The sequence below is a fragment of the Paraburkholderia sp. J63 genome (genome assembly GCF_905220245.1).
GTDB lineage: Bacteria > Pseudomonadota > Gammaproteobacteria > Burkholderiales > Burkholderiaceae > Paraburkholderia.
Window position 1 is genome coordinate 1 of record NZ_CAJMZF010000024.1, and the last position, 110420, is coordinate 110420.

The 110420-nt window shown below is 64.9% G+C and carries 87 protein-coding genes and 7 pseudogenes; 40 read left to right on the forward strand and 54 right to left on the reverse strand.

Annotated elements, in window-relative coordinates; genetic code table 11:
* From U5775_RS23670 to tssB, 4 genes and pseudogenes are all read right to left on the reverse strand, one after another.
* Nucleotides 1-1207, reverse strand: a pseudogene (locus U5775_RS23670) (chitinase); the annotation flags it as partial.
* Between the two features lie 8 nt (nucleotides 1208-1215).
* On the reverse strand, nucleotides 1216-3552 hold the full coding sequence (locus U5775_RS23675) for a type VI secretion system tip protein VgrG (protein ID WP_322060530.1): 2337 nt from the start codon (nucleotides 3550-3552) through the stop codon (nucleotides 1216-1218).
* A gap of 84 nt (nucleotides 3553-3636) precedes the next feature.
* Nucleotides 3637-5184 carry a type VI secretion system contractile sheath large subunit gene (gene tssC, locus U5775_RS23680; RefSeq protein ID WP_322060531.1) on the reverse strand — a complete coding sequence of 516 codons (1548 nt, stop codon included), beginning with the start codon at nucleotides 5182-5184 and terminating at the stop codon, nucleotides 3637-3639.
* Nucleotides 5185-5257: 73 nt separating this feature from the next.
* Nucleotides 5258-5770: a type VI secretion system contractile sheath small subunit gene (gene tssB / locus U5775_RS23685; RefSeq protein ID WP_322060532.1), complete on the reverse strand. Its 513-nt coding sequence runs from the start codon at nucleotides 5768-5770 to the stop codon at nucleotides 5258-5260.
* Nucleotides 5771-6353: 583 nt separating this feature from the next.
* Between tssB and tssK the strand changes: the two genes are divergently transcribed.
* The 5 genes and pseudogenes from tssK to U5775_RS23710 all read left to right on the forward strand — a co-directional run.
* Entirely contained in the window at nucleotides 6354-7703 is a 1350-nt protein-coding gene (gene tssK, locus U5775_RS23690) for a type VI secretion system baseplate subunit TssK (RefSeq protein ID WP_322060533.1), read from the forward strand.
* Nucleotides 7700-8431 (forward strand): DotU family type IV/VI secretion system protein, encoded by a 732-nt coding sequence (locus U5775_RS23695; RefSeq protein ID WP_322060534.1) that lies wholly within the window; start codon nucleotides 7700-7702, stop codon nucleotides 8429-8431. Before tssK ends, U5775_RS23695 begins: the two co-directional genes overlap by 4 nt.
* Nucleotides 8428-10170, forward strand: a complete 1743-nt coding sequence (locus U5775_RS23700; protein ID WP_322060535.1) for an OmpA family protein — start codon at nucleotides 8428-8430, stop codon at nucleotides 10168-10170. Before U5775_RS23695 ends, U5775_RS23700 begins: the two co-directional genes overlap by 4 nt.
* 98 nt (nucleotides 10171-10268) lie before the next feature.
* Nucleotides 10269-10754: an Hcp family type VI secretion system effector gene (locus U5775_RS23705; RefSeq protein ID WP_322060536.1), complete on the forward strand. Its 486-nt coding sequence runs from the start codon at nucleotides 10269-10271 to the stop codon at nucleotides 10752-10754.
* A 159-nt stretch (nucleotides 10755-10913) separates the two neighbouring features.
* Nucleotides 10914-13204, forward strand: a pseudogene (locus tag U5775_RS23710) (AAA family ATPase); the annotation flags it as partial.
* A gap of 101 nt (nucleotides 13205-13305) precedes the next feature.
* On the opposite strand, the gene U5775_RS23715 reads toward U5775_RS23710, so the two are convergent.
* Nucleotides 13306-13536 carry a Txe/YoeB family addiction module toxin gene (locus tag U5775_RS23715; RefSeq protein ID WP_322060537.1) on the reverse strand — a complete coding sequence of 77 codons (231 nt, stop codon included), beginning with the start codon at nucleotides 13534-13536 and terminating at the stop codon, nucleotides 13306-13308.
* A 383-nt stretch (nucleotides 13537-13919) separates the two neighbouring features.
* Between U5775_RS23715 and U5775_RS23720 the strand changes: the two genes are divergently transcribed.
* The 3 genes from U5775_RS23720 to U5775_RS23730 all read left to right on the forward strand — a co-directional run bounded on the left by U5775_RS23720 (nucleotide 13920) and on the right by U5775_RS23730 (nucleotide 17863).
* Nucleotides 13920-15224 (forward strand): MFS transporter, encoded by a 1305-nt coding sequence (locus tag U5775_RS23720; RefSeq protein ID WP_322060538.1) that lies wholly within the window; start codon nucleotides 13920-13922, stop codon nucleotides 15222-15224.
* Between the two features lie 69 nt (nucleotides 15225-15293).
* On the forward strand, nucleotides 15294-16361 hold the full coding sequence (locus U5775_RS23725; protein ID WP_322060539.1) for a peroxidase-related enzyme: 1068 nt from the start codon (nucleotides 15294-15296) through the stop codon (nucleotides 16359-16361).
* A 17-nt stretch (nucleotides 16362-16378) separates the two neighbouring features.
* Entirely contained in the window at nucleotides 16379-17863 is a 1485-nt protein-coding gene (locus U5775_RS23730) for an NAD(P)/FAD-dependent oxidoreductase (protein ID WP_322060540.1), read from the forward strand.
* A 55-nt stretch (nucleotides 17864-17918) separates the two neighbouring features.
* Here U5775_RS23730 and U5775_RS23735 read toward each other — a convergent pair whose 3' ends face one another.
* The 3 genes from U5775_RS23735 to U5775_RS23745 are packed head-to-tail and all read right to left on the reverse strand — an operon-like array spanning nucleotide 17919 to nucleotide 20986.
* Complete coding sequence (locus U5775_RS23735) at nucleotides 17919-19256, reverse strand: Zn-dependent hydrolase (protein WP_415913638.1); 1338 nt, start codon at nucleotides 19254-19256, stop codon at nucleotides 17919-17921.
* Nucleotides 19225-19785: an L-2-amino-thiazoline-4-carboxylic acid hydrolase gene (locus U5775_RS23740; RefSeq protein WP_322060541.1), complete on the reverse strand. Its 561-nt coding sequence runs from the start codon at nucleotides 19783-19785 to the stop codon at nucleotides 19225-19227. The genes U5775_RS23735 and U5775_RS23740 overlap by 32 nt, the downstream gene beginning before the upstream one ends.
* A 19-nt stretch (nucleotides 19786-19804) precedes the next feature.
* Nucleotides 19805-20986 (reverse strand): branched-chain amino acid ABC transporter substrate-binding protein, encoded by a 1182-nt coding sequence (locus tag U5775_RS23745; protein ID WP_322060542.1) that lies wholly within the window; start codon nucleotides 20984-20986, stop codon nucleotides 19805-19807.
* A gap of 225 nt (nucleotides 20987-21211) precedes the next feature.
* Between U5775_RS23745 and U5775_RS23750 the strand changes: the two genes are divergently transcribed.
* The gene (locus tag U5775_RS23750) at nucleotides 21212-22111 is read left to right on the forward strand and encodes a LysR substrate-binding domain-containing protein (RefSeq protein WP_322060543.1); all 900 of its coding nucleotides are present in this window, start codon (nucleotides 21212-21214) and stop codon (nucleotides 22109-22111) included.
* A gap of 53 nt (nucleotides 22112-22164) precedes the next feature.
* Here U5775_RS23750 and U5775_RS23755 read toward each other — a convergent pair whose 3' ends face one another.
* The 4 genes from U5775_RS23755 to U5775_RS23770 all read right to left on the reverse strand — a co-directional run bounded on the left by U5775_RS23755 (nucleotide 22165) and on the right by U5775_RS23770 (nucleotide 24667).
* Nucleotides 22165-22506, reverse strand: coding sequence for an OmpA family protein (locus U5775_RS23755; RefSeq protein WP_322060544.1), 342 nt, complete (start codon nucleotides 22504-22506; stop codon nucleotides 22165-22167).
* Nucleotides 22507-22585: 79 nt separating this feature from the next.
* Entirely contained in the window at nucleotides 22586-23290 is a 705-nt protein-coding gene (locus U5775_RS23760; RefSeq protein ID WP_322060545.1) for a M35 family metallo-endopeptidase, read from the reverse strand.
* Nucleotides 23291-23321: 31 nt separating this feature from the next.
* Nucleotides 23322-23822: a PAAR domain-containing protein gene (locus U5775_RS23765; RefSeq protein ID WP_322060546.1), complete on the reverse strand. Its 501-nt coding sequence runs from the start codon at nucleotides 23820-23822 to the stop codon at nucleotides 23322-23324.
* 407 nt (nucleotides 23823-24229) lie between these two features.
* Nucleotides 24230-24667, reverse strand: coding sequence for a hypothetical protein (locus U5775_RS23770; RefSeq protein WP_322060547.1), 438 nt, complete (start codon nucleotides 24665-24667; stop codon nucleotides 24230-24232).
* A gap of 208 nt (nucleotides 24668-24875) precedes the next feature.
* Here U5775_RS23770 and U5775_RS23775 point away from each other — a divergent pair, with 208 nt between their 5' ends.
* From U5775_RS23775 to U5775_RS23795, 5 genes are all read left to right on the forward strand, one after another.
* Nucleotides 24876-26564 carry a 5-guanidino-2-oxopentanoate decarboxylase gene (locus U5775_RS23775; RefSeq protein WP_322060548.1) on the forward strand — a complete coding sequence of 563 codons (1689 nt, stop codon included), beginning with the start codon at nucleotides 24876-24878 and terminating at the stop codon, nucleotides 26562-26564.
* 215 nt (nucleotides 26565-26779) lie between these two features.
* Nucleotides 26780-27616 carry a transporter substrate-binding domain-containing protein gene (locus U5775_RS23780; protein WP_322060549.1) on the forward strand — a complete coding sequence of 279 codons (837 nt, stop codon included), beginning with the start codon at nucleotides 26780-26782 and terminating at the stop codon, nucleotides 27614-27616.
* A 43-nt stretch (nucleotides 27617-27659) separates the two neighbouring features.
* Nucleotides 27660-28430, forward strand: coding sequence for an amino acid ABC transporter permease (locus tag U5775_RS23785; protein ID WP_322060550.1), 771 nt, complete (start codon nucleotides 27660-27662; stop codon nucleotides 28428-28430).
* Complete coding sequence (locus tag U5775_RS23790) at nucleotides 28427-29083, forward strand: amino acid ABC transporter permease (RefSeq protein ID WP_322060551.1); 657 nt, start codon at nucleotides 28427-28429, stop codon at nucleotides 29081-29083. Before U5775_RS23785 ends, U5775_RS23790 begins: the two co-directional genes overlap by 4 nt.
* Nucleotides 29084-29118: 35 nt before the next feature.
* On the forward strand, nucleotides 29119-29844 hold the full coding sequence (locus U5775_RS23795) for an amino acid ABC transporter ATP-binding protein (protein WP_322060552.1): 726 nt from the start codon (nucleotides 29119-29121) through the stop codon (nucleotides 29842-29844).
* Nucleotides 29845-29898: 54 nt separating this feature from the next.
* Here U5775_RS23795 and U5775_RS39515 read toward each other — a convergent pair.
* Nucleotides 29899-33236 (reverse strand): annotated as a pseudogene (locus tag U5775_RS39515) (autotransporter outer membrane beta-barrel domain-containing protein).
* 567 nt (nucleotides 33237-33803) lie between these two features.
* Between U5775_RS39515 and U5775_RS23810 the strand changes: the two are divergent.
* On the forward strand, nucleotides 33804-34091 hold the full coding sequence (locus U5775_RS23810) for an H-NS histone family protein (protein ID WP_322060555.1): 288 nt from the start codon (nucleotides 33804-33806) through the stop codon (nucleotides 34089-34091).
* 72 nt (nucleotides 34092-34163) lie between these two features.
* On the opposite strand, the gene U5775_RS23815 is transcribed toward U5775_RS23810, so the two are convergent.
* Both U5775_RS23815 and U5775_RS23820 read right to left on the reverse strand, forming a co-directional pair.
* Nucleotides 34164-34766 carry a phosphatase PAP2 family protein gene (locus tag U5775_RS23815; protein ID WP_322060556.1) on the reverse strand — a complete coding sequence of 201 codons (603 nt, stop codon included), beginning with the start codon at nucleotides 34764-34766 and terminating at the stop codon, nucleotides 34164-34166.
* Between the two features lie 221 nt (nucleotides 34767-34987).
* Complete coding sequence (locus U5775_RS23820) at nucleotides 34988-35686, reverse strand: TetR/AcrR family transcriptional regulator (RefSeq protein ID WP_322060557.1); 699 nt, start codon at nucleotides 35684-35686, stop codon at nucleotides 34988-34990.
* 270 nt (nucleotides 35687-35956) lie between these two features.
* Between U5775_RS23820 and U5775_RS23825 the strand changes: the two genes are divergently transcribed.
* Together U5775_RS23825 and U5775_RS23830 are read left to right on the forward strand one after the other, a co-directional pair.
* Nucleotides 35957-36712 carry an SDR family oxidoreductase gene (locus U5775_RS23825; RefSeq protein WP_322060558.1) on the forward strand — a complete coding sequence of 252 codons (756 nt, stop codon included), beginning with the start codon at nucleotides 35957-35959 and terminating at the stop codon, nucleotides 36710-36712.
* 216 nt (nucleotides 36713-36928) lie between these two features.
* Nucleotides 36929-39220: a patatin-like phospholipase family protein gene (locus tag U5775_RS23830; protein ID WP_322060559.1), complete on the forward strand. Its 2292-nt coding sequence runs from the start codon at nucleotides 36929-36931 to the stop codon at nucleotides 39218-39220.
* A 43-nt stretch (nucleotides 39221-39263) separates the two neighbouring features.
* Here the strand turns inward: U5775_RS23830 and U5775_RS23835 are convergent.
* The 4 genes and pseudogenes from U5775_RS23835 to U5775_RS23850 all read right to left on the reverse strand — a co-directional run.
* Nucleotides 39264-39608: pseudogene (locus U5775_RS23835) on the reverse strand (YbiU family protein); the annotation flags it as partial.
* 156 nt (nucleotides 39609-39764) lie between these two features.
* A complete protein-coding gene (locus tag U5775_RS23840) occupies nucleotides 39765-40379 on the reverse strand; it encodes a hypothetical protein (RefSeq protein ID WP_322060560.1) in 615 nt (204 codons plus the stop codon).
* Between the two features lie 56 nt (nucleotides 40380-40435).
* Nucleotides 40436-41485 carry a patatin-like phospholipase family protein gene (locus tag U5775_RS23845; RefSeq protein ID WP_322060561.1) on the reverse strand — a complete coding sequence of 350 codons (1050 nt, stop codon included), beginning with the start codon at nucleotides 41483-41485 and terminating at the stop codon, nucleotides 40436-40438.
* A gap of 251 nt (nucleotides 41486-41736) precedes the next feature.
* Nucleotides 41737-42681: pseudogene (locus U5775_RS23850) on the reverse strand (fatty acid desaturase); the annotation flags it as partial.
* A 68-nt stretch (nucleotides 42682-42749) separates the two neighbouring features.
* On the opposite strand from U5775_RS23850, the gene U5775_RS23855 reads away from it, so the two are divergent.
* Both U5775_RS23855 and U5775_RS23860 read left to right on the forward strand, forming a co-directional pair.
* The gene (locus U5775_RS23855; protein WP_322060562.1) at nucleotides 42750-43574 is read left to right on the forward strand and encodes a phosphate/phosphite/phosphonate ABC transporter substrate-binding protein; all 825 of its coding nucleotides are present in this window, start codon (nucleotides 42750-42752) and stop codon (nucleotides 43572-43574) included.
* Between the two features lie 157 nt (nucleotides 43575-43731).
* Nucleotides 43732-45135 carry a DHA2 family efflux MFS transporter permease subunit gene (locus tag U5775_RS23860; protein ID WP_322060563.1) on the forward strand — a complete coding sequence of 468 codons (1404 nt, stop codon included), beginning with the start codon at nucleotides 43732-43734 and terminating at the stop codon, nucleotides 45133-45135.
* An 84-nt stretch (nucleotides 45136-45219) separates the two neighbouring features.
* Here the strand turns inward: U5775_RS23860 and U5775_RS23865 are convergent, their stop codons facing one another.
* Nucleotides 45220-45510 (reverse strand): hypothetical protein, encoded by a 291-nt coding sequence (locus U5775_RS23865; RefSeq protein ID WP_322060564.1) that lies wholly within the window; start codon nucleotides 45508-45510, stop codon nucleotides 45220-45222.
* Nucleotides 45511-46096: 586 nt separating this feature from the next.
* On the opposite strand from U5775_RS23865, the gene U5775_RS23870 reads away from it, so the two are divergent.
* A complete protein-coding gene (locus tag U5775_RS23870) occupies nucleotides 46097-46753 on the forward strand; it encodes a glycine zipper 2TM domain-containing protein (RefSeq protein WP_415913639.1) in 657 nt (218 codons plus the stop codon).
* A gap of 141 nt (nucleotides 46754-46894) precedes the next feature.
* On the opposite strand, the gene U5775_RS23875 is transcribed toward U5775_RS23870, so the two are convergent.
* The 4 genes from U5775_RS23875 to U5775_RS23890 all read right to left on the reverse strand — a co-directional run bounded on the left by U5775_RS23875 (nucleotide 46895) and on the right by U5775_RS23890 (nucleotide 51647).
* Nucleotides 46895-48502, reverse strand: a complete 1608-nt coding sequence (locus U5775_RS23875; RefSeq protein ID WP_322060566.1) for a purine-cytosine permease family protein — start codon at nucleotides 48500-48502, stop codon at nucleotides 46895-46897.
* A gap of 228 nt (nucleotides 48503-48730) precedes the next feature.
* A complete protein-coding gene (locus U5775_RS23880) occupies nucleotides 48731-49663 on the reverse strand; it encodes a LysR family transcriptional regulator (RefSeq protein WP_322060567.1) in 933 nt (310 codons plus the stop codon).
* A gap of 100 nt (nucleotides 49664-49763) precedes the next feature.
* Nucleotides 49764-51230, reverse strand: a complete 1467-nt coding sequence (locus U5775_RS23885; protein ID WP_322060568.1) for an FAD-dependent oxidoreductase — start codon at nucleotides 51228-51230, stop codon at nucleotides 49764-49766.
* Nucleotides 51231-51302: 72 nt separating this feature from the next.
* On the reverse strand, nucleotides 51303-51647 hold the full coding sequence (locus tag U5775_RS23890; protein ID WP_322060569.1) for a cupin domain-containing protein: 345 nt from the start codon (nucleotides 51645-51647) through the stop codon (nucleotides 51303-51305).
* A 241-nt stretch (nucleotides 51648-51888) separates the two neighbouring features.
* Between U5775_RS23890 and U5775_RS23895 the strand changes: the two genes are divergently transcribed.
* The 3 genes from U5775_RS23895 to U5775_RS23905 all read left to right on the forward strand — a co-directional run bounded on the left by U5775_RS23895 (nucleotide 51889) and on the right by U5775_RS23905 (nucleotide 55441).
* A complete protein-coding gene (locus U5775_RS23895) occupies nucleotides 51889-52734 on the forward strand; it encodes a helix-turn-helix transcriptional regulator (RefSeq protein WP_322060570.1) in 846 nt (281 codons plus the stop codon).
* Between the two features lie 223 nt (nucleotides 52735-52957).
* Nucleotides 52958-53908, forward strand: a complete 951-nt coding sequence (speB, locus tag U5775_RS23900) for an agmatinase (RefSeq protein ID WP_322060571.1) — start codon at nucleotides 52958-52960, stop codon at nucleotides 53906-53908.
* 18 nt (nucleotides 53909-53926) lie between these two features.
* Nucleotides 53927-55441, forward strand: coding sequence for an aldehyde dehydrogenase family protein (locus tag U5775_RS23905; protein ID WP_322060572.1), 1515 nt, complete (start codon nucleotides 53927-53929; stop codon nucleotides 55439-55441).
* 42 nt (nucleotides 55442-55483) lie between these two features.
* Here the strand turns inward: U5775_RS23905 and U5775_RS23910 are convergent, their stop codons facing one another.
* From U5775_RS23910 to U5775_RS23950, 9 genes are all read right to left on the reverse strand, one after another.
* Nucleotides 55484-56602, reverse strand: a complete 1119-nt coding sequence (locus U5775_RS23910) for a PHB depolymerase family esterase (RefSeq protein WP_322060573.1) — start codon at nucleotides 56600-56602, stop codon at nucleotides 55484-55486.
* A gap of 166 nt (nucleotides 56603-56768) precedes the next feature.
* Complete coding sequence (locus U5775_RS23915; protein ID WP_322060574.1) at nucleotides 56769-57410, reverse strand: nucleotidyltransferase family protein; 642 nt, start codon at nucleotides 57408-57410, stop codon at nucleotides 56769-56771.
* Nucleotides 57407-58465, reverse strand: coding sequence for an XdhC family protein (locus tag U5775_RS23920; protein ID WP_322060575.1), 1059 nt, complete (start codon nucleotides 58463-58465; stop codon nucleotides 57407-57409). The genes U5775_RS23915 and U5775_RS23920 overlap by 4 nt, the downstream gene beginning before the upstream one ends.
* Nucleotides 58466-58473: 8 nt before the next feature.
* Entirely contained in the window at nucleotides 58474-59697 is a 1224-nt protein-coding gene (locus U5775_RS23925; RefSeq protein ID WP_322060576.1) for a vWA domain-containing protein, read from the reverse strand.
* Nucleotides 59691-60584, reverse strand: a complete 894-nt coding sequence (locus U5775_RS23930) for a MoxR family ATPase (protein WP_322060577.1) — start codon at nucleotides 60582-60584, stop codon at nucleotides 59691-59693. The genes U5775_RS23925 and U5775_RS23930 overlap by 7 nt, the downstream gene beginning before the upstream one ends.
* Before the next feature lie 8 nt (nucleotides 60585-60592).
* Nucleotides 60593-61279, reverse strand: a complete 687-nt coding sequence (locus U5775_RS23935) for an SRPBCC family protein (RefSeq protein ID WP_322060578.1) — start codon at nucleotides 61277-61279, stop codon at nucleotides 60593-60595.
* A gap of 19 nt (nucleotides 61280-61298) precedes the next feature.
* Complete coding sequence (locus tag U5775_RS23940; RefSeq protein ID WP_322060579.1) at nucleotides 61299-63710, reverse strand: aerobic carbon-monoxide dehydrogenase large subunit; 2412 nt, start codon at nucleotides 63708-63710, stop codon at nucleotides 61299-61301.
* An 18-nt stretch (nucleotides 63711-63728) separates the two neighbouring features.
* Nucleotides 63729-64262: a (2Fe-2S)-binding protein gene (locus U5775_RS23945; protein ID WP_322060580.1), complete on the reverse strand. Its 534-nt coding sequence runs from the start codon at nucleotides 64260-64262 to the stop codon at nucleotides 63729-63731.
* An 18-nt stretch (nucleotides 64263-64280) separates the two neighbouring features.
* The gene (locus tag U5775_RS23950; protein WP_322060581.1) at nucleotides 64281-65159 is read right to left on the reverse strand and encodes a xanthine dehydrogenase family protein subunit M; all 879 of its coding nucleotides are present in this window, start codon (nucleotides 65157-65159) and stop codon (nucleotides 64281-64283) included.
* Nucleotides 65160-65423: 264 nt separating this feature from the next.
* Here U5775_RS23950 and U5775_RS23955 point away from each other — a divergent pair, with 264 nt between their 5' ends.
* Complete coding sequence (locus tag U5775_RS23955; RefSeq protein WP_322060582.1) at nucleotides 65424-66227, forward strand: LytTR family DNA-binding domain-containing protein; 804 nt, start codon at nucleotides 65424-65426, stop codon at nucleotides 66225-66227.
* A gap of 33 nt (nucleotides 66228-66260) precedes the next feature.
* On the opposite strand, the gene U5775_RS23960 is transcribed toward U5775_RS23955, so the two are convergent.
* On the reverse strand, nucleotides 66261-66929 hold the full coding sequence (locus tag U5775_RS23960; RefSeq protein WP_322060583.1) for a TetR/AcrR family transcriptional regulator: 669 nt from the start codon (nucleotides 66927-66929) through the stop codon (nucleotides 66261-66263).
* Nucleotides 66930-67150: 221 nt separating this feature from the next.
* On the opposite strand from U5775_RS23960, the gene U5775_RS23965 reads away from it, so the two are divergent.
* Complete coding sequence (locus tag U5775_RS23965; RefSeq protein WP_322060584.1) at nucleotides 67151-67921, forward strand: alpha/beta hydrolase; 771 nt, start codon at nucleotides 67151-67153, stop codon at nucleotides 67919-67921.
* 76 nt (nucleotides 67922-67997) lie between these two features.
* Here the strand turns inward: U5775_RS23965 and U5775_RS23970 are convergent, their stop codons facing one another.
* A complete protein-coding gene (locus tag U5775_RS23970) occupies nucleotides 67998-68900 on the reverse strand; it encodes a LysR substrate-binding domain-containing protein (RefSeq protein ID WP_322060585.1) in 903 nt (300 codons plus the stop codon).
* 278 nt (nucleotides 68901-69178) lie between these two features.
* Here U5775_RS23970 and U5775_RS23975 point away from each other — a divergent pair, with 278 nt between their 5' ends.
* From U5775_RS23975 to U5775_RS23985, 3 genes are all read left to right on the forward strand, one after another.
* Nucleotides 69179-70519: an MFS transporter gene (locus U5775_RS23975; protein ID WP_322060586.1), complete on the forward strand. Its 1341-nt coding sequence runs from the start codon at nucleotides 69179-69181 to the stop codon at nucleotides 70517-70519.
* 74 nt (nucleotides 70520-70593) lie between these two features.
* Nucleotides 70594-72054, forward strand: a complete 1461-nt coding sequence (locus tag U5775_RS23980) for an amidase (RefSeq protein WP_322060587.1) — start codon at nucleotides 70594-70596, stop codon at nucleotides 72052-72054.
* Nucleotides 72055-72251: 197 nt separating this feature from the next.
* Nucleotides 72252-73454, forward strand: coding sequence for a porin (locus U5775_RS23985; protein ID WP_322060588.1), 1203 nt, complete (start codon nucleotides 72252-72254; stop codon nucleotides 73452-73454).
* A 21-nt stretch (nucleotides 73455-73475) separates the two neighbouring features.
* Here the strand turns inward: U5775_RS23985 and U5775_RS23990 are convergent, their stop codons facing one another.
* The 7 genes and pseudogenes from U5775_RS23990 to U5775_RS24020 all read right to left on the reverse strand — a co-directional run.
* Complete coding sequence (locus tag U5775_RS23990) at nucleotides 73476-74936, reverse strand: NAD-dependent succinate-semialdehyde dehydrogenase (protein WP_322060589.1); 1461 nt, start codon at nucleotides 74934-74936, stop codon at nucleotides 73476-73478.
* 81 nt (nucleotides 74937-75017) lie between these two features.
* Nucleotides 75018-75725: a GntR family transcriptional regulator gene (locus U5775_RS23995; protein ID WP_322060590.1), complete on the reverse strand. Its 708-nt coding sequence runs from the start codon at nucleotides 75723-75725 to the stop codon at nucleotides 75018-75020.
* A gap of 11 nt (nucleotides 75726-75736) precedes the next feature.
* Entirely contained in the window at nucleotides 75737-76843 is a 1107-nt protein-coding gene (locus tag U5775_RS24000) for an ABC transporter ATP-binding protein (protein WP_322060591.1), read from the reverse strand.
* Nucleotides 76844-76855: 12 nt separating this feature from the next.
* The gene (locus tag U5775_RS24005) at nucleotides 76856-77656 is read right to left on the reverse strand and encodes an ABC transporter permease (protein WP_322060592.1); all 801 of its coding nucleotides are present in this window, start codon (nucleotides 77654-77656) and stop codon (nucleotides 76856-76858) included.
* Between the two features lies 1 nt (nucleotide 77657).
* Entirely contained in the window at nucleotides 77658-78542 is an 885-nt protein-coding gene (locus U5775_RS24010) for an ABC transporter permease (protein WP_322060593.1), read from the reverse strand.
* A 75-nt stretch (nucleotides 78543-78617) separates the two neighbouring features.
* Nucleotides 78618-79688 (reverse strand): ABC transporter substrate-binding protein, encoded by a 1071-nt coding sequence (locus U5775_RS24015; protein ID WP_322060594.1) that lies wholly within the window; start codon nucleotides 79686-79688, stop codon nucleotides 78618-78620.
* Nucleotides 79689-79814: 126 nt separating this feature from the next.
* Nucleotides 79815-80288: pseudogene (locus tag U5775_RS24020) on the reverse strand (flavin reductase); the annotation flags it as partial.
* Nucleotides 80289-80651: 363 nt separating this feature from the next.
* On the opposite strand from U5775_RS24020, the gene U5775_RS24025 reads away from it, so the two are divergent.
* Nucleotides 80652-81371 (forward strand): DUF433 domain-containing protein, encoded by a 720-nt coding sequence (locus tag U5775_RS24025; protein ID WP_322060595.1) that lies wholly within the window; start codon nucleotides 80652-80654, stop codon nucleotides 81369-81371.
* On the forward strand, nucleotides 81368-81784 hold the full coding sequence (locus tag U5775_RS24030; RefSeq protein ID WP_322060596.1) for a DUF5615 family PIN-like protein: 417 nt from the start codon (nucleotides 81368-81370) through the stop codon (nucleotides 81782-81784). Before U5775_RS24025 ends, U5775_RS24030 begins: the two co-directional genes overlap by 4 nt.
* Before the next feature lie 83 nt (nucleotides 81785-81867).
* Here U5775_RS24030 and U5775_RS24035 read toward each other — a convergent pair whose 3' ends face one another.
* Together U5775_RS24035 and U5775_RS24040 are read right to left on the reverse strand one after the other, a co-directional pair.
* Nucleotides 81868-82554 (reverse strand): GntR family transcriptional regulator, encoded by a 687-nt coding sequence (locus U5775_RS24035; RefSeq protein ID WP_322060597.1) that lies wholly within the window; start codon nucleotides 82552-82554, stop codon nucleotides 81868-81870.
* 107 nt (nucleotides 82555-82661) lie between these two features.
* On the reverse strand, nucleotides 82662-82952 hold the full coding sequence (locus U5775_RS24040; RefSeq protein WP_322060598.1) for a DUF1330 domain-containing protein: 291 nt from the start codon (nucleotides 82950-82952) through the stop codon (nucleotides 82662-82664).
* A gap of 110 nt (nucleotides 82953-83062) precedes the next feature.
* Between U5775_RS24040 and U5775_RS24045 the strand changes: the two genes are divergently transcribed.
* The 6 genes from U5775_RS24045 (at nucleotide 83063) to U5775_RS24070 (ending at nucleotide 89519) form a co-directional block, all read left to right on the forward strand.
* A complete protein-coding gene (locus U5775_RS24045; protein WP_322060599.1) occupies nucleotides 83063-83665 on the forward strand; it encodes an amino acid synthesis family protein in 603 nt (200 codons plus the stop codon).
* Nucleotides 83634-84458 carry an alpha/beta hydrolase gene (locus U5775_RS24050; RefSeq protein WP_322060600.1) on the forward strand — a complete coding sequence of 275 codons (825 nt, stop codon included), beginning with the start codon at nucleotides 83634-83636 and terminating at the stop codon, nucleotides 84456-84458. The genes U5775_RS24045 and U5775_RS24050 overlap by 32 nt, the downstream gene beginning before the upstream one ends.
* Complete coding sequence (locus U5775_RS24055; protein ID WP_322060601.1) at nucleotides 84455-85438, forward strand: flavin reductase; 984 nt, start codon at nucleotides 84455-84457, stop codon at nucleotides 85436-85438. The genes U5775_RS24050 and U5775_RS24055 overlap by 4 nt, the downstream gene beginning before the upstream one ends.
* Before the next feature lie 11 nt (nucleotides 85439-85449).
* Nucleotides 85450-86487, forward strand: coding sequence for an LLM class flavin-dependent oxidoreductase (locus U5775_RS24060; RefSeq protein ID WP_322060602.1), 1038 nt, complete (start codon nucleotides 85450-85452; stop codon nucleotides 86485-86487).
* A gap of 12 nt (nucleotides 86488-86499) precedes the next feature.
* On the forward strand, nucleotides 86500-87969 hold the full coding sequence (locus U5775_RS24065) for an aldehyde dehydrogenase (RefSeq protein WP_322060603.1): 1470 nt from the start codon (nucleotides 86500-86502) through the stop codon (nucleotides 87967-87969).
* A gap of 137 nt (nucleotides 87970-88106) precedes the next feature.
* Nucleotides 88107-89519, forward strand: coding sequence for a purine-cytosine permease family protein (locus U5775_RS24070; protein WP_322060604.1), 1413 nt, complete (start codon nucleotides 88107-88109; stop codon nucleotides 89517-89519).
* 61 nt (nucleotides 89520-89580) lie between these two features.
* Here the strand turns inward: U5775_RS24070 and U5775_RS24075 are convergent, their stop codons facing one another.
* The 8 genes from U5775_RS24075 to U5775_RS24110 all read right to left on the reverse strand — a co-directional run bounded on the left by U5775_RS24075 (nucleotide 89581) and on the right by U5775_RS24110 (nucleotide 99334).
* Nucleotides 89581-91158 carry a TolC family protein gene (locus U5775_RS24075; protein ID WP_322060605.1) on the reverse strand — a complete coding sequence of 526 codons (1578 nt, stop codon included), beginning with the start codon at nucleotides 91156-91158 and terminating at the stop codon, nucleotides 89581-89583.
* A complete protein-coding gene (locus U5775_RS24080; RefSeq protein WP_322060606.1) occupies nucleotides 91145-93259 on the reverse strand; it encodes an FUSC family protein in 2115 nt (704 codons plus the stop codon). The genes U5775_RS24075 and U5775_RS24080 overlap by 14 nt, the downstream gene beginning before the upstream one ends.
* On the reverse strand, nucleotides 93240-94292 hold the full coding sequence (gene mdtN, locus U5775_RS24085; protein ID WP_322060607.1) for a multidrug transporter subunit MdtN: 1053 nt from the start codon (nucleotides 94290-94292) through the stop codon (nucleotides 93240-93242). Before mdtN ends, U5775_RS24080 begins: the two co-directional genes overlap by 20 nt.
* 1 nt (nucleotide 94293) lies before the next feature.
* The gene (locus U5775_RS24090; protein ID WP_322060608.1) at nucleotides 94294-94581 is read right to left on the reverse strand and encodes a hypothetical protein; all 288 of its coding nucleotides are present in this window, start codon (nucleotides 94579-94581) and stop codon (nucleotides 94294-94296) included.
* 208 nt (nucleotides 94582-94789) lie between these two features.
* Nucleotides 94790-95641 (reverse strand): 3-hydroxybutyryl-CoA dehydrogenase, encoded by an 852-nt coding sequence (locus U5775_RS24095; protein ID WP_322060609.1) that lies wholly within the window; start codon nucleotides 95639-95641, stop codon nucleotides 94790-94792.
* A 384-nt stretch (nucleotides 95642-96025) separates the two neighbouring features.
* Nucleotides 96026-97213, reverse strand: coding sequence for a porin (locus tag U5775_RS24100; protein WP_322060610.1), 1188 nt, complete (start codon nucleotides 97211-97213; stop codon nucleotides 96026-96028).
* Between the two features lie 120 nt (nucleotides 97214-97333).
* Complete coding sequence (locus U5775_RS24105) at nucleotides 97334-98137, reverse strand: ABC transporter substrate-binding protein (protein WP_322060611.1); 804 nt, start codon at nucleotides 98135-98137, stop codon at nucleotides 97334-97336.
* A 66-nt stretch (nucleotides 98138-98203) separates the two neighbouring features.
* Nucleotides 98204-99334: a M20 aminoacylase family protein gene (locus U5775_RS24110; RefSeq protein ID WP_415913640.1), complete on the reverse strand. Its 1131-nt coding sequence runs from the start codon at nucleotides 99332-99334 to the stop codon at nucleotides 98204-98206.
* 202 nt (nucleotides 99335-99536) lie between these two features.
* On the opposite strand from U5775_RS24110, the gene U5775_RS24115 reads away from it, so the two are divergent.
* Together U5775_RS24115 and acnB are read left to right on the forward strand one after the other, a co-directional pair.
* Nucleotides 99537-100490: a LysR substrate-binding domain-containing protein gene (locus U5775_RS24115; RefSeq protein ID WP_322060613.1), complete on the forward strand. Its 954-nt coding sequence runs from the start codon at nucleotides 99537-99539 to the stop codon at nucleotides 100488-100490.
* 172 nt (nucleotides 100491-100662) lie between these two features.
* Nucleotides 100663-103260 (forward strand): bifunctional aconitate hydratase 2/2-methylisocitrate dehydratase, encoded by a 2598-nt coding sequence (acnB, locus tag U5775_RS24120; protein ID WP_322060614.1) that lies wholly within the window; start codon nucleotides 100663-100665, stop codon nucleotides 103258-103260.
* Nucleotides 103261-103350: 90 nt separating this feature from the next.
* Here acnB and U5775_RS24125 read toward each other — a convergent pair whose 3' ends face one another.
* Nucleotides 103351-103683 (reverse strand): carboxymuconolactone decarboxylase family protein, encoded by a 333-nt coding sequence (locus U5775_RS24125; protein WP_322060615.1) that lies wholly within the window; start codon nucleotides 103681-103683, stop codon nucleotides 103351-103353.
* Between the two features lie 345 nt (nucleotides 103684-104028).
* Here U5775_RS24125 and U5775_RS24130 point away from each other — a divergent pair, with 345 nt between their 5' ends.
* Entirely contained in the window at nucleotides 104029-105627 is a 1599-nt protein-coding gene (locus U5775_RS24130) for a methyl-accepting chemotaxis protein (RefSeq protein ID WP_322060616.1), read from the forward strand.
* A gap of 518 nt (nucleotides 105628-106145) precedes the next feature.
* On the opposite strand, the gene U5775_RS24135 is transcribed toward U5775_RS24130, so the two are convergent.
* Nucleotides 106146-109037, reverse strand: a complete 2892-nt coding sequence (locus tag U5775_RS24135) for an ATP-binding protein (RefSeq protein WP_322060617.1) — start codon at nucleotides 109035-109037, stop codon at nucleotides 106146-106148.
* Nucleotides 109038-109338: 301 nt separating this feature from the next.
* Here U5775_RS24135 and U5775_RS24140 point away from each other — a divergent pair.
* Nucleotides 109339-109667, forward strand: a pseudogene (locus U5775_RS24140) (DDE-type integrase/transposase/recombinase); the annotation flags it as partial.
* Nucleotides 109668-110420: the final 753 nt, after the last annotated feature.

The window sequence follows — 110420 nt, forward strand, 5'->3', positions numbered from 1 at the left end:
TCTCGGTGAACAGGTGGGCAGCGTCTTGTGGCAGTGCTGCGAACCCATTGACCTGGACTACATCCGTTTTCCTGGCATCGGAGCCCTGTTGTCCATGGTCCTGATAGAGTGTGGTCCCCTTGTCAACGCGCAGGATGGTTGGGTCCGCCGGCAACCCAAGCTGGCTCCACGGGTTCGGGTTCGCGCCGTTGGCGACAACCCAGGTCCGCCCAGCATCGATGAACTGCTTGATGCTCTCGTTGCAGAACACCTCGATGTGCACCATGCGCGTCGACGTTGAGTCTCGCAACGAGTCGTAGCGTCCGGGGTAACCCAGCACATCGCCGGCTTTGACCTTGACGCGCTGAGCCTCGGGTACAACGTTCACACAATCGAATGACGAATCAGGCAGGACAGCCTTCACGACCGGTCCGGCGTGACCACTTTCCTTGCCGAGGAAGATCCACCCACCCTTTGCGGCACTTGAGGGCACGAAGGCGCCGACCGTGGGGGGATATAGGGTTCCCGGGTCGTCTGCAATCTGCCCCCAGTCGCCGTCGCGCCTCGAAAGGCTGACTTGCATGCCCCGCGGAAGAATTCCAATTGGCGTTCCGTGCCCTTTCGATGCCCGCACACGCAATCCGACCTGATCGTCCGGCGCGGTTTGTCCGTTAGCCGCTGCCTTCGGGCGGTCCACCGTGTCCAGAGTCACCTCGTATTTTGGCGACCAGTAGAGCGGCCAGGGGATGGTCAAATCAGCTTCGTAGGCGGCGTAATCCTGAAGATGCATGTACAGGCTGAAGAAGACGAGCCTGCTACCACGCGGAAATTCCATCGTGTGTTGCACCAGTGCGAAGCCCGTGCTGTACGGCGCACTGACTGCGGCGTGTCCATCCCGGGCAGGAATGGTGCTCACTGGATAGGCCCGGTTCAGTCGCCATGCCACAACCTCGCCGTCAGCGATGCAGCGCACGCCCCCCTTGAAATCCAGCGCCTGACCGGCACCCGCTTCGCTGATATGGATGCCGCCGTGCCACATACCGCTGTCCGTTACCGCAAAGGTACCCGACGGCTCGCGTTTAAGGAGCACGTACCAGTCGTGTTCATTCATCGCGTCGGCAGTCGAACTGCCACTTCCCTGCTGCTGCGGCTTCTTGCGAAACGGGAAGGCGAACGCCAGCTGCTTGAGAGGCGGCGGCGGAGTGGTCGGTGGACTAGTGTTTGCCATGAGAATTGCTATTCAGAGAACCCGAAACCCAGGTTGCCCTTCACGTCTTTCGGCACGGAATTCGCCCAGCCCGGGAACGAGAAGTTGCCCCCAGCAGGTCCGTCCACTTTCAGATTACCCTTCGCGTCGATCTGGTCGCTCGGGCTCGCCAATTCGATCCGTCCATTCGCAATCCTGATATATGCACCTGCCCCATCGCCGAGTGTAATTCCCTTCGACCCGGTGATAGATATCTCGTCAGTTGAAGAACTGATTTTCACACCTTTGAGCGCCATCATTTCCAGCGCGTCCTCCTGTGCCTGAATCTGCACCTTCCCTCTGGCAAAAATTCGAATGCCCAGCTTTGCTGCAAATAGAGAAATTGCCTCGCCCGCGGCGATTGCGATGCGCTTCATGACCCCAATGTCGAGTCCATCGCCGGCTGTGAAGAATAGCTGTCTTTGCGCGGCGAACAAAGCGTCGCTTCCACTGGAAATTCCAACACCGTCGGGTGCAGTGGCAACGATTGCAGATTTTTTGAGCTGCGTCAGATTCTGTTCGACAAGCGCGCGTTGTTTTTCGATTTCGGCAAGCAACGCTTTTGCAGCGTTGGCACTATCGTTGAGCGATTTAAGAATATCTTCGGACTGCCTGAAGGTGTCGTCGGCGTTCTGCATCGCGAGTTGTTGCCCGGTTGCCGCAGCTTGAGGTTCCGCCGAAACAAGCACCCCCTTTGCACCCCGGATCGCAACGCGATCGTCGGTGCGAAGTTCTGCGCCCTGCCCCCGCTCCTTGCGATCAGCATCGACCATGTGGCCCAGATTGAGCTCGCTGGTCTGGAAAGGCGTAGTCAGATGGATGTGCTCGACGCCTTCCTTGTCCTCCATCCGCATCTCGTTCTGCGCGGCCGTACGAATGAGATTGCGGGTATTGTTGAGGTTGTTGACCAGATCGGGGTGCAGGCTGTCGTGCATTGCACCGATCATGATGGGACGATTAGGATCGCCCGCAGTAAATTCAAGCGCGACCTCGGCGGAATCGATCAGCGGGAAATGCTGGCCGTAGTTATCGCCGCTGTAGGGCTTGGCAAAGCGTACCGGCCGACTCGTGCCGCCCGGACTCCACTCGTCAAGATCGAACGGCAGCTTGATGACGTACCAGCCCTGCTCTGTCAGATACGCATATTTGTAATTCCCGGGGGACGTGACACGAGCTGGCAGGATGCCGGTGATGACGGGTTTTTCGATCGATGACATCGGCGTTCGCCAGACCGTGTCCGAAGGAATCCCCTCGAATTTCACGCGGTACGACTTGTTGCGCGCGCCATGCGAGCGCACCGACGTGATGAAAATCCCGTGCTTCGCATCAACCTGCACCGGGTCGACCAGCATGACTTCGCCGGCTTCCAGCCAGTACGGATTGCCAGTGCCAATGAAACTGATCTGGCTCGCCAGATATGCCTCGTGCCGCAGCCGGGCGATGTTCCGGCCTTCTTCCAGGGTTTCGTAATGCTCGCCCCAGTGATAGTCGACAGCATCCGTCGTCGTATCATCGCGCGCGGCGTTCTCCTCGACGAGCAGTGACACATCCGCCTGGCGGTGGTTGTAATCGTGCAGCCGCACCGAGGCGGGCACGCGCTTCGTTCGCCGCCGCAGCGTCTTGATCGAATCGGCGCCTACGCTTTCGAGGCCGGATTCGCGGCGGTAGGGCACGGTACGCTGCTTGCGCGAGTACGCATCCAGATCGTCGCCGAATACGATGACCGCGTAGTCTTTCTTCTGCTCCCAGCGGAACCAGATGCCCTCTTCGGCGCAGATGCGCTGGATAAACCTGAACGTTGTCTCGCGATACTGGGTGATGTATTCGTGACGCTTGTACTTCCGGCGAAGCTTGAACACAAAGTCGACGCCGGCCCGGTAGCCATCGTGCCGCAACGTGTCGGTGATGATCTCCTCGACCGACTGCTTCTGGAACAGGCGGCTCGTCACCCCCCGGTTGAGGTCGGCCATTTTCGGTTCGAGCAGTACCCGATAGCGCGTCTCGTCGGCAGACGTGTCGATTTCGTCAAACTTCGTGATGATGCCGTGGAGGGTGTACGCAGGCGGTTTTTTGCTGAACTTCGTCGCGTTCTCGCCGTACATCCGGCGCAGGTTACCCATCTCCGGGTCGATCGGGTCGATCACGAATCGCGCAGGACGCCCGAGCACCTGATCCATCGGGAGGCCTGCCGTCGGGCTCGTGAATTCAATCACGTACCCGTATAACTGGCTGATCCGGTCGATGCCAATGAAATTCAGGACCGAGAACGGCGCAGGCTGCGGCGCCAGTTTCAATTCATAAGCCTGCAACGGCATGACCATCGACATCGGAAGCCTCCCGGGAACACGAACACAACGGCATGACCGGGGCACCTTATGGTGCCCCGGCGGGGTCACGCAGGGAACGTCAGATCAGCTCTTGGCCTTCGGCATCTGCGACACCAGCGACAGCCCGATGTCCATGCCCTCGACCTGGAAGTGCGGGATAACGAAGAGCTTGATGCGGAAGAAGCCCGGGTTGTCCTCGATATCCTCGACCGTGACCTTCGCCTCGCGCAGCGGGTGCGAGGCCTGCAGTTCGTCGCCCGGATCCTTCATCTCGGTCACGAGCCCCTTGATCCAGTTGTTCAGTTCGAGCTCGAGCAGGCGGCGGTCCTTCGTCGTGCCGATGTTCTCGCGCTGGATCAGCTTCAGGTAGTGCGCGATGCGCGAGAGCAGGAAGATGTACGGCAGACGTGCGTTGATGCGGCTGTTGGCTGTCGCCTCCTTCGTCTCGTAGAGTGCCGGCTTCTGCGCCGAGTTGGCCGAGAAGAAGCACGCGAAGTCGTGGTTCTTGTAGAACGAGAGCGGAATGAAACCCAGGTTCGCGAACTCGAACTCGCGCGTCTCCGGAATCAGCACCTCGGTCGGAATTTTCGGCTGTATACCGGTGCCGAGGTCGTACAGATGGACCGGCAAGTCTTCGACCTTGCCGCCCGCCTGCGGCCCCCGGATCTGGACACACCACCCGTTATTCACGAAGCTGCGGGTCATGTTGGCCGCGAAGGCGAATGAGGCGTTCATCCACAGGTATTTGCTGTGGTCCGGGCCCTTCACCGCTTCTTCGTAGTTGAAGGCGCGCACCGGCACCGTATCCTTGCCGTAGGGCAGACGGCCCAGCACGCGCGGCATGACGAGGCCCACATAGCGCGCATCGTCCGTATCACGGAAACTCTTCCACTTGATGAATTCGGCGCGGTCGAAGTAGTTGCCGATATCCTGGATGGCGGCCACTTCATCCATGGTCTGCTTGCCGAAGAACTTCGGCCCCACCGAGCCGATGAAAGGCATGTGCGCGGCGGCCGCGACCTTCGAGATGTTGCGCAGCAGGGCGACATCCATCGGCGAATTCTCGAACTCGAAGTCGCTGATCAGCGCGCTGACCGGCTGGCCGCCCGGGGTGTCGTATTCCTCGATGTACGTGAGGCGGTACAGGCCGCTCTGGATGATCTCGGGCGTGTCCTCGAAGTCGCGCTGCAGCGCTTCCTTCGAGACGTCGAGCACTTCGATCCTCGCATTGCGGCGGAAGTCGGTGCGCGACACGAGCATCCTGAGGCCGCGCCAGCGACCTTCGAGCGCCTGGAATTCCGGGGTGTGCATCACGGCGTCGAGCTGACGGCTGATCTGCCGGTCGAGCTGGCCGATATGGAAGTCGAGCAGCGACTTGTCCAGTCGATCGACCGGCTGGCTCGACTTCGCGACGAGTTCGAGAAATGCGCTCATGCCGCGCGCGATACGCTCGTCGGCAGAGGCCTCCGAGAGCATGTCGCTGTCGCGGAAGGCCTCGAGCGGGCGCGCCTCGGCGACGGGCTTGAGATTGATCTTGCTGCACAGCGAGGCATACACGCCGTCCGGTGCGTCGAGTGCAATGGTTTGCCCGGCACCCTGATGGGCGCCATGGCTGGATTCTTTCTGTGTCATTGCGGATCCTGTCTGCGCTTGTAGCGCAACGTGGTTGCGAAAGGTGGTGAAGGCCGTTTTAGGCCGTCGGCGTTCAGGCATGTCCTTCCGGTTGGGTCGCGGCCGTCGCGATCTGCGCCAGTTCGCCGCGCAGCTTGTCCGACAGGTGCCGGTCTTTCAGGATCTTCTCGAACTCGCGTCGGAAAGTACCGTTGTCGAGGAGGTTCGATTTCAGGTCCCTCAGCAGGTTGCGCATCGCCAGCATCGCCTGCAGTTCCGGAATCTGGCGGGCGACCTGATCCGGCTCGAAGTCCTTCATCGAGCGGAACGACAGGTTCACGGGCAACTCCGAACCATCCGCTGCCAGCGTGTTCTCCGCCGCAATCTTGAGGTCCGGCGCATGGTCGGCCAGCACCGCGTCGAAGTTGTTCTTGTCGATATTGACCTTCCTGCGCTCGGCCAGTGGCGCCTGCTCGCGGCCCGCGCTGAAGTCGCCTGCGACCAGCAGCTTGAGCGGCAACTCCACCTTCTTCTGCGCACCGCCCGTGTGCAGATCGAGTGTTATCGAGATACGGCTCTTAGGAATTTCTTTCTGGAAACTTTCCATCGTAGTCCTCAGGAAATGAGATTCAAGGTCCCCGCCGAACGCGCCCGTCCCGATGTGGTGACATGTGCCGCACCGCTGCGCATTGGCGCGCACGTATGCGACTCGAAAAATCATCCAGCTTCACCCCATGGCGCGGTCTCCATTCATGCGACTTTTATTGCAGCCGTCTATTTAACCGGTTTACCCTCATGGCGTCAAAGCCTGTTCCACGATTAATCCACCGATAGAGTGTGAAGATTTGTCAAATCAATAATTTTCGAGACAGGATTTTCGGAATATATGTCTGCAAGCACAAAAAATGGAGGGATAAAAAGTCAGAATTCCACTTGCAGAAAGGTGCAAACCGCAGCAATACCGCTTGTCTTGCATGACGAATATCAACCTTTTTAATGACTGATGGAAATTCAAAGGTCGTCGTCGACTATTTAAAGATAGGCGATGTGCATATTTATATCTCACGAATCGAGAGCTCCGTTAAATCCTGTCGTGGTTAGTGTAGCGAATCAGATTAATACGTATACAAATCGCAATTTCGGCGTTTAGAATCGCGTCACTCAAACGGAAAAGAATCAGGGACCACACCATGCGGATAGACAAGCCGCTCTGGCACGACGGGGCTATCCTCTCCCAGCAGCATTTCCAGCAACAGGATCGCTGGTTCGGCTTCGCCCTGAACCAGATCGCGGCCGCCGTGAACGCCGAGCCGTGGGGCACACTCTCCGTCGAGGTCGATGTCGAGGCAATGGCGACGGGACGGCTGAAGCTCGAGCAGTTGAAGGCACGTTTTCCGGACGGCACACCGATCGACACGACGCTGGCCGACGCGCTGCCGCCCGCGCGGGATCTAACGCAGGTGAGCAGCGACCGGCAGAGCGTCGTCGTGTTCGCCGCGATCGCGTTGCCCGATGCGAACGGCAACAACTGCCGCTTCGACGAAACCTCGCTCGCGCGGCCGCGGCGCTCCTACCGGGAATTCGCAAAGGTCACCGACCTGAACGGCACGGGCGAGGCCGAGATCGCCGCGGAGCGGCATGCGCTCAGGCTGCTCTTCGACTTCGAGGAGCACGCCGACGATACCGTCTGTGCGATCGCGCGGCTCACCCGCGCAACGAATGGCCAGTTTCAGGTCGACCGGACTTTCGTGCCGCCGTGCCTGACACTGGCCAGTCACCCGCTTCACATCGAGCGCATCAACCGGCTCACGGACATCCTGCACGCAAAAAGCATCGCGCTTGGGGCACGCCGCAGCGAACGCACGGGACAGGTGACCGAATATGGCGTGGCGGACGTGCAGCTTTACTGGCTGCTGGACTGCATTCACAAGGCGTGGCCGCAACTGCGGCTTTACGCTTCGCACCCGGCGCGCCCGCCGGAACACCTGTATGTCACGCTGGCCCAGCTCGCGGGTGCGCTGATGACATTTTCGACCGGTGCGCAGCTCACGGACATTCCGGTCTGGGACCACGCGCGCGCCGATGGAGTGTTCGCGAAGCTCGAATCGGTGATCCGCGAACTGCTCGACGCGATCATTCCGTCGCGCGTGGTGCCGGTCGGCCTGACGCGCAAGGGCCCGACGACGTGGACGGGCCACTTCCTGGAGGAGCGCCTGGTGGCCGACGGTGTGGACTGGTACCTGTCGGTCAATGCCCGCATGAGTGCATTCGAGCTCGTCGAGCAGGTTCCGCGGCTGTGCAAGATCGGCGCACCGGACGACGTCGCGCAGACGATCAATTCGGCGCTGCCGGGCATTCCCCTCAAGGCCGTGCAACGCGTACCGGCCGCCATGCCGGTGCGCCTGGACAACCAGTACTTCGCGCTGGACTCGTCAAGCGAGATGCACGCGAAGATGCTCGCGGCGCGTGCCTGCCAGATCTACCTCCCGGCCTCGATGCCCGACGTCACGCTTGAACTCTACGCGGTGCTGCGCTCATGACCTCCCTGACTTCCCGCCGTAACGGGCTTGCGCTGATGGACAGGGCGCCCGGCGCAGAGCCGGTCATTGGCTCCGGCATGCGCGATGAGCTGCGCGATACGGCGCTGCTGGTGACTTCACTGGCACCGGGTGGGCGGGTGAAGGATGCCGTGCAGCTTCGCGGGCGCTGCACCCAGGTGATGGGGCGTTTCTCGGATGCAATCACGCGCCGGGGTTACCCTGAGGGCGAGCGACAGGACGCGATGCTCGCCCAGTGCGGACTGCTGGACGAGATCGCACTACGGCACCTCAATGGTGAAAGCCGGGCCACCTGGGAGCTCACGCCGCTGCAGGTCGAGCGCTTCGGGCTGCACGATGCGGGCGTGAGCGTGATCGACCGCATGGAGGCCCGTGTGCGGGAGGCGTCGCCCAACGCCGACCTGCTCGAATGCTATGCGGCGATCCTCGGCATGGGGTTCATGGGCCGTTATGCGCTCGACGGCGAGACGAAGCGCAACGCGCTGATGAGCGCGCTCGCCAGCCGTCTGGAGAAAATCCGTCCCGCCGCGGACCAGCCGTTCATGGCCGACCATTCGGCGCGCCGGCTTTCGGACTGGTTCTACCGGCTTGCGCCATGGGTGGTCGCGGGCCTGGCCTGTGTCGTCGCGGCGATCGTCTGGGGTCTGTGGGGCGTCGCGCTCGACGCGCAGCTCGCGCATATCGTGCCGGCCAGGGTCGTCCACCCGTGAAGTCCGATCTGCCCGTGCTGAATTCCGGGCCCGACAAGGTGCACGTTTCTGGCCATGAGGGGCTGGGCTATCCGTTTCGCCTGATGGTCGTGCTGGCCAGCGTCCTGGCGCTCGCCGTGATCTGGTTCATCGCGCAGCCCGGCCCCGGCCTTGCATGGATGCTTACCGTTGCGATCGTGCTCGTCGCCGTTGTGCTCGTTGGCTGGCGTTCCGTCATGCTCATGCGGGCGCGCGAGCAGGCCGCGCACGTGCTCGCCGCACTCGGAGCGGCCACGATTGATGTTCCGGTCAGCCTGCGAACGCGCATGCCGCTCGTGCTGGTCACCGGCGACGATCTGCCGGCGCTGTTCAACCGTCATGACGGAGAGCGTTTCGCGCACGTTGGCGACGGTGCGATCTGGCTGCGCGTCGACCGCCCGCAGGACCTCCCCCGCATGGCCGGGGCCGTGCGGCAGTGGCGCGATGGCCGCGCGCCGGATGGCGTCGTGCTGTCAGTGGTGCCGGCCCGGTACACCGACCCCGAGGTGCTGACGCAGTCGCTGCGCGTGGTGCGGCAGGCTGTATCGGACGCCTCGGGCATGCTGGGCTCGCGCATGCTTCCGGGCTATGTCGCCGTCTACCAGCGGCTGACGACCGCGCCGGCCGGGCTTACCGCACCGCGATGGCACGGTGTTTCGTCGGCGGGACGCATAGTCGATGCGCAGCGTTTCGAGGCAGTGATCCGCGCTGCCGAAAACGAAGTGCTGCATGCATCGGGCGATGGCGCACCGGCAGCGCGCGCCGCTGCCCTTGCGTCGATCGTGAGCTGGACGCAGCGCGTCGTGTTCCACGCCCTCACGGACCGGCAGCAGCCCGCCGCCCCCTTGGCACCGTTCGGCGCCGGCTGGATCGACTGCGGGCCAGCGGGACGGGCCGGCAATCCGTGGGAGCGAGAGATCGAAATGCAGACCGGCGTCGTGCGTGCCCCGGCCGCCGCGTCGCCCACACCGTGGCCCTTGCCGCAGCCGCTGATCAGCGCGATGCCGCGGCGGTTCTGGATGTCGCCCCGGATGGCCGCCCTCGCCCACGCGATTGCGCTGCTGGGTTGCGCGGCACTGGCCGCATTCTGCTTCGCGGCCCGCAACAACCAGGTGCTGCTCGCCCGCGTCGGCGCGGATCTCGGGCGCTACGCGATGATCCCGGCCGACCACGACGCGGTGCGGCGTGACGCGCTGCAGGCGCTGGTGGCCGACCGGGACGAGCTGGACCGCTACGCGCGTACCGGCGTTCCGCCGCGGCTGTCGCTCGGCCTGTACCGGGGTGCCCGGCTCATTGCGCCGCTCGATGCGGCAATCGCGTCGTACGTCCCGCCGCCACCGCCGCCGGCCGTGGTGACACTCGACAGCATGTCGCTGTTCGACAGCGGCAGCGCGCAACTGAAACCCGGTTCGACGCGCGCGATGGTCGGTACGCTGGAAATGATCAAGGCGCACCCGGACAAACGCATCCTGGTGGCTGGCTACACCGACAACGTGGGAGGTCCCGAGAGCAACCTGAAGCTTTCCGCGGCGCGCGCCGAAGCGGTGCGCGACTGGCTGATCGAAGCGTCCGGCATCGCGGCCACCCGGTTCGCGATCCAGGGATACGGCGATACGCGGCCCCTTGCGGACAACGATACGGACGCCGGCCGGGCGAGGAACCGGCGCGTGGAAATCACGCTGGTACCGGACGCACCGGATGCCGGCCCGTCAGGCCTGTAACCGCTCTTTTTTGGGCCCCGGAGCGGTAGCTTCGGGAATTTTGAAGGCTCGGGGGCTGCCTCCGGGTAAATTAGCAGTACGAAGAATGGAGTCAGGAAATGGCAATACCCGCATACATGTGGCTCAAGGACGATGGCGGCGCCGACATCAAGGGTTCGGTCACCGTCCAGGGCCGTGAGGGCAGCGTCGAGATCACTGAATTTGCGCACTCGCTGCATATTCCGACCGACGGCAACACCGGCAAGCTGACGGGCACGCGCGTTCATGCGCCGATTACGCTCTACAAGGAGACCGACGCGTCGACGCCGTATCTCTACAAGGCCGTGACGAGCGGCCAGACGCTGAAGTCGGCCGAGATCCGGTGGTACAAGATCGACGACGCCGGCAAGGAGAAGGAGTACTTCAATACGAAGCTCGACAACGTCAAGATCGTGTCGGTCAGTCCGATGATGTACGACATCAAGGATCCCGACTACGAGAAGCACAACCATCTCGAGAAAGTCGAGCTGCGCTACGAGACGATCACCTGGTCGTACAAGGACGGCAACATTATCCACAAGGATACGTGGAACGAGCGTTCCTGATCGAATGAGGTCTGGAGGCCAGTCCGTTCTGCCAGCAGTTCCCTGAAGTCGTCGGCCTTCCTTTGCCAGTCCGCCCCTCGCGGGCTGGCGTTTTTTCTTCCCCGGGCGCGGACGCGTGCTTAAGTCCCGGTCCGCTCCCCTGCCTGAGCGTATCTCGCCATGACCATTCGCGACGACCGAAGGATGTCCCCGTGGGACACCACCCATCTGCTCCAGCGGCTCAACCCCCATCGCGCGAAGGCGCTCGAGGCGGCGGTGGGCCTGTGCCAGACGCGCCTGGCTGACGAGATCACGGTCGAGCACTGGCTGCTCAAGCTGCTAGAGGCCGCAGACGGCGATATCCCGGCCATCATGGCCCACTACGACCTGAACATCGATGCCGTATGGGACGCGTTGCTCAAGGCCATCGATCACACGCCACGCAACCTGCGCGGCAGGCCCGGCCTTTCGCCGCAACTGGCCGTCGTCCTGCAGGACGCATGGGCGCACGCGTCGGCGCAGAATGATGAGGCGTTCATCCGCTCCGGCAACGTGCTGCAGGCCATTGTCGAGGCGCCCCACGTACTGCGCCCGCCCAACGCATGGCCACTTCTGTCCGTCAGCAGCGCACAGATCCCGCGCCTGCTGCCACGCCTGGGAATGCGGACCTGCGAGAACGCACCAGATGAACCGGAAACGGTGCCGGGCGAACCGGCCAGCACGTCAAAACCGGGCCCGGCAGACGCCGTGCCGCAAGCCAGTGCCTCAATGGCAGCGAAGCGCTCCGTGGACGGCGACGCGCTCGCGCGCTTTGCGGTCGATATCACGGCAAAGGCGCGTGAAGGAAAGATCGATCCCGTATTTGGCCGTGACCGCGAGATCCAGCAGATGGTCGACGTGCTCGCACGGCGCCGCAAGAACAACCCGGTTCTCGTCGGCGAGCCCGGTGTCGGCAAGACGGCGCTCGTCGAAGGCCTCGCGCTGCGTGTCGCCGAAGGCACCGTACCCAATGTGATCCGCGACGTGCGCCTCCTCACGCTCGACCTCGGTCTGCTGCAGGCGGCGCCGATGCCGCGAACCTGCTCAAGCCCGCCCTTGCGCGCGGCGAGTTTCGCACCATCGCTGCCACCACCTGGTCGGAATACAAGGAATACTTCGAGCGCGACGCCGCCCTTGAACGGCGGTTCCAGGTGATCAAGGTCGATGAGCCCGACGACGAAGCCGCTTGCGTGATGCTGCGCGGCCTGAAGAACCGCTACGCGACGTATCACAACGTCCACATCCGCGACGAGGCGCTGGTGGCGGCGGTCAAACTGGCGCGCCGGTACATCCCCGCGCGGCAGCTACCGGACAAGGCCGTGGATCTGATCGACACGGCCGCCGCACGCGTGCGCATGAGTCTTGAATCGCCGCCGGCGGAACTGCAGCGCGCGCGCGCAGCCGTCTCGGCGCTGGAACTGGAATTGGCGACGCTGGAAGACGATGCACGTGCTGGTGTTGGGAACGTGGCCATGCGTCGTGCCGAGCTAGACTCCGCGCTCGCTGGCGCGAGATCCGGCGTGGCCGGCCTGCAGGCGCGTTATGGCGAGGAACTCGAACTCGTCCGGCTGCTCCACACGCGACGCGATGCAGGGGAAACGGCAAGCAACAACACCGCTCTCGCCGATGCCTGGCAGGCGCTCGCGCACGCCCAGGGCAAGACGGCGCTGGTTTTCGCGGACGTCGATGCACAGGCGATCGCACACGTAGTGGCGGAATGGACCGGCGTGCCGGTCGGCAACCTCCTTGAAGACGAACTGCAAGGCCTGCTCACGCTGGAGACGAAACTGGCAGAGCGCGTCGTGGCTCAGGACGACGCGCTGGGTGCGCTCGCCGACGGCCTGCGCACCGTGAAGGCTGGTTTGAAGAACGAGCGCGCTCCGCTCGGCGTGTTCCTGCTCGCGGGACCGTCCGGCGTCGGCAAGACGGAAACGGCCCTCGCGCTCTCGGACCTGCTGTTCGGCGGCGAGGCTGCGCTCACGACGATCAATATGTCGGAGTACCAGGAATCGCACACCGTGTCGCAACTCAAGGGATCACCGCCGGGCTATGTCGGTTACAGCCGCGGTGGAGTCCTGACCGAAGCCGTGCGCCAGCGCCCTTACAGTGTTGTGCTGCTCGATGAGGTTGAAAAGGCACACCGTGACGTGCTTGACATCTTCTATCAGGTATTCGACCGCGGTGCGATGCGCGACGGCGAAGGGCGCGAGATCGACTTCCGCAACTGCGTGATCCTCATGACGTCAAATCTGGGCAGCGCGCAGATCGACGAGGCCACGACCGACAGTCCGGACATCACGCAGGCGGCGCTGCTCGAGGCCATTCACCCGCAGCTCGTGGCGCACTTCCAGCCTGCCTTGCTCGCCCGCTTCCAGACGCTCGTCTACCGGCCGCTCGATGCGGCGGCGCTGGCGTCGATTTTGCGCCTGAAACGGTGGAGCGAGGTCTGGCCAGCGTACTGCTGCACGCGGATACCACTGGCGCATGGGCGAAACCCGACGTCCTCATTGGTGACGTAATCCGTGTGTCTCGATCAGTCATTCGCCTCATAAACCAGGCGACTCGTATCGTCGATACGTCGTGACCAGAAGCCGGAAAGATTCGCCTTCGATACTTCGGGTTTTCCGATGCCTTCGAATAGCGTCCGCTGTGTTTCGCGTATGAGCTGATTGATCCGTTTGAGCGTTTTGCGATCCTGGCCTCGCCAATAGACGTAGTCGTCCCACGCATCGCGCGTAACGAGCACGCGCCGCCGGACCGTCATTCATCGTCCTCATGCAACGCTTGCTCCGCGGCCTGCCCCTGCCGCAACTGCTCAATCGAGCGCTCCAGGTGCGCGACATTGGCCGGCCATCGCAACAGATGAACCGTTGCCACGAGCGTCCGAAATGGGGACGGAATCATCCCTCTCCCCTCCGCCCCTCCAACCACCCGCCCCACAAAGAAAAATCCCCTCCCCCAAAGAAATCCCCTTCTCTCCTTACCATTCCAGCAGAATTTTCATTCCACAAAAAAGTCGTACCGGCACGAATTTTAGTTTTTTATTCTTGCGCCAAATCAATATCATGGTGTCAAGCGGTGCCTGACGCATGCGGACGGCATGCCGCCATACCCAAAAATCCCAAACCGTTCAGAGGGGAGACACCGATGCGGAACAAAGCAGGCGTCAAGCGTGTCATCGTTGCGGCCGTGCTGGCCAACGCAATGGAGTGGTTCGATTTCACCATCTTCGCGGCGATGACGCCGATCATCAGCAAGCTGTTCTTTCCGTCCGGAAACGGCGCCTCGGGCACCGATCTCAACGCCATCCTCCTCACCACCGCACTGTTCGGCGCCGGATTCTTCATGCGGCCCGTGGGCGGCGTGCTGCTTGGCCTCTACGGCGACAAGTACGGGCGCAAGACCGCGATGACGCTCGGCATGGGCATCATGGCGCTGTCCGCCGTGATCATGACGTTCGCGCCCACCTACGCCACGGCCGGCCTGCTCGCGCCGCTGCTGATGCTGATCGCGCGGCTGCTGCAAGGCTTTTCGATCGGCGGCGAATTCGGCACCTCGACCGCGTTCCTGATCGAGCTCGCGCCGCCCCATCGCACCGGCTACTACGGCTCCTGGCAGATGAGCGGGCAGCTCATGTCGACGATGCTCGGCGCCGCGCTCGGCATGATCGTGACGCACGTCTTCACGACCGGGCAGCAGCTCGCGGGCGCCTGGCGCATTCCGTTCGCGGTCGGCCTCGTGATCGCGCCGCTCACCGTCTACCTGCGCCGCCACGCGAGCGAGACCTACGCGCGCGTGCTGGCCACGCCGCAGACGCTCGCGAAGGAGGCCGCCGTGGTCAAGCGCGGGATGTCCGACTACCTGATCGGCATGGGCATGGTGGTCGCGAGCACGGTGTCGTTCTACGTCACGTTCGGCTATACCGTGACCTACGCGAAGCAGGTGCTCAAGCTGCCGGTCTCGGAGAGCTTCATGGTGCAGATGATCGCCGCCATCGTCATGCTGATCGTCACGCCGATAGCGGGCGCGCTCTCCGACCGCTACGACCGCAAGACGCTGCTGCTCGTTTCGCTGGGCGGCTATCTGCTCGCGATTTATCCGCTCTACGAGTGGGTCGTGGCCGCGCCGTCGGTCAACCGGCTCCTGATCACGCAGATCGTGATCGGCGTGCTGAGCGCGGCCTTCCTCGGCGTCTACTGCACCACGCTCGCCGAGATGTTCCCCAAGCGCTCGCGCGCGACTTCGCTCGCCATCGTCAACAACGTGGCAGTCCTGATCTTCGGCGGCTTCGCGCAAACCTTCGTGACCTGGCTCATCAAGCTCACGGGCTCGCCGCTCGCGCCCGTGCTCTACGTGATGATCGGGCTCGCGCTCGGGCTCGTCGCCGTGGTCGCGCTGCGCGCCGAGCATTTCAAGCAGCGCAGCGTCAACCCCGCCGAGGTGGCCGGGTGACGTGCGCCGACGGCGTTCGCCTGTTCCGGATTCCGCCTTTCGTGGACCTGATATCGAACTGATACCGACATGATTACAGAACAACTCGATTGCATCGATTCCCTCGTCGCGCCGCACGATGTGGCGCGTTCCGAACAACTGCGCGCGCCGCGCGCCAAGATCGCGGCGTCCACGCAGGCTGTCTACGACACGCTGTTCGGCCCGCAGGTGGAAAGCCGCGAACGCGCGCGGCGCTTTGCCATCGCAAGCGCCGTCGCGCACGCGAACGGCCCCGAAACGGTCAGCCGCTTCTACGCCGGCCAAGCGGCGCCGGCGCAGGTGCCCAATGATGCGCTCGATGGCGCGCTCGGCGCCTGGATAGAGATCGCTTCGACCACGCCGCGCCTGGCCGGCCGCGAGCGCCTGGCCGCCGTGGAGGCGGCGGGCGTATCGCAGCGCGAGATCGTCACCATCGGGCAGCTCATCGGCTTCGTCGCGTTCCAGGCGCGCGTGGTGGCGGGTCTGCTCGCGTTGAGCGGCCAGCCCGCGCAGGGCACGAAGCCGCTGCCGGAAATCACGCACGATCCGCGCTTCACCGCGCACAAGCTCGACTGGCTGGCCTGGCTCGCGCCGTTGCCGCTCGAAGCCGCGACGCCCGATCAGCTCGCCGTGCTCGACGAAAGCGGGCCCACTGCGCGGGAGTCGCCCTATTACCTCACGCTCGTGCAGGACCCCGAAGTATTGCGCCGGCGCAGCGAGACCTACAACGCGGTCATGTACGCGCCCGGCGGCCTGGCGCGCGCCGAGCGCGAAATGGCGGCGCTCGTGGTGTCGATCATCAACGGCTGCCATTACTGCGCGTCGGTTCATGCGGACCGTCTCACGCAATTGAGCAAGCGGTCCGAACTCTGCGAATGGATCTTCGAGGACCCGTTCAACGCGAAGCTCAGCGCGCGCGAGCGGGCCATCGCCACGTTTGCGGCGCGCCTCACGAGCGCGCCCGGGCAACTGGGCGCCGACGATCTCGCGCCGCTGCGCGAGCACGGCATGACCAATGCACAACTGCTCGACCTGATCCACGTCGTGGCGATCTTCGCCTGGGCCAACCGCCTCATGCTCACGCTGGGCGAGCCCGATTTTTCATGCGCGGCTTCTTGAGCACGGAGCAACTGACTATGCAAGCAGGCAACAAGAATCCGGCAACCGGTCTCGCGACACTCGAAGCGCGCCTCGCGCAGGACCTCGAATGGCTGTGCCTGCCGCCGCCCGACTGGACCCCCGATCGCAAAATGGGCGAGGCCGACGTGAGCGACGTGCTGATCGTCGGCGGCGGCATGTGCGGGCTCGCGGCGGCGGGCGCGCTCAAGCTCGTGGGCATCCACAAGCAGCGCATCGTCGATCGCGCGCCCGCCGGCAAGGAAGGTCCGTGGGTGACGTTCGCCCGCATGGAGACGCTGCGCTCGCCCAAGACGCTCACGGGCCCGTGCCTGGGGCTGCCCGCGCTCACGTTCCGCGCGTGGTATGAAGCGCAGTTCGGCCTCGACGCATGGCAGGCGCTCGACAAGATTCCGCGCGCTCAATGGATGGACTACCTCGTCTGGTACAAGCGCGTGCTCGGCCTCAATATCGACAACGGCGTCACGGTCCGCTCGATCGAGGCGGCGCCCGAAGGCTTGCTGCGCGTCGAGATGGATACGCCGCATGGCGCCGAAACGGCGTGGACGCGCCACCTGGTGCTCGCCACGGGCCGCGACGGCGGCGGCGCGCCGCAAGTTCCGGCGATGGCGGCCGGCATCAGCCGCCGCTTCTGGGCGCATTCGGCGCACGACATCGACTTCGAGGCGCTGCGCGGCAAGCGCGTTGCGGTGCTCGGCGCCGGGGCCTCGGCGATGGACAATGCGGCCACCGCGCTCGAAGCGGGCGCGGCGCGTCTGGACCTGTTCATTCGCCGCAACGACATTCCGCGCGTCAACAAGCTCACGGGCGTGAGCAGTCCGGGGCTCGCCTACGGTTTCTCGAACCTGTCCGACGCGTGGAAGTGGCGCATCAACCACTATGCGATGGTGAGCCAGGTGCCGCCGCCGCGCTCGAGCACCCTGCGCGTCTCGCGCCATCCGCACGCGCACTTCCATCTCGGCAGCCCCGTAGAGGCACTCGAAGTGCGTGACAACGCGCTGCAGGTTCGGACTCCGAAGGGAAACTACGAGATCGATTTCCTGATCTTCGGCACCGGCTTCACGACCGACCTGACGCAGCGCCCGGAACTGGCCACCTTCCACGACGCGATCAAGCTGTGGAAAGACGCCGTGGACTTGAGCGGGCTCGACGCGAATCGCGAGCTCGCGAATTCGCCTTATCTCGGCGAGGCGTTCGAGTGCCTGGAGAAAACGCCGGGCGACAGCCCGGCGCTCGGGCACGTGCATCTGTTCAACTATTCAGCACTTGCGAGCCTCGGCAAGCTCTCCGGCGACATTCCCGCGGTCAGCATCGGCGCGGAACGTCTGGCGCAAGGCATCATCAGCGCGCTGTTCGACGAAGACAAGGAAGCGCATTTCGCCGCGCTGCAAGCGTATGCCACGCCCGAGCTCTACGGCGACGAGTGGACCGATGCCGATCTCGCGCCTTCGACGGAAAGCGCGCCGGTGCAGGAATCGATTTGATTTGATGTGGGGATGGGCGGGTGGCGCGCGATGTGCCACCCGCCCGCAGTGACACTCAGTTGCTCTCGTGCGCAGCCGACAATGCGCTCTCAAGCATCACATGCAGCAGCACGTTGGCGCCAGCCTCTGCCCATTCGAGCGTGATCGCCTCGGCTTCGTTATGGCTCAGGCCATCCACACACGGCACGAAAATCATGCCCGTGGGCGCCACGCGCGCGAGATAGCAGGCGTCGTGGCCCGCGCCCGAGACGATATCGTCGTGCGGCAAATCCAGCATGATCGCAGCCCGGCGCACCGCATCGATGCACGCGGGCGCGAACGGCACCGGCGCATAGTCGAAGATCTGCCTGATCGTGTGGCCAAGCTGCGCTTCCTGCGCCACGCGCGCCAGTTCGGCGCGCAATTGCGCATCGAGTTCGGCCAGCGCGCCCGAGTCCGGATGCCGAAACTCCACCGTGAAAAAGCAGCGCCCCGGCACGGTGTTGCGCGAGTTGGGCTTCGCCTCGATCATGCCGACCGTCGCGCGCCCATGCGGTGCATATTGGCGCCCCAGCGCCTCGACGAAGGTGATCATGCGCGCGGCCCCGGCCAGCGCATCGCGGCGCAGGTCCATCGGCGTGGTGCCCGCGTGCGCGTCCACGCCTTCGAGCTCGATCTCGTACCAGCGCTGCCCCTGCCCCGCCGTGACCACGCCGATGGTCTTGCCGCTGCGCTCGAGAATCGCGCCCTGCTCGATATGCAATTCATACGCGGCATGCACCGGCGTGCCGCCCACCGGCTCGTCGCCCGCGTAGCCGATCCGCGCGAGCGCCTCGCCGATCGTCGTGCCCGAGGCATCGGTGCGCGAAAGCCCATATTCGAGCGAGTACACGCCCGCGTAGACGCCCGACGAGATCATCGCGGGCGCGAAGCGCGAGCCTTCCTCGTTGGTCCAGATCACCACCTCGACGGGGCGATCGGTCTGCACGCCCGCATCGTTGAGCGTGCGGATCACTTCGAGGCCGCCGAGCACGCCATAGATGCCGTCGTAACGGCCGCCGGTCGGCTGGGTGTCGGCATGCGAGCCGGTCAGCACGGGAGCCGCTGAAGGATCGCGTCCCGCGCGGCGCGCGAAGACGTTGCCCATCTGGTCGACGCGAATCGTACAGCCCGCCTCGCGCGCCCATTGCACGAACAGATCGCGCCCTTCGCGATCAAGCTCGGTGAGCGCGAGGCGGCAGACGCCGCCTTTCTGAGTCGCGCCAATCTGCGCCATGCGTTCGAGCGAATCCCACAGTCGCGCGCCGTTCACGCGCAATGAACAGGAGGTCGAATCATTTATTTTAGTGACCGGACGAGATACAGCCGTTTGCCGAGCCGATTCAGACATCGCGCTGCCCCTCCATCTGTTCATCGGGCTTTGCGTCGCGCATGTGGTAGCGGAAATCGCAGCGCTTGCCGCCCTGCATGATCGTGCTCGTGCGCGTGAGCTCGACGCGCGGATCGTAGCCCGAGATGAACTCGCTATCGCGCGCGCAGCTCAGCAGATGGCCGATTTCGCCGAGTCCCATCGCGTGATACATCTCGGCGTAAGCGCAGCGCTTCACGTCGTAATCGTAGGCTTCGTCGTCGGCGCGCAGGGTTTGCACGTCGAGTGCATCGTCTTTTTCCCAGAGCACCTGGAGCGCGACGAACGACGCGATGCTCGTGCCGTTCGGCTCGCGCGCCGCGAACTGGCGGCCCGCATCGACAGCCGCGCCGCGCACGGCCTCGGCAATCACGGCCTGGGCGCGCTCAATGCCGAAATCGCGCTTGAGGATCTCGTAGATCGGCTTGATGATTTCCGCTTCGATGCGCCGACGCGCGAGAATGCCGAGCGTCTCTCCGTTAACACCGGTCGGGCCGGTCTGTTCCGCGGCGCCGTCTCGTTGTTCCTGTGTCATAGGTGTCTCCTCCTGATGTTCAACGGGCAGCCGTCTTCGCGAGCGTCGTCGTGTTTGCGCCGCCGCCCAGCACGTCCACCACGGCCCACTTGCCGTCCTTCACCTGATAGATCGTGTACGCAGGGTCCACGAGATTGCCTTGCGCATCGAAGGCGATCGCGCCGGTCACGCCATCGCGATGCATGGTGTGCAGCGTCGCGACGATCTTCTTCGGCGCAATCGAATTGGCCTGCTGCGTGGCGGCGATCAGCGTCGCGGCCGCATCGTAGGCGAACGGCGCGTGCAGTTCGATCGGCGCGTGCCAGCGCGCGCGATATTGCGCGTCGAAGGCCGCGCCGCCCGGCATGCGATCGAGCGGACGGCCCGGCTCCAGCGCCGTCACGCCATCGCCCGCGGGACCGGAGAGCTTGAGGAAGGTCTGACTCACGAAACCGCCCGCACCGAGCAGCGGCGCCTGAATATGAAGCTGACGCATGCGGCGCACGAGCGGCGCGGCCTCCACGTCGAGGCCGCCGAAGAAGATCAGGTCGGGACGCTTCGCCTTGATGGCCGTGAGCACGCCGCTGAAATCGAGCGTCTTGTCGGTCACGTACTGATGATCGATCACGTTGCCGCCGTTGGCCTGCACGCCCTTGATGAACTGCTTCGCGAGTCCCGCGCCAAATGCGGTCTGATCGTCGATCACGACAATGCGTTGGGCCTTGAGCGTTTTCACGGCATAGGCGCCGGTATAGGCGCCGCCATCGTCGTCGTGGCCCATGATGCGGAACGCCGTATCGAAGCCCTGCAGCGTGTATTGATGACCCGTCGAGGCCGGCGCGATCTCGGCGATGCCCGCGTCGTGATAGACGCGCGCGGCCGGCACGCTGCAACCGGTGTTCCAGTGGCCAACCACGCCGATCACGTGGCGATCGACGAGCTGCTGCGCGACCGTGACGGCCGTGCGCGGGTCCGACTGGTCGTCGACGCTCACGAGCTTGTAGACGACGGGCTTGCCCGCGATGCCCGGATGCTTCGCATTGGCGTCGTCGATGGCGAGTTGCGCGCCGTTTTCCAGATCCTTGCCGATGCGCGCGGAAGCGCCGGTCAGCGGCGCGGCGAGCCCGATCAGCACCACCTGTTCGTCCTGGGCCTGCGAGACGCCCGCAAAAAGCGCCGCGAAAAGCGTGGCAGCCGACAACAGCAAAGCTTTCTTTTTCATGTCGATCGATCCCGATGAGCCTGTGGGTGGGCGCGCATGCACGTTTGTGGGGGAAGTTGAGCGCGGCCTCGAATAGTGAAAAAGATTAAGCTTTTGCGTGCAGATGCCTAAATTACGTTTGGTTCGATCGATATGCCGGCAGTCCATAACCTCGCTTAATTCGCTGTTTTATATGAATAATTTCAACACCGAGAACGTCACGCACCTTTCGATATAATTCGACACATGAATAAAATTCAGCATATCGTCGACGATCCGCCCTTGCGGGCCGTGCGTGCATTCGAGGCGTTCGCGCGTCACGGCTCGGTCGCGGCCGCCGCGCGCGAGCTCGAGATCACAGCTTCGGCGGTGAGCCATCAGCTACAGTTACTCGAATCGTTCGTGCAGACGCCGTTGACCGTGCGCAGCGGCCGTGCGCTCGTGCTCACCGACGAAGGCCGCGACTACTATCGCTCGATCAGCGCGGCGTTTTCGGTGCTGCGCAGCGCCACGGGATTCGTGCGCGAGCGCTCGTCGCGGCGGCAGATCACCATCAGCCTGATTCCGCTGTTCGGCATGGGCTGGTTCATTCCGCGGCTCCACGACTTTCTGGCGGCCAACGAGGACGTGGACGTGACGGTGCTCTACGCGAATCACCGCAATTACCGCAGCGACGCCGCGGATCTGTCGATCCGCTTCGGCACCGGCGACTGGATCGGCTATACGAGCACGCCGCTGATGTCGGGCGCGGTGGTGCCGGTATGCACGCCGCGCTTCCTGCAGCGCTATGGGCCGCTGCGCAAGCCGGCCGATCTCGCGAGCGTGCCGCTCGTGCACGACGAGGATCGCAGCACGTGGGCGAACTGGCTGCAGAGCGTGGGCGTGCGCCATCTCCCGCGCACCGAGGGGCCGCTGTTCGAAGACGGCCAGCTCACCTTGAGCGCCACGCTCGCCGATCTCGGCGCGGCGCTGATGCGCGCGCCGCTCGTCTCGCGCGAGCTGGCGTCGGGTGCGTTGCGCAAGCTCTTCGAGCATGAGCTCGACGATGGTCGGCACTACTATTTATGCTGGCGCGCCGATGCGGAAATGCCCGATGGCGCGCAACGGCTTGCTCAGTGGTTGATGGTGCAGATGAAGGGGCGTTGAGGAGGGCGCGGTGCAAAGAAGGAAACTCGCCCGAAGCGAGACGACACTTCCCGCTATTGTTGTATCGGCGCGGTAGTCCCACAAGGATTTTCACAACCGTTCAGGCCACACGGAGGTTCGAATTCAACTTCGAACTGGTTACGTTCTCTCAAAGGTACGGCTGAATCAGCACGCCAGATCTTTGTTTCGATGGCGAGTCGTTCTGAGGCAACGCCAAGACGCTGCAAATAGATACCCACGGCCATCGCTCGCTGATGTGCAATCGCAACTGCGTCGCGCTGGCGCTCGTCCGCAAATCCGTAAATGACGACCGGGCCCTCTTTCGCTGCACTATCGCGAACGGTAATCAGCAGTTGCGCCAGCTTGAGCCGGTCGACATTCGAAAGATCGACCACTGAACGCTCCATCTTTCCACCGTACTGCAAGGCGAAGCTACAGGCATTGGCGCTGCCTCCGGTGGACAGCCCGGCTATGCTAGTCAACGCAAAGAATATACCAAGCGATGTTATCCGCATTCTGGACCGCCATGTCCGGCTCTTCTTTTGCGAGTCGCTTACCGAGAAATTGTCCATATGTATTCTTGTAGTCAACCGATCCGAATGTATCGATAAAATGTGTGCATTCGTGAACGATAGTTAGCTGCTTCGAGTCAAGTGTCGCCGCGCTCTTGTTTGGCAGTGCGCAGAAATTTTCTCGTATTGCAATTGTATGCGTTGAAGTATCGGGCCGACAGACGTGCGCAGCTTCGCCATTGAGGTTCTTTCTGTTTGGCACGCAGCCAGTCGCTACGTCCATATAAGAATCGGGACGCACAAAATTGGTCCCGGTCAGTCCATTCATCACCGCCACGAGCGCAGTCAATCCGTCTATCAGCTTCGCTCGCGTCGCTTCGTTCGATGTACCGAACCATATTTCCACCCGCTCCTGCGCCGGCAACTTCCATGTTTTCAGTTCCCGGAGTCTCTGCCCGATTATTTCCACGGCATCGTCTCTCAATGCCATAACTGTCTGGCGAAACTCACTGTCTGTCATATTCGAGCAGGTAGGCGTCGTGTCTATGGTCACATAAACCATGGATCCTGGATTCGTGTTCGTAACAGCACTGGAATGAACCTCGAACCATTCTTCGTTCTTTCCGGCTAAAAGTTCAAAATTTTTCGATCTTCCGAAAACACTCACAATTTACCTCTCCTGTTGGGAAACGTATCCGTCAACCCGCCAAATCGAGATACAACCTCTTCATCGAATCCGCATTGACTCGCCCGGTTCGCCCATTGGCATCAGTAACACCGCTCAATACCGTTTCCGAATTCGTGCGCACGCGATACCTCACGCCGGCCAGCGGACGGTCAGCAGCATCTTTTAGCTCGTATTGCTCGCCGTAGCACGTTGACGGACCATCGGCACGGGCAACGCCCCCGTCTTCATGCCACGTTTCGCGCGACAACACCGCTACGATATGCGGCGGTGTTTCGCATCGGCACAGCACGATGTCACTATCGAGCGCAATCTCACGGTCTCTCCAGCGGCGGCACCCCGGGCCTCCGGCCTTCGCAATTTCGCCCGGGGTCTTGCAGACTTCGCAATAAGCCTCGCCCCCGATCAATGCGGCCCGATGCCCGTAGTAGGTGCAATTGACGGCACCCCAGTCATTCAGGATGTGCCCGCCCGTACTCAACCTGTCTCCGACGACCGCAACGCGTCGCTTCATGACACCCCCCGTTTTTGGCGCAGATGCCCACACCCCATCGCCCCGCGCAATAGACGAAAACGACCGGCCCGGCAACGCGACCAGCCGCATGAAAGGCTAAATATCGCCTTTTCAGGCGAAATCGCCACGGAATAATCGCGCTATATCGCTGTCTGCCGATATCGGACTTTTCCGAATTCGAGTGGAAGTCATTCAATGCGCCGCGGACGCATTGACATTCGGAGATAGCCGTTCAGGATCACGAACGAATGGTCCGGACGATTCCGGCTTTGCACCGGATGAATGACTGGAACGAGGATAATGACTGGTTGCGTGCGCAACCGATACGACGAGGCCGAGGCGATTCAGCCAACCGCGCGCTCCCCCGCTCTCCCAGGAAACGCGCCGGCTCGCCTTCGAAGCACCACTCAGTTGTAATGCTTGCCGTGCTTCTTATGCTTGTGCTTTCCGCCGTGGTAATGATCGTCGGAATGCGAGTTGTTGCGTGAGACATTGCCGCCCAGCGCCGCGCCCGCGCCTCCGCCTACCGCAGCGCCGACGAGGCCGCCCGCCGTGCCGCCCATCGCATTGCCCGCGGCAGCGCCGGCCCCGCCGCCCAGTGCGCCGCCCACCACGGCGCCCGTGCGCTCGTGCTTGTTCGACGTCACGGCGCCGCCCGCGCCTCCGCCCACGGCGCCGCCGATCACAGCCCCCGTGCTGCCGCCAATCGCGTTGCCGACCGCCGCGCCGGCCACGCCGCCCAGCGCACCGCCAACGGCATTATTCATATCGCCCGCCACGGCGGGCAGCGTCATCACGGCCATCGCAGCGGCAACCGCCGCCGCTCCTGCAAGCTTCTTCAGCATTGACTTGTCCTTTTTGAGATGTATGGACAAGTTTAACATTTAATCTGAAAGCATAATGTCAGGAAGTGTCAGGCGCCATGCGGAAAGCTCATGCGCGCCATGAGAACTAATCGATTGTTTCCCGAGCATTCCGGCCTCGACAATGGCTCGACGCATCACGCTCCAGCGGCACGCGTGCGACCTCCCACCGGAACCCAGGCGACCATCGATGAATTCCCCCGCCCTCTCCCCCTGCTGCGAAGAAGCGCCGGTACGCCTCGTCCCGCGCCACGCCGCGCCGACCTGCGGCGAAGCGCTCGTCACGCTGCTTGAACGCCATGGCGTCGAGTTCGTGTTCGGCATCCCCGGCGTGCATACGGTCGAGCTCTATCGCGGCCTCGCCGCTTCGTCGATCCGTCATGTCACGCCACGCCATGAGCAAGGCGCGGGCTTCATGGCGGACGGCTATGCGCGCGTCACCGGCAAGCCCGGCGTCTGCTTCATCATCACCGGGCCTGGAATGACCAACATCGCCACGGCCATGGCGCAGGCCTATGCCGATTCGGTGCCGATGCTCGTGATTTCCAGCGTCAACGCGCGGCGCGAGCTCGGCAGCGGCGATGGGCGCCTGCACGAGCTGCCCTCGCAGCGCGAGGTGTTCGCGGGTCTCACCGCGTTCTCGCATACGCTGCTCGACGCGGCCGACCTGCCGCAAGTGCTCGCGCGCGCGTTCGCCGTCTTCACGAGCCAGCGGCCGCGCCCGGTCCATCTCGAGATCCCGCTCGACGTCATCGTCGCGCCGGCCCCGAATCTCGCGAACGCACCGGTCGTGTTCGCCACGCGGCCCGCGCCCGATGCCACGGCGATTCGAGCGGCGGCCACGCGTCTCGCGGCGGCGCAGCGCCCGCTGATTCTCGCGGGCGGCGGCACGGCGCAGGCGGGGGATGCCCTGCGCGCGCTCGCCGAGCGCCTGCAGGCGCCCGTCGCGCTCACCATCAACGCGAAGGGTCTGTTGCCGCCGGGCCATCCGCTGCTGCTCGGCTCGACGCAATCGCTGCACGAGACACGCGCGCTCGTGCGCGATGCCGATGTCGTGCTCGCCGTCGGCACCGAACTCGGCGAGACCGATTACGACGTGCTCTTCAACGGCGGCTTCGCGATCGACGGGCAACTGATCCGAATCGATATCGACGCTGCGCAATTGATGCGTAATTTCCGGCCCGATGCGGCCATCGTCGGCGATGCGCGCGAGGCGCTCGCGGGCCTTTGCGCCGCGCTGGAAACGAGCCCGCCGGGCGCGCCTTCGCCCGCGTGGGGCGCGCCGCGCGTCGCGGCGGTGCGCGCTGCCATCGCGGCCGGCCACGACGCGCCGATGCGCGCCCAGGCCACGCTCATCGAGACGATTGCCGGCGCGCTGCCCGGCGTGATCGTGGTCGGCGACTCGACCAGCCCGGTCTACGTCGGCAATTTCACTTACGACGCGAGCGCGCCGCGCGCGTGGTTCAACTCGTCGACGGGCTACGGCACGCTCGGCTACGGGCTGCCCGCCGCGATCGGCGCGAAGCTTGCCGCGCCGCGGCGTCCGGTCGTCTGCCTGATCGGCGACGGCGGGCTGCAATTCACGCTGCCCGAGCTCGCGAGCGCCGTCGAGGCGGCCGTGCCCGTGATCGTCGTGGTCTGGAATAACCACGGCTACGGCGAGATCCGCAAATACATGAGCGCACGCGACATCACGCCCGTTGGCGTCGATCCGTATACGCCCGACTTCATCGCGCTCGCGCGCGGCTTCGGCTGCGCGGCGCGCACGGCCGCCGATCCCGCCGCGCTGCGCGAGGCGCTCGACGATGCGCTGGCCTCCGGCACGCCGACGGTCATCGAGATCCGCGAGGCGGACTGGTTCGCGAGCGTCATTAATTAATCGAGGCGGCCCATCCGGCGCCCCTAGCCGCGGTTTCTCCGCCCGCGCCATGAGAGATTCTCATGGCGCCCATGAGGAGAATTCGATTGTTCGGGGAATTTGGCCTGCTTACATTGGCTCAACCCGTCGGCTCAACCTGTTTGCTCTACCCGTTGTCCGCACGCCGCACGGATTTGCGCCGACTCACGACACCCGATTCACCGAAGGAGCCCACCATGAACGCCTCGACCCCAACCCTCCGCCGCGCCCATCGCAATCGTTGCGCACGCAACGTGATTGCCCGCGCTGCCGCCACGCTGGCGTGCCTCGGCGGACTCGCCGCCGTCACGCTGCCCGCCCACGCCGATGCGCTCGATACCATCGCGAAGTCGGGCGTCGTGCGCATCGGCGTATTCGAGGACTATCCTCCGTTCGGCTCGATCGGCCCCGACATGAAGCCGCAAGGCTATGACATCGACATGGCCACGCTAATCGGCAAGGCGCTCAATGCGAAGGTCGAGCTCGTGCAGGTCACCGGTGACAACCGCATGGCCTATCTCGCCGACCACAAGACCGACATGCTGCTTTCGGTGGGCGAGACGCCGGAGCGCGCCAAGGTCATCGACTTCTCGCAGGCGTATGCGCCGTACTACCTCGCCGTGTTCGGCCCGAAGAACCTGAACGTGAAGAGCGCGTCCGATCTCGCGGGCAAGACCGTCGCGGTTGCGCGCGGGACGCTGGAGGATCTGAGCGTGACCAAGGTGGCGCCGCCTGGCGCGACGATCAAGCGCTTCGACGACCCCAACGGCGCGATCGCCGCATTCCTTTCGGGGCAGGCGCAATTGCTCGTAGTGGGCAACGACGTGGGCGCGACGATCATCGCGCGTCATCCGTCGATCGATCCCGAGCAAAAGTTCTCACTGTTCAGTTCTCCAGATCATGTGGGCCTGAACAAGAACGAGCCGCGTCTGATGGAGAAGGTGAACGGCGCGATTGCCGGCGCGAAGAAGAACGGCTCGCTCAACGGCATCTCGCAGAAGTGGCTGCGTGCTTCGCTGCCCGCCGATCTCTGATGCGCCGCGCCCGCCCGCTCTTTTCCGCTCCCGAGGCACCGCTATGAGCTATGTCTTCGATTTCAGCGACATCGGCACGTATGCCGGCCTGCTGGTGCGCGGCACCGGCGTCACGCTCGGCCTGACCGCCGTGTCCACGCTGCTCGGCGGACTCGTCGGCACCGCGGGCGCGGCCATCGCCATGGCCGGTCCGCGCTGGGCCCGCGCGGCGGTCGCGACCTATGTCGAGCTGATCCGCAATACACCCTTTCTCGTGCAACTGTTCTTCGTCTTCTTCGGCTTGCCGAGCCTCGGTCTGCATATCGACGAGGTGCAGGCCGCCGTGCTCGCGATGGCGGTGAACCTGGGCGCCTACGCCGTCGAGATCCTGCGCGCCGGCATCGACTCGGTGCCGCGCGGGCAATCGCAGGCCGCGATGGCGCTGGGACTGCGCGGGCCGCAGCTATTCGTCCACGTCGTGCTGCCGCAAGCACTGGCGAACGTGTTTCCGGCGCTCGTGGGACAGGTGCTGATCGTGATGCTCGGGTCCGCCGTGGTCTCGCAGATCTCGGTGCAGGACCTCACCTATGCCGCGAACTATATCCAGTCGCGCAACTTCCGCGCGTTCGAGATCTATATCGTCGCGACGGCGATCTATCTCGCGCTTTCCGTCGCGCTGCGCTGGCTGCTCAACCGGCTCGGCGCACGGCTGTTCGCGGGCCGCCTGCCGCACGGCGCAGCGGCCGCCCGCATACGGCGCGGCAAACGCGGCCTGTTCGCATGGCGCGCCAGCACATCGGTAAAGACAGCGATGAAGACGGAGGGCATGCAATGATCGAATTCACTACCTGGGACATCGCGTACAACCTGCTGCTCGCCGCGCGCTGGACCGTGCTGCTTTCGCTGGCCGCCTTCGCCGGCGGCGGTCTCACCGCGCTCGCGCTGCTCGCGATGCGGCTCTCGCAGCGGCCCGTGCTGCACCGCTTCGTCAACAGCTATGTCGAAGTGTTCCAGGGCACGCCGCTCCTGATGCAGTTGTTCCTCGGCTTCTTCGGGCTGCCGCTGCTCGGCATCGACGTCACGCCGTGGGCCGCCGCCATCGTCACGCTGACGCTCTATACGAGCGCCTATCTCGTCGATATCTGGCGCGGCTGCGTCGAAGCCATCCCGCGCGGCCAGTGGGGCGCGGCGGCAAGCCTCGGCATGACGTGGACGCAGCAATTGCGCCACGTGATCTGGCCGCAGGCATGGAAGATCGGGGTGCCGCCCACGGTCGGCTTCCTCGTACAGGTCGTGAAGAGCACCGCGCTCACCTCGATCATCGGCCTGACCGAGCTCACCAAGACCGGCAACATCATCACCAATGCCGTGTTCCGCCCGTTCCCGATCTACGCAATGGTCGCGCTGATCTACTTCGCGATGTGCTTTCCGCTGACCTGGTACGCGCGCGTGCTCGAACGCCGCTACCGCGCCGCGAAAGCGCGCTGAAACGCCCGCCCGCTTCTCATACACAGGTTTCCGACATGATCTCGATAGACAACGTTTCGAAGTGGTACGGCCCGTTCCAGGTGCTCGCCGGCTGCACGACGCAGGTGCAAAAGGGCGAAGTGGTGGTCGTCTGCGGGCCCTCGGGCTCGGGCAAGTCCACGCTCATCAAGACCGTCAACGGGCTGGAACCGTTCCAGCAAGGCCAAATTCGCGTGGACGGCCTGAGCGTGGGCGAGCGCAAGACCTCTCTGCCGAAGCTGCGCGCGAAGGTCGGCATGGTCTTTCAGCACTTCGAACTATTCCCGCATCTGTCGATTGTCGAGAACCTGACGCTCGCGCAGATCAAGGTGCTCGGCCGCGGCAAGGACGAGGCGACCCAGAAGGGCCTGAAACTGCTCGAACGCGTGGGCCTGCGCACGCATGCCGATAAATACCCGGGCCAGCTTTCGGGCGGCCAGCAGCAGCGCGTGGCGATCGCGCGCGCGCTTTCGATGGACCCCATCGCGATGCTGTTCGATGAGCCCACTTCGGCGCTCGACCCCGAGATGATCAACGAGGTGCTCGACGTGATGGTCGAACTTGCCCAGGACGGCATGACGATGATGTGCGTGACGCACGAAATGGGCTTCGCGAAGAAGGTGGCTCACCGGGTGATCTTCATGGACCACGGCTCGATCGTCGAGGACGATTCGAAGGACGCCTTCTTCGACGCGCCGCGCTCCGGGCGCGCGCGGGATTTCCTCGCGAAGATCCTGCATTGACTCCGCGCTTTGACTCCGCGCTTCGACTCCGCTGCGCCACTTCGTCAGCCGCGCTCACCACGTCCATCTCACGCCCGCGTCGCCGCCGATCACGCGCTGGTGCTCGCCGCCGAAGTTCGTCAGATAGCTCACGGTCGCGAACACGCTGCCGCGCTTCGTCAGTTGCGCGACGAGCCCCATGCGGACTTGCCCCATCGTCTGGCCCACCGGCGTGCCCAGCGTGGTCGTGCCGCCGAACGTGGTCTTGTCGTCGGCGCCGAACGAGCGCAGCACGTTCATGCGCAGATACGGCTTCCAGTTCACGCCGCTCGCATCGAACGCCCATTGCAGGCGCGCGCCGATACGGCCCAGAAAAGTATTGCCATTGTTCCAGGTGACGTCGGAAATGCCGTCGTTGAATTTTTCGAGGGCGAGCCATTGCCATACGAGTTGCGCTTGCGGCTCCAGCGTCAATCCGGACCCCAAAGCAATGGGCAGGCCCGCCTCGATCGAACCGGCGAACGCGTTGCCGTCGGTCGAGCCGCCCACGTCCTCGCTCGAGTGCGTCCGCACCGTGAGCGCGCTGCCCATGGCGCGGGCGTCGGTGTACCAGCCGCCCGCGCCGATGTGCATCCAGTACGCGCCCAGGTTGTACGCGTTGACTTGCAGGGAGCCCGCGCCATAGTCGTACTGGCCCATCGCGAGCCCGTTCACGTCGCCCACCGCGCGCGAGAAGCCGAGGAAGAAGCCGTAATGATTGCGCGCGCCGCCCGGCTGGTTGTCGGCGTACAGGTCCTGGCCAACCTGCATGCCCCACACCGTGCCGTCGAACGAAGGCTTGACGTCGCCGCTTTGCGCGATGTTGCTGCAAGCGCCCCACGCACGCGCCCACGACGCGGGCACCGTGCCGCTTTCGGTCAGCAGGCTCTGCTCGCCCTGGCGGTCGTGGAAGGTGTCGATCTGCAGGATGCCTAACTGACGTGCGACGCTCGGCGCTTCCGCATAGAGCGGCACTTCGGGGCGGTAGACCGGCACCGTTGCGCCCGGTTCCGCACCGGCTTCGGCGTCCTGCACGGCCTCGGCGATAGGCGCGGGGGTGCCCGGCGCCGCAATGATCGGCGTTTGCGGGGTCGTCGGCGGCGTGGGCGCAGTCGGGACGCCGGGAGGGCCGGGCGAGGTCGGACTCGTGGGCGACGTGGGCTCCACCAACGCCGGAATCGTATTGCGCAGATACCAGCTCTCGCCCGTCCCCGCGCTGAGGCCGCCCTTTGCGAGGTAATACTCGTAAGCCCCGGCCTTGATCGTCCCGCCCGCAAGCGAGAAAGCGCCCGTGTTCGTCGTGGCGCCGTTCGCGGCCTGCACCACCTGGATGCCGTCCGTGAGCGTTTCGGCGCCCGGTCCGTCCACGTTCTTCACGTTGAGCGTGCTCGCGCCGCTCGCCGCGCCACCGCTCACGACCAGCTTGTCCGACGCCGCGCCGTCGCCGGCGAGATAGGTGTTCAGCGCAATCGTCGCGTTCTGGCCGACGTAGTTGCCCGCCACGGTGAGCGTATTGCCCACGCCGCTGCCGCAAGCTGGACGAGGCCCGCGTTCGCGAGATTGCCGTTGATCTGGAAATTGCCGGCCGCGCCGCCCGCGAGACTCGCGAGCGCATTGGCAACGGCAATCGTGCCGTTGTTCGTGACGTCGCCGGTCACGCTGCCATAGCCGCCGAACGTCGCGCCCGCCGCCACCGCAACCGGACCGCCGCCGGACAGCGCAGGCGGATCGCCCGCGCCATCGCCCACGATCAGCGTGCCCTCGTTCACGTTCGTGCCGCCCGTATAGCTGCCGTCGCCGTTCACGGTGAGCACGCCGGCGCCCAGCTTCGTGAGCGAGCCCGCGCCGGTGATGTTCTGCGCAATCGTGGAATTGAAACCCTGCGTGTCGATGGTGCCGTTGTTCGCGGTGACCGAAATGGCGCGGCTCGCCGAAAGATCGAAGCTGCTGCCGAGCTGCAGCGTGCCGCCGTTGAAAGTCAGGGGTCCTGTCGATGTGCCCAGAGCATTGTCGGCCGCGACGGACAGCGTGCCCTGGGTGACGGTCGTCCCGCCCGAGTAGCCGTTGCCGCCCGAGGCCGATGGCGTGAGCGTCAGCGTGCCCGCGCCCGTCTTCTCCACCGCGCCCGCGCCGCCGATCAGCCCCGTATAGGCGCCGTCGCTGTCCTGCTGGAAGCGCACGAGCCCGTTGTCGGTCACCGGGAGCGGCAGGTTCGACGCGTTCGCCTGCAAGGTCGCGCCGCCGTTGACGGTCGCGACCACGGAGGCCGTGCTCGTGCCGAGCGTCCCCGTGAGATCGAGCGTGCCGGTCTGGACCAGCGCCGTCGAAAACGTGCCCGTGCCGGCCCACGTCCAGTTATCGCCCTCCATCGTCAGGCTCTGGTAATTCACGAACGCGTTCGATGCCGTGCCGCTGCCCTGCAGCCGCACGACGTTGCTGCCGCCGCCGCCATCGGCCGTGCCCACGATCTGCGAGCCCGTCTGCAGGATCAGCGTGTCGTTGCCATTGCCGTTCTTGATGGCCGTGCCGCCGCCGCCCTGAATCAGCCCCGCGTTCGTAATCGTCGTATTGCCGTTGGTCGAACGCACGCCGATGCCGTTGTTGCTCACGATCGTGCCGCCCGCCGCGTTCGTGATCGTCGCCGTGAACGAACTGCCTAGCGTGTTCGACACGACGGCGTCCACGCTGCCGCTGCTCGATGCCGTGCCCGTGGTCTGGATCGTGCCGCTATTGACGAGCGTGTCGTTGTTGCCCTGCATGTAGACGGCGGGACTGTCCCGGCCTGCCGCCGTCAAGGTGCCGCTGTTCTCGATCGTGCCGCTGCCGCCCAGAATCGAAGTCGCGCGCGCGTTGCTGCCCGACGTGGTCACCGTGCCGGTGTTGACGAGCAGATTGCCCGATGCGCCCAGATTGCTCTGCCCCCACGCCGCGGTCATGCCGTACGAATTCGCGCCGCTCGTGACGATCTTGCCGTTGTTCACGAGCGTGTTGTTGTTGCCGTTCGCGGCGAGGCCGTCGTTGTACGCGCCCGTCGTGGTAATGACGCCGGTCGCGCCGTTGGTGATCGTGTTGCCGTCGTTCACGCCGAGCAGCATTGCGCCGCGATTCCCGACACCGGTGCCGTTGCCCGAGAGCGCGAGCTGGCCGTTATTGGTGATCGCGCTCGACGTGTCGACCGAAAACGGCGTGGGCGTGCTCGCGAGCGCGTAATTGCCCGTTGCGGTGCTGTCGAGATTGATCGTGACGTTGCTGCTGCCCGCCGCCGCCACGACGGACGGAACGCCCGCGCCGCTGCAGGTCACGGTCGTATTGCTTGCCGGCGCCGTGGACGAGCAGGCCGCATAGACGCCCGATGGCACCGTGCCGGCGAGAATGACCGCGCCTCCAAGACGCAAATTCCACGCATTTCTCGTCCACGTAATTGAGCGTTACGGTGTGAGCGCTACGGCGGAAATTGGCTGCGTGGCTCGGTTTATATCACCGGCGTATCGTTTATTGCAAGACGGGATTAAATGATAAGCATCCGCAGATTAAAGACCTGTTTGCGCAATGCGATTGGGTGGTCTCAGGGAAACTTGACCGGATTATCGGCGATAGCTGGACAAAACTGCCGTTTCGCCTTTAAGTCTTTGTAATAACAGTAAGAATCAAGCCGATTGATATTGCCGAAAATCCGCAACGGACCATGCGATCGATTTATCGAACATAAAGTTTGCAAACAATAAATACGCCCGATTTGAAGAAAGCGACTCATCGTTTCAATATGGCGGCAACTCGATCGTTTCGTTCGGTGGATGACGCTTTACGCCGCGATTATCGTACGACAAGTGCTCCAGCTCGCGCGCACGCGAGACACACCCTTGAATTTCGACGAATCGCACTGCGCGAGCGCTCCCCCGCGCGCGCTAAAATATCGGCATTACCGTCAACCCACCCTACCGATGTCCAGCTACAAAGAATTGATCGCCCAGCGCGAACAGCTCGAAGCCCAGCTTCAGGAAGCGTTCAAGGAAGAACGTCTGAACATGCTCGACGAGATCGTCAGGAAGATGAAGCTCCATGGCATCACGCTCGATGAAATCCGCGGCCCCGCACCCACGGCGAAGGCCCACAAGGTGCCGCCCAAGTATCGCGACCCGGTGACGGGCAGCGAATGGTCGGGGCGCGGCAAGCCGCCGAACTGGATCAAGGACGAGCCGGACCGCACGAAGTTCCTGATCGAACAGTAATGGCCGATGCCCTTCGGGGCCCGCGAGCGGCGGCAAGGGGTTTTCCCCCGAGCGCAACGCTTCTACGCACGTTCAGGGCCGCAGCCAGCCGAGCCGGATGGGACCCGCGAGCAGCGCGCGGTAGAGCGCGACGGCGAACCGCGTGAGCGCCGCGCCGCACGCGTTCCAGAGCGGCGCGGCCACTGCGCAGGTCGCGCACGAGACCACGCATGCGCCGATCATGTCGAGCGGCAAGTGCACGCCGAGAAAGATCCTGGCCCACGCGACCACAACGCCCACGACGAGCGCAGCCAGGCCGGTCCGCACCATGCCGCCCAGCAGCAGCGTCAGCACGAACGCCGAGAACACGGTCCCGTGATCGCTCGGAAACGACGGGTCGGGCGCGTGCGCGAAGAACGTGTGGCCGAGCCCCATCACGAACGGACGCGGATGCGGCCAGGCAAGGCCGATCAACTGGTTGGCGCCCAGCGCCAGCAGCGTGACCGCGCACGCGCGGATGGCGACGGCGCGCTGCCGGGCGTCCCCGGAGAGCCACATCAGCACCAGCGCGAGCGGCACCAGCCAGATCAGATCGTTCGCGATGACAAGCGCCGTATCGATGAGCCAGCTTGGCGTCGCAGGCGTGGCGTTGATCGCGAGGAATAGCGAACGGTTCAATGCTTCGAGTGCTTCCATTGCAAAGTCGGGGGAGTCGGGTTGTCGATTTCGTCGCGCGCGTGCACGCTCGCTGTCTTCGGCAATAGTTCGGTCTGCAAACCATGCCTCGTGACCGGCGTGCGGAATGCTCGCGCAGCATCTGCAAACAGCGCCACGAGATTACCTTCCGCAGATTAACCGACGCTTAACCCCCACTTGGCGCTCTTGATACCCCGCAACGCGGAACACCGAATCCAGCTTCACGCGGACTTCGGCTTCGAGGCGCTGGGCTGCTGCTTGCCACGCCCGCCCGGCCGCCCGCTTCCTGCCTGTTGCGCGCCAGTGGCATCGAGCAGTTGCCGGCATCCTTCATCGAGTATTTCATCGGCCAGCGCCGGCGCAACGTCCACCACGGCGCGTGAAAGCACGAGCGTGCCGAGCATCTGGCTGAACAGCGCGATCGCCTTCCCGCGGCTGCTTTCGCGACGCCCCGCCGGCTCGCTTCTCGCACGACCCGCTTCGCGCGCTTCGATCACCTCGGTGAGCCGCTCGAGATGGGTCGCGAGGCCCTGGGCGTAGGCCACGCGCGCCTCGTCATCGAGCCGCCGGGCGTCGCCCGCGAACCCCGACAAGGGGCAGCCCGCATCGATATTCGCGCGATGCTCGGACGAGAGGTACGACCGGATGTGCTGCTCGATCGCATCGGCGCCCGACGCTTGGGCTTGATCGATGACGCCGGCAATCGTCTCGCGCCCTTCTTCGAGCGCCTTGTCCATCATGGCGGCAACCAGCGCGTCCTTCGACTTGAAGTGGTTGTAGAAACCGCCCTGCGTAAAACCCGCCGCCTTCATCAATTCGGCGAGCCCGACCGCATCCACGCCGCGCTCGCGAAACAACCGCTCGGCGGCCGCCACGATCGCGCGCCGGTTCTCCGCCGCCTGCTCCCTGGAAACGCCCATAGCTCCCTCTTTTCGGCCGGACCCGGCCCAATCGGCTTCATCGAAAAATACAATGGTGGTCACCATTGACATCATCCAGGCGACCGGCCAGAATCGGCTCCATTGACGATGTCAATCACCATTGTCTTGAGTATAGCCTGCTTTGCCGCCGCGGTCAGGCAAGGCAGGATCGGCAGCCGGATCATCGAAGGGGTCGCCCACGTCCGGCGCCGTCGACGGCTGCTTCATCTACCGATTCAACCCACCGCATCATTTAGTCAGGAGTCCATCATGAAACTCAGCGGCAACACGATCTTTATCACGGGCGGCGCCTCGGGCATCGGCCGCGGGCTCGCCGAAGCGCTCCACCAGCGCGGCAACAAGGTCATCGTCGGCGGCCGCCGGCGCGGCTATCTCGACGAGGTCGTTGCGGCCAACCCCGGCATGGCCGCCGTCGAGTTCGACATCACGGACCCGGCCAGCATCGAGCGCGTCGCGGCGCAACTGATCGCGGACTATCCCGATCTGAACGTGCTCATCAACAACGCGGGTGTCATGCAGCCCGACAACGCGGGCGGCCACGTCGACGACGCGCTGCTGGTCTCCACCGTCGAGACCAACCTCATGGGACCGATCCGCATGACGTCGGCGCTGATCGACCATCTCAAGACACGCGACAACGCGGTGGTCGCCTATACGAGCTCGGTGCTCGCATTCGTTCCGCTGGCGCTGACGGCCGTGTATTCGTCGACCAAGGCGGCCTTGCATTCGTATGTGCTCTCGCAGCGCTTCATGCTGCGCGACACGGCCGTGCGCGTGCTGGAGATCGCGCCGCCCTGGGTCCGCACCGACCTCATGAACAGCCGCGAGGCCGAGCAGGCGATGCCGCTCGACGCGTTCATCGAAGAAACGATGGCGGTGCTCGGCACCGATGCGGACGAGATTCTGGTCGAAAGCGCGAAGCCGTTCCGCGCCAATCCGGGGCCCGGCGAGCACGGTTTCGTTGATGAGTTCAATAAGGGCGCGGTGGAACTGTTCGGCCGCTGAAAAAACGAGGGAACGAGAGAACAGGCGGCATGGCGAAGGCGCGTAGCCTGCGAAGCACGCGCCTCTTTCTCGATATTGTTCTCGCACAACGAGCGTTGACACAAATTAAAAGAGCCACGGATTTCTCCCCCGGCTGATAGCTCGCGGTGATTCCAGTTCGTAGACTTCTGCTCCGCGCCGGCCCCCTGGCTGTGCCGCCAGCCAGACAAAGGACCCGTGACCGCTTCTCCGCTCTTCCTTCGCCTTGCGTGCCTCGCGCTGTCGGGCCTGCTGTTCGCGTCCGTCGCACGCGCCGCGCAGACAGATCCTGCTACCGCCACGCCGCACCGGCCGCGCATCTGCCTCGCCCTCTCGGGCGGCGGCGCGCGCGGCTATGCGCACATCGGCGTGCTGCGCGAACTCGAAAGGCTGCACGTGCCCGTGGACTGCATCGCGGGCACCAGCATGGGCGCCGTGATCGGCGGCCTCTACGCGAGCGGCCTGTCCGCCGACCAGATCGAACGCGCGCTCTCCACGCTCGACCTGAACGACGTCGCGTTCGACCGCGACGCGCGCCAGGACTTGCCGCAGTCGATGCGCGAAGACAACCTCGCCTACCCCGTCGGCATGCCCGTGGGTTTCGGCAACGGCCAGTTGAAGATGCCGAGCGGCCTCGTGCAGGGCAACAAGCTCACCGCGCTGTTGCGCGCCAACACGGCCCAGATCCCCGCCGACGTGGACTTCGACCATCTGCCGATCCCGTATCGCGCTGTGGCGACCGATCTCGAAACCGGCGACCGGGTCGTATTGAGCCGCGGATCGCTGCCGCAGGCCATCCGCGCGAGCATGGCGGTGCCGGGCCTCTTCGCGCCGGTGAAGATCGACGGCCTCACGCTGATCGACGGCGGCTCGGTGTCGAACCTGCCAATCGACATCGCGCGGCAGATGGGCGCCGATATCGTGATTGCCGTCGATATCGGCACGCAGCTCAAACCGGCCGACCAGATCACGTCGATGGCGGGCGTCACGTCGCAGATGATCCGCCTGATGATGACGCGCAACGTGCTCGAGCAAAAAGCGACGCTGCGCCCGACCGACGTGCTGCTCGAACCGGATCTCGGCAATCTTTCGTTCAGCGACTTCGGCGCCATGCAGCAAGGCGTCGCCGCCGGTACCGCGTCGGCGCGCGGGCACGACTCGCAGCTCGCCGCGCTCTCGCTCGACGACGCCCAATACGCGTCGTATCGCGCGGGCCTCTCGCACGAGGCCTTCCTGCCGCCGGGCACGCGCATCGACCACGTCGAAGTGGTCACGCACGGCAACGTGCCCGCCAGCCGCGTGCAAGCGGCGCTGCACGCCAGGCCGGGCGACGTCTACGACGCCGCCGCCGTGGACGGCGACCTCTCGCGTCTCGTCAACGCCGCCGACCTCGAAAGCGTCTCGCACTCGCTGAGCGGGCCGCCCGGCGACCGGACGCTGCGCGTGGACGCCAGCGCGAAAAGCTGGGGGCCGAATCTGCTGCTGTTCGGCCTTGGCGTCTCGACCAACTTCAATGGCGACGGCGCCTTCACGCTGCAGATCGGCCATCGCCTGCCGTGGATCACGGAGAGCGGGCTCTCGTGGCGCAACGACATCGTGCTCGGCAGCCGCGATCTCGGCTGGCGCACGGAGCTGCGCCAGCCGGTTTTCGGCAGCGACGTGTACGTCGCGCCTTATGCATCGATCCGGCGCAACGACGTCAACCTCTATGGCGACGACAAAACCGACAGCCAGCCGTTCGCCTCGTATGTGCAGCAGGAAGTGCGCACCGGTATCGACCTCGGCGTGCCGCTCGGCACCTGGGGCATGGTACGGGCGGGCGTCGCGCAGGTATGGACTGCTTATCATCCACGCTCGTCTGCGCTGACCGCGACCGACGACGGCAATGGCGACGTGAACTACGAGGCCACCGCATTGTCGTCGGACTCGACGACCCAGACCGTCGGCACCCTTGGCCTGAAGATCGATCAACTCGACGACCCCGTCTTCCCGCGCCACGGCTTCTATCTCGACACCACCGTGCAAGCGAGCCTGAGCCAGGACGACGGCAGCTACAACGTCGCGTCGATGCGCGGCCTCTGGGCGGCGAGCCACGGCATCTACAGCGTCAATGCGGCCATCGAGGCGGGCGGACAGTTCGGCGGCAACCGCGGCGCGCAGGCGTACCTGTTCAGCCTGGGCGGCTTTCAGCGGCTCTCCGCCTATGCACAGGACGAGTTCAGCGGCGGCTATATCCTCTACGGACGCGCCACCGGATTCGCCCAGCTCTCGAAGGCCGATACCGGGCCGCTGCGCGGCGTGTTCGCAGGCGCGAGCCTCGAAGCCGGCAACGTCTGGAACATGCCCCAGCGCTTCGCGCGCGGCCCCTGGCTCACCAGCGCGAGCGTCTTTGTCGGCTCCACGACCGTGATCGGCCCGGTGTACCTGGGTTTCGCGATGGCACCGGGCGGCACCTATAACATCTACTTCCAGCTCGGCAACCGGTTCTGAGTGGGGATTTTGAGTGGGGGTTCCGGGCCGCGCAGCGCGGCTTTCATCGATCGAAACCCATCTGCGCGCGCCCGAGCGGCGTGAGGTCGTCGGCATTCGCGCGGCCGGCAAAATCCACCTCGAAATCGTCAGCCGGAAAATCGGCCGGGCTCTTGCCTGCGAGGAAACCCGGCAACTGGCGCGCGAGGTACGCGTCGTTCTTCGCGCAGGCCGGCGCGGACGCGATATACATCACGTTGCTATAGCCGCTCCCGCGATGCGCGTCTTCGACGGCGTGAATCACGTCGCTGTGCCAGAAGACCGTATCGCCGGGCTCCATGAGCGGAATCGACGCCAGCCCATCGAACAGCGGCGCGTGGTACTCGGCCTTGATCGACAGCGCGCGCACCGAACCAGTATCGCAAGGCGTTCGCCGGCAAGCCATTGCCGGTGGAGAATCCGTTATCGCTTGAATCGAGGGCGCCTTCGCTCGACAAGCGGCGTTAATGAAATTGCGTCCCCCTCCACGGCTTTCAAAAACCACTCCCTTCATTCGTTTACCCGGCTACGCCGGCACCGGCAAACCAAGCCGCCACGCGAGATTCGCACGCGCGCCCTGCTCGCAGCGCGCATAGAAATAGTCAGTCAGATAAATACGCGGCCGCGCGAGCAGGCTGCCCAGAATCTTCCGCTCGCGCAGGTCATACGCGAGCGCGTCGAGATCGGGGCGCTCGGCGCGCAGGCGCACGCCGTCCTCGCGAAACCGGCGGCGCAGCGCGCCCAGCGCCGCGAGGTCGATGTCGCACGCGTAGCATTCGTCGAGTTCATCCGGCACGCGGGTATGGCGGGTCGCGAAAATCGCCGCGGCGATGCGCTCGCGCATCGCGATCCGGTCGCCGGCCCAATGCAGGAACCAGTCGGCGCTGCGTTGCTCGTTGTCGCGCGCGCCAGGCACATAGATGACGTCATGGCACCACAGCGCGAGCTCGACGACGTCGGGATGGGGAATCGCGTCGCGAACGCAATCGAAATCGCGCAGGCAGCGCCTCACGTGACGCAAGGTGTGATAGTGGCGCACGGGCTCGCCATAGCATTGCGCGAGCTCCGCATAAACGGACCCGGCGCGCGCGCCGCCGTTGCGCGACCACAGCGAGACGAAGCGTGCTTGCGTGCGGTCCATCCGTGCTCCTTTCGCGCGCGGCGAATGCCATGCACAAAGCGCCGCCGCCGCGATGCTCAGAGAAACTCCCTGCGAATATCGATGCTCGAACGCTGGCCGATATTCGCGTAGTGCTGCATCAGCCACGCATCGGCCTCGCGCCGCCCGTTCTCGCGCAGCTCGCAGAGGAAGCCCCAATCGGCGTTGTACTTGCTCGACACGCTGAGCGCGCACATCGCGGCGTCCGAGCGAATCGAATGAATCAGCATTTCCTTCATCTCGTTGCGGTCGACCTTGCCTTGCTGGATCAGCTCCGTGACGAACGCGATCGCGCGCATTTCGCGCATCAGCGAGGAATTGAAGCTGATCTCGCTGATCCGGTTGAGGATTTCGGCGGCCGTGACCGGCACGCCGCGGCGCACGAGCGGGTTGATGTGGACGATGATCACGTCGCGGGTGTGACCGTGGTAGATCAGCGGATAGATGGCCGGATTGCCCATATAGCCGCCGTCCCAGTAGTGCTCGCCGTCGATCATCACCGACTGGAACAGCGTCGGCACGCAGGCGGAGGCGAGCACGGCATCGGCGCAGACATCGTCGCCCGTGAACAGCCGGATCTTGCCGGTTTCGACGTTGGTCGCGCACAGGTACAGCGGAATCGGACACGCTTTGCGCAGCGCCGCGAAGTCGACCTGGCTTTCGAGCACTTCGCGCAACGGATTCAGATTGTGCGGATTGAACTGGTACGGCGAGAACACGCGCAGCATCATGTCCGCGAATGCGTAGAGCGGCGAATGATCGAGTCCGAAGCTGTGCGTGCCTTTGAGCCAGGGCACCCAGCGCAGCGGGTTGTAGCGCTCGGCCGACTCCGAGATCGCTTGCCAGAAGTCGTGCAGCGCCTGTCGCGCGCCTGGCTCGCCGCCCTTGAGCAGGCCGTATGCGAGCACGGCGCCGTTCATCGCGCCCGCACTGGTCGCGCTCACACCGTCGATCTTGAGCCGGCCGTCTTCGAGCAGCCGGTCGAGCACGCCCCACGTGAAGGCGCCGTGCATGCCGCCGCCCTGCAAAGCCAGCGCGACCGGCTTGGGCGCCGCGTGCTCGTGGCTTCTTGTTTGCTTCGTCGCCATGTGCCACCTCCTCGGCCGCTGCAGGTCGAGCGCACGACGGCTTCGCCGGTCGAGAGACCTGCGCGGACTCGCAGCGCAAGGTCTTTCTCCAGACGAATACGCTCGCCACGGCGGCGCATCGCCTGGTGCGTCCAGACGCGCGAATCCGGGGTTCGTGCAGCGCATGGGACTACGTTCCTGCCAGGGGCCAACCCTGCACCATTATGCGCTGCGTTATGGGCTGCGTTACAGGCTCCGTTGCGCTATTCGCAGTACGGGTGAACCGGCGCATCGGTGGCGCGCCACGCGTAAAGGCGCAGCAGCTCGCGGTATCCGCCGCGAATCACGAAATGCCCGCATTTGACCGCATAGGCGTCGCGGCGCAGCCGGTAAGCGCGCGGCAGGCAATACCAGGCGAGCGAGGGCAAGTCGTGGTGCACGAGGTGATAGTTGTTGTTGAGGAACAGCAGCCGCATCACGAAGCCCGCCTCGTTGATCGCGATGCGCGCCTTCGGATCGGGCGCCGCGCGATGCTCGTAGAGCGAGCGGATGGTCGCGAGCGAGAGCGCGGGCCAGGTCACGGCGAGCAGGTAGTACCACCACGGCACGCCGGCCCAGCGATCGAGCATCGCGAGCAATGCGGCGACGCACAGCAGATGCGCCACCCACATCGGCGCGTAACGGCGGTCGCGCTCGCGCAGCGCACGCCATGCTGCCGCGAGCACGGCGGCGGCACTCATGGGCGGCCCCACCACCATCCTGCCGACGAAGCGCTTGCGCGCGTGCCACAAGGCGCGGCGCCACGCCGGCCAGCGCTGCCAGCGCGCGGCGGGCACGTAGTTGCTCTCGGGATCGAGGCCTGGCAGCGTGAGCGCCTCGTCGCGATGATGTTCGAGATGCGTGTCGCGATAGAGCGTATAGGGAAACCAGATCGCGAGCGGCGGGTAGCCCAGCAATTTATTCAGGAATCCGAACCGGGTGGGATGGCCGTGCAACAACTCGTGCTGCATCGACATATGCCAGGCGCACAGCCCGACGAGGAGCGGCGTGGCCGCGCCCAGCGAGAGCGCGTGGGCGCGCACGAGCATCACGACAGCGGCCCAGCCGCCATAGACGGCGCCGATCACCAGCCAGGTTGGCCATTCGGTGCGCGCGCTCAGGCTTGCCTCGAGTGCAGCCACGTCCTGCGCATGCTCCGGGTCGATATATTCAGCCATGGTTCGCCTGATTCACACGGCGGGCACAGCAGCCCGCCCTTGCCTGGGTTCTACGATAAGCTTGCGCAATGAGCCGCTGGATCGCCGCCCTGCCGATGTACAACGTCACGCCGCAACACGGCGCGCTCTGGCGCGCCCTGCTCCAGGACACGCTCGAAGCGTTTGCGCAGGCGGGCGGCCCGCGCGATGTGGCCGTGCTCGACGATCCCGGCAGCGACCTGCTCGCGCTATGGCGCCGCCCCGACCTGCTGCTCTCTCAAACATGCGGCTTCCCGTATCGCGTGCTCGGCCTCGCAAACGCCGTTCAACTGCTCGCGACGCCGGCCTTCGACGCCGAAGGCTGCGAGGGCGCGTATTACCGCAGCACGCTCGTCGTCTCGGCGCGCGCCGCGTCGCAAGGCGCCGTTACGCTCGCGGCCTGCCGCGGCTTGCGCGCCGCCTGCAACGGCCGCGATTCGCATAGCGGCATGAACGCGCTGCGCCGCGCCGTGGCGCCGTATGCGCATGCAGGCCGCTTCTTTTCCTCGGTCGCGTGGGTGGGCTCGCATCTGAACGCCTTGCGCGCGCTCGGCGCGGGCGTGGCCGACGTGGCCGCCATCGACTGCGTGACGCTCGCCTATGTCCGCGACGCCCTGCCCGAATTGCTGCACGACGTGCGCACGATCGGCGCGACGGCGCTTGCACCGGGCCTGCCCTTCGTCGCCTCGCAGGCGCTGCCGGCGGCGCAGATCGAGCGTTTGCGCGACGCGCTCGACCTGGCCTGCACCGCCGACGCGCCACGCGCAAAGGCGCTGCGCTTGTGCGGCTTCGTGCGGCTTTCGAGCCCCGATTACGACGCCATCGCCCAATGCGCCGACGAAGCACGTGCGCTCGGCTATCCGGATCTCGCGTGAACGCAACGCCAGCACCGCAGCACGCAATCTAACAACGAATGCCGCGTGGACCAAACGAGCGTTTGACACATCGATATTCCCCGGCGTGGCAAGCATGGCCGGTAAGATGCAGGCTTTGCCTTTGCCCGATGATGACCGCCTCGGAGACCCGCGGAACATGACTGAGACGCACGAACGCGCCCACGCTCGCGGACGGATCGACCCGTCGGTCTGGAAAGTCGCCGCGGTGGTCTCGATCGGCTCGTTCATGGCGCAGATGGATGCGACGCTCGTCAACGTCTCACTCTCGACCATCGGCCACGAGCTCGACGCCTCCATCGCCGCGGCGCAGTGGATCGTGAGCGGCTATCTGCTCGCGATGGCGCTCACGCTGCCGCTCAACGGCTGGCTCGTGGACCGCATCGGCGCGAAACGGCTTTACGTCTTCTGCTTTTCGGCTTTCACGTTCGCCTCGGTGCTCTGCGGCGCCGCGCAAAGCATCGGCGAGCTGATCGGCGCGCGCGTCTTGCAGGGGCTCGTGGCGGGCGTGCTGGCCCCCATGGCGCAGATGATGATCGGACGCGTCGCGGGCAAGCACATGGAGCGCGTGATGGGCTACGCGACGCTGCCCATTCTGCTCGGCCCCATCCTCGGCCCCGTGCTGGCCGGGACGATCCTCATCCGCGCGCGCTGGCCCTGGCTCTTCTTCATCAACGTGCCCGTGGGCGCGCTCGGCGTCGCCCTCGCTGCGCGGCTGCTTGCGCGCGACACCGCGCCCGCGCAACGGCGCCCTTTCGACGGCGTGGGCTTCGCGCTGATCTCGCCGGGCCTCGTCGCGCTGGTCTACGGGCTCCAGAATGCCGCGCACGGCGCAGGCAAAGCGGCGCTTGTCGCGGCCGCCGGATTGCTCGCGGGATTCCTGCGCCACTCGCTGCGCAACGGCGCAGCCGCGCTGATCGACGTGCGGATCTTCGCGGACCGCACGTTCCGCGCGGCGGCGATCACGCAATGCCTCGCAAACGGCATCCTGTTCGGGCGCGTCTTCGCCGTGCCGCTGTACCTGATCGCCGGTTGCGGCCTCTCCGCCGCGCAGGCCGGCTGGCTTGTCGCGTCGATCGGCGTGGGCATGATGGTTTCGTTCGTACTCCTCGGCTTTCTGACCGAACGCTTCGGCTGCCGCGCGGTCGCGGCGGGCGGCGCCTTGCTCGCTGCGCTCGGCGCGCTCGCGCTCGTCTGGATGTCGAGCCATGCGTACTCGGCGCCCTGGACCGTCGCGTGCCTGTTCGTTTCCGGCCTGGGCCAGGGCACCATCAGCGTGCCGGCGATCTCGGCCGCCTATGCGTCGATGCCGAAGGCGCGCCTCGCCATGGCCAACACCGCGCTCAACATCGCCCAGCGCATGGGCGGTCCGCTCGCGAACACGCTGCTCGCGATGGCGCTCGCGCTCTCGATACGCAGCCTCGCGGGCGCGCGGCCCCAAGACTTCGTGACGGCGTTCGCGGTGCTCGCCGCGTTTCATGTGCTGTGCTTCGCGACGACGCTGCGCCTGCCGCTCAGAGTTCAGCACGCGAGCGAGCGCTGAATGTGTCGAAATGAGCGAATGCCCCGTGGTTTTTTCTTTTCAGGAGTCGCGGCCCGCGGGTTTGAATGGAGCGCGGCTCGTGGCTCAGGCCGCCTCGCCGAAAATCCGCACGACGGGGCTCACGTCGCTGGGCGGGAAGATGTACCACGCGCCGTCGTCGTGGCGGAAGAAAAACAGCCCCACTGCGTTCGCGGCGCCAAGGGTGCGGATATAGACGCAGCGCCGCTTGCCGGTGTGCCCGTAGCCGTTCTTGCGCCCATGCGCGCATCGCCTGATCTCGACCAGCGTATCGGGCTGCAATGCAAGCCATTTGTCTGCTATGGCCCGCAGCGACTGTCTCGTCCCGTCCATCATCGTCTCCTTCGCGCCCGCCACGGTGCCTCGATGTATTGCACCGAACCTCGCCGGCACACCGTGTAAGGCAATCACCGTGCCAATTCAGAGCCACCGACGGCGGCAACCGGTTGTTGCGATGCGCCCCGCGCCAGGCAGCCCGCCCGGCAAGGCGCTGCGGCTCGCACGCGTTAAGGTCGGACGAAATCCGCGAATGCCACGCCGCCGGCGCAGTTGATCAAATGAGCAAGTGAGTGCCTCGGTAGTGCGTCGTGAATGGATCATTCCGTCACATATGGCCGTATCTGCGCGCACGACGTCGGGCCCGCGTGATCTTGCCTGCTTTGTGCTTCACATGCGCATGTTTGTGGCGCGGATTTTCGTGTTCGTGGTGGCCGAACGGACTAGGCAGTTAGTTGCATAAAGAGGGCGGGGAAATACGCCTCAAAACCACGGCAGATGAAGGCTCACAAAAGTCCACACCATTCACCCGGCAACAGACTTTACACGTTGTTACCCGTGGGTCACGCACGCGCCGAGGGGCTTTCCTTATACTCCGGCGCATCCGCCTTCCGATCCTGCTCGCCGCGCATCACGCGACGCCGATGCATACAACACCTCGATGCCCATGCTCTCTACCCGCTCCACCCTGATCGCCGCCCTGGCCGTTGCCGCAAGTCTTTCGTTGTCGGCGTGCGTCGCGCCCGGTTATGCGCCTTATGGCGCGCAGCCCGGCTACCCGGCCCAGGCGCCCGCATACGGGCAGCCTGCCTATGCGCAACCGGGCACCGTGCAGCAGCAACCCGCCTATGCAGCACCGGCACCGGCTCCCGCGCCTCAACAGCCGTATGACTCACAAAACAACGGCCAGTACGGCGGGCAGTACGACTCGCAGCAATACGGCAATCAATCTGGCGGCCAATACGGCAATCCGTACGGCAACCAATACGCCGCGCAGTACGGCACGATTTCGAATATCAGCCCAATCCAGGGCGCAACGGGCGCGTCGGGCATCGCGGGCACCGTGGTCGGCGCGCTGGTTGGCGGCGTGGTCGGCAATCAGTTCGGAGGCGGTCATGGCCGCGACGCGGCGACGGTCATCGGCGCGCTCGGCGGCGCCTATGCGGGCAATCAGATCGGCCAGCAGATGGGACAGCCCGCGGGCTACCGCATCGACGTGCAGTTGAGCGACGGCTCGATGCGCTCGTTCAACGTGCCCTCGCCGGGCGACTTGCGCCCCGGCGACCGCGTTCAGGTGAACGGCAGCCAGCTTTCGCGTTATTGATGGGGGTGGTTGATGCCACGCGCGTTCGGTTCGTTATCCTGATGACCCGCGCGCGCGGGCACGATTCAAATCCTTCACGACAACCGGCTGCCCTGCGCTGAATCTTTGTTCAGCGCTCGGGCAGCCGGATAGAACAACCCGTTACTCCGCAAACTCCTCGGCATACTCGCGATTACCCGCATATTCGGGCACGCGGTGCGCCGCACGCTTGCCGGCTTCGCTACGCTCGTCGCGCGACCTTACCGTCACCGGCACGGGCGCAGCGGCACGCGCACTCGCCTTCCCGTCGCGCACGAAGCGGCGCCCCTCGGGTCCGTACACCGCATCGGGTTCCGGGAACATCCACAGCAGCGCCACGTAGAGCACGCCGCCCACCATCAGCGAAATCGGCACGCTCAGATCGCAGCCGCCCGCGAGATTGCCCAGCGGTCCGACGAACTGGCCCGGCAGATTCACGAACGACAGGCCGACAAACGCGGACGGCAGCCACGCGCCCATCGCGCGCAGATTCCAGCCGTGCGTGAACCAGTAATGGCCGCCGCGCCCGCCGCGATTGAAGATCTGCAGGTCATCGCCGAGATAGAAGCCGCGGCGCTGCAGGAAGCCGATCATCATGATCGCCATCCACGGGCAACTGAACGTGCAGATCAGCGTCGAGAACGTCGAGACGCTCTCCACGAGATTGAACGCGAAGCGGCCCACGAAGATGAAGCCGATGGCGAGCGTGCCGATCAGCAGCGTCGCACGCACGCGGTTGAGCAGCTTGGGGAACATGCTCGACATGTCGAGGCCCGTGCCGTACAGCGCGGTCGTGCCCGTCGACATCCCGCCGATGATCGCGATCAGGCACATCGGCAGCAGGAACCAGCGCGGCGACACCGCGAGCAGCCCGCCCACGTAATCGTTCGAGGTGATGTAGCTGGGTGCATGCGTGGCGATGATCGTGGCCGTGGCAAGACCGAAGAAGAACGGCACGAAAGTGGCGATCTGCGCGATGAACACGGCGCCCATGACGCGATGGCGCGGCGTCTTTTCGGGAATGTAGCGGGCCCAGTCGCCGAGCGTCGAGGCGAACGAGACCGGGTTGCTCAGCGCCACCAGCACCGAGCCGATAAAGGCGGCCCAGAACCCGGCGCCGCCTTGGTGCAGCGTGCCGGCATAGTTGACGTCGAACGCATTCGAGAACGCCAGCGCGCCAAGAATGAACATGAGGCTCGCGGCCCACACGGCAATCTTGTTCACCCACAGCATGAAGCGGAATCCGTAGATGCAGACCACCAGCACGAGCACCGCGAACACCATGTACGAGGTGCCGAGCGTCCAGCCGTTCACGGGCACGCCCGCGAGATCGTGCGCGCCGCCCACGAGCGCATCGCCCGAGCTCCACACCGCCAGCGAGAAGAACGCAATCGACGTGAGCAGCGCGAGGAACGAGCCCACGATCCGGCCATGAATGCCGAAGTGCGCGCCCGAGGACACCGGATCGCTCGTGCCGTTGCGCGGCCCGAACAGGCTCATGGGCGCGAGAATGCAGGTTCCCACGAGCACGCCGAGCACGATCGAATAAAGACTCGCCTTGAACGAGAGGCCGACCAGCACCGGAAAACTGCCGAGCACCGAAGTGGAAAAGGTATTGCAGCCGCCGAACAGCAGCCGGAAGAGATCGATGGGGCGCGCATAGCGCGAAACGTCCGGGATGCGTTCGAAACCGAATGTTTCGACCTGCGTAATACTGGTATTTTCAGCCATGATGTCTCACTCCTTGCAGCGCCGGCACATACGGCCACGAGCATCGCTCTGGGGCCAGCCGGCGCACTGTCTTCGTCTCAGGCGCTCACTCTAAAACAGCCGAATGCGCGCCGTATTGCGTATTTCAAACGTTCACTTCACGCGCGTGCAATGTATTGCCGCGCGCCGCTTGTTCATTGCTTATTCTTCGTTGCTTGTTCGTGGCTTCTTCGCCGCCCGTTCGCTTTCTCACGCGCACGCGCGCTCTTCCTCCATGGCGGCCCGCGCGCCGTACACATTGAGCAGGTCCTCGCAAAAGGCGCTCACGATGGGCCTGTCCGCCGCGCCGCGCTTGATGGCGAGATGCAGCGGCACGTCGAAGCCAAATGCCGCGCGCCCCAGCACGCGAATGAGGCCGCGCTGCTCGAACGGCTGCGCATGATGCTCGGGCAGATAGCCGATATGGCTGCCCGAGAGAATCAGCACGGTGGCCGCGTCGATGCTGTCCGCGATAGCCGTCACCTGGCGCTCGCCGATGCTCGCGAGTTCCTCGGGCACCGGATAGCTGCGCCAGATCCAGTCGTGCGCGCGCAGCGCGTCGAGCGTGACGTGAGGCTCCGCATGAAAGAGCGGATGCCCGCGCCCGCAGCAGATCACCTGGCGCTCGCTGAAGAGCTCCGTGTAGCTGAGCCCCGCCACGCGATGCCAGAAATAGCCGATCGCGAGATCGAGCTGCTGATTCACGAGGCTTTCTTCGAGCTCTTGCGGCGGCGCGACGCGCATCGCGAAGCGCACGGCCTGGTCGCGCTTGCGAAACGCGCCGATCGCTTCGGCAAGGCGCGCGTTCTCCACATGCGAGGCCTGCCCGATCAGGCCGATCGAGAGCGTGCCCACGAGCTTGCGGTCGATGTCGCGCACCTGCGCGACGAATTGCGACGTCGCCGCGATCAGCGCGCGCGCCGAGGCCACGAAGCGCTCGCCCTTCGACGTGAGGCGAAAGCCGCCGCGCCCGCGCTCGCACAGCGTGAAGCCCACACGCGCTTCGAGCGCCGAAAGCTGCGAGCTGATGGTCGATTGGCGCACGCCCAGCGTGGCTTCGGCGGCGGTGATGCCGCGCGCGTCCACGACGGCGAGAAAGACCCGCACGAGCCGCAGGTCGAGATCGGAGGTATTGGAAAACATGCTGCTACGAAGAACTCCGGCGGCGGCCCCGCCCGATCCTAAATTCGTTGCGTGAGCAACGTGTTAAAGGTCAGCGGCGCCGCATGATGCCCACATCCACTTACATGGGGAAGCCCATGGCCTTGATGCCCTTGATCCAGGCGCGCTTCCAGCCGCCTTCGGCGTCGGCGCCGTCGAACGCATGGAAGGTGACCTTCGCCGCCAGCCAGCGCACCGGCTCGGGCGGGATATAGGTCGGGCTCAGCCTGGCGATATCGAGCGCCTGCTCCGGGCTGTTGCGCCCGAACAGGATGTTCAGGCCCATGAACGCGCCGAAGCGGCTGGCCGCCACGCCAAAGCCCGTATAGCCCGCCACGAATACACCCTTGCCGCCGAGGTAGCGCTTGGCGAACACCGAGCCGCGCGAGCAATAGTCGATCGGGCCGCCCCACGCGTGCGAGAAGCGCACGTCGCTGAGCTGCGGGAAGGTGTTGTAGAAGGCCTCCGCCAGCCGATAGTAGGTTTCGCGCTGCTCGTCCTGCGCCGGATTCGGATCGCCGTCGAAGTGATAGCTCACGAGGCCGCCGAAAATGATGTTGTTGTTCTTGGTGAGGCGGAAATAATTGAGCTGCGTGCGCGTGTCGTAAATGCCCTGGCGGTTCTTCCAGCCAATGCGCGCGAGCTGCTCGTCGGTGAGCGGCTCGGTGGCGAGCACGTGGTCGCGCACCTGCAGCACGCGCCGGTTAATATCAGGAATGCCAACTTTTGCCGTGCCGCTTCCGAACAGCACGCGCGGCGCGCGCACGCTGCCGTCGAGCGTCTTGACGAAGACGGTCTCGCCTTCGTCCTTCACGCTCGTGAGCGGGCTATGTTCGTAGAGCCGCACGCCCAGCGAGAGCGCCGCGCGCTTGAGCCCCCAGGCAAGCTTGGCCGGATGCACGATGCCGCTGCGGTTGCGCGACCAGAGCGCGCCCGCGAAGAGCGGCGAATTCAACTGCTCGCGCGTGGCCTGCTCGCCGAGCAGCACCACGTCGTGGCCATATTGCGTGTGCAGATCGTAGTCGGCGCGCAGGTGCTCAACGTGGTCGGGGTCCACCGCCACCGTCATTTCGCCGTTCCATTCGATATCGGCGTCGATGTCGTAGCGCTTGAGCGTGTCCTCGAAGCCGTCCAGATTGCGATGGCCGAATTCCTCGAGCTGCGCGATGTCGTTCGGAAATACGCGCACCGCGTTGGGCAGGCCGTGCATCACCGACGTCGAGATGATGCCGCCCGCGCGCCCCGAAGCGCCATGCGCGACGCGGCCCGCCTCGATCACCACCACGTCGAGCTCGGGCATCTGCTCCTTCGCCTGCACGGCGGCCCAAAGCCCCGTGAAGCCGCCGCCCACGATCAGCAGATCGGCGGTGGTGTCACGCGTGAGCTTGGGCTCGGCCGCCGGCTGGGCCGGATTGTCGAGCCAGTAGGGAGAAAGTTTGGTGCGCGAGAGCGCGTCTTCGACGCTCAGTGCGGTGGGCTTGCGTGCCGCGTTGCGCGCGGCGGCGGGCGCCGGTATGCCGGCTTCGTAGAGTTGCGCACTTTCGCTCATGATGGACTTCACTGCGTGAGGCTTGAGGGGACGGCGCCGCTCCGCACGGGAGGGCGCCGCGTGCTGCTGCGCTTATTGCTGCTCGAGCAGGACGTAGAACTTCTTGGCGTCCTCGAGGGTTTCCCAGCGGCCGGCAAAGCCTGCCGGCAGCAGATAGCCCTCGCCTGCCGCGAACTCCTTGCGGCCGCCGTTCACGTCGGTCAGCGCGATCTTGCCTTCGACGAGCCACACGGCTTCGTCGGCGGTCGTGGCGGGGAAATCCACGGCGCCAACCTTGCCTTCCCACCAGCCGATCGCGTATTTACCGCTCTGTCCCTCGGTGGCGCGCCAGTCGCTTTCGTCCATGCCGAATTCGAGTTTGGTGAATTCCCCAAGGCCTGCGCCCAGTTGCACGATGTCCTGAATCAGCTTGCTCATGTGTGTCCTGTTTTGTTTCAAATGAATCGGTGATGGCAAAGTTACCGATTCGCGCCGTCCCGGTATGCCCTCCCTCAGGGGGGACAAGATGCGTTTCATCTGCGTTTCATCGACTTGCGCCGATGTGTCCCCACCCATTCGTCCACGCACCCAAACCCGCCTGAAACCCCGGCAAACGCCCATCTCGCGGGGCATGCGGCGCTTCGGCTATAATGGGCTCGCCTTCCACCTGGGGCACGCCATGCAGATCTCCGTCCCCCCACTCCCAAGCGATTCATCGAATTTCCCGCTGTCGTTCAAGACGCTCGGCAACGTTATCGAAGCCGTCGGCACGCCCGATTTCGTACGGCGCCTCACGCTATTGCTCAACGAAATCATTCCGCTGAACGTCGTGCATCTCGAGCGCTCGCGCGCGGACAGCAGCATGCCCAACGGCTTTCGCTGCGAATGGATCGGCAGCAGCGGCGTGGGCATGGACACCGGCACGATCTCCGAGGTCATGACGCTCTATTACGATCGCTTCTACGAAATCGACCCGCTGTTTGCGGGTATACGCGGAAAGATCGGCACGCTGCTCGTGGTGCGCGACATCGGCGCGATTCCGCCCGGCGAATTCCGCCAGCGGCTCTTCGACGAAGCGCTCATCGCCCATGAATGCGTGCTCGCGCGCGGCACGCGCCACGGCCAGCACTCCATCGCGATCGAGCGCGCGCTCGACGCGCCGCCGTTTTCGCTCGCGGAAATGAACCTGTTTCGCAACGTCAGCGACTTTCTGTTTCCGCTGCTCGAGTTGCATGCCTCCACGAGCGCGGCCAAACGCGTCGCGCATCCGACCTCGTTTTTGCACCCGCTCGCGCAATTCGACGCGCGCATCGCGGCCGACGCCGTGCACCTCTCGAAGCGCGAATACGAAATCTGCGCGCATCTCATCACGGGCAAGACGGTGCCCGAGGCCGCCGAGATCGTCGGCGTGCGCGCGGCCACGGCCGAGACCTACGTGAAGCGCGCGTTCGCCAAGCTCGGCGTGCGCACCAAGCGCGAACTGGTCGCCTGGGGGCATGCCTCGCCCCGTCTGTCCGCGCTCTGATATCCGCGCAGTTGCACAATCGCGCAGCCGCTGCCAGGCAGCCGACGCGCCGCTCCCCCTCCCGATACCCTGCCTCATCGCCGCTGTAATGCGCCGCTCACATCGACTCCATTCGATGTGAACATTTCGATTTCGTTATTTACTTGGGCTACGGCTCGCCTACCATCATCCGGTCGCAACATCCACAGCCACACCCACAATCCCACAATCGGAGACACGGTCCATGCAACGCGAATTCAACCAGCCGCTCGGCGGCAACGACATGCCGCGCTTTGGCGGCATCGCCACCATGATGCGCCTGCCGCACGCGGCCACCACCGAGGGCCTCGACGCCTGCTTCGTGGGCGTGCCGCTCGACATCGGCACCTCGAACCGCTCGGGCGCGCGCTTCGGGCCGCGCCAGATCCGCTCGGAGTCGGTGCTGCTGCGCCCGTACAACATGGCCACGCGCGCCGCGCCGTTCGATTCGCTGCAAGTGGCCGACATCGGCGACGTCGCCACCAATCCCTATAACCTCAAGGACTCCATCGGCCTGATCGAAGCGGCCTACGACGAGATCGTCGCGAACGGCTGCCGGCCGATCACGCTGGGCGGCGATCACACGATCGCGTGGCCGATCCTGCGCGCGCTGCACAAGAAGTACGGCAAGGTGGCCGTGGTGCACGTAGACGCGCACGCCGACGTGAACGACACGATGTTCGGCGAGAAGATCGCGCACGGCACGCCGTTCCGCCGCGCCGTGGAAGACGGCCTGCTCCAGTGCGATAAGGTCACGCAGATCGGTCTGCGCGGCACCGGCTACCACGCCGAGGATTTCGACTGGTGCCGCAAGCAGGGCTTCACCGTGGTGCAGGCCGAAGCATGCTGGAACAAGTCGCTCGCGCCGCTCATGGAAGAAGTGCGCGCGCGCGTGGGCGACACCCCCGTGTACCTGAGCTTCGACATCGACGGCCTCGACCCCTCGTTCGCGCCCGGCACGGGCACGCCTGAAATTGGCGGCCTGACCGTGCAGCAAGGCCTCGAAATCATTCGCGGCATGAAGGGCCTCAACGTGGTGGGCGCCGATCTCGTCGAGGTCTCGCCGCCTTACGACCAGGCCGGCACGACCGCGCTCGTGGGCGCGAATCTCGCATTCGAAATGCTCTGCGTGATGCCGGGCGTGGCCTACCGCTAAAACAACGGAGTCCTGAACATGGCTACGATACCTGCGATTCCCGAGATAGCGACGCTGACCGCCAGCGAAAGCGGCTTCGTGCTGCCCGCCGCGACCATCGCCGGCGCGCCGGTGCGCACGCAAGACACGCGCGATGGCGCGCAAAACGCGACGCCCATCTTCAACGCCTCGACGGGCGCCACCATCGGCTGGCAGGCGCATGCGGACGCCTCGCTCGTCGACGCCGCCGTGCGCGCCGCGCATGCGGCGCTGCCCGCGTGGCGCGCCACCACGGCCGCCGAGCGCGGCAAGCTGCTGAAAAAGATCGCAGAACTGATCGATGCGGACCGCGCACGCCTCACCGCGATGCAGATGCAGGTGAGCGGCAAGCCGCCGATCGAAGCCGATATCGACGTGAGCGACGCCGCCGCCACGTTCGACTACTACGCGGGCCTGTGCCTCGACGCCCATGCCTTCGCGCCCGAAGCGCTCGCGCTGCCCGACGACACCGTGACCGGCGAGCGCTTCTACGAAGCCGTCGGCGTGGCCGCGCTGATCGTGCCGTGGAATTTCCCGATGGTCACCACGGCGTGGAAGATCGCGCCCGCGCTGGCCGCCGGCTGCACGGTGGTGCTCAAGCCTTCCGAGTTCACCTCGCCGGTCGAGCACATGCTCGCCGAGATCATCAACGAAGCGGGCCTGCCCGATGGCGTCGTCAACCTCGTGAACGGCGGCGGCGAAGTGGGCGCGCTGCTCACCGCGCATCCGCTCGTCGACAAGATCTCGTTCACGGGCAGCACCGCGTCGGGCAAAAAGGTCATGCAGGCGGCCGCGCAGGACATGAAGCGCGTCACGCTGGAGCTGGGCGGCAAGTCCGCGCTCATCGTGCGCGCCGACGCCGATATCGAGCGCGCCGTCACGCTCGCCGTGGGCGGCGCGTTCACGAACGCAGGGCAGATGTGCTCGGCCACCGCGCGCATCCTCGTGCACGACGACGTCTATCGCAAGTTCATGGCCGCGTTCGAAACGGCGGTGCGCGCGATCGTCGTTGGGCCGCCGCAGAGCGCCAATGTCGCGATGGGGCCGCTCGTGTGCGCGGCGCAGCGCGCGCGCGTGCAGGCGCTCGTCGAGCAAGGCGTGCAGGCAGGCGCGTCCGTGGCGTTCTCGGGCAGCCTCGACCACGCCTGTGCCGACGGCTTTTTCATGGCGCCCATGGTGATTGCGGAGCCGTCCGTGGACAACCTGCTCTGGACCGACGAAGTGTTCGGGCCGGTGGCGTGCGTGAAGTCGTTCCGCACCGATGAAGAAGCCATCACGCTCGCCAACGACACGCGCTATGGACTCGTGGCGACCGTCGTGAGCGCCGACCGCGAAGCGGCGCGCCGCTACAAGACGCAATTGCGCGCGGGACTCGTCTGGATCAACACGCCGCAACTGATCTTCCCGCAAATCTGCTGGGGCGGGCTGGGGCTGAGCGGCATCGGGCGCGAGCTCGGCCTGGCCGGACTGCGCAGCTACCAGGAATTGCGGCACGCGCTGGCCGACGTCGGCTAAAACGGCGGCGCGGCGCTGGATGGCGCCGCGCCCGCTTCATCGTTACGCGGGACGCTTCGCGTCGCGCCGCTGGCGCCGGAAGAAATTCCATAGCATCGCCGTGGCGTCGGGGCCCTTGCTCGAATGAAACGGTTCGCGAGGGTCGCCGCCGCTCCACGCATGGCCCAGGCCCTGGACGATGCAAACCCTCACCACGAGCCGCCCGGCTTTCAGATAGTCCACGTAATCGACAGCGTGACGGCTGTATGTCCGCTGCTCGCCCACGCGCAATTCGCCTTGCGCATCGACCAGCCGGTTCAGGCGCGCGAATTCCATGCTGAGCTGCACGGCGTTGCGCCGGGTGACCACAGCGTCGAGTTCGCCATGAACGATGATCGCGGGCATGCCCGGATAGCGGGCGACGTCCACGAACTTCTCGATCAGGTGCAGCGGATCTTCGCGGCTGCCCCCGCGCATCACGCGCATGGCGCTCATGGCCGAATTGGCCGCGCCGACCACGGGCCCCGAATGCAAGCCCACCGCCGCAAAGAGCGCGGGGTAATGAATTCCGAGCACCGCGGCCAGCCCCGCTCCCGCCGAAATACCGGCGAGATAGACACGCTCATGGTCGAAGCCCTGCTCCCGGACGATCGTCTCGACGAGCGAGGCGACTGCCGGTGCTTCGGAGTGCCCAGGATTTTCGTGCCAGTGCCAGCATCGATGCGGATGCGCGGTCTTCGCCTGCTCGGGCAGCAGCACCGCGAAGCCGGCGCGCTCCGCGAGCCGGCAAATGCGCGTGCCAGCGGCGAAGGACTCCGCGCCCTGCTTGCAGCCGTGAAGCATGACGACGAGAGGCAGGCCCGATCGCGGTGCGGCCGTGGCCATGGCAGGCAGATACAGCGCGTACGAGAGATGGTTGACGAGGCGGCCGGGCAGCGCCGGCGCGGAATGAAACGAGCGCGTCCACCGGCCCCCCGTGCGTGCACTTTGCGCCGCTTGTGCGGTTGGTGTCGTTCGCGAGCGGCCCGTGCGCGCTTCGCTGGCCGGCTTCGTTGCTGCGGTGCGGGCGGGCTTGAGCGCCGACGGCTTGCGCGCGGCGGCCTTCTTCTTCGGCCGCGCTTTCGTCAGACCGGTGAGCAGATCGAGGCCTCGGAGCCAAACGGAGTTTCTTTTTCTCGGCATGGGGAAGTTGCGGGGCGATAAGGTCACGATCTTATGCAAATACCGGGCCCGCGCGCGGTGGGCGGCGCGCGTCGCCATTGATCGCAACAATAGCGAAGTTTCGTTGAACTGGCGTGAACGATGTCCGGAACCTGAACGATTCGGACAGCACCTGTTGGCAAGCCGGCTAGGACGATTCCTGCCCGAAGCTCACGCCCTCCTGCGCCTCGACTCGCGCGAGAATCCGCGCATAGTCGTCGGGCGTATCCATATCGACGACGAAACGGTCGTGCTGCGCCTCGTGCAAATACACCTCGTCCGCGTGCTCCGCAATCAGCTTGCGGCAGCCCGGATTCACGTGGCCGTTCACGACCTCGGGCGCATGGCTCGACGCGAACACCACGGGGTTGCCGCGCGCGCCGCCGAACATCGGGACGAGAATCGAGCCGCGTGGCATGGCCGTATACGCTTCGACCAGCTCGCGATAGTCGGCGGCGCCGAGCAGCACCTGATCGGCGAGACAGATCATCACCGCATCGCACGGCGCCTGGAGCGCGGCCACCCCGGCGGCCACCGAGGTCATCTGCCCTTCGCGGTAACGCGGGTTGCTCTGGAAATGCACGTCGAGACCGTCGAGCGCCTCGAACACGGCGCGCCCGTTGAAACCCGTCACGACGACGATTTCCTGCGGCCCGGCCGCCCCGATCGCGCTCACGACGCGCCGCACGGCGGGCTCGCCGCCCACGGGCAGCAGCAGCTTGTGACGGCCTTCCATGCGCGACGACAATCCCGCCGCGAGCACGACCGCGGAAAACCTCGCCCTGTTCATGATCCTTCGCTCTCCGAATGATGGGTATGGAGCCCCGCCGCAATCGCCATATAGCGCTCGGGCGCGCGCTCGAACTCGGTCTTGCAGCAGTCGCAGCAGAAATACACGCGCTGTCCCGCATAGTCGATCACGTGCTTCGCCGTCGCCTTCTCGACGCTCATGCCGCATACGGGATTGACGTAGTGTCCGGCCGCGTGCGTCGCCTCCATGCCGATCTCGCAGGGCGGCAGCGGCGGCACGGCCTCGCCGCTCGCGCCCGCCTCCGCGCCGCCTTCGCGCGCGTCGCATTCCTCGAACTCGTGGCGCAGCGCGACGAGCCCCGCCACCGCGCCCAGCGCGATTTCCTGCGGCGTATGCGCATGGATCGCCGGTCCCGCGGGCGCCTGCAACGCCGCGAGCCGCGCTTCGCCGATGCCGCGCATGCGCATCGTCTCGCGCAGCCGGTCGGCCTTGCGCCGGCTCGCGATCAGCAGCACCGCGCGCGCGGGGCTGCGCAGCGCCGCTTCGAGGGCGTCTTCGTCGCCCTCGCCCTGGGTCGCGATCAGCACGAGCAGCGGCGCGAGCGGGCCGGCCACATCAACGTCGGCGTTGGCGTCATGGCGCGCGCCTTCGGCGGCGAGGCTCGCGCGCAAACCCATACGCCGCGCGAGCACGCAGGCCTCGCGGGCCGCGGGCGTCGCGCCGTACACCACCACGAGCGGCGCGGGCACGGTCGGCTGGATGAACAGCTCCAGCGCGCCGTTGCTCGCGCACGGCATCGCGTGCACGTCGACGTCGGGATCGGGCGCGGCCAGCTCGTTGCTGATGCGCACGCGGCGCGGCAGGCCCGAGCGCATCGCCGCGCGCGCGGCCTCGATCACGATGGCGCGCGCGCAGCCGCCGCCGATCCAGCCATGCAGCGTGCCGTCGCCTTCGACGAGGGCTTGCGCGCCCACCTGGGTCGAGGTCGGCGGCGCGGCGCGAATCACGGTCACGACCGCGAACGGCGCGCCGCTCGCGATCAGCCGCTGCTCGAGTTGCAGCAGATCGGCGGTGACGGAAAGGTGTTCGGCCATATCGGCATTCATTGCAGCTCACCGAGGAGAGGGAGGAAGATGCGTTCGAGACTGGCGAGGTCGCATGCGCCCGCCAGCAGGTCCAGATGCGGGAGCGCGGCGCGCATGCCCGCGCTGATGGGCGTGAACCCCGGCCGGCAGGCGAGCGGATTGATCCACACGAGCGAGCGACAGCGCCGCCTCAGCGCGGCCAGCGCGCCGCCGAGCACGGTGCAATCGCCGGCATCGTAGCCGTCGCTCACGATGACGACCGTTGTGCGCGCATGCAATAGGCGCGGCGCGTACTGGCGCGCGAAAGTCTCGAGGCTTTCGCCGATGCGCGTGCCGCCCGCCCAGCCCCCCGAAAGCAGATGCAGGCGCTCCTGGGCGACGTGCGGGTCGGGATCGCGCAGCGCTTCGTCGATATTGACGAGGCGTGTATGGAACATGAAGCTGTGCACGTCGCGCACGCGCGAGTCGAGCACGCGCGCGAGGCGCAGGAAGAAGAAGCTGTAGACGCTCATCGAGCGGCTCACGTCGAGCAGCAGGACGATGCGGGGTCGCTGGCGGCGTTTGTCCCGCCAGCCGATCTCGATGGGCAGGCCGCCGCGCGCCACGCTGCGGCGCAAGGTCCAGCGCAGGTCGATCGCCCGCCCCGCGCTGGCTCGCTGCTCGCGGCGCGTTTCCATGCCGCGCAGACGCCGCGCAAAGCGGCGGATCGCGGCGTCGATCGCGAAGAGCTCGTCGCGTTCGTTCAGATGGCGGAAGTCCGCGTGCGCGAGCGACTCGGCCTGCGTCGCGCCCTCGTCGGCGGTGGCGCCTTCGTCCGGCAGGCCCGCGCCGCGCCCGACCGACGAGACCGGCGTGCCTTCGCTCGTATCGTGTGGCTTGTCGTCTCGCTCGTCCTCTTCGTCGCGCGTAAGCGGGCCCGCGCCGCCCGCGCGCACTTCGCTCACGCTGCTGCGGTTCGGTGCGAGGAACCACGCGTCGAACAGATCGTCGAAGCGGCGCCAGTCCTCGACCCGCGAGCACAGCAGCGCGCGCAAACTCCAGCGCAGCAAATCGCGGTCGAACTGGCCCATGCGCTGCGCGACCTCCATCGAAGCCGACACGTCGGCGCTCGTCACGTTGAAGGCGTTCGCGCGCAGCCAGCCGGCAAAGCCCGCATAGCGCGCCATGAGCGTTTCAGCGAGGTCAGGAGGCGGCGTGCCTGCCGGGGTGCCCTGAGTGGCGTCTGGTGTTCCCGTCAACATGAGGCCACCAGCTTTTCGACGACGGACCGCGTGAGGCCGTCGCGGTCTTCACGCGTCTTCACGAGCGCGGCCAGCGAGTTCATGACGCGCTCGACGCCGTCCTCGTCGAGCGCGCGCACGCCGAGGCGCAGCAGCGCGGCCGCCCAGTCCAGCGTTTCCGCGAGGCCGGGCCTGCGGCGCAACGCCATCTGGCGCACCGCGTGCACGAATTCCACCACCTGGCGCGCGAGCGCCTCGGAGACCTCGGGCGCCTGGGTCCGCACGATCATCAGCTCGCGCTCGAACGACGGATAGTCGACGTACTGATAGAGGCAGCGGCGGCGCAGCGCGTCCGAGATTTCGCGCGTGGCGTTCGAGGTCAGGATCACGTAGGGCCGCTCGGTCGCGCGGATCACGCCCAGTTCGGGAATCGAGATCTGAAAGTCCGAGAGCACTTCGAGCAGATACGCTTCGAACGCTTCGTCGGTGCGGTCGATTTCGTCGATCAGCAGCACGGGCGCCGGCGTCGTCGTGATCGCTTCGAGCAGCGGGCGCTTGAGCAGATAGCGCTCGGAAAAAATGTCCTGCTCCTTGTCGCGCAGCGGCCGCGCGTCCTGCTCGATGAGCTTGATCGCGAGGAGCTGGTGCGCGTAGTTCCATTCGTAGAGCGCCGTGTGGGCGTCGAGGCCCTCGTAGCATTGCAGGCGGATCAGCGGCACGTCGAGCAGCCGCGCGAGCGCCTTCGCCGCCTCGGTCTTGCCGACGCCGGCCTCGCCTTCGAGCAGCAGCGGACGCCGCATGTCCATCGTCAGCAGCAAGGCGGCCACGAAGCTGCGTTCGGCAATGTAGCCGTGGTTCGCAAGCTGCGCCTGCAGCGTGACGACGTCGAGCATGCGGTCGGTCGTCATGGCATGCCTCAGCGGCCGTGGGCCCGGTGCGAGAAGCGCTCGCGCAGCCAGTCGCGCAGCATGGCCCAGACGAACGACAGGCCGTTGAGTTCGGCGGCGGGCGGCGGCGCAACGCTTGGGGGGGCGCTCGCGGATGGGGGTGACGCCGCCGCCGTCGCGCTGCTCGTTGCAGCGGTGTCGGGCGTGTCGGCCATATCGGGTGCATCGGGCGCGCCTTGCTCAGCCGCGCCACCCGGCGCCTCCATCGCGTCGAGCCGCGCCGCGAAGTTCGCTACGAACTGCTTGAGCAACTGCTCGGAAACCGGCCCCATCAAGCGGCCGCCAATCGCGGCGGCCTTGCCGCTCATCGTCACCTCGCTCTTGCCGGACAGCTCGCAGGCGGCGCCGCTCGGCTGCACGGCGGCGAACAGATCCATGGTCGCCGCGGAGCTGCCCGTCGAGTCGGTGCCCTTGCCCACCAGATGCAGGCTGCGCGCCGCCGCGTCGAGCGCGAGCACTTCGATATCGCCCTTGAACGACATCGTCGCCGGGCCGAGCCGCACCGTGATGGTTCCTTTGTAGTGCGTATCATCGATTCGCTCGGTAATCTTCGCGCCCGGCATGCAGCCGGCCACGGCCTCGATATCCTGCATGAGCCGCCACGCACTTTCCGCGCTCGCGGCGAGCGGAAACACCTTGTCTAGCACCACCTTCATCGATCGTTCTCCCTGCAACTCATCCACGCGTCAGGCCAAGCGCCCGGCATTGCTGCCACACGCGGTACGTGTTGTGCGGCATGTCCATGTGCGTGACGCCCAGATGCGCGAACGCATCGACGACCGCCGACGTGAAGCACGGAATCGAGCCCACGTGCGGCGACTCCGCCACGCCCTTCGCGCCAATCGGATGATGCGGCGAAGGCGTGACGGTGAAGTCGGTGTCCCAATGCGGCGTTTCCACGGCGGTCGGCACGAAGTAGTCGAGCAGCGTCGCGCCCAGCAGATTGCCCGACTCGTCATAGGGCATTTGCTGGCCGAGCGCGACCGCGAAGCCTTCGGTCAGGCCGCCATGAATCTGCCCTTCGATGATCATCGGATTGATACGCGTGCCGCAATCGTCGAGCGCATGGAAGCGCCGCACGCGGATTTCGCCCGTGTAGCGGTTCACGTCGAGCACGCACACATAGGCGCCGAACGGAAACGTGAAGTTTGGCGGATCGTAGTAGTCCACGGCTTCGAGGCCCATTTCGAGCCCTTCGGGCACGTTGTTGTACGCGGCCCAGGCCACTTCCTTCACGGTCTTGAACTGGTCCGGCGAGCCCTTGAGCACGAAGCGGTCGAGGTCGAACTCCACGTCGTCGGGGCTCGCTTCGAGCAGATGCGCCGCAATTTTGCGGGCCTTTTCGCGGATCTTGCGCGAGGCGCGCGCCACCGCCGCGCCGGCCACCGGCGTCGAGCGCGAGCCATAGGTGCCAAGGCCGTAGGGCGCCGTGGAAGTGTCGCCCTCCTCGACCGCGATCTGCGAGGCAGGAATGCCGGCCTCGCTCGCGATGATCTGTGCGTAGGTGGTCTGATGCCCCTGCCCCTGCGTGATCGTGCCCATGCGTGCGATGGCCGAGCCGTCCGGATGCACGCGAATCTCGCACGAGTCGAACATGCCCACGCCGAGGATGTCGCACATCTTCGAGGGCCCCGCGCCCACGATCTCCGTGAAGTTCACCACGCCGATGCCCATGAGCCATTCGGCGTTGGGGTCGGCGCGGCGGCGCGCCTGCTCCGCGCGCAGCGCGTCGTAATCGACGGCGGCCAGCACTTTCCTGAGCGCCGTGTCGTAGTCGCCCGAATCGTATTCGAGGCCGAGCGGCGTGGTGTACGGAAACTGGTCCTTGCGGATGAAGTTGCGCAGGCGGATCTCGGCCTTGTCGATGCCGAGCTTCTGCGCGAGCACGTCCACCATCCGCTCGATCAGATAGACGGCCTCGGTCACGCGAAACGAGCATCGATAGGCCACGCCGCCCGGGAATTTATTGGTGTAGACGCCGTCGACCGAAACGAACGCGTTGGGAATTGCATAGGATCCCGTACAGACATGGAACATGCCCGCGGGCCACTTGGTGGGATCGGCGCACGCATCGAAGGCGCCGTGGTCGGCGACCACGTTCACGCGCAATGCCTTGATGCGCCCGTCCTTGTCGGCGGCGAGCTCGCCGGTCATATGGTAGTCGCGCGCGAACGCTGTGCTCGACAGATTCTCACTGCGCGACTCGATCCATTTCACCGGACGGCCGAGCACGATCGACGCGACGATCGACGTCACATAGCCCGGATAGACGCCCACCTTGTTGCCGAAGCCGCCGCCGATATCGGGCGAAATAATGCGGATCTTCGATTCGGGAATCGTGGAGAGCAGCCCCACCACGGTGCGCACGACGTGCGGCGCCTGCGAGGTGATATAGACGGTGAGATCGCCGCGCACCTTGTCGAACGAGGCGACGCAGCCGCAGGTTTCGAGCGGACAGGGATGCACGCGCGGATACAGAATGTCCTGCCTGACCGTGACGTCGGCGCTCTCGAACATGCGATCGGTCTTGTCGCGGTCGCCCATCGTCCACGTGAAGATATGGTTAGGATGCCTGCGCAATCCGTGAGCGCCCGTGTCCTTGTCGCGGATGTCCTCGCGAATCACGGGCGCGTCGGGTTCGAGCGCCCGCTTCGGATCGACCACGGCCGGCAATTCCTCGTACTCGACTTCGACGAGTTCGGCCGCGTCGGCAGCCACGTAGCGGTCGTCGGCCACGACGAACGCCACCTCCTGATTCTGGAAGCAGACTTTCTCGTCGGCGAGCACCGCCTGCACGTCGCCGGCGAGCGTCGGCATCCAGTGCAGCTTGAGCGGTTTGAGGTCCTCTGCCGTGAGCACGGCGTGCACGCCGGGATGCGCGAGCGCGCGCGAGGTGTCGATGCGCTTCACGCGCGCATGCGCATAAGGACTCCGTACCATTACGCCGAACAGCATGCCCGGCATCTTGATGTCGTCGACATAGGTGCCCTTGCCCTGGATGAAGCGCGGATCCTCGCGGCGCTTGCGCGAGCAGCCCATGCCTTCCAGCGCGGCGAGACGTTCGAGATTGGCGTCGAGATTGCCCATGGCCTTGTCTCCCGGCGCTCAATGCGCGGCTGGTGCCGCGCCCGCCTCGATGAGCGGATGCGACGTTTCGACCGTTTCGCCGCGCAGCTTGCGCGCCGCGTACTGCACGGCCTTCACGATGTTCTGATAGCCCGTGCAACGGCACAGGTTGCCCGCCATCCAGTAGCGGATCTCGGCTTCGCTCGGGTCCGGGTTTTCCTGCAGCAGCCGCCACGCGCGCATCAGCATGCCCGGCGTGCAGAAGCCGCACTGCAAGCCGTGCTCCTCCATGAAGCCTTCCTGCAGCGCGTGCAGTACGCCGCCTTCGGCGAGGCCTTCGACCGTGCGCACGTCGGCGCCCTGGGCCTGAACCGTGAGCAGCGTGCACGACTTCACGGACATGCCGTTGAAATCCACCGTGCAGGCGCCGCAATGCGACGTCTCGCAGCCGATGTGCGGCCCGGTGTGCTGGCATTTCTCGCGCAAGGTGTGAATCAGCAATTCGCGCGGCTCGACGACAACGTCCACTTCGCTGCCGTTGAGCTTGAACGACACCATCGTTTTGCTGGCCATCGTGTGCTCTCCCTCGATTTAGGGCTGTACGGGGTTCATGGCCCGTTCGTATGCGGTATCTAGCGCGCGGCGCGTCATCTCGCCCGCCATCGCGCGCTTGTAGTCGGCGTCGCCGCGCAGATCCGCCACCGGCGCGCAGGCCGCCATCGCGAGCCGCGCCGCTTCGTCGAGCGCGTGCGCGCCGAACGGCTGGCCCAGCAGCGCCTGCTCGGCGTCCACCGCGCGGATCACCGTGTCGCCGACATTCGTCAGCGCAATGCGCACGTGCTCGATATTGCCGCCCGCGAGGCGCAATGTGACGGCCGCCGCCGCGGTCGCGAAGTCGCCGGTCTTGCGCTTGAGCTTCGCGTAGCAGTAGCCGGTGCCCGGCGGCGGCAAAGGAATGCGCACGCCGGTCATGATCTCGCCCGGATCCAGCAGGGTCGCGTAAGTGCCGACGAAAAAGCCGTCCGCGGGCACCACGCGCTCGCCCGCCGGACCCTGGAGCACGAACGACGCGTCGAGCGCGATCATGAGCGCGGGGTGATCGTTGCCGGGGTCGCCATGCGAAAGATCGCCGCCGAGCGTGCCCCGGTAGCGCACCTGCGGATCGGCGATCTGGCGCGCGCCCTCGACGAGCAGCGGACAGCGCGCCCGCAGCAGCGTGGACCAGATCAGCTCGTTCTCGGTGGTCATCGCGCCGATCCACAGCGCGCCGCCTTCCTCGCGAATGCCCTTGAGCTCGGCGAGCCGCCCGAGATCGATCAGATGATCGGGCTGCGCGAAACGCAGCTTCATCATCGGCAGCAGGCTGTGGCCGCCCGCGAGCAGCCTGGCCGCCTCGCCGTGCTGGCCGAGCAGCGCGAGCGCCTCGGGCAAGCTGTCCGGCGCGTGGTATTCGAACGGTCGTGGAATCACAATTGTCTCCTCCCGTGGGCCGACGCCCGAGCGCACGCTTTGGCCCCAACCGGTCCCACGCGTGCCTGCGCTCGAGATCCCTTTATGGGTCAGGATTTCACAATGCAACGCAGCAATTCAACGCCAATTCGTGAACAGCGGCCTGGCTGCGCGGGCTGCGGCGAAACTTGCGTGAAATGGGTAAAGGACATACAAAGGAGACACCATCGCCGGCGTCGCGCAAGACGCGCACCGCTGCGGGCGCATCGGGGAGGAGAGCGCTGAATGAAACCGTTCGAACACGCCACGCCGGCCACCGACTCGCGCCGCGCCGAGACCTTTCAGCACCGCCTGGAGCAGTTCAATCCGGGCGTGGTGTGGCTGGACAAGCAGGGGCGCGTCAGCGCGTTCAACGACGTCGCGCTGCAGATCCTCGGGCCGGCCGGCGAGCAGTCGCTGGGCGTGGCGCAGAACAAGCTGATCGGCATCGACGTCGTGCAGCTACACCCCGCGAAAAGCCGCGACAAGCTGCGCTTCTTGTTGCAGTCGAACGACGCCGGGGGCTGCCCGGTCAAGTCGCCGCCGCCGGTCGCGATGATGATCAACATTCCGGACCGGATTCTCATGATCAAAGTGTCGAGCATGACCGACATGGCCGGCGCGTGCGGCACCTGCATGATTTTCTACGACCTCACCGATCTCACGACCGAGCCTTCGTCGGAGTCGCTGGCCGGCACGCCGGGGCCGCCGCGGCGGCTCTTCAAGATCCCCGTCTACCGCAAGAACCGCGTGATCCTGATCGATCTGAAAGACGTCGTGCGCCTGCAGGGCGACGGCCATTACACGACGATCGTCACGAAGGACGACCGCTATCTCTCGAACCTCTCGCTCTCCGACCTCGAGCTGCGGCTCGACAGCAGCATCTTCCTGCGCGTGCATCGGAGCCATATCGTGAGCCTGCCGTACGCGGTCGAGCTCGTCAAAGCCGACGACAGCGTGAACCTCGTGATGGACGACGTCGAGCGCAGCGTGGTGCCGGTGAGCCGGTCGCGCACGGCGCAGTTGAAGGAATGGCTCGGCGTGGTTTGAGGGCCGGGGCGTGCCCGGCCCGGCACGCCGTCATCATGCCGATGCGCGGCGCCGGCGGGGTGCGGGTGTGCTGCCTGTGGTGCGCGGCGTCCGTTTAGGAGTGCTCGTCGTGCGTTTAGGCGCCTTGACGAGCCGCTTTATCGCCTCCTCCGTGACACTCTTGAAGATCCCCGCGTCGCCGAAGGCACGCGCCGCGAGCATCGCCCCGTAAATCACCGAAACGAGGCTTGCCGTTTCGGTCTCCACAGGCGAGCCCAACTGGATCAACTTCTCTTTCGCGGCCGATTCGAGCAAGGGTTCGAGCCACGCCGCCAGGTTCTCGAAGTGCGCCCTCACCTCCTGCGCCACTTCGTCGGGCAATGCCGGAAGCTCCGCGCCGAGCATGCCCGCGACGCAGAACGGCGCGCTATCGTCGGCGATACAACGCTCCCAGTGATCGACATAGGCGCGCAACTGCGCGAGGCCATCGGCACCGTGGGCCTGAAGCGCCGCCATGTCCGCGTCGAACCGCTCGCGCTGCTCCCTGACCACGGCAATCGCCAGCTCGGCCTTGGACGGGAAGTGATGGTGGATGCTCGCCTTGCGTATGTCGATCGCCTCGGCAATATCCGCGTAGCTGAACCCGCTATAGCCGCGCCGCATGATCAATTGCCGTCCGGCTTCGAGAATCCGGGCAGCCGTTACTTCTCCAGTCGCTGTCAATTTGCCTACCATCTAGTCGGGTGAATGCCTCCCTAGTCTACAGGGACACGCACCTCGCCGCATCCCCGTCGCGCAGGCCCTATCGCCGTCATTGAGAAAATCTTTTTGCGCTTCAGCCATCCTACTAGTAGGATGATTTCATCGGCGAACAACACAAAGTGCAGCGTTCTCCGGTCATCTAACATCGAATAGCGTTCATTCCACTTTTTTGGAGCAAGAAAATGAAGGTTACCTCAACCCTGCGCAGCGTAGCCGCTGCCGTTGCCCTCTCCGCCGCCGTCCTGGGCGCGCAGGCCGCCGTGGCGGCGCCGGTCAAGAACATCGTGCTGGTGCACGGCTATTTCGCCGACGGCTCGGGCTGGCAGCCGGTGGCAAAGATCCTCACGCGTGACGGCTACCACGTCTCGGTCGTGCAGGAGCCGGAAACCTCGTTCGAGGACGACGTGAAGGCGACCACGCGCGTGATCGACGCGCAACAGGGGCCGAGCATACTCGTGGGTCACAGCTACGGCGGCGCGGTCGTGACCGAGGCCGGCAACGACGACAAGGTCGCGGGCCTCGTCTACGTGGCCGCGTTCCAGCCCGATACCGGCGAAACGCCGCTCGACCTCACGAAGAAAATGCCGCCCGCCACCAAGGCGATCAAGCAGACCGCCGACGGCCACCTCTATATCGACCCAGCCAACTTCCACGAAGATTTCGCCGCCGACCTGCCCGCCGCCGAAACCGGCTTCATGGCCATTTCGCAGGTGATGCCCGCCGCGCAATCGTTCGGCACGCCGATCACGCATGCCGCGTGGCGAACCAAGCCGAGCTGGGCTGTGGTGGCGACTTCGGACCGCGCGATCAATCCCGATCTGGAGCGCTTCATGACCCAGCGCGCGGGCAGCAAGACGGTCGAGATCAATTCGAGTCACGTGGCCTATATGTCCCACCCGGCCGCTGTCGCGAAGCTGATCGAGCAAGCCGCGACGCAGTCCGACAAGCAATGACGAAGCGAGACGCGCCGCCGCATGGCGGAGCGTGTCGTTGGTATGCGTGCAGCCGTTAAACCGAAGGATGCCTAAACTAAAACAGCTGCACGGAAGCCACCGCCTCCGCGAAGCAGTCGATCAGATAATCGCAGGCCGCCGTGTTGAGCGCATCGCGCCGCGAGATGATGCCCACCGAAACGCGCGGCAAGCGCTCCTGCACCGGCAACGCAATCACGCGGTCGTTGAACCACGCCGATTCGAGAAAGCTCCTCGGGCAGCACGACAGCAGATCGCTGTTGAACGACAGCGAAAAGCTCGCGCTAAACGAGCTGCATTCGATCACCACGCGCGGCGCCGCGGCGCCCACGCTCACGAAATGGTCCTGCAATACGCGCCCGATGCTCTCCGGCGTCGTGTTCAGCATCCACTCGGCGCCGGCCAGCTCGAAGATGGACTGCGCATTCGCGAGCGGATGTTCCTTGCGCGCCGAGATGATGAGATCGGCTTCGAGCAGCGGCCGAAACTGGAATTCGCCGGCGATCTTCGCGTCGTCGACGATCGCGATGGCGAAGTCGAGCGTGCCGTCGCGCACGCCCGCCACCGCTTGCGTGAGAAACCCTTCCTGCACCGAGAGACGTGTCTTCGACATGCGCTGCCTGAATGTGCGGATGGCGCGCGGCAGGTATTTGAGCGACACCAGCGGCGTGACCGCGCACGACACCACGCCGCCCTCCATGCCCGATAGCCGGTAGACGTCCTCACGCGCGTGCTGCATCTCCGCGAGGATCAGCTTCGCGCGCGCGTAAATGGCCCGGCCGAATTGCGTGAGCTGTGCGCCCCGCGCGCTGCGCGCGACGAGCGGGACGCCGAGATCCTGCTCGAATTCGCGGATGGCTTTCGTGAGTGCCGGCTGCGAGAGGCAGAGCGTCTTCGCGGCGGCCCGCAGGCTGCCGTGCTCGGCAATCGCAACGAGTGCGCGTAGCTGATTGTGTTTCAAGGCGAGACCCCGCGTTCGACGTCTGGTGGTGGCCGGGCGATGCTACATCGGGTGAACCCGCATGACCATGGGGCCTAGCCCGTATCGACGCGCTTGGCGCGCGCCCTGCGATAACCCGGTGTTATCACAATAAGAAAAAGCAAATCGGTGGCTTTATTTTGTCTCCCTAGACTCTTCCTGTCGTAAAGCACACACCTCACCGGGGCTCGCGACATCAGCGGCATTAGCGACGTAGCGCCGTTCGGACGAACGTTTCACTCAAGACAGGGATGCCGTTCATGAAGTCAACGTCAATCAGCAGCGCCGCAGCGGGTGCGCCCGCCACGCTTGCGGCGCCCCAGGCCATCTCGACGCGCGGCCTGATCGTCGCCACGACGATCGGCAATGCTTTCGAATTCTTCGATCTCACCGTCTACAGTTTCTTTGCCGTGCTGCTCGGCAAGCTGTTCTTCCCGCTCGCCTCGGCGCAGCAGCAATTGCTGCTTTCCGTGGGCACGTTCGGCGTGGGCTTTGTCGCGCGACCTTTGGGCGGCGTGATGTTCGGCCTCATCGCGGACCGCTTCGGGCGCGTGGCCGCGATGAACATGACGCTGCTCACGATGGCGCTCGGCACCGCCATGATCGGCCTCACGCCCACCTATGCGAGCATCGGCCTCGCGGCGCCCATTCTGGTTCTGATCGCGCGGCTGTTGCAGGGCTTTTCCGCGGGCGGCGAAGTGGGCGTCGCCACCACGCTGCTCGCCGAGCGCGCGAGCGCGAACCGGCGCGGCTTCATCACGAGCTGGCAGTTCGCGAGCCAGGGCGCGGCGGCGCTGGCGGGCTCGTTCGTCGGCTTTCTGCTGGCGCACTTTCTCGACAAGGCCTCGCTCGAAAGCTGGGGCTGGCGCCTGCCGTTCCTCGCGGGCGTGCTGATCGCGCCGCTGGGCCTCTATCTGCGCTCGCGCATCGGCGAGGAGGAATCGAGCGCCAGCGAGCATGCGCAGGGCGGGCACGGTGGGCACAAGCAGCAGCACGGCGTGCTGCGCACCGTCGTCACGCGCGACGCCATGCAACTGCTCTTCGCGCTCATGCTCGTGATCGGCGGGACCTCGGCGCACTTCATCGTGCTCTATTACATGTCCACCTATGCGATCAAGGTCCTGCATCTGCCGATGGACACCGCGATGTGGTGCGGCATTCTCTCGGGCGCGGTGATGCTCGTGGTCTCGCCCATCGGCGGCATCTGGTCGGACCGCTTCGGCCGCAAGCGCGTGACCGGCTACTCGCGCGCCGCGCTGACGCTCTTGATCCTGCCGGGGTTCATCGCGATCGGTCATGCGAGCTCGGTCGCGACGCTCTATCTCGTCGTCTGCGCACTCGCGGCGCTCCACTCGATCAACGCGGGCGCCACGGGCCCGATGCTCCCCGAGCTGTTTCCGCGCAGCACGCGCGCCACGGGACTTTCGCTGTCCTATGCAGCGGGCGTGTCGATTTTCGGCGGTTTCGCGCAATTTTTCGTGACCTGGCTGATCGGCGCTACCGGCAATGCGAATGCGCCCGCATGGTACGTGATCGTATGCGGCGTGATTTCGCTGATCCCGCTCGCCTTTATCGTCGATCGCACGCGCGAAGAAATCTAGTTGCCAGAGCAACGAATTAGCGCGCCTGCTGATTCGCTTCGCTCCCATATAACCTTAGAGACAAACGATCCACCATGTACGATACGTCACCGGTTTTTCCCACCCCCAATTCCATCGATTCGTTATGCGAAGCTTCCGCGACGACGCTGCTGGAGATGCAGCGCAAGCGCGAAATCAGCGCCACCGAGATCCTGGACGCCCACCTCGCCCGCATCGAGGCCGTCAATCCGCGCGTCAACGCGCTCGTCACGCTCGGCGACCCTGAAGCCCTGCGCGCCCGCGCGCAAGCGATCGACGCGCGCTGGGCGCAGGGCGAATGGCAAGGCCCGCTGCATGGGCTGCCCGTTTCGCAGAAAGACCTGACCGCCACGCGCGGCGTGCGCACCACGTTCGGCTCGAAGGCGTTCGAGCACCACGTCCCCGAGCACAGCGCGCTGATCGTCCGGCGCTGCGATGCGGCGGGCGCGCTCATGATCGGCAAATCGAATACGCCCGAATTCGGCGCGGGCTCGCATACGTTCAACGAGGTGTTCGGCATGACGCGCAACCCGTGGGACCTCAGCAAGTCCGCGGGCGGCAGCAGCGGCGGCGCAGCCGCGTCCGTCGTGTGCGGCATGAATCCGCTCGCCTGCGGCAGCGACATGGGCGGCTCGCTGCGCAATCCCGCGGCGTGGAACGGCGTCGTGGGCCTGCGCCCGTCGCCGGGACGCGTGCCGCGCGCACCCGATCTCAACGCATGGGCCACGCTCGGCGTGGACGGCCCGATGGCGCGCAACGTCGAGGACGCCGCGCTGTTGCTGAGCGCGATCGCGGGCCCGAGCGGACCGAACTACGAGAGCGCCACCGAACTCGGCGAGCCGGGCGCGACGTTCGCCCGCCCGTTGCAACGCGATTTCCGCGGCGTGCGCGTGGCTTTTTCCGCGGGTCTCCCCGGGGTGCCCGTCGACCCCGATATCCAGCGCACCGTGCAGGACCAGGCGCGCGTGTTCGAGTCGCTCGGCTGCGAGGTCGTGTTCGCCGACCCCGATCTCGCCGATGCCGAGGACGTGTTCAGAGTCGAGCGCGCGTGGATGATCGGCACGCTCGTGGAGCAGCTAGACGCACGCAGCCAGGCGCTGCTCAAGCCCGAGATCACGGACGAAAGCCGGCTGCACCGCTCGCTGAGCGCCGCCGACATCGGCCGGATGTTCGTGCGCAAGACCGCGCTATTCCAGCGCATGCGCGAGTTCATGGACGCGCATCCGTTCTACGTGCTGCCCACCACGCAAATCCTGCCCTTCGACGCCGACCTGCGCTGGCCCGCCTCGTACCTGGGGCAGTCCTGTACGACCTATATCGACTGGATGCGCAGCTGCTGGTATCTGTCCTCGACCGAATCGCCGGTGCTCTCCGTGCCCTGCGGCTTCAGCGCCACGGGGCTGCCCATTGGCATGCAGATCGCCGGCCGCTTCCGCGACGACTGGGGCGTCCTGCAACTGGGCCATGCCTACGAGAAGGCGGCCGCGCATCGCCCCGCGCGGCCGCCCGTCGTGTGACATAGCCGCTTGTCCCGGCTCGTTGCCGCTCGCTTGCCTCTCTGCTTGCGGCCACGCCGATATTTAACGCCGATATTTAACGCCGATATTTAACGCCGATACCGCCGGCGGCCCTCATACGGCCGCCAGGCCTCTTGCGCGCCCGCGCCACGCGGTGCGCCCTCGCTTGTGCAACTCCAACCTGAGCGTCAGACCACATGAAAAAAGCGCTACTTGCAGTTTGTGCCGCCGCGGCCGCGCCCGCCTGCGTGCACGCACAAAGCTCCGTCACGCTGTACGGGATCATCGACGAGGGCATCAGCTATTTCAGCAACGCGGCCACGGCCAATCCCGGCGGCGGCGTATCGGGCCATAGCGCCGTGCGTCTGTTGAGCGGCGTGATGCAGCAAAGCCGCTGGGGGCTGCGCGGCGCCGAAGACCTGGGCGGCGGCTACAAGACGATCTTCGTGCTCGAGAACGGCTTCGACGCGAGCACCGGCAAGCTCGGCCAGGGCGGCTTGCTGTTCGGCAAGAAGGCCTACGTGGGCATTGCTTCGCCGTACGGAACAATCACGGTGGGCCGCCAGTACGACACCAACGTCGACATTCTCGGCACCATGGAAGCGGGCGGCCAGTGGGGCGGCTATATGGTCGCGCATCCGGGCGACCTCGATAACATCAACAACACCAACTCGACCAACAACGCCATCAAGTTCACGAGCAACACGTATGCGGGCTTCACGGTCGAGGGCATGTTCAGCCCCGGCGGCGTCGCGGGCGACTTCGCGCGCAACCGCATCTGGTCGGTGACGGCGGGCTACACGGGCGGCTCGCTTGCGCTCGGCGCCGGCTATCTGGATGTCGAGAACCCCAATACCTCGTTCTTCGGCAGCACCGGCAGCCCGGCGCCCGTCGCCGGCGGCGTGCCGGGCAGCAATATGGTTTCGCCGATCTACTCGGGCTACGCGTCCGCGAAATCGATGAGCGTGATCGATGCGGCCGCCGCTTATACGCTGGGATCGGGGACGCTGGGCGTCGTCTATTCGAATACGCGCTTTCGCGATCTCGGCGATCTGTCCTCGGGTCCCAACCCGCGCGGCCTGAACGGCACAGCCGCGTTCAACAACGTCGAAGTCAATTTCCGCTATCAGTTCACGCCCTCGCTGCTCTGGGGCGCCGCGTACGACTATACGCGGGCCGGCCCGGTGGGCGGAGAAGAGGGTGCGTCGTACAACCAGTTCGCAACGGGGCTCGACTACCTGCTCTCGAAGCGCACCGACGTCTACCTGATCGGGGTCTATCAGAAGGCGTCGGGCATCGACTCGACCGGCCATGCCGCGGTGGCGGCCATCAACGGGCCCTCGGCATCGGCCGACGACAAGCAGGCCGTCATTCGCGTGGGCCTGCGGCACAAGTTCTGAGCGTTACTGCCCAGCCATTCGTCAAACCGCCATGCAGAGGTATTTGATGACGAGGTAATCATCCATTCCGTAGTGCGAACCTTCTCGGCCCAAGCCCGACTGCTTCACGCCGCCAAACGGGGCGACCTCGTTCGAAATGAGGCCCGTATTGATGCCCACCATGCCGTATTCGAGCTGCTCCGCCACGCGCCAGATGCGCCCGATGTCGCGGCTATAGAAATACGCGGCGAGGCCGAACTCCGTGTCGTTGGCGAACTTCACCACTTCCTCGTCGCTAGAGAAGCGGAATAGCGGCGCGAGCGGGCCGAACGTTTCTTCTCTCGCGACATCCATTTGCGCGGTCACATTGGCGAGCACCGTGGGTTCGAAAAAACCGCGCCCGAGCGCGTGACGCTTGCCGCCGGCGACGAGCGTCGCGCCTTTGTCGAGCGCGTCCGCGATATGCGATTCCACCTTGTTGACCGCGGCTTCATTGATGAGCGGACCCAGCGTCACGCCGCGCTCGGTGCCGTGCCCGACCTTGAGTTCTGCGACGGCGGCGGCCAGCTTCGCGGCGAACGCATCATAAACGCGCTCTTGGACATAGAAGCGATTGGTGCAGACACAGGTCTGCCCGTTGTTGCGAAACTTCGAGGCGATGGCCCCTTCCACCGCGGCGTCCAGATCGGCATCGTCGAACACGATGAAGGGCGCGTTGCCGCCGAGTTCGAGCGTCACCTTCTTCACCGTGGGCGCGCTTTGCGCCATCAGCAAGCGGCCCACCGCCGTGGAGCCCGTGAACGAGAGCTTGCGCACCACGGGGCTGCTCGTCATGGCGTGCCCGATCGCCCTGGGCTCGCCGGTCACGATGTTGAGCACGCCCCTGGGCACGCCGGCGCGCTCGGCCAGCACCGCGAGCGCGAGCGCCGAAAACGGCGTGGCTTCGGCGGGCTTCACGACGATGGGGCAACCCGCCGCGAGCGCGGGACCCACCTTGCGGGTAATCATCGCGTTGGGGAAATTCCACGGCGTGATTGCCGCGCATACGCCCACGGGCTCCTTGATCACCACGAGGCGCTTGTCCGATGCCGGCGTGGCGAGCGTGTCGCCTGCCGCGCGCTTGCCCTCTTCCGCGAACCATTCGATGAACGACGCGCCATAAACGATTTCGCCTTTCGCCTCGGCAAGCGGCTTGCCCTGCTCGGCCGTGAGGATCAGCGCGAGATCGTCGGCGTTTTCGATCATGAGCTCATACCAGCGGCGCAACACGACTGCGCGCTCCTTTGCCGTGCGGGCCCGCCATGCGGGCCAAGCCACATTGGCCGCGTCGATCGCGCGCGCGGTTTCGGCCTCGCCCATCAAAGGCACGCTGCCCAGCGTGGCGCCCGTTGCCGGGTCGAGCACGTCGAAACTCGCGCCCGAGTCGGCCGGGCACCATTGCCCATCGATAAATGCCTGATGGCGCAAGAGCGCCGCGTCCTTCAACAGCGATTTCAAATCCACGATGGTTCCTCGATGGGGAAAAATGCAGCAGTACGGCCCGAACCTGGCTCGGGCCGTATTGCGTGATGATTGATGGGTTCGTTACCCGGCCCGGCGCCACAAAGCGTTCTCGTGCCCCTGGGCCAGCAGCTTGCGCGCGATCTCGGCCACGCGGTCGACGTGCGCGATCGCCGCCTCGCGTGCAGCAGCGCCGTTTCCGGCCTCGATGTCGGCGAGGATCCGGCGCATCTCGGCGACGGCCTGGCGCCCGCGATCGTCGGAAGCGATCGTCAGCGCTCGCAGGCGGTTGATCCGCGCGGTCAGCGACTGCACGATCTCCCACGCCACATGCTTTTTCCCGCCGATGAACATGCGTTCATAGAATGCCGAGGTCAGCGCCCTCACCGCCTGATAATCCTGGGCGTCGAAAGCGTGCTGAATCTCGTCGATATAGGCCGCCAGTTCCGTGACGATCTGCTCGTCCGCGTGCTGCGCGCAGGCCATCGCGGCCTCGCCTTCCAGCAGCGCGCGTATTTCGTAGATCTCCGCGGCCGTCTCGAAGGCGAGCACGGCCACAATCGGCCCCTGGTTCGGGATCGAATCGACGAGCCCTTCCGTTTCCAGATGCCGCAAGACCTCGCGCACGACGGTGCGGCTCACGCCAAGTATCTCGCAGAGCGAGCGCTCGACCAGCCGCTCGCCCGGATGAAAATGCGCCTCCAGGATCGCCGTGCGCATCTTCTCCAGCGCGAGCTCGCGCAGCGTGGCCTTGGGGCGCTGGACCTTCAGCGAGGGGAATGCGTTACTCATGACCGTCGCCCTCAGGCTTGAGCGAAGAGGCGCACGTCGCGCGCATCCCAGTCGACGAGCGCCTGCGCGCCGATCGCAAGGCCGCCCCCGTGGCGATGCGCGGCCGGCATGCGAATCGAGATCTCCTGCTGCCACGGCGTCGCCACGGCGTAGTGCATCGCGTCGCCGAGGTAGGTCACGTCGCGCACGGTCACGGGCAGGCCGCCTGCACCGGAGGCAACCGACGCGCCGCTCGCGCCTTGCAGCGAGCTCAGGCGCATCTGCTCCGGACGTATCATCAGCGTGCCGTCGTCGCCGGCGGCAAGCGCAGGGTTGAAGGAGTCCGAAGCAATTTCCAGCCCGTTGGGAAATACGCCATTCATGCGGCCGTCGCTGTTCTTCGTCACCCTCACCGGCAGGAAATTCGAATTGCCGATGAAGCTCGCGACAAAGCGCGAGGCCGGGTTCGCGTAGAGTTCCTCGCCGGTGCCGACCTGCTCGATGCAGCCTTTGTTGAACACGGCGATGCGGTCCGAAAGACGCAGCGCTTCTTCCTGATCGTGCGTGACATAGAGGATCGTCACGCCCGTCTCCTGATGAATGCGGCGCAATTCGAGCTGGATTTCCTCGCGCAGCTTCTTGTCGAGCGCCGAGAGCGGCTCGTCCATCAGCAGCACGGGCGGATCGTAGGCAAGCGCGCGCGCAATGGCGACGCGCTGCTGCTGCCCGCCCGAGAGTTGCGCGGGCATGCGGTCGCGGCACTCGGACAGATGCACGAGCTTGAGCATCTGCTCCACTTTCGCCTTGATTTCGGCTTCGGGACGGCGGCGCACGCGCAGCGGGAACGCCACGTTCTCGCCCACGCTCAGATGCGGAAACAGCGTATAGCGCTGAAACACCATGCCGATGTTGCGCTTGTTCGGCGTGACCGCGAGCAGCGGCTTGCCGTCGAGCAGCACGCGCCCGTCGGTCGGCTCCTGAAAGCCCGCGACGATATAGAGCGTGGTGCTCTTGCCCGAACCCGAGGGCCCGAGGAAAGTCATGAACTCGCCCTTGCGCACGTCGAGCGAAACATGGTCGATGGCGACCACGTCGTCGTAGGTCTTGCGCAGGCGCTGGATTTGCAGGAATGCAGTCATGGCGTGTTTACCTCAGTTAGCGCGTGCGCGGCGCACCACGGCGCCCGCCAGCATCAATACGGTCGTCAGTCCGACGAGCAGCGAAGACGCCGCCGCCACCACGGGCGTCAGGTCCTGCCGCAGCGTCGCCCAGATACGCACGGGCAGCGTTTGCAGCGTCGGGCTCGACATGAAGATCGACACCACCACTTCGTCCCACGACGCGAGGAACGCGAAGATCGCGGCCGCGAAGAGGCCCAGCCGGATCGCGGGCAATGTGACGCGCAGCTTCACCGTGAGCGGCGACGCGCCACAGATGAGCGCCGCGTCTTCGAGCGCCGTGTCGAAGCTCACGAGCGAGTTGCTGATCGAAATGATCGAGAACGGCAACGCAATGATCAAATGGCCGATCACGAAGCCCGTCATCGTGCCGTTCAGGCCGATGCGCAGAAAGAACGCATAGAGCGCGACCGCGAGCACGACCACGGGCAGCACCATCGGCGTGAGGAAGAAGCCGCGCACCGCCTCGCGGCCGCGAAACTTGCCGCGCACGAGCGCAAGCGAAGCGAGAAAGCCGATCGCGACCGAAAGCGCCGTGACGATCACCGCGAGCTTCGCGCTCGTGAGCAGCGAATCGATCCAGCCGGGGTCGGTGAAAAGCTGCCGATACCATTCGAGCGTCCAGCCCGGCGGCGGAAAGATCAGCCACTGCGAATCGCCGAACGAGAGCGCGACGATGAAGAAGATCGGCAGCAGGAGAAACAGCGAGACGGCCGCGCCCACGGCCACCAGAATCCAGCGCAGCGCGCCCAGGCGATCGAAATCGAGCAACATGTCAGCGGCCTCCCGTAGCGGCGCGCGCACTGCTCGTGAAGCGCAGTTGCAACGCGTAGAGCGCGAGCGTCACGGCGAGCAGCACGAATGCCGCCGCGCCTGCAAGGCCCCAGTTCAGCAGTTCCTGCACGAGCTGCGCGATGAGCTCGGCGAGCATCATGTAGGACGGACCGCCGAGCAGCGCGGGCGTGACGAAGTAGCCCAGCGCCATCACGAACACCATCAGCGCGCCCGAGGCCACGCCCGGCATCGCGAGCGGCACGAGAATGCGCCAGAACGCCTGCCAGCGGCTCGCGCCGCAGACGGCGGCGGCGCGCAGCGTCGACGGGTCGATGCTGCGCAGCGTGGCGTGCAGCGGCATCACGAGGAACGGCAACATAATGTAGGTCATGCCGATCGTCACGCCGGTGAGGTTGTTCACGAGCGAGAGCGGCTCGTGAATCACGCCGATCGCCATCAGCGCGCGGTTGATCGGGCCGGTCTCCTGGAGGAGCACCATCCACGCGAAGGTCCGCGCGAGCAGGTTGGTCCACATCGAGAGCAGCAGGATCGCGAACAGCACCGAGCTGAGCTTGCGCGGCGCGATGGCGAGCAACCAGGCCATCGGAAAGCCCACGAGCAGCGTGACGAGCGTCACGACCGTCGCCACGAGGAACGTGTTGCCGAACACGCGCAGATAGGTGGTCGAGCCGAGCAGTTGCTGGTAGTTATGCAGGCCCGGCGTCGGATCGAGCACGCTGCGCAGCAGCAGCGAGAGCACCGGCAGCAGGAAAAAGATCACGAGCAGCAGCATGGCCGGCGTCAGCAGCCGGATGCTGCGCCAGTCGCGCCGCTTGCGCGCGGCCGTCGCGGGCGGGTGCGCGACGGTACTCAATACGTTGGGCATGATGTCTCCTGCACGATGTTTCCTTTCGCGCGCCGGGGCTGTTCGGATTCCTGATCGATACGCTTTTCTGGCGGCTTACTTCGATTGCCACGCGTACCAGCGCTTCGCAATCGCGTCGCGGTTCTCGGCCCAGTACTTCATGTCGAGATCGATCTGCGAGGCCTTGTACTGGTCGGGCAGCGTCTTCGCCATCGCAGGCGGCATCAGCGCGGCCGATTTCACGTTGATCGGCGCATAGCCCGTATCGGCCGCGAATTTGGCCTGGGCCTGCGCGCTCGTGGCCGCCGCGAGATACTTCATCGCCTCCGCGCGATGCTTGGCGCCCTTGGGAATCACGAGCATGTCGGCGGCGGTCAAATTCTGGTTCCACGAAATGCCCACCGGCACGCCGGTCTGCGCGAGCGCGTGCAAACGGCCATTCCAGAACATGCCGATCGGCGCTTCGCCCGAGGCGAGCAGTTGCTGCGATTGCGCGCCGCCGCTCCACCAGACGATGTCGCTCTTGATCGTGTCGAGCTTCTTGAACGCGCGGTCGAGGTCGAGCGGATAGAGCTTGTTGGGCGGCACGCCGTCGGCGAGCAGCGCGATTTCCAGCACGCCCGGCGCCGACCACTTGTAGAACGTGCGCTTGCCCGGGAAGCGCTTGGTGTCGAACAGGTCGGCCCACGTTTGCGGTTGCGCGCCCGTGTACTTCGCCTTGTTGTAGCCGAGCACGAACGAGTAATAGAAGCTGCCCACCGCATCCGGCGTCGCGAAGCGCGGGTCCAGCTCGGCCTTCTTCACCACCGAATAGTCGATCGGCTCGATCAGGCCGTCTTTCTGCGCGGCGTAGGCAAAGTCGCCTTCCACGTCCACCACGTCCCAGCTCACGTTGCCGCTGTCGACCATCGCCTTGAGCTTGCCGTAGTCGGTCGGGCCGTCCATCAGCACGTTGATGCCGCTTGCCTGCGTGAACGGCTGCGCCCAATCCTTCTGTTGCGACGACTGAGTCGTGCCGCCCCAGCTCGTGAACACGATCGGATCGGCGGCCAGTGCCGGCGCGGCCGCGAATGCCGTCGCGCAGAGCGCGGCCAACGGGGCGAACGATGCCAGGCGCGGCGACCAAAGCAACGACGACGCAAAAAACGGGATGCCTCTGCTGCTCATGTCTCTCTCCAAGGGAAACGGTTGCGCATCGAGACCGCCGGAGCGGCGGGCGTTCGAGCGCTGGTTCAGGCCGGCGACGCAAACCCGCGCCGCTTCGTGTTGTTGTTTTCTTCGTGTGGTGGTTTTTCAGTGTGCAAGGGCAAGCGGCTGCACGGTTCCGGCCTCGGTATCGCCGACATAGATGCCGAACGCGTCCTGCCTGCGCTCGCGCGCGTAGCGTTCGAGCATCGAGCGCACGACGTCGTCGCTCAGTTCGTCCCAGGGAATCTGCGCGAGCGGCACGATGCGGATGCTGCTGTCGAGCCAGGGCGAGCCGCTCTGAATCACGCGGCCGCGGTAATAGACATGCACGCCGGGATCGCGCTCGCCCTGCGCTTCGAACACGGCGAACAGGCACTCGAGATGGACCTGCAGACCGAGCTTCGCGAGTACGCCGCGCAGGCTCGCGCAGTCGCTGGCCGAATCGAACTCGACGCCGGTCGGCAACCGCACGCCGTTCGGCGTATCCACGAGCACGAGTCCGTCGCGATGCTCGAGGATCGCGCCCACGCGTGCTCGCCCGCCCGCTGCGGCCAGCGGGTTCCGCGAGAGGCTGAAATTCGGGTCGAGCGCCGCCGAGGCGGCGAGCGCACGGCGAAATCCGGCGATGTCGAACACCTGTTTCGCGGTTTGTCCGGGGGTTGGCTCTGCCATGGCGTGCTCCAGTGGTCGCTGCGTTGCTCGGTGAGATTATGGTATTCCATCTTATGGTCCACAACAATGCGCTGCGTATTATGGAATACCATGAGCCGTCAGACAGTTTGGCTGGTATGTGAGGGATTTTTTGGAGCTTCGGGCCTTCTGCAGCGAGTGGGGGATGGTTGAGGACGAATCTCAAAAAACTCATCTAATCAAGTATCTATTGAGCTTTTAGCGTGGCCGGAATAAAATCTCCGGCGTGTCGGAATATTTATTGGAGCCGCCATGATCCTCGATAGCGAGATGGTCTCGACAACCGAGCTCGCCTATATCGCCGGTATTAGCGACCGCGAGGTGAACCGCCTCGTAGACGAGCGCATCCTCCCGGATTTCCTGTTCAAAACCGATAACGGACGGCGTTTCGACCTGTCGGTGGCCGCGTTCGCGCGTTTCTATTTCGAGGCGAGCGACATACTGACGGCGCCCGCCCGCAAGTCGGCTATCCGCGAGATGGCCGGGCGCATCAAGGACAGCCCCGGCGTGACGTTCAGCATCGGCTCGAAGCTCGTCGCCCTGTTCGAATACCAGCCCGCATCGGGGTCGCGCGCGCCCATCTCGGGGCGATGCGACATCAATCTGCTCGTGGACTGGCGGTTCACGACGATCGACATGGAGCCGTTTTTTATTGAGATCTGCGAGCGTGCGACCGACACCGCTCGCGCCAGCCAGACGATCGTTTCGGACCCCGAAATTCTGGGCGGGGAGCCGGTCTTTGCGGGCTCGCGTGTTCCGGTCGATACCGTGATCGGCTCGCTCGACGAGGGGATGAGCCTCGAAGCACTGCAAGACGCGTGGCCATTCCTGACCGAAGCGTTGATCGCCGACGCACGTTTGTACGTGAAACTCCATCCGCGCCGCGGCCGTCCGCGTGGCCCGGGTGGGGAGGCAGGCGGCTGGAAGCTTCAGTCGACGAGGATTATTCCGCCCGAGGCCAGCGACGCATGACATTCAAGCTGCTGATCGACGAATGCCTGTTGCCTGGTTTGGCCATCCAGGCGTGGGACGCGGGGCACGAGGCAAGCTGCGTGCGCGACCGCGGCTGGTTGGGACTGAAAGACCGCCAGTTAATCGAGCATGTAGTCGCCGGCGACTACACATTGGTCACGCACAACAGCAAGGATTTTCGTGGCCCCGCCGGAACGGGCGAGGGAGGCCTTCATCGAAGGCAGCCGATTCATGCCGGGCTAATCTGTTTGAATTCGACTCGGCCCATGTCGATCCCGCGCCAACAACGCCTGTTTGCGCATATGCTTACCGAACTCGCGGGATACAACGATCTGGTGAACAAGGCGCTGGAAATATTCGAAGCCGACAACGGGACGTGCACTATCCACGTGTACGATATTCCGGAGTCTTGATCGATCCCGGCGACGAGAATCTACGAGGCGGCGACAGCAACGCTTGCTCGCCTTGCGCATCGACGAGATTCGCCGCCCCCTCCTCAATCCTCCCCCACCTCTTCGTTCTGCTGCGCCAACGTCGACAACGCCAGTTCGGAAACCCGCTTGATATGCGAGGCCGACGCCGCGGCGGCCGCGTCGCCGTCGCGCCGCTCGATCGCGTCGAGCAGGCGGTTCATCTCGCGGTTCGAGTCGCTGCCGCGCCCCGGCGTGGCGATAGTCACCGCGCGCAGCCGGTTGATGCGCGCATTGAGCGTCTTCACGACCGTCAGCGACACCTGCTTTCCGGCGGCCTCGAACAGGGTTTCATAAAAGCGCTCGGTGTATTCGAGCACGCGCGGCAACTCCCGCTGCTCGAACGCCTCTTCGATGACGGCGCGAATCTCGCGCAGTTGCTGCACGACTTCGGGCGTCGCGGCCTCGGCGCAGGCGCGCGCGGCATTGGCTTCGAGCAGGCCGCGCAACTCGTAGATCTCGCCCACTTGCGCAGGATCGAGCCGCGCCACGACCGGCCCTTGCCGCGCGACGGTCTCGACCAGCCCTTCGGTCTCCAGATGCCGCAGCACCTCGCGCACCACCGTGCGGCTCACGCCAAGCTCGTCGCACAGCGTGCGTTCGACGAGCCGCGCGCCCGGCCGGAAATAGCCCTGCACGATGGCAGTGCGAAGTTTGTCGAGCGTCAGTTCGCGCAGCGTCTTGGCATTACGGTCGATTTTGAGGTCTTGCATGGGCGGTCGTGGAAACGGACGATGGCCCGCGCGGGGCGCGGGCATGGAATGCCATATTATGACCTAACTGACGTCCAGCTTTCCATGCCGGTGCCCTCGCGGCACGCTCAGCCCTCCAGTCCCTCGACGATCGCCACCTGCGCGACGCAATGTCCATCCCGCTTCGCCTTGGCCGCCTGGTATTCGGGCGAGTGGTAGCAGGCGAGCGCCGTCTCCATGTCGCTGAACCGGATCACCACGTGGCGCTCGAACGACTCCCCTTCGAGCACTTGCGCCGCGCCTCCGCGCGCCAGAAAAACGGCGCCGAACTTCTTGAACGCCAGCGGCGCGATCTCCGTGTAGTCCTTGTATTTCGCGGGATCGAGGACCTTCACGTGGGCAATCCAGTACGCAGTCATTTTTCCACCTTCAGTTTCGGGATTTATCCGGCAAGGGTTAACACTCATGGCATGCCGTAACATGGTATACCAAAATGCCTCACACATTCAACGCACGAAAGGAAGGTGCCATGAACCTGATTCGCAAATCCGTCCTCCACGTCGAGACCGTCTACGTCGATGGCGACAAGGCCGCCGCCCGGCCGCTCAAGATGATCGGCGCGGTCGCCGTGATCAAGAACCCGTGGGCGGGCCGCGGCTATGTCGAAGACCTGTCGCCCGAGATTCGTGCCATCGCACCGCAACTGAGCGAGCACCTGACCAGGCTGATCCTCGACGAAGCCGGTTCGGGCGAAGCCGTCGAGGCGTTCGGCAAGAGCGCGATCGTCGGCCTCGACGGCGAGATCGAGCACGCGTCCGCGCTGATCCACACGCTGCACTTCGGCAACATCTACCGCTCGGCCGTGGGCGCGAAGTCGTATCTCGCGTTCAACAACACGCGCGGCCCGGCCAACGCACCGCTGCTGATCCCGATGATGGACAAGAACGACGAAGGCCGCCGCTCGCACTATCTGACGCTCCAGTTTGCGATTCCCGACGCGCCGGCCGCCGACGAACTGGTCATCGCCATTGGCGGCGCGACCGCTGGCCGTCCGCATCACCGCATTGGCGATCGCTACAAAGACCTCGCAGAGCTCGGAAATGACGTCAAGAACCCTGCAGCTGTCCACTAAGCGCGTCGCCCACTGGCTCGAGCAAGGCAGCGGCGAGCCGCTGGTCCTGATTCACGGCGTGGGCATGCAGGCGAGCGCGTGGTATCCGCAAATCGAGGACCTGTCGCGCGAATTCCGCGTGATCTCGGTCGACATGCCGGGCCACGGCATGAGCGATGCGCTCGACGCGAACGCCGACCTGCAGCAGTTCGTGCAATGGGCGATCGAGTTCATCGAGGCGCTTCGCTGCGGCCCCGTCAATCTGGCGGGCCACTCGATGGGTTCGCTGATCGCCGCCGGCGTGGCCGTGACGCGGCCGGACCTGGTCAAGCGTGTGGCAGTCCTGAACGGTGTGTACCGCCGCACGGCCGAGGCGCGCGAAGCCGTGCTCGAACGCGCCGCCGAGCTGCGCTCGGGCACCATCGACGTGCAAACGCCGCTGCGCCGCTGGTTCAATGCCGAGGAATCGCAACGCATTGCCGCGCAAAGGGTCGAGTCCTGGCTCAAATCGGTGGATCTCGCGGGCTACGCCACGGCGTACACGGCGTTCGCGAAGGGCGACGAAGTCTATGCCGATGGCTGGCACACGATTGCTTGCCCCGCGCTCGTGCTGACCGGTTCGGACGATCCGAACTCGACGCCGGCCATGGCCGTGCAGATGGCGCAGGCGGCCCATGACGGCCAGGCCGTCGTGATCGAAAACGAGCGCCACATGGTGAATCTGACCGCGCCCGAACAAGTCAATCGCGCCCTGCGTGCCTGGTTGCAGACCGAGCCGCAGGCGGAAAATCATGCAGTTGGGAATGTGCTATGAATCCTGTTACGAGCCAGCAATCCACACCGCAGAGCGCGACGCAAACGGCCGCGCAACCCGCCCCGCAAGCGGCGTCGATCAACACACGCGAGCTTCGCGATGCGTTCGGCGCGTTCATGACGGGCGTGACGATCGTGACCACGGCGCACGAAGACGGCAAGCCGCTCGGCTTCACCGCGAATTCGTTCTCATCGGTATCGCTGGACCCGGCCTTGCTGCTGGTGAGCATCGCGAAGACGTCGAGCAATTACCAGACGTTTTCCACGACGGGCCACTTCGCCATCAACATTCTCGCGGAAGGGCAAAAGGAGCTTTCCAACACCTTCGCGCGGCCCAGCGACGACCGCTTCGCCAAAGTGAGCTGGCACCTGAGCGCCAACCATAATCCGCTCATCGACGAAGTAAGCGCGTGGTTCGACTGCACGACGCACGCGGTGATCGATGCGGGCGACCATGCGCTCATCGTCGGCAAGGTCGAGGCGTTCCATTCCGCAGGGTATGCGGGGCTCGGCTATTACCGCGGCGGCTATTTCACGCCGGCCACGCTTTCGGCCGAAGTCATCGCCGGGCCGAAGGTCATCGTCAGCGCGATCATCACGCGCGACGACAAAGTGCTCATGGTCAAGCAGGCCGACGGCAAATGGGGACTGCCTTCGAAAGAGATCGGCAAGGAAGGCGCCGATAAAGCGCTCGACGATATCTTCAGGCAATACCAGCCCGACGCCTCGGCCAACTTTATTTATTCGGTCTACAACAACACCGAAACGTGTTACCAGTACATCTCGTTCCTGTGCAGCGCCCCGGACGAGCTCGCCATCAAGGGCGAATTCGTGAGCCTCGACGACATCGAGACGCAAGCGTTCGAAGACAGCGCGCTCGCCAGCATGCTCGAACGCTACCGCAAGGAGAGCCAGTTGAAGAGCTACGGTTTGTATTTCGGTGACCATAGCAACGGCACGGTCCGCCCGCTTCTTTCCTGAAAGGTTACATCATGCGTTTTTCGCTTTTCGTTCATATGGAACGCGTCTCCGACCAGACCAGTCAAAAGCAGCTGTATGACGAAATGGTCGAGCTGTGCCAGATCGCCGACCGCGGCGGCATGCACGCCGTCTGGACCGGCGAGCATCACGGCATGGACTTCACGATCGCGCCCAATCCGTTCATCAGCATCGCCGATCTCGCCAACAAGACGAAGCGCGTGCGGCTCGGCACGGGCACCGTGATCGCGCCGTTCTGGCACCCGATCAAGCTCGCCGGCGAAGCCGCGATGACCGATATCATCACGGGTGGCCGCCTCGATCTGGGCATCGCGCGCGGCGCCTACTCGTTCGAGTACGAGCGCCTGATGCCGGGCCTCGACGCCTGGGGCGCCGGGCAACGGATGCGCGAACTGATTCCGGCCGTGAAAAAACTCTGGGAAGGCGATTACGCGCACGAAGGCGAGTTCTGGCAATTCCCGTCGACGACCTCGTCGCCGCTGCCGCTGCAGCAGCCGCATCCGCCGATCTGGGTGGCCGCGCGCGACCCGAACAGCCACGAGTTCGCGGTGGCCAACGGCTGCAATGTTCAGGTCACGCCGCTGCACCAGGGCGACGAAGAAGTGGAGAAGCTCGTGGGCCACTTCAACGCCGCGTGCGAAAAGTTCAGCAACGTGCCGCGCCCGCAGATCATGCTGCTGCGCCATACCTATGTGGCGAGCAGCGAGGACGACGCGCAAGTCGCCGCCGAGGAAGTGAACGTGTTCTACAACTACTTCGGCGCGTGGTTCAAGAACGAGCGTCCGGTCAGCCGCGGCATGATCAAGCCGCTGAGCCGCGAAGAAATGGCCGCGCATCCGTTCTACACGCCCGAAGCCATGCGCAAGAACAACGTGATCGGCACGCCCGCGGAAGTGATTGCCCGTCTTAAGGCCTACGAAGCATTGGGCTTCGACGAGTACTCGTTCTGGATCGACACCGGCATGAGCTTCGAGCGCAAGAAGGCTTCGCTCGAACGCATGATCCGCGACGTGATGCCCGCGTTCCAATAAGGTTTTGACGCCATGAATGTTCATTTTCAGCTGTATATCGACGGCCAGTTCGAACCCGGCGCCGCCACGTTCGGCAGCGTGAATCCCGCTACCGGCGCCGTCTGGGCGCAGATGCCGGAAGCGCGCACCGACGAGGTCAACCGCGCCGTGGCCGCCGCCGGCCGCGCATTGAGCGACCCCAAATGGGCGGGTCTCAGCGCGTCGGCGCGCGGCAAGCTGCTGTACAAGCTCGCCGATCTCGTCGAAAAGGCTGCGCCGCGACTCGCTGAAATTGAAACCCACGACACCGGCAAGATCATCCGCGAAACGTCGAGCCAGATCGCCTATGTTGCGCAGTACTACCGGTATTACGCAGGCATTGCCGACAAGATCGAGGGGAGCAACATCCCCGTCGACAAGCCCGACATGCAGGTCTGGCTCGAACGACAGCCCGTGGGCGTGGTCGCCGCCATCGTGCCATGGAACAGCCAGCTCTTCCTTTCCGCGGTCAAGCTCGGGCCCGCGCTCGCCGCGGGCTGCACGGTGGTGCTCAAGGCGTCCGAGGAAGCGCCCGGCCCCTTGCTCGAATTCGCGCGCCTCGTGCACGAGGCCGGCTTTCCCGCGGGCGTCGTTAACGTCATCACCGGCTTCGGTCCCGAATGCGGCGCGGTGCTGAGCGGCCACCCCGGCGTGGACAAGGTCGCCTTCACGGGCGGCCCCGAAACCGCGCGCCACATCGTCAGGAACACGGCCGCCAATCTCGCTAAGGTCTCGCTCGAACTCGGCGGCAAGTCGCCGTTCATCGTGTTCGCCGATACCGATATCCAGAGCGCCGTCAATGCGCAGGTCGCGGCCATCTTCGCCGCGAGCGGCCAGAGCTGCGTGGCGGGTTCGCGCCTCCTGATCGAGGCATCGGTGAAGGACCAGTTCCTCGCGCTGCTGGTCGAGCGCGTCTCGCGCATTCGCGTGGGCTCGCCCAACGACATGGAGACGGAATACGGGCCGCTGTGCACCGAACGACAGTTGCACAATATCGAGTCCGTGGTCGCGAGCTCCGTGCGTCAAGGCGCCAAAGTGCTCGCCGGCGCGAAGAAGATCGAGCGTGACGGCTATTACTACGCACCCACGATTCTCGATTGCAGCGGCGTCGAGCACGCGGACAGTATCACCACGGAATTGTTCGGGCCGGTGCTTTCGGTGGACACGTTCACGACCGAACAGGAGGCGATCGAGAAAGCCAACAGCACGGCCTATGGGCTCGCCGCCGGCATTTTCACGAGCAATCTCACGCGCGCTCACCGCGTTTCGAAGCGCGTGCGCTCGGGCATCGTCTGGATCAACACCTATCGCGCGGTCTCCCCGCTCGTGCCGTTCGGTGGCTTCGGCCTTTCCGGGCACGGCCGCGAAGGCGGCTTCAGCGCGGCGCTCGAATATACGACGACGAAGTCCGTCTGGCTGCGCACGTCGGACGAGCCGATCAGCGACCCGTTCGTGATGCGCTGAATGTGCTGAACAAGGCACGCCACGAAGCGCTTACCCACAACCGGTCGAGGGTCCGTAGAGACCAGACCGGGGCCGCGCCGCATCGTTCGCGGCCCGGCACAAATCAGTAAATCCCAGGCAATCAGGATGGAGACAGCATGAAACACCCGGAGAACGACAACAGCGTTCTGGCGATCGAAAGCAACTCGATCGAGTATGTTGCCCCGGAGGCACGGCACGGCAAACCGGCCGATCTGTTCACCTTGTGGTTCTGCACCAATGTCGCGCCGTTGGCCGTGATATCGGGCGCCACCTCGGTGCTGGTTTTTCACCTCGACCTCGTGAGCGCGATTTGCGCCATCGCGGCCGGGCAATTCTTCGGCGCCATTTTCCACGCGCTCACCTCGGCGCAAGGGCCGCTCGTCGGCGTGCCGCAGATGATCCAGAGCCGCGCGCAATTCGGCCGCTACGGGTCCTTGCTGGTGGTGGGATTCACCACGCTGATCTATCTCGGCTTCTTCGTCTCGAACATCATTCTCGCGGGCAAGACGCTCCATACGGCGGCGCCTGCGGTGCCCGCGCCGGTCGCCACCGTCATCGGCGCGGTGCTCGCGACGCTGGTCGGCGTGATCGGCTGTCACTTCATCCATCGCTTCAACAAGGTGGGCGCCTGGTTCATGGGCGGCGCGCTCGTGATCGGCATCGCGCTGATGGCGCCGCACCTCGACGCCCGGATCTTCGAGCAAGGTCATTTCGATCTCGCCAACTGGTTCGCGATGTTCGGCCTCTGCGCGGTATGGCAAATCAGCTTCGCGCCCTATACGTCCGATTATTCGCGCTACCTGCCCGCCTCCACCGGCTTCGCGAAGACCTTCGCGTACACGTACTTCGGCACCTCGCTGGGCACGATCTTCGCGTTTCTGTTCGGTGTGCTTGCGGTCAGCACCGGCCACTCCACGGACGCGATGCAGGCTGTGCGCGAACAAACGGGCCTGTTCGGCTACGTGCTGATCTGCCTTTTCCTCGTCAACATCATCGGCCACAACGGGATGAATCTGTATGGCGCGGTGCTGTCCTTCATTACCGCCGCCCAGACCTTCCGTCCGCATTGGGTGCCGGGACGCAACGTCCGGGTGGCCGTATCGGCGATCCTGCTGGTGGCATCGACGGTGACCGCGCTGTGGGCATCGAGCAACTTCATCGCCCTCTTCCTCAATGCGATCTTCGCGTTGCGCATCGTGCTGGCGCCCTGGATCGCGATCAATCTGATCGACTTCTATCTCGTCAACAACCGCCATTACCGGGTCGCGGAAATCATCAGCAGCAACGGCGGCGTGTACGGCTCGTTCAACTTCAAGGCGATTGCGATTTACGTCTTCGGCATCGCGATCCAGGTGCCGTTCATGGACGAGAGCTTCTTTCACGGGCCGTGGGCATCGATCCTGGGCGGCGCCGATGTTTCGTGGATGGTCGGCCTCGTTGCCACCGCACTCGCCTGCTATCTGTTTGCGTCGAAGGACGGTTCGCGCTACTGCGGCAGCGCTGGGGCGAGTGCTCAAGCGTCCGAATGATGGTGGCGGCGCGGGCCGCTGTTTGATCGCTGGCGCGAGCATCGATCCCGATCGCTCGCGCTCACTCACCCAGCGGCAATTCCCCATATGCCCCGTCCGGGGCCTGCGCGCCCATCTCCCCCGTCGCGAGCGCCAGCGACGCGGCGGCCGACAACGCGGCGCTATAGCTGTCCGCATACGCGTCCTGCGCGGCGATCAACTGGTTCTGTGCAAGCAGCGCGTCGGTGATGGAGCCCACGCCGTGCCGGTAGGCGGCGAACGCCGCGCCATAGGTCGTCTGCGCGGCCTCGACCAGTGCTTTCGCCGCATCGTTCGATGCGAGGCTCGTGGCGAGCGTGTTCTGCGCGACCACGATCTGGCGCACGGCCTCCTGCTTCGTGCGCGTCAGTTGCGCGGCCGCGCTGTCCGCGTCGTTGCGCGCCTGCATCAGCACGGCGGAGCGCAAGCCGCCGTCGTAGAGCGGGATCGTCACGCCCACGAATACGCTGCCGCTGCGGCGGCTGCCAGCCAGGTTCACGGTGGCGGCCTGGTCGCCCACCGGCGGAATGGCCGTGATCGCCGTCGAGCCCGTGCCGTACGCGGCCGTGGCGGCCACGAACACCTTCGGCATGAAGGCCGCCTCGGCCGCGCGGATCTTCGCCTGGTTCGCCTGCTCGAGCGCGTACGCGCCCTGCACGTCGGGCCGCCGCGCGATGGCATCGGCGACGATCTCGTCGACCGATTTGTGCAGCGCCGGTGAGAGCGAGCGCGCCGGCAATGGCGCGATCGTCGGCTTCGACAACGGCGAGATGCCGAGCGCGGACACGAGGTTCAGATAGCTGTCGCTCTGCACGCCGTTGGCCTGCACCTGCGCGAGATTCGCCTGCGCGCGGTTCTGCGTGGCCTGCGCCACCTCGACGACCGTGCCCACGCCCTGCTTCAGCCGTGCGCGCGCGGCGGCGAGAATCCCGTCCGCGTTGTCGAGCGCCTGCTGCGCGGTACGCGAGCGCGCGCACGCGGCCTCGTAGGTGTAGTAGGCGATGCTCACGTCGTGGATCACGCGCTGGTGCACGGCCGTGAACGCGACGTTCGCCGCCATCGAGAGCCGCGTGGCCGCATCGACGCGCGCGCGGCGCCCGCCGAAGTCGAACAGCAGCCATTGGAGCGCGAGCACGGAGACCGTGCCGTGCAGGTCCTCGTTCGACGACACGTTGCCGAGCAAGGTGGACGCCGAGCCGCTGCCGGCCTGATAGCCGCCCATCGCGGTCGCCGTGAGCTGCGGCAGGTAGGCGGTCTTCGCGATGCCCGCCGCGAGCGCCGCATTGCGCGCATCGTTCCAGGCGATCCGCGTCTGCGGATTCGCGGACTCCGCGAGATCGATCAGCTCGGGCAGCGTATAGGCATGGTTCGCGTCGAGCGCCGCCGCGGGCGCGACGCTCGCGAGCCCAGTGCTGTTCGGCAGCGTGTAGCCGGCGCCATCGGCGCCGGTGCGCGGCGGGCCGGGCACGATATCGCCCGCCGCGTTCGTCTGCGGCTGCCACGGACGGTCGGGCGCGGGAGGCGCGAGATCAAGCGAGGACGTCGCGCATCCCGCGAGTGCGGCGGCTGCGGCGGCTACGACCGCGGCGGTCAGCCGGCGCTTGGGGTCAAGGGCGCGCATCGGTCGGCGCTTCCTTCGATGGAGAGGAGCGCGCGGCGTCGGCGATCTCGCCGAACCGCGCATCGATCACGTTTAGTAGTGCGTTGACGCTGGCTTGTGCCGCGCTATCTGCAATGGAACCGGCGGTGGAATCGGCGACGCTGGTGCCTGACGTTGGCGTCCCAGCCTCGGCGTCGCGCGAGCCTGGGGCTTCTTTCGCACCGCCCTTCACAACGCCTTCCGCATCCTCGCCCGCCTCGACCCTGCGCGTGAGCGCTTTCAGCCGCACATCGGCCGCCGCGCCTGCGCGCCCGGCCGCGAGAAAAACCGGCCCCTCCAGCGCGCCAAGCTCCGCGAGCGCGCGCCAGCGGCGCTCGATCCACGCGGGCGCGGGACGCACCCACGAGGGCTCGTAGTGGATCAGGCCCAGATCGTCGCGCAGCCCGCCGTATTGCGCGAGCGCGCCCGCGGCGAGCGTGCGCCGCGCACGGGCGTCGGCGGCATGCGCGATGCGGGTCCACTGCGCGACGAGCGCGTCGAGCGCCGCATCGATCCGGCCGGCAATGCTCACGGGCCAGACCCGCGTGAAGACCAGATAGACCACCAGATTGCCGATCAGGATGCCGATCGCGCGGTCGCGCGCGACCGTGAGATCGAAGGCCGGCGCCGCGCCCTGGATCACGCACAGGAAGAACGCAAAAGCGATCTGCATGCCCGCGTAGGCGATGCGCGGCGAGCCCATCGCCACCCACGCGGCCAGCCACGCGCCCGCGAAGACGAGCACCATCAGCCCGGCCACCGAAGTCAGCGCGGGCGTCACGAACACGATGGCCGCCGTGCCCAGCAATGCGCCGACGAGGCAGCCCGCGATCCGCAGCGTGAGCTTCTCGACGGTCTCGGCCGTGGTGCCGAGCGAGACGATATAGCAGGTGATGAAGCAGGTATGGATGCCCTGCCAGTCGAGCTGCTGATAGAGCAGGTAGCAGAACATGGCCGCCGCCGTGGTCTTCAGCGCGTAGCGAACGTGATCGGGATTGGTGAGCGCGTCGGCGTCGAAGAAGCCGCTGTGCGCGGGCGCGGGTTCCGTCGCCTGCGCCGGCGTCTCGGCCGGTGACGCGGGCGGCACCGCGAAGCCCTCCAGCGCCGCGCGCAAATCGGCCAGCACGAGCGCGGCGAGCGGCGAAGGCGCCGCGCTCGCGCTCGCCTCGTGCAAGCCCGCCAGATCGGCCACGACGTCCACGGGATAGCCGCCCGCGTCGAGCATCGCGGCCATCTGCTCCATCGTCGCGGCAAGCCGCGCCGCGCATGCCGCCGCTGGTCGCGCGCCGGGCTCGCTCGCGGCGAGATCCGTGGCGAGCAGGATCGCCGTCGTGGACGCCGCCGCCTGGCGCAGCGCCGCGCAGTCGGCGGCGCTCGACGTGCCTTCGAGCTTCGAGAGCTTGAGCCAGGCCATGATCTGATGCTCGCCCTCGCGCAGGCAGGCGTCGAAGGCGGCGCGCGCTTCATCGCTATCGTCGCCAGGAGCGCCGCTCAGCCGGCGCGCGGCGAGCCTCAGGCGGCTCGCGAGCTGCGCACAGGCAAGCTGGCGCGGCGAAGGCGCGAACAGCAGATTCACGACGATCGCCACGCCAATCGGAATCGCCACCAGCAGCCACGCGTAGAGCAAGCCGCGCGTCGCCGCTTCGCCCACTGGCGCGAGGCCCAGTTCGTCGAGCCCGAAGCCGACGATCATGGCGACGATCGCCCCCACCGGCCGCAGCTTGCTCGCCGACGTAACGAACAGCAGTCCGAACGAAAGCACCGCCATGCACGCGACGCGCAGCGCCGGAACGTCGATGCAAAATACGGCGACCGCTATCACGATCGCGATGATGACCGTCACGAGCAGCAGAAATGCCGCCGAGAGCACGAGGCTCGTCACGCGGTCGGGCTTGTTCAGGAAGAACACCACATAGGCCGACAGCGCGGCCTCGGGCGTGCCGTATGCGCTCGTGACGAGCGTGGTCAGCGCGCAGATCAGCGCGATGCGGGTGACGATCGAGAAGCGACCCGGAAACGGCGCGAGCAGCCTCGCGATGTCGCGCGGCCCCGGCGCGTTCAGCTCACCGGCAAGACTGGCCATGCCGGACCTCGACGATTGCGCTCGCACCCACACGCACGAGCTTCGCGGCCGGCGCCTCGATGCGCACGCGCACCGGGAAGCGCTGCGAGACGCGCACCCAGTTCACCGACTGCTGCACAAAGGGCAGACCGTGCGGGACGTTCACGCGGTCGAGGTCCGCGATCCCGGCGCCGATGCCGACGACCTCGCCGCGCATCGGATGGCCGCGGTCGATCATCGAATAGACGGTCGCGCAGTCACCCACGTCGATCGCCCCGAGCGCCGTCTCGCGGAAATTCGCCACGGCGAACCATTCGCCCGCGTGGATCAGCGTGAAGATGGACTGGTTCGGCGCGACGGTCTCGCCCGCGAGCACCGCGAGCCCCGTCACGTAGCCGTTGAACGGCGCGCGCACCACGGTGTCGGCGAGCGCGTGCTGCGCGATCGCGAGCGCGGCTTCGCGCGCATGCAGGGTGGCGATCGCATCGGCGTCGTCGCCGATCGTCTGGGTGGAGGCGCGCTGCTGCTCCTTCGCCTGCGAGAGCGACACGCTCGCGTCGCGCTGCGCGACGACCGCCTGGTCGAACTGCTGCGCGGACACGTAGCCCTGCGCCGCGAGCGGCCGCAGCCGCTCGACGCTGCGCGTCGCGAGATCGTAGTTGTGCGTCGCGCGCTGGGTCTGGTCGGCGGCGAGCGCCGCGCCCGAAGTCTCGCCGATCACCGAGCGGCGGCGCGTCGCCAGCGCCGCGCGCGCGAGCTCCACTTCGGCCTGCGCCTGCGCGACCGCGAGCCGGTACGGCACGGGATCGATTTCGAACAGCACGTCGCCCTGCGCCACCCGCGCGTTCTCCTCGACGGCCACGCGCACGATCCGGCCGCCCACGGGCGAGGCCACGTGCACGACATCGGCGTCGATGGTCGCGTCGTCGGTCGACGGGAAGCGCGACGACCGGCTATAGGCGTACCCGAGCGCCGCCGCGCCGAGCAGCACGATCACGGCGGCGATCGCGCGGCCCTTCCAGGCGGGTTGGGGATTCACGCCGGCCAGTTTCATCTCAGAGCTGCCCCGTTCCGGACAGCCAGACGAACACCCCGACGACGACGCCGATCGCGGTGCAGACCGAAAGCTGATAAGGCACGGCACGGACCCAGCCCGTTGCGATGAACACCCGATGCGCGATGAGCGCCCCCACGATGCCGGCCACGGCGCTCAAAAGCCAGAACGGAAAGTACGCGCCGAACAGCGGCCAGGAAGGTGCGCCATGGGCAACGCAACCTGCGAGCGGCGCGCATGCCAGGGGCGAACATGCGGTGGGGAATCCGGGCCATGTACGTTGTTTCATCGCTCTCGTGACGGGAACCAATACGGGTATTGCACCGATACGAACAACGCAGACGCGTGACGCCTGGGCGCCCCTACTGCAAGCTTACAGGCGGTCCAGCGCGTCCGACATCATAGCGCGATGTCGTGTATCACCAACCCGAAAGTGCCCCGCCCGCAAAAGCCATACGGCCCGTCCCGCGCCGAGCCAGGCCGGTGCCCCCGGAAGATTATGCGTAGCAGTAAACGCCGTGCCCGGTTTTCCGGCCCAGCCGCCCCGCGGACACCAGCTCGCGCAACAGCGGGCAGGCACGATATTTAGGATCGCCAAAGTCTTTGAGGAAGACGTCGAGCACCGAGAGACAAACGTCGAGCCCGACGAGATCGGCAAGCGCGAGCGGCCCGATGGGATGATTCGCGCCCAGGCTCATGCCGGCGTCGATTTCCTCGGCCGTCGCGGCGCCTTCGGCGAGCAGGAAAAACGCCTCGTTGATCATCGGCACGAGAATGCGGTTGACCACGAAGCCCGGCGAGTTCTTGACGCTGATGGGCGACTTGCCGAGCCGCGTGGTCAGCTCGCGAATCGCGTCCGCGGTCGGGGCGCTCGTTTGAAGGCCGCGAATGATTTCGACGAGCGGCATGAGCGGCACCGGATTGAAGAAGTGCATGCCGACGAAGCGCGCGGGGTCGGCCAGCGCCGCGCCCAGCGTCGTGATCGAAATCGACGAGGTATTGGACGCGATAATGGCGTCGCTGCGCAGCACCGCTTCGATCTGCTTAAGGATTCGGATTTTCAGATCGAGGTTTTCGGTCGCCGCCTCGATGACGAGATCGACAGCGGCAAGCGCCTGATAATCGGTGGACGTTTCGATACGCGCGAGCGCCGCGTCTTGCGCGGCGGCATCGAGCTTGCCTTTTGCCACGAGCCGCCCGAGGCTGTCGCTCAGCGCGGCGACGCCTCTCGTGAGCGCGGCGTCGGTCACGTCGATCATGATGACCTTGAGCCCCGCGACCGCGGCGGCCTGGGCAATGCCGGCGCCCATCGTTCCCGCGCCGACGACGCCCAGTGTTTCGATTTTCATCGCAAGTTTCTCCCGCGCGTACCGTCGCGCATTGCTGCACTGCCGTTATGAAAGTGCGCCGATCGTAGCATCGGGGAGAGACGGCGGGCGTGTCCAAACTGGCCGGTCTAGTGACAAATCCGGCCATGCGCTGGCCGCTGCGATCAGGGTTTCGGGCAACGCTGCGCCAGCACCCTGTTCGTTCGGATAGGTGCAGGCGGGCGCGCGGTGCGCTACAGTGGTTCCTGAGGGCTCACCCCGCGCCCTTATCAGGTCTCCTCGAACTTGTTGCCCGCCTTGAGCGGGCATTTTTTTGTTCGGCAGTCCCAAGGCGATCCATCACGCATGGCGCAGACTCGCCGCGCGGCGCTCCAATCGGCCAGAGCGCCGCGCGAAGCTGCAAAGTCAGAAACTATGGCGGATGGCGGCGCGCACCGCGAGCTGGCGCGAAGTCGAGGAAAGATCCTGCGCGCCCGGCACATAAGCCTGGTCGAGCGACGAGCCGGTCCGGTCACCGGCCACGAGCTGGAATGCGCCCTGCAAATAGACGTCCGTGCGCTTCGACAGGTTGTAGTCGACCATCAGGCCCACCGAGTGGATCGAAGGTTTCACGCTGCCCGTCGTGGCATCGTAGCGTTCGAGCGTGTAGACATACTGCGCGCCCACGAAGCAGGCCGGCGTGAACTGATACTTGCCGTTGACCTCGAAGTTCTGATACCTGAGCGACGTCACGCGGCCACCGGCGAGCGGCCCCGTCACGGGCTGGATCGTCTCGTCGCCCGTGAGATAGCCGACGTTCGCCACGGGCTGCGCGATATAGGTATTGCTATACGCGAAGCCGACCGTCGCCGGGCCCGCCGTGTAATTCACGCCCGCGCCGAAGATCTGCAGCCGCGACGCAGCGAAATTGCCGTCCGCGCCATTGGTGCTGCTCGCGCCCGCAATCGCGCCGCCCGAGGTCAGCGCGGGATTATTCGCGTTCAAATACGCCGCGGCGATGAGCCAGCCGCCCACCGTGTATTGCGCGCCCACGCTCAGCGCGCGGTTGTTCGCGAAGCCGGTGTCGTTGCTGAAGCTGTACGTGCCGCCGAACGAGAAACCGCCGAAGGTCGGGCTCGCGTATTTGACGGTATTGTTCAGGCGGAAGGTGTTGTCGGTGTTGTCGTTGTCGTAGGGATGCGAGAGCAGATAGCCGCCCCAGCTGCCGTTCGCCGTGGTCTGCGCGAGATAGTCCACCACGGAGTCGTACTGGCGCCCCAGCGTGAGCGTGCCCAGGCGCTCGTTGGCAAGGCCGACGAACGCCTGGCGCCCGAACGCGCGGCCGCCCTGCGCGAGCGCCCCATTGCCCGCATTGAAGCCGCTCTCGATCTGGAACACGGCGCTGTTGCCGCCGCCGAGATCTTCGCTGCCCTTGAGCCCCCAGCGGCTGCCTTGCGCATAGCCGCTCGTCATTTCATAGACGGCGTGGCCGCCCACGTTGTTCGTGTAGTCGATACCCTCGTCGATCAGGCCGTACAGGGTCACGCTGCTTTGCGCGAAAGCGGGCGCGGCCGCACCGCACAGCGCCATGACGCAAAAGATCTTCCTCTTCATGTGGATTCCGTTTTTTATCAGGCATGCTAATGATATCGGCCAAGGCGCTCCCCGCCTGCCTTCGCCGTGGCGGGCCGCATGCCCTGCGCCCGCCTGGCCGACTGCGCTGCCCGGCCGGCGTTATTTCGCGCCGTAGATGTCGAAGTCGAAGTACTTCTTGTTGATGCGCGCGTAGGTGCCGTTCGCGAGAATCGCGGCGAGCGCGCCGTTGAAGGCGTCGCGCAGCTCGGTGTCCTGCTTGCGCAGGCCGAGCCCGTCGCCCTGACCGAAGAACTTCGGGTCGTCGATGGCGCCACCCGCGAAGGTGAAGTCCTTGCCTTCGGGGCGCTTGAGAAAGCCGTCGCTGGCTTCGATCGAGGCCTGGAATGCGGCGTCCAGACGCCCCGAGGTCAGGTCCGCATAAACCTGGTCCTGGTTCTGGTAAGCGACGATCTCGGCGCCCGCGGGCTGCCACTTGGCGCGCGCGTAGTCTTCCTGGCTCGTGCCCTGCTCCACCCCCACGCGCTTGCCCTTGAGCGAGGCGGCGTCGGGCAGCAACGGCGAGCCGCGCCGCACGACGAGCCGGGCGGGCGCGTTCGAGATCTTGTTCGTGAAGGCGATCTGCTCCATGCGCTTGGGCGTGATCGTCATCGACGAGGAGATGACGTCGAACTTGCGCGCGATCAGGCCGGGAATCATGCCGTCGAAGCTCGTTTCCACCCACACGCAATGCGCATTCAGTTGTGCGCACAACGCGTTGGCGATATCGACGCCAAAGCCCGTGAGCTTGCCGTCCGGCGTTTTGTATTCGAGCGGCGGATAGGTGGGATCGACCGCCAGCCGGATCTCCCGGCCCTTCAGATCCTCCGCGTGCGCTTGCCCCACCGTAGCCGCCGTGGCCGCCGCTGCGAGCGCCAGCGAGAGCGCCATCGTCCATTTCTTCATTGCATCGTCTCCTTTCTGTTGTTTCGGTTACCTGATTAAATTGCCTGAATCAGTTTGCTTGTGCGTTCATTGCAGAATGTGCTCCGCGAGCTTCACCCAGTAGCTCGCGCCAATGGCGAGGCTCGCGTCGTTGAAGTCGTAGCCGGGGTGGTGCAGCGAGCAATGCTGCGCGCCGTCGCCGTTGCCGATCGAGAGATAGCTGCCCGGACAGCGCTCCAGCATGTACGCGAAGTCCTCGCTCGCCAGGAACGGGCGCAGGCCGTCGATCAACATCGCTTCGCCGCCCCAGTCGAGCGCGACGCGGCGGGCGATCGCGGTCTCCTCGTCATGATTCACGAGCACGGGGTAGCCCCGGCGGTAATCGATCTCCACGCTGGCGCCGTAACTGGCGGCCTGCCCCTCGGCAAGCGCGCATATGCGCCGCTCGAGCAGCGCGCGCACTTCGGCCGAAAGCGCGCGCACGCTCAGATGCAGATCGGCGTGCGGGGCGATCACGTTCGAGGCGCTGCCCGCATGGAGCGCGCCGACGCTCACGACCGCCTGCTCGTGCGGCGCCACGTTGCGCGCCACCACGCTTTGCAGCGCCATCACGATCGAAGCGCCGACCACGACCGGATCGATCGTTTGCTGAGGCGCCGCCGCATGCCCGCCACGGCCGATCACGCGGATCGTCACTTCGTCGGCGGAGGCCATGAACGCGCCGCTCTGGACGCCGATCTGGCCGGCGGGAAAGCCGGGCACATTGTGCATCGCGAACACGCTATCGCAGGGAAAGCGCTCGAACAGGCCGTCCTCGATCATCTTGAGCGCGCCGCCCAGGCCCTCTTCGGCCGGCTGAAAAATCAGGTGCAGCGTGCCGCGCCAGTGCGCGTTTTGCGAGTTTTGTGCAAGGCAGCGCGCCGCCGCCAGCAGCATCGCCGTGTGGCCATCATGACCGCAGGCGTGCATGATGCCGTCGTTGCGGCTCGCATAGGGCAGCCCCGTCGTCTCGCGGATCGGTAGAGCGTCCATGTCGGCGCGCAGCCCGAGACTCGCACCCTGCCCGCGCGCGAGGGTCCCGACCACGCCCGTGCCGCCCACGCCGCGCGTCACCCGATAGCCCCACGATTCGAGCTTCGCGGCCACGAGCGCGCTCGTCGCGTGCTCCTCGAAGCCCAGTTCGGGCCGCGCGTGCAACTCATGGCGCAGCGCGATCATTTCGGCTTCGATCGCCGCCACCTCCGGCAAAACCCACTGTCTGCTCACCGCTTTTCCTCCGCGCGCTTCGTCTGTCGTGGAGCGAATCGTATGCAGCGCAAATGACGGAGAACAGCCAGCGTTTTGTTATGATGACAACCACCCGTTGTCACCCCTTGTTGCTACCCCTTTCTCCCGCGCCAGCCGCGGCGCCTCTGCGCCCATGAAACTGCATCAACTCGAAGCGCTCGTCGCCAGCGCGGACGCCGGCAGCATCCGCGGCGCGGCCCGCGCGCTCGGGCTATCCCAGGCCGCGGTCACGCGCGCCCTGCGCGAACTGGAGGCGAGCGAGCGCCTGCCGCTCCTGATCCGCGCGCCCGAAGGCATCACCTTTACGGAGCACGGCAAGGTGCTGCTCACGCACGCGCGCCTCGTGCTCAACCAGCTCGAACACGCGCACAGCGATCTGGAGCGCTTGAGGGGCCGCGTGGAAGGCAGCCTCATGGTCGGCGTCACGCCGTGGATCACGCTGACCTTCCTCGCCGAGACCGTGCAACTGTTTCGCAAGCGCATGCCCGAGATTCGCCTCGAACTGTTCGACGGCTTGATGGCCGTGGCCACGCCGCTGTTGCGCGAAGGCAGCATGGACTTTGCCGTCGGCCAGTTGCAGCCCGGCGCGAGCGCGCAGGAGTTCGCCTGCGAGCCCGTGCTCACTTACGAATCTTCGGTGATGGTGCGCGAAGGCCACCGCAAGGCGCGGGCACGCTCGATCCACGAGCTGCTCGACGAAGACTGGGTGCTGAATTTCGCGCCGGACGGTTTGAACGATCTCGTCGACTATCTTTTCACGCGCCACGGCGCGCAGATCGACGAACGCCGCATCGTGCGCGCGCAGTCGGTGGCGACGCTGCAGACCATGGTCGAGCACGCCAACATGTGCACGTGGAGCCCGACGATCCTGAGCCACGTGCCGCCCTTCGGCGGCCGGCTGCGGCCGCTCGCCCTGCGCGAGGCGTTCGAACCCCGACAACTGAGCATCGTCACGCGCCGCAACAGCACGCTGAGCCGCGCGGCGGTTGCCTTCATCGAATGCCTGTTTCAGGTGATCAGGCGGCACGCGCGTTCGGCGAAGCAAGAAGACCTTGCCCTGTTCGAAACGCTGGAGCTGTTGATCTAGTGAGCGGCCGGTCTCGCCGGGCCCCGCCGCGCCCTCCCAACTCTTATATAAGACATAAGACATTTGACGTTGGAGGGCATTGCAATTAAAATCGCGCTCAAAGCAGTGCCCGGAGCAGCCTCGGAGCGCCCGAAAAGCCTTCCCCCTGAAACGCAAAATCAGCAGGTCCCCCATGCTTGAAAATTTTCGTGCTCATGTAGCCGCGCGCGCCGCGCTCGGCATTCCCTCCCTGCCGCTGACGGCCCAGCAGACCGCCGAACTGGTTGAACTGCTGGCGAACCCGCCCGCAGGCGAAGAGCAAACCCTGCTCGACCTGATCACCAACCGCGTGCCCGCCGGCGTGGACGAAGCCGCCCGCGTGAAGGCCGGCTTTCTCGCCGCCGTCGCCAAGGGCGAGACCGTCTGCCCGCTGATCTCGCGCGAGCGCGCCACCGAACTGCTCGGCACGATGCTGGGCGGCTACAACATCGCCCCGCTGATCGAGCTGCTTTCGGACGCCGCAGTGGGCACCGTGGCCGCCGACGCGCTCAAGAAAACCCTGCTGATGTTCGACCAGTTCCACGACGTCAAGGAACTGGCCGACAAGGGCAACGCCAATGCCCGTGCCGTGCTGCAAAGCTGGGCCGACGCCGAATGGTTCACGAGCCGTCCGGAAGTGCCGCAAAGCCTGACCATCACCGTGTTCAAGGTGACGGGCGAAACCAATACCGACGACCTCTCGCCGGCCCCGGACGCCACCACGCGCCCGGACATCCCCCTGCACGCGCTCGCGATGCTCAAGAACGCGCGCCCCGGCATCACCCCGGAAGAAGACGGCAAGCGCGGCCCGGTCAAGTTCATCGAATCGCTGAAGGAAAAGGGCCACCTGGTCGCCTACGTGGGCGACGTGGTCGGCACCGGCTCCTCGCGCAAGTCGGCCACCAACTCGGTGCTGTGGTTCACGGGCGAAGACATCCCCTTCATCCCGAACAAGCGCTTTGGCGGCGTGTGCCTGGGCGGCAAGATCGCCCCGATCTTCTACAACACGATGGAAGACGCAGGCGCCCTGCCGATCGAACTCGACGTCTCGAAGATGGAAATGGGCGACGTGGTCGAACTGCGCCCCTACGAAGGCAAGGCCATCAAAAACGGCGAAGTGATCGCCGAGTTCCAGGTCAAGTCCGACGTGCTGTTCGACGAAGTGCGCGCCGGCGGCCGCATTCCGCTGATCGTCGGCCGCGGCCTGACCGCCAAGGCGCGTGAAGCGCTGGGCCTCGCCCCGTCGACGCTGTTCCGCCTGCCGCAGCAGCCCGCCGACAGCGGCCGTGGCTTCTCGCTCGCCCAGAAGATGGTCGGCCGCGCCTGCGGCCTGCCCGAAGTGAACGGGAAACAGCAGGGCGTGCGCCCCGGCACGTACTGCGAACCGCGCATGACCTCGGTCGGCTCGCAGGACACCACGGGCCCGATGACGCGCGACGAACTGAAGGACCTGGCATGCCTCGGCTTCTCGGCCGACCTCGTCATGCAGTCGTTCTGCCACACCGCCGCCTATCCGAAGCCCGTGGACGTGAAGACGCACCAGACGCTGCCGAACTTCATCAGCACGCGCGGCGGCATCGCGCTGCGCCCCGGCGACGGCGTGATCCACTCGTGGCTGAACCGCATGCTGCTGCCCGACACCGTGGGCACCGGCGGCGACTCGCACACGCGCTTCCCGATCGGCATCAGCTTCCCGGCCGGTTCGGGCCTCGTGGCCTTCGCGGCCGCCACCGGCACGATGCCGCTCGACATGCCGGAATCGGTGCTCGTGCGCTTCAAGGGCAAGATGCAGCCGGGCGTGACCCTGCGCGATCTCGTCAACGCGATCCCGCTCTACGCGATCAAGCAAGGCCTGCTCACGGTCGCCAAGCAAGGCAAGAAGAACATCTTCTCGGGCCGCGTGCTCGAAATCGAAGGCCTGCCCGACCTGAAGGTCGAGCAAGCGTTCGAACTCTCCGATGCATCGGCTGAGCGCTCGGCCGCCGGTTGCACGGTGCACCTGAACAAGGAACCGATCATCGAATACCTCAACAGCAACGTCACGCTGCTGAAGTGGATGATCGCCCAGGGCTACCAGGACCCGCGCAGCCTGCAGCGCCGCATCGAAGCGATGCAGCAGTGGCTCGCCGACCCGCAACTGCTGCAACCGGATGCCGACGCCGAATACGCCGCCGTGATCGAGATCGACCTCGCCGACGTTCACGAGCCGATCGTGGCCTGCCCGAACGACCCGGACGACGTGAAGACGCTCTCCGACGTGGCCGGTGCGAAGATCGACGAAGTGTTCATCGGTTCGTGCATGACCAACATCGGTCACTTCCGTGCGGCTTCGAAGCTGCTCGAAGGCAAGCGCGACATTCCGGTCAAGCTGTGGGTCGCGCCGCCGACCAAGATGGACCAGAAGCAACTGACCGAGGAAGGCCACTACGGCGTGTTCGGCACGGCTGGCGCGCGTACCGAAATGCCGGGCTGCTCGCTGTGCATGGGCAACCAGGCTCAGGTGCGCGAAGGCGCGACGGTCATGTCGACTTCGACGCGTAACTTCCCGAACCGTCTGGGCAAGAACACCAACGTGTACCTTGGCTCGGCGGAACTGGCGGCGATCTGCTCGCGCCTGGGCAAGATCCCGAGCAAGGACGAGTACATGGCCGACATGGGCGTGCTGAACGCCAATGGCGACAAGATTTACCAGTACATGAACTTCGACCAGATCGCGGACTTCAAGGAAGTGGCCGATACCGTGCAGATGTAAGTTTGACGTTGGGCCTGGCGGGGGCCTGGTGCAGGTTCCCGTCGCAGTGCTATGTGAAGCGCCGCAGGCTGAATGCCTGCGGCGCTTTTTTTATGCGCCGTTATTCGCGGCCACACCGAGCTCCTTGAGCTTCGATACGGTTGACATGGCGTTGGGCCAGCCCGCGTAGAACGCGAGGTGCGTAGTGAGCTCGACGAGTTCGTCCGGCGTGACGCCGTTCGCGATGGCGCGCGGAATGTGGAAATTCATCTGCTCGGTCTTGCCGAGTGCGATCAGCGCAGCACAGGTCACGAGACTGCGGTCCCGCTTCGACAGTTGAGGACGCTCCCAGATGTCGCCGAATAGCACTTCGTCGCTTAGTTCGGCCAGCTTCGGCGCCACGTTGCCGAACGACTCGCGTGCAGCGGTGGGTTTTTCGGACATGTGTTTCTCCTTTTTCCGTGCCAATGGATTGAAGGAGAACATTCTGCGGGTGGTGGACGCGTGCGACTAGATGGCGAAATGCGCCAGGACTTATGAATGGCATTCAATAATGCTGAAGTGCACTGACGGCCAATGTCTGCCTTACGAGCAAGCGCTATCGAGATTCGAGCGTTTGCGTACGAATCTCCGGGGATACCCTGACCTCAAACTCTTCCAGCTTTTGCCGTTAATTCCGGGTATTCTCCCTATGGACACTAGTTCCAAATATGGAACGCTGTTGTGCGATGTGGCCAAAGTCGGATGGCACGCGCCGCCTGGGACAAATGCGTGAAGGAACGTCAATAAATGAGTGATACCTCTGCTGCCCTGACAATCGGCGCGGACGAGATTCTTATCTCGCGCACGGACCTGAAGGGGAATGTGACCTATGTTGCCGATTCGCTCGCCCGTGTGCTCGGGTATGAGGTCGCGGATCTGATCGGGCAGCCCTATGCGAAGCTCGTTCCCCCGGAAAGCCCCCGCGCCGCGTTCATGGATGTGCGTCAGACGATCGATGCCGGAAAGCGTTGGGAGGGCGTAGCGGTCAACCTTTGCCGCGACGGCCGGCGCCTGTGGACGATCACGAGCATCGCCCCGCGCTGGCTGAACGGCAAATTGATCGGCTTTACTTCGATCCGTACCTGCGCGCCCGCGGAGATGATCGAGCAGACCCGGCGCATGTTCGACACGTTGAACGGGACAGCCGGCGACAGGTATTTCATCAAGGAAGGACGTCTTGCCAGGAAAGGTGCGCTGGCACGCGGCGGACGCAGGTTCGTCGGCACGCTCGGGCGTGCCAGACGATGGGCGGCACTGTATTCGATTGCCGCCTGTTTTGCTGCGGCGCTGGCCGCGCTCACTCCCGGCATCGCGCCGTGGCTCGGCGGGCATGCATCGGGCGAGCCGGCATCCGCAGCGCAAGTGGCGTTCGCATGGAGTGCGTTCGTCTGTGCGCTTATCGTGATGGTGCTGCATGGACGCTCGATTGAGCGCAAGTTCGTTGCCCCGCTGACGCACGTAACGAACTACCTGTACCGGATTGCCTCCGGAGACCTGCTGGCGCGGTTCGATTGGCATGTCAACGGCGTATTCGTTCCGTTGGTGCGTGTGCTCAACATGACGCGGGCGAGCCTGGTGCAGATCGTCTCCAACATCGATCGCGGCACGCGCGAGCTGGCCTCCGCTACTGCGCAGGTGGCAACGGGCAATGATGACCTGTCGCAACGCACGGAGAAAACCGCTTTCGCGCTGCAGTCGACGGCGGCCGAGATGCGAGCGCTGACCGATGCCGTCGCGACCAACACCGCTCTGGGCCACGACGCGCGGCAAATCTCGAGCGAGACGGCCAGCCTGGTGCGTCAGGGGGGCAAGCAGATGGCCGATGCGGTCGCCACGATCCGCTCTGCTGCCGACAGCTCGGCGAAAATCGCCGAGATTTCCAGCCTCATTAACAGTATTGCTGCGCAGACCAACATCCTGGCGATCAATGCCGCGATCGAGGCGGCACGCGCCGGCGAGCTTGGACGAGGTTTCGCCGTCGTCGCGGGGGAGGTTCGAGTGCTGTCCCAGCGCACGGCATCGGCCGCACGGGAGATCGCCGGGCTGATTGCTCACGCGGCGTCACAGGCCGACGAGGGGCGCACGCGTGTCGAGCAGGTGGGGGAAGCAACCCAATCGATCGTGCAGTCGGTCGAACGCGTCGACGCCCTGATACTGAGCATTACCGACGCATCGGCAGCGCAGAACAGCAGCCTGCAGCGCATCAACGACGCGCTTGGCGCGATGGATGCCGATGTGCAACAGAATGCGGCGCTGGTGGAGCAAGCCGCTGCGGCCGGACAGTCGCTGAGCGAACAATCGCTCATTCTTCAATCGACGGTTGAGATTTTTGATCTGGCGAAGTAGGGAAGCTGGTGAGGGGTGGGGGTTGGGGTTGGGTGGTGTGTGGGGCAGCGTGCGGGTAGGTCAGATTTTGTCGATCGCGGGGGGAGTTTGATGGGGTGAATGGCGCTGGACGACCCGAAACCGCCGGTCGCGCTGTCTGGGGTTCAACGGCGGTTAATTGACTGGTCCGGTCGTCCACGTGCGCTTTCCGAGGGCTGCGGCTCTGCCTTTGCGGACATTCGTGGGTCAAAACTGATTTGCCCGCGTCCTGCTACTCACCGGTCGTCCGCCGAGGGCCGGAGCCCCCTACCGCGCGAGCGATTTCGTTCGTCGACCCATTACTGCCCTTCGAGTTCGCGTTGGCAGAGCGACTGTTTCCGACATACATCTGCCACCCGACCAGCCGAGCCGGGTGGCAGATCGCCGTCTTTGCTGCTACTTCGGCATTTTCGCCAATATCGACGATCTATCATATTGGTCGGTCTCTTCGACGACGCCCGACACGATGCCCGCTTTTTGAGCGGCGCCTGATGGATTATTTATCGAGACAGACAAGCAATCCATTCGCTCCAATATTCGTCCGTTTTAGTGTCAATGGATGCACATGCTGCCTCCCACTTGGTTAACCAATCCCATTCCAAGGCTTCTCGATCTGCAAAAGGACCTTCGCCGAGTTTTTTCGTGAATAACTCCTTAGGCTCGTCAAAGCTCGGTTTCCCACGAGAAAGGCCAAAGATATATCCAATCGGCTCGTGTTTTAATTCAGAGTCGTCGTTTTGCCTGAAGTGGCCCTTTGCAGTAATAGACGTCATGCCGACGCCAGCGGTATCTTTCACGACATCAATAAACGCCTCTCGGTTGAAATTCTTGAGACTCCATGCCGGATCGGATTTGGTTTCTGCATATCTGATACAGGTTCGAGCCATGTAGCCAGCCCTTGAAAGTGGGTCGGGTGGGTAAATACCTACAGCTTCATCGAATCGACCTTTTCGGATGGCAGGCGCGTCGAGCGAACCTATCAGATTCGTCATCAGAGCGTATGCCACGCGGCGACCTTTAGCGCTCTCATTCAACGCCTTCAATTTTGGCAGCATACCCGGAGTGAGAAATGTATAAATGTTCGTACCACTTGTTCCATCGGAATCTCGCCGCTTAAGAACTGGATCAAACTCGTCAAATAGGATGACTACTTGCGAGAGCATCGACAGAGCTTCGAATACCGTGCGCGCGCGTCTTTCGATATCAGCTTCGCCTCGTTCAACGATATCACTCGGCGTCACTTCTACAAGCGGCACCCTGCATGTATTCGCCAAAGCTTCGATGAGTGTCGTCTTACCGGTACCGCCCGGGCCATGAAGAACGAGCGAGTGCAGCCTCTTTTCATAGACACGGAGTACATGTGCACGCATTCTCTGCATGGTTAATGCAACTGAATCGCGCCGGATTCGTGGGCTACTATCTGTTTCCGTGCTTGAAATCTTTCCAAAACCGTAATCGGGGTAGAACAACCGATCTAGCGTCAAACCAGTCGGATTGGGTTGTTTTACGTTAAAGTGATCAAGAATGGTCGCGTTTATACCTTCGTCAAGCATACGGTTGAAATCGCCTAGGCTTTCGACGGCATCAATCGTGGCTTTGAGATCCACCTTGTCTCTGAAATGATCGAACTCGGGAAACCAGCCGGCGACAGTTCCCTCATCTGTTTTCGCCTCCAAGCGCACATTTCGCTTACATTGTCGATCGAAGTAGTGGTAAATGCTTGACGAAACATGTTCGTCGATTGGATACCCGGTTAGACGAACTACATCTGAGACGGCGCCTAGCAGTTCCTCCGTATTCGTATAGTATTGACTGCTCTCAACTTGATGAAAGGGAATCCGATTGGATATCGTTCCATCCAACGATAGATCCTTGCAGATGAGCTTTGTACCGAATCGCAATCTGTCTAGCTCCACCCTGACCATCTCTGCATTACTACTGCGTATATATGCCGACAGCGCGAATGAAAGTTCGTCAGGTTCCCATGAACGATTGTCCGTTGGCTCGCTGGCGAGAATTTGCCGGTCGATGACTGACGATAGATACCGATGACAGGTCTCCGCCCCACCCCTCACGCCCCGGGCCGAACCGCGTAAGGAATCAGCGATCTTCAGAATCCAATCCTCTTCTGGGCTATATTCCAGCGATCTTGAATCATCGGGAATGACGGAACCGAATAGTACCTTGAGCGCGTCCCGGGTATTTTCTACTCCGATAGTTATCGCGCCGCCGGCTATCGCATGTCCCGTTTTCGATCCGTCGAGCTTGCGGCTATAAGGATTCGCATCCGAGTCACCTCGTTTTCTCAACTTGCTCTGATCGCCGTTCTTTTCCTGCTCAGCTTTCTCCTCTTCTTGATCTCTAAAATTTTTTATGGAATCTCGCGCCTTCTTGAAAGCGTCTCGAAGCCCGAATAGCATTTGGCCCACGGCATGTATGAAATCATTGCACACATAATCTACCGGGTTCGTATCGTCACCTATGGTGGGTGGCTCCAGTAGCGTGCTGTGCGACATTGAATTAATTGTTATTTTTAGATCAATCAAGATACGCATCTTGTCGATTTCTATCCACCTTTCAGGAATCGCCCCATCGATTTCTTCGTTATCGTCGTCCGTTTTTCGATATATGAGTTGCTCTTTGAAGCGATGCATGGAGACCATCAAATCAGCGGTACGTTCGAGTACCTCTGCGAGATCGCAAATCGCCTGAACGCACTGAGCTGTCGAATATGCGGTTACCCAGCCACCATCTCCGGCGCGCGCGCCGCCTATAATCCAATCAGGCTTTGTGGCGGTGAATAACTCTCTGACAATTAGATACCAGGCCTCCATCATCTGGTTACTTCCGGCCAGTGTTCCAACGCAGGCGAACGCTCTCATTGCCTCTGCAGCGGCGAGAATGGGATAGTCGGACGTTACTATTTTTTCAAGAGAGAAATCCTGTTGCGCCGCGACGATATCTGTCCAGATGTGTTCTCTCGCCGTGGGCTTTTGTCCGGAATATTGCCATTTCACACGAAGTTGTTTATAGAATGCTTGGAGGTCGTGGCCTCGATCACTGATATTGACCATTCCAGGTGTGGTCGATACCTTTCGCGTGTCGTCGGCACCAGCATTGCTTTCAGTTGGACCTGTCGCCGACGACGAATTTGAGTTCGATTTGCCGTCAGCAGCGTCCGAATTTTTTCCTTCAACGGAGCTTGCTTCAGTCAATTCCAAATTGTTTGTCAAGCGAAATAGCGCCTCGAGTCCATCCGTTCTTAGTGCGGCACTTTTCCTTCGTACCGCATCTACCCGTCGCAGAAGGGGCATATGTGCTTCGAGGTCGTGCCCGTCAGTCACCAAGTTTACTTCTACTAGCCTCGAAATCTCAGCGGCTGGTTTGGTCATGATGATGCCTCCGTTCGGTGTCGCAGTTCGAGTCCTACATCAATCTAAAAGCACGGTGGAAACTTCTATATGTCGCGAGTTCGATTGAACCGAATGCATGGGGATGTAGTGAGAAAAATAGCACTTTGCAGTCGGTTTTGTGGCCCTCACAACCACAGGCCATCGGTCTCACTAGCGGGAAACTGGAACCGCTGCGTGCGTCATCGCACATAGAAAGCGAATATCACGACACGGAAGCGATTTGCTGTACAGATCGAACTATGCCAATCTGGAACCTAGGCACTTATCTGGAAGCGCCAAAAAACGCCGTTTTCTCGTCACGATGGACCTCGGATACATACTGCCGGTCGCACCGAACCTGCTGAGTCGGAAATTCGGGCCGGCCTTGCCGAATCGCATGTTTGGCTCAGACATCACATACGTCTGTGCCGATGAGGGCCGACTGTATCTTGCTGTCGTGCTGGACCTGTTTAGTCGCAAAGTTGTTGGCTGGTCCCATCAACCCCCGCAGGAGGGCGGGCCTTACGACTGCTGCGCTGGCGATGGCATGGTTTCGCCGCAGGGCGACACAGAGTGCGTTGCTTCACTCGGGCCGTGGCTACCCAGTACGCGAACCATGAATGCCAGCGCAGTGCGGGGCCTGCCCAGCAATCGCCGTCTCGACACGTGGCTGGGCTTGCCAGTACGGTGATACTCCATTGCGCCTGAACGAAGGTTTCGAGAGCGTGCAACCCCCGTCACATTTCTACAGACGACACTATTTTGAGTTGGATTTTTCGGCCTGCAGGTACGTGTTCGCGGCGGTGACAGCAGCTGATAAGTAGTCGCTCACATTGTTTGCGGTGACCTGATAGCTGACTGATCCTCCACATACTGCTCCGAGGTTGACGGAGCCGCCCTTGGGTACCATCAGCGGTTGTACATAGAAGGGGTTTGCCACTTCCAAGGGCAGGCTGGGTGCTATCGGAAGCATTACGTTGCTTGCACGAATGTCTGCCACACCTGGAGAGGGGTTGCCTGCAAAGGTCCAACTCAAGCGATTTTTCAGCGTCCTGATACCAGATCAGTTCGATCCTGGCTTTCTGGCAGGGTGTCACTGGTAAGGACTGAGACGATATTATCGTCGCAGGCATGGTTGTCCTCATTCATTTGACCCGCGTAAGCACCCCCCAGATATCTGGGCTTTTCAGTGACGCTTGTACCGTACGAAAACTATGTAGTGATCCTTTCTAACCGGCAACACTAATGTGCGATAGCACACAATCGAAATATCTTTATGCCTTTAGCATATCCAGCGAATTAGCCTTTCCCAAGCACCATTTACCGGTGGAAGTGTGAATGCACGTTGAACTGGGTGGGGCGCTGCCGTAGATCAGAATAAAG

Coding starts and splice junctions, on each gene's coding strand:
- U5775_RS23675 (WP_322060530.1), bottom strand. CDS start 3,552: ATGTCGATGGTCATGCCGTTGCAGGCTTATGAATTGAAACTGGCGCCG.
- tssC (WP_322060531.1), bottom strand. CDS start 5,184: ATGACACAGAAAGAATCCAGCCATGGCGCCCATCAGGGTGCCGGGCAA.
- tssB (WP_322060532.1), bottom strand. CDS start 5,770: ATGGAAAGTTTCCAGAAAGAAATTCCTAAGAGCCGTATCTCGATAACA.
- tssK (WP_322060533.1), top strand. CDS start 6,354: ATGCGGATAGACAAGCCGCTCTGGCACGACGGGGCTATCCTCTCCCAG.
- U5775_RS23695 (WP_322060534.1), top strand. CDS start 7,700: ATGACCTCCCTGACTTCCCGCCGTAACGGGCTTGCGCTGATGGACAGG.
- U5775_RS23705 (WP_322060536.1), top strand. CDS start 10,269: ATGGCAATACCCGCATACATGTGGCTCAAGGACGATGGCGGCGCCGAC.
- U5775_RS23715 (WP_322060537.1), bottom strand. CDS start 13,536: ATGACGGTCCGGCGGCGCGTGCTCGTTACGCGCGATGCGTGGGACGAC.
- U5775_RS23720 (WP_322060538.1), top strand. CDS start 13,920: ATGCGGAACAAAGCAGGCGTCAAGCGTGTCATCGTTGCGGCCGTGCTG.
- U5775_RS23725 (WP_322060539.1), top strand. CDS start 15,294: ATGATTACAGAACAACTCGATTGCATCGATTCCCTCGTCGCGCCGCAC.
- U5775_RS23730 (WP_322060540.1), top strand. CDS start 16,379: ATGCAAGCAGGCAACAAGAATCCGGCAACCGGTCTCGCGACACTCGAA.
- U5775_RS23735 (WP_415913638.1), bottom strand. CDS start 19,256: ATGAACAGATGGAGGGGCAGCGCGATGTCTGAATCGGCTCGGCAAACG.
- U5775_RS23740 (WP_322060541.1), bottom strand. CDS start 19,785: ATGACACAGGAACAACGAGACGGCGCCGCGGAACAGACCGGCCCGACC.
- U5775_RS23745 (WP_322060542.1), bottom strand. CDS start 20,986: ATGAAAAAGAAAGCTTTGCTGTTGTCGGCTGCCACGCTTTTCGCGGCG.
- U5775_RS23750 (WP_322060543.1), top strand. CDS start 21,212: ATGAATAAAATTCAGCATATCGTCGACGATCCGCCCTTGCGGGCCGTG.
- U5775_RS23765 (WP_322060546.1), bottom strand. CDS start 23,822: ATGAAGCGACGCGTTGCGGTCGTCGGAGACAGGTTGAGTACGGGCGGG.
- U5775_RS23770 (WP_322060547.1), bottom strand. CDS start 24,667: ATGCTGAAGAAGCTTGCAGGAGCGGCGGCGGTTGCCGCTGCGATGGCC.
- U5775_RS23775 (WP_322060548.1), top strand. CDS start 24,876: ATGAATTCCCCCGCCCTCTCCCCCTGCTGCGAAGAAGCGCCGGTACGC.
- U5775_RS23780 (WP_322060549.1), top strand. CDS start 26,780: ATGAACGCCTCGACCCCAACCCTCCGCCGCGCCCATCGCAATCGTTGC.
- U5775_RS23785 (WP_322060550.1), top strand. CDS start 27,660: ATGAGCTATGTCTTCGATTTCAGCGACATCGGCACGTATGCCGGCCTG.
- U5775_RS23790 (WP_322060551.1), top strand. CDS start 28,427: ATGATCGAATTCACTACCTGGGACATCGCGTACAACCTGCTGCTCGCC.
- U5775_RS23795 (WP_322060552.1), top strand. CDS start 29,119: ATGATCTCGATAGACAACGTTTCGAAGTGGTACGGCCCGTTCCAGGTG.
- U5775_RS23810 (WP_322060555.1), top strand. CDS start 33,804: ATGTCCAGCTACAAAGAATTGATCGCCCAGCGCGAACAGCTCGAAGCC.
- U5775_RS23815 (WP_322060556.1), bottom strand. CDS start 34,766: ATGGAAGCACTCGAAGCATTGAACCGTTCGCTATTCCTCGCGATCAAC.
- U5775_RS23820 (WP_322060557.1), bottom strand. CDS start 35,686: ATGGGCGTTTCCAGGGAGCAGGCGGCGGAGAACCGGCGCGCGATCGTG.
- U5775_RS23825 (WP_322060558.1), top strand. CDS start 35,957: ATGAAACTCAGCGGCAACACGATCTTTATCACGGGCGGCGCCTCGGGC.
- U5775_RS23840 (WP_322060560.1), bottom strand. CDS start 40,379: ATGGACCGCACGCAAGCACGCTTCGTCTCGCTGTGGTCGCGCAACGGC.
- U5775_RS23845 (WP_322060561.1), bottom strand. CDS start 41,485: ATGGCGACGAAGCAAACAAGAAGCCACGAGCACGCGGCGCCCAAGCCG.
- U5775_RS23855 (WP_322060562.1), top strand. CDS start 42,750: ATGAGCCGCTGGATCGCCGCCCTGCCGATGTACAACGTCACGCCGCAA.
- U5775_RS23860 (WP_322060563.1), top strand. CDS start 43,732: ATGACTGAGACGCACGAACGCGCCCACGCTCGCGGACGGATCGACCCG.
- U5775_RS23870 (WP_415913639.1), top strand. CDS start 46,097: ATGCTCTCTACCCGCTCCACCCTGATCGCCGCCCTGGCCGTTGCCGCA.
- U5775_RS23875 (WP_322060566.1), bottom strand. CDS start 48,502: ATGGCTGAAAATACCAGTATTACGCAGGTCGAAACATTCGGTTTCGAA.
- U5775_RS23880 (WP_322060567.1), bottom strand. CDS start 49,663: ATGTTTTCCAATACCTCCGATCTCGACCTGCGGCTCGTGCGGGTCTTT.
- U5775_RS23885 (WP_322060568.1), bottom strand. CDS start 51,230: ATGAGCGAAAGTGCGCAACTCTACGAAGCCGGCATACCGGCGCCCGCC.
- U5775_RS23890 (WP_322060569.1), bottom strand. CDS start 51,647: ATGAGCAAGCTGATTCAGGACATCGTGCAACTGGGCGCAGGCCTTGGG.
- U5775_RS23895 (WP_322060570.1), top strand. CDS start 51,889: ATGCAGATCTCCGTCCCCCCACTCCCAAGCGATTCATCGAATTTCCCG.
- speB (WP_322060571.1), top strand. CDS start 52,958: ATGCAACGCGAATTCAACCAGCCGCTCGGCGGCAACGACATGCCGCGC.
- U5775_RS23905 (WP_322060572.1), top strand. CDS start 53,927: ATGGCTACGATACCTGCGATTCCCGAGATAGCGACGCTGACCGCCAGC.
- U5775_RS23910 (WP_322060573.1), bottom strand. CDS start 56,602: ATGCCGAGAAAAAGAAACTCCGTTTGGCTCCGAGGCCTCGATCTGCTC.
- U5775_RS23915 (WP_322060574.1), bottom strand. CDS start 57,410: ATGAACAGGGCGAGGTTTTCCGCGGTCGTGCTCGCGGCGGGATTGTCG.
- U5775_RS23920 (WP_322060575.1), bottom strand. CDS start 58,465: ATGGCCGAACACCTTTCCGTCACCGCCGATCTGCTGCAACTCGAGCAG.
- U5775_RS23925 (WP_322060576.1), bottom strand. CDS start 59,697: ATGTTGACGGGAACACCAGACGCCACTCAGGGCACCCCGGCAGGCACG.
- U5775_RS23930 (WP_322060577.1), bottom strand. CDS start 60,584: ATGACGACCGACCGCATGCTCGACGTCGTCACGCTGCAGGCGCAGCTT.
- U5775_RS23935 (WP_322060578.1), bottom strand. CDS start 61,279: ATGAAGGTGGTGCTAGACAAGGTGTTTCCGCTCGCCGCGAGCGCGGAA.
- U5775_RS23940 (WP_322060579.1), bottom strand. CDS start 63,710: ATGGGCAATCTCGACGCCAATCTCGAACGTCTCGCCGCGCTGGAAGGC.
- U5775_RS23945 (WP_322060580.1), bottom strand. CDS start 64,262: ATGGCCAGCAAAACGATGGTGTCGTTCAAGCTCAACGGCAGCGAAGTG.
- U5775_RS23955 (WP_322060582.1), top strand. CDS start 65,424: ATGAAACCGTTCGAACACGCCACGCCGGCCACCGACTCGCGCCGCGCC.
- U5775_RS23965 (WP_322060584.1), top strand. CDS start 67,151: ATGAAGGTTACCTCAACCCTGCGCAGCGTAGCCGCTGCCGTTGCCCTC.
- U5775_RS23975 (WP_322060586.1), top strand. CDS start 69,179: ATGAAGTCAACGTCAATCAGCAGCGCCGCAGCGGGTGCGCCCGCCACG.
- U5775_RS23980 (WP_322060587.1), top strand. CDS start 70,594: ATGTACGATACGTCACCGGTTTTTCCCACCCCCAATTCCATCGATTCG.
- U5775_RS23985 (WP_322060588.1), top strand. CDS start 72,252: ATGAAAAAAGCGCTACTTGCAGTTTGTGCCGCCGCGGCCGCGCCCGCC.
- U5775_RS23995 (WP_322060590.1), bottom strand. CDS start 75,725: ATGAGTAACGCATTCCCCTCGCTGAAGGTCCAGCGCCCCAAGGCCACG.
- U5775_RS24000 (WP_322060591.1), bottom strand. CDS start 76,843: ATGACTGCATTCCTGCAAATCCAGCGCCTGCGCAAGACCTACGACGAC.
- U5775_RS24005 (WP_322060592.1), bottom strand. CDS start 77,656: ATGTTGCTCGATTTCGATCGCCTGGGCGCGCTGCGCTGGATTCTGGTG.
- U5775_RS24010 (WP_322060593.1), bottom strand. CDS start 78,542: ATGCCCAACGTATTGAGTACCGTCGCGCACCCGCCCGCGACGGCCGCG.
- U5775_RS24015 (WP_322060594.1), bottom strand. CDS start 79,688: ATGAGCAGCAGAGGCATCCCGTTTTTTGCGTCGTCGTTGCTTTGGTCG.
- U5775_RS24025 (WP_322060595.1), top strand. CDS start 80,652: ATGATCCTCGATAGCGAGATGGTCTCGACAACCGAGCTCGCCTATATC.
- U5775_RS24030 (WP_322060596.1), top strand. CDS start 81,368: ATGACATTCAAGCTGCTGATCGACGAATGCCTGTTGCCTGGTTTGGCC.
- U5775_RS24035 (WP_322060597.1), bottom strand. CDS start 82,554: ATGCAAGACCTCAAAATCGACCGTAATGCCAAGACGCTGCGCGAACTG.
- U5775_RS24040 (WP_322060598.1), bottom strand. CDS start 82,952: ATGACTGCGTACTGGATTGCCCACGTGAAGGTCCTCGATCCCGCGAAA.
- U5775_RS24045 (WP_322060599.1), top strand. CDS start 83,063: ATGAACCTGATTCGCAAATCCGTCCTCCACGTCGAGACCGTCTACGTC.
- U5775_RS24050 (WP_322060600.1), top strand. CDS start 83,634: ATGACGTCAAGAACCCTGCAGCTGTCCACTAAGCGCGTCGCCCACTGG.
- U5775_RS24055 (WP_322060601.1), top strand. CDS start 84,455: ATGAATCCTGTTACGAGCCAGCAATCCACACCGCAGAGCGCGACGCAA.
- U5775_RS24060 (WP_322060602.1), top strand. CDS start 85,450: ATGCGTTTTTCGCTTTTCGTTCATATGGAACGCGTCTCCGACCAGACC.
- U5775_RS24065 (WP_322060603.1), top strand. CDS start 86,500: ATGAATGTTCATTTTCAGCTGTATATCGACGGCCAGTTCGAACCCGGC.
- U5775_RS24070 (WP_322060604.1), top strand. CDS start 88,107: ATGAAACACCCGGAGAACGACAACAGCGTTCTGGCGATCGAAAGCAAC.
- U5775_RS24075 (WP_322060605.1), bottom strand. CDS start 91,158: ATGCGCGCCCTTGACCCCAAGCGCCGGCTGACCGCCGCGGTCGTAGCC.
- U5775_RS24080 (WP_322060606.1), bottom strand. CDS start 93,259: ATGGCCAGTCTTGCCGGTGAGCTGAACGCGCCGGGGCCGCGCGACATC.
- mdtN (WP_322060607.1), bottom strand. CDS start 94,292: ATGAAACTGGCCGGCGTGAATCCCCAACCCGCCTGGAAGGGCCGCGCG.
- U5775_RS24090 (WP_322060608.1), bottom strand. CDS start 94,581: ATGAAACAACGTACATGGCCCGGATTCCCCACCGCATGTTCGCCCCTG.
- U5775_RS24095 (WP_322060609.1), bottom strand. CDS start 95,641: ATGAAAATCGAAACACTGGGCGTCGTCGGCGCGGGAACGATGGGCGCC.
- U5775_RS24100 (WP_322060610.1), bottom strand. CDS start 97,213: ATGAAGAGGAAGATCTTTTGCGTCATGGCGCTGTGCGGTGCGGCCGCG.
- U5775_RS24105 (WP_322060611.1), bottom strand. CDS start 98,137: ATGAAGAAATGGACGATGGCGCTCTCGCTGGCGCTCGCAGCGGCGGCC.
- U5775_RS24110 (WP_415913640.1), bottom strand. CDS start 99,334: ATGATCGCGCTGCGCCATGAGTTGCACGCGCGGCCCGAACTGGGCTTC.
- U5775_RS24115 (WP_322060613.1), top strand. CDS start 99,537: ATGAAACTGCATCAACTCGAAGCGCTCGTCGCCAGCGCGGACGCCGGC.
- acnB (WP_322060614.1), top strand. CDS start 100,663: ATGCTTGAAAATTTTCGTGCTCATGTAGCCGCGCGCGCCGCGCTCGGC.
- U5775_RS24125 (WP_322060615.1), bottom strand. CDS start 103,683: ATGTCCGAAAAACCCACCGCTGCACGCGAGTCGTTCGGCAACGTGGCG.
- U5775_RS24130 (WP_322060616.1), top strand. CDS start 104,029: ATGAGTGATACCTCTGCTGCCCTGACAATCGGCGCGGACGAGATTCTT.
- U5775_RS24135 (WP_322060617.1), bottom strand. CDS start 109,037: ATGACCAAACCAGCCGCTGAGATTTCGAGGCTAGTAGAAGTAAACTTG.